Annotated in this window: 73 protein-coding genes, 3 tRNA genes and 7 pseudogenes (2 of these 83 cut by a window edge); 33 read left to right on the forward strand and 50 right to left on the reverse strand. The window is 37.3% G+C overall.

Features of this window, described 5'->3' with window-relative positions; translation table 11 throughout:
* Nucleotides 1-1,618, reverse strand: partial view of an RHS repeat-associated core domain-containing protein gene (locus tag OLM61_RS11990; protein ID WP_264522918.1) — the 5' portion only. Its footprint begins 2,585 nt before the window's first position; the window shows 1,618 of its 4,203 coding nt (coding positions 1-1,618); it begins with the start codon at nucleotides 1,616-1,618; the stop codon falls past the left edge of the window.
* A gap of 653 nt (nucleotides 1,619-2,271) precedes the next feature.
* On the opposite strand from OLM61_RS11990, the gene OLM61_RS11995 reads away from it, so the two are divergent.
* On the forward strand, nucleotides 2,272-4,284 hold the full coding sequence (locus OLM61_RS11995; RefSeq protein WP_264522919.1) for a M13 family metallopeptidase: 2,013 nt from the start codon (nucleotides 2,272-2,274) through the stop codon (nucleotides 4,282-4,284).
* A gap of 316 nt (nucleotides 4,285-4,600) precedes the next feature.
* Here OLM61_RS11995 and OLM61_RS12000 read toward each other — a convergent pair whose 3' ends face one another.
* A complete protein-coding gene (locus OLM61_RS12000; RefSeq protein WP_264522920.1) occupies nucleotides 4,601-5,491 on the reverse strand; it encodes a winged helix-turn-helix domain-containing protein in 891 nt (296 codons plus the stop codon).
* A 137-nt stretch (nucleotides 5,492-5,628) separates the two neighbouring features.
* On the opposite strand from OLM61_RS12000, the gene OLM61_RS12005 reads away from it, so the two are divergent.
* The 5 genes from OLM61_RS12005 (at nucleotide 5,629) to OLM61_RS12025 (ending at nucleotide 12,418) form a co-directional block, all read left to right on the forward strand.
* Nucleotides 5,629-6,177 (forward strand): hypothetical protein, encoded by a 549-nt coding sequence (locus OLM61_RS12005; protein WP_264522921.1) that lies wholly within the window; start codon nucleotides 5,629-5,631, stop codon nucleotides 6,175-6,177.
* Between the two features lie 408 nt (nucleotides 6,178-6,585).
* Nucleotides 6,586-6,912, forward strand: coding sequence for a hypothetical protein (locus OLM61_RS12010; RefSeq protein WP_264522922.1), 327 nt, complete (start codon nucleotides 6,586-6,588; stop codon nucleotides 6,910-6,912).
* A 181-nt stretch (nucleotides 6,913-7,093) separates the two neighbouring features.
* Nucleotides 7,094-7,723 (forward strand): tetratricopeptide repeat protein, encoded by a 630-nt coding sequence (locus OLM61_RS12015; protein WP_264522923.1) that lies wholly within the window; start codon nucleotides 7,094-7,096, stop codon nucleotides 7,721-7,723.
* 691 nt (nucleotides 7,724-8,414) lie between these two features.
* Nucleotides 8,415-11,516 (forward strand): T9SS type A sorting domain-containing protein, encoded by a 3,102-nt coding sequence (locus OLM61_RS12020; protein WP_264522924.1) that lies wholly within the window; start codon nucleotides 8,415-8,417, stop codon nucleotides 11,514-11,516.
* Between the two features lie 50 nt (nucleotides 11,517-11,566).
* Entirely contained in the window at nucleotides 11,567-12,418 is an 852-nt protein-coding gene (locus OLM61_RS12025; protein WP_264522925.1) for an outer membrane beta-barrel protein, read from the forward strand.
* A gap of 335 nt (nucleotides 12,419-12,753) precedes the next feature.
* Here the strand turns inward: OLM61_RS12025 and OLM61_RS12030 are convergent.
* The 4 genes from OLM61_RS12030 to OLM61_RS12045 form a co-directional block, all read right to left on the reverse strand.
* Nucleotides 12,754-12,826 (reverse strand) — tRNA-Met (locus tag OLM61_RS12030).
* A gap of 127 nt (nucleotides 12,827-12,953) precedes the next feature.
* Nucleotides 12,954-13,478, reverse strand: coding sequence for a DUF4269 domain-containing protein (locus tag OLM61_RS12035; RefSeq protein WP_264522926.1), 525 nt, complete (start codon nucleotides 13,476-13,478; stop codon nucleotides 12,954-12,956).
* Nucleotides 13,471-15,000, reverse strand: a complete 1,530-nt coding sequence (locus OLM61_RS12040; RefSeq protein ID WP_264522927.1) for an ArnT family glycosyltransferase — start codon at nucleotides 14,998-15,000, stop codon at nucleotides 13,471-13,473. The genes OLM61_RS12035 and OLM61_RS12040 overlap by 8 nt, the downstream gene beginning before the upstream one ends.
* Before the next feature lie 178 nt (nucleotides 15,001-15,178).
* Nucleotides 15,179-17,569, reverse strand: coding sequence for an outer membrane beta-barrel family protein (locus OLM61_RS12045; protein ID WP_264522928.1), 2,391 nt, complete (start codon nucleotides 17,567-17,569; stop codon nucleotides 15,179-15,181).
* Between the two features lie 138 nt (nucleotides 17,570-17,707).
* On the opposite strand from OLM61_RS12045, the gene OLM61_RS12050 reads away from it, so the two are divergent.
* Both OLM61_RS12050 and OLM61_RS12055 read left to right on the forward strand, forming a co-directional pair.
* Nucleotides 17,708-18,730 (forward strand): sensor histidine kinase, encoded by a 1,023-nt coding sequence (locus OLM61_RS12050; protein WP_264522929.1) that lies wholly within the window; start codon nucleotides 17,708-17,710, stop codon nucleotides 18,728-18,730.
* Entirely contained in the window at nucleotides 18,727-19,416 is a 690-nt protein-coding gene (locus OLM61_RS12055) for a LytR/AlgR family response regulator transcription factor (RefSeq protein ID WP_264522930.1), read from the forward strand. The genes OLM61_RS12050 and OLM61_RS12055 overlap by 4 nt, the downstream gene beginning before the upstream one ends.
* 22 nt (nucleotides 19,417-19,438) lie before the next feature.
* On the opposite strand, the gene OLM61_RS12060 is transcribed toward OLM61_RS12055, so the two are convergent.
* The 18 genes from OLM61_RS12060 to OLM61_RS12145 all read right to left on the reverse strand — a co-directional run bounded on the left by OLM61_RS12060 (nucleotide 19,439) and on the right by OLM61_RS12145 (nucleotide 46,384).
* Complete coding sequence (locus tag OLM61_RS12060) at nucleotides 19,439-20,743, reverse strand: ATP-binding protein (protein WP_264522931.1); 1,305 nt, start codon at nucleotides 20,741-20,743, stop codon at nucleotides 19,439-19,441.
* Nucleotides 20,744-20,794: 51 nt separating this feature from the next.
* Nucleotides 20,795-22,021 carry a hypothetical protein gene (locus OLM61_RS12065; protein WP_264522932.1) on the reverse strand — a complete coding sequence of 409 codons (1,227 nt, stop codon included), beginning with the start codon at nucleotides 22,019-22,021 and terminating at the stop codon, nucleotides 20,795-20,797.
* Between the two features lie 2 nt (nucleotides 22,022-22,023).
* Nucleotides 22,024-26,457 (reverse strand): DUF4157 domain-containing protein, encoded by a 4,434-nt coding sequence (locus tag OLM61_RS12070; RefSeq protein ID WP_264522933.1) that lies wholly within the window; start codon nucleotides 26,455-26,457, stop codon nucleotides 22,024-22,026.
* A gap of 21 nt (nucleotides 26,458-26,478) precedes the next feature.
* Entirely contained in the window at nucleotides 26,479-27,552 is a 1,074-nt protein-coding gene (locus OLM61_RS12075) for a DUF4157 domain-containing protein (protein WP_264522934.1), read from the reverse strand.
* Nucleotides 27,553-27,564: 12 nt separating this feature from the next.
* Nucleotides 27,565-29,634, reverse strand: coding sequence for a contractile injection system tape measure protein (locus tag OLM61_RS12080; protein WP_264522935.1), 2,070 nt, complete (start codon nucleotides 29,632-29,634; stop codon nucleotides 27,565-27,567).
* 210 nt (nucleotides 29,635-29,844) lie between these two features.
* A complete protein-coding gene (locus OLM61_RS12085; RefSeq protein ID WP_264522936.1) occupies nucleotides 29,845-32,538 on the reverse strand; it encodes a hypothetical protein in 2,694 nt (897 codons plus the stop codon).
* A 12-nt stretch (nucleotides 32,539-32,550) separates the two neighbouring features.
* Nucleotides 32,551-35,298 (reverse strand): hypothetical protein, encoded by a 2,748-nt coding sequence (locus tag OLM61_RS12090; protein WP_264522937.1) that lies wholly within the window; start codon nucleotides 35,296-35,298, stop codon nucleotides 32,551-32,553.
* Nucleotides 35,286-38,498: a baseplate J/gp47 family protein gene (locus tag OLM61_RS12095; protein WP_264522938.1), complete on the reverse strand. Its 3,213-nt coding sequence runs from the start codon at nucleotides 38,496-38,498 to the stop codon at nucleotides 35,286-35,288. The genes OLM61_RS12090 and OLM61_RS12095 overlap by 13 nt, the downstream gene beginning before the upstream one ends.
* An 11-nt stretch (nucleotides 38,499-38,509) precedes the next feature.
* The gene (locus OLM61_RS12100) at nucleotides 38,510-38,920 is read right to left on the reverse strand and encodes a GPW/gp25 family protein (protein WP_264522939.1); all 411 of its coding nucleotides are present in this window, start codon (nucleotides 38,918-38,920) and stop codon (nucleotides 38,510-38,512) included.
* Nucleotides 38,921-38,922: 2 nt separating this feature from the next.
* Nucleotides 38,923-39,213, reverse strand: coding sequence for a PAAR domain-containing protein (locus OLM61_RS12105; protein ID WP_264522940.1), 291 nt, complete (start codon nucleotides 39,211-39,213; stop codon nucleotides 38,923-38,925).
* Nucleotides 39,214-39,313: 100 nt separating this feature from the next.
* A complete protein-coding gene (vgrG, locus tag OLM61_RS12110) occupies nucleotides 39,314-41,059 on the reverse strand; it encodes a type VI secretion system tip protein VgrG (RefSeq protein WP_264522941.1) in 1,746 nt (581 codons plus the stop codon).
* Entirely contained in the window at nucleotides 41,059-41,742 is a 684-nt protein-coding gene (locus OLM61_RS12115; RefSeq protein WP_264522942.1) for a CIS tube protein, read from the reverse strand. The genes vgrG and OLM61_RS12115 overlap by 1 nt, the downstream gene beginning before the upstream one ends.
* 3 nt (nucleotides 41,743-41,745) lie before the next feature.
* On the reverse strand, nucleotides 41,746-41,904 hold the full coding sequence (locus OLM61_RS12120; RefSeq protein WP_264522943.1) for a DUF5908 family protein: 159 nt from the start codon (nucleotides 41,902-41,904) through the stop codon (nucleotides 41,746-41,748).
* A gap of 2 nt (nucleotides 41,905-41,906) precedes the next feature.
* The gene (locus OLM61_RS12125; protein WP_264522944.1) at nucleotides 41,907-42,353 is read right to left on the reverse strand and encodes a phage tail protein; all 447 of its coding nucleotides are present in this window, start codon (nucleotides 42,351-42,353) and stop codon (nucleotides 41,907-41,909) included.
* 2 nt (nucleotides 42,354-42,355) lie between these two features.
* Nucleotides 42,356-42,784, reverse strand: coding sequence for a phage tail protein (locus OLM61_RS12130; RefSeq protein WP_264522945.1), 429 nt, complete (start codon nucleotides 42,782-42,784; stop codon nucleotides 42,356-42,358).
* Between the two features lie 34 nt (nucleotides 42,785-42,818).
* Complete coding sequence (locus tag OLM61_RS12135; protein WP_264522946.1) at nucleotides 42,819-44,771, reverse strand: phage tail sheath C-terminal domain-containing protein; 1,953 nt, start codon at nucleotides 44,769-44,771, stop codon at nucleotides 42,819-42,821.
* Between the two features lie 162 nt (nucleotides 44,772-44,933).
* Nucleotides 44,934-45,785: a hypothetical protein gene (locus tag OLM61_RS12140; RefSeq protein ID WP_264522947.1), complete on the reverse strand. Its 852-nt coding sequence runs from the start codon at nucleotides 45,783-45,785 to the stop codon at nucleotides 44,934-44,936.
* A complete protein-coding gene (locus tag OLM61_RS12145) occupies nucleotides 45,782-46,384 on the reverse strand; it encodes a DUF4255 domain-containing protein (protein WP_264522948.1) in 603 nt (200 codons plus the stop codon). The genes OLM61_RS12140 and OLM61_RS12145 overlap by 4 nt, the downstream gene beginning before the upstream one ends.
* A 778-nt stretch (nucleotides 46,385-47,162) precedes the next feature.
* On the opposite strand from OLM61_RS12145, the gene OLM61_RS12150 reads away from it, so the two are divergent.
* Both OLM61_RS12150 and OLM61_RS12155 read left to right on the forward strand, forming a co-directional pair.
* Nucleotides 47,163-48,881, forward strand: coding sequence for an alpha-keto acid decarboxylase family protein (locus OLM61_RS12150; protein ID WP_264522949.1), 1,719 nt, complete (start codon nucleotides 47,163-47,165; stop codon nucleotides 48,879-48,881).
* Between the two features lie 42 nt (nucleotides 48,882-48,923).
* Nucleotides 48,924-50,918: a hypothetical protein gene (locus OLM61_RS12155; RefSeq protein ID WP_264522950.1), complete on the forward strand. Its 1,995-nt coding sequence runs from the start codon at nucleotides 48,924-48,926 to the stop codon at nucleotides 50,916-50,918.
* A gap of 229 nt (nucleotides 50,919-51,147) precedes the next feature.
* Here the strand turns inward: OLM61_RS12155 and OLM61_RS12160 are convergent, their stop codons facing one another.
* From OLM61_RS12160 to OLM61_RS12170, 3 genes are all read right to left on the reverse strand, one after another.
* On the reverse strand, nucleotides 51,148-52,704 hold the full coding sequence (locus OLM61_RS12160; protein WP_264522951.1) for a S41 family peptidase: 1,557 nt from the start codon (nucleotides 52,702-52,704) through the stop codon (nucleotides 51,148-51,150).
* A gap of 91 nt (nucleotides 52,705-52,795) precedes the next feature.
* Entirely contained in the window at nucleotides 52,796-53,245 is a 450-nt protein-coding gene (locus OLM61_RS12165) for a hypothetical protein (RefSeq protein WP_264522952.1), read from the reverse strand.
* Nucleotides 53,246-53,582: 337 nt separating this feature from the next.
* Nucleotides 53,583-53,654 (reverse strand) — tRNA-Glu (locus OLM61_RS12170).
* Between the two features lie 421 nt (nucleotides 53,655-54,075).
* On the opposite strand from OLM61_RS12170, the gene OLM61_RS12175 reads away from it, so the two are divergent.
* The 4 genes from OLM61_RS12175 to OLM61_RS12190 all read left to right on the forward strand — a co-directional run bounded on the left by OLM61_RS12175 (nucleotide 54,076) and on the right by OLM61_RS12190 (nucleotide 56,320).
* Nucleotides 54,076-54,657 (forward strand): Crp/Fnr family transcriptional regulator, encoded by a 582-nt coding sequence (locus OLM61_RS12175; RefSeq protein WP_264522953.1) that lies wholly within the window; start codon nucleotides 54,076-54,078, stop codon nucleotides 54,655-54,657.
* A 37-nt stretch (nucleotides 54,658-54,694) separates the two neighbouring features.
* Nucleotides 54,695-55,336, forward strand: coding sequence for a hypothetical protein (locus OLM61_RS12180; RefSeq protein WP_264522954.1), 642 nt, complete (start codon nucleotides 54,695-54,697; stop codon nucleotides 55,334-55,336).
* Nucleotides 55,337-55,409: 73 nt separating this feature from the next.
* Entirely contained in the window at nucleotides 55,410-55,832 is a 423-nt protein-coding gene (locus tag OLM61_RS12185) for a hypothetical protein (RefSeq protein ID WP_264522955.1), read from the forward strand.
* Nucleotides 55,829-56,320 (forward strand): hypothetical protein, encoded by a 492-nt coding sequence (locus tag OLM61_RS12190; RefSeq protein ID WP_264522956.1) that lies wholly within the window; start codon nucleotides 55,829-55,831, stop codon nucleotides 56,318-56,320. Before OLM61_RS12185 ends, OLM61_RS12190 begins: the two co-directional genes overlap by 4 nt.
* A 69-nt stretch (nucleotides 56,321-56,389) precedes the next feature.
* On the opposite strand, the gene OLM61_RS12195 is transcribed toward OLM61_RS12190, so the two are convergent.
* On the reverse strand, nucleotides 56,390-56,842 hold the full coding sequence (locus OLM61_RS12195; RefSeq protein ID WP_264522957.1) for an Lrp/AsnC family transcriptional regulator: 453 nt from the start codon (nucleotides 56,840-56,842) through the stop codon (nucleotides 56,390-56,392).
* A gap of 153 nt (nucleotides 56,843-56,995) precedes the next feature.
* Between OLM61_RS12195 and OLM61_RS12200 the strand changes: the two genes are divergently transcribed.
* Both OLM61_RS12200 and OLM61_RS12205 read left to right on the forward strand, forming a co-directional pair.
* A complete protein-coding gene (locus OLM61_RS12200) occupies nucleotides 56,996-58,168 on the forward strand; it encodes a histidine decarboxylase (protein WP_264522958.1) in 1,173 nt (390 codons plus the stop codon).
* A gap of 231 nt (nucleotides 58,169-58,399) precedes the next feature.
* Nucleotides 58,400-58,675, forward strand: coding sequence for a hypothetical protein (locus tag OLM61_RS12205; protein WP_264522959.1), 276 nt, complete (start codon nucleotides 58,400-58,402; stop codon nucleotides 58,673-58,675).
* Between the two features lie 154 nt (nucleotides 58,676-58,829).
* Here OLM61_RS12205 and OLM61_RS12210 read toward each other — a convergent pair whose 3' ends face one another.
* Nucleotides 58,830-60,134, reverse strand: a complete 1,305-nt coding sequence (locus OLM61_RS12210) for a M20/M25/M40 family metallo-hydrolase (protein ID WP_264522960.1) — start codon at nucleotides 60,132-60,134, stop codon at nucleotides 58,830-58,832.
* Nucleotides 60,135-60,512: 378 nt separating this feature from the next.
* Here OLM61_RS12210 and OLM61_RS12215 point away from each other — a divergent pair, with 378 nt between their 5' ends.
* Nucleotides 60,513-60,944, forward strand: a complete 432-nt coding sequence (locus OLM61_RS12215; RefSeq protein WP_264522961.1) for an SLATT domain-containing protein — start codon at nucleotides 60,513-60,515, stop codon at nucleotides 60,942-60,944.
* 281 nt (nucleotides 60,945-61,225) lie between these two features.
* Here OLM61_RS12215 and OLM61_RS12220 read toward each other — a convergent pair whose 3' ends face one another.
* The gene (locus OLM61_RS12220) at nucleotides 61,226-61,726 is read right to left on the reverse strand and encodes a GNAT family N-acetyltransferase (RefSeq protein WP_264522962.1); all 501 of its coding nucleotides are present in this window, start codon (nucleotides 61,724-61,726) and stop codon (nucleotides 61,226-61,228) included.
* Nucleotides 61,727-62,024: 298 nt separating this feature from the next.
* Here OLM61_RS12220 and OLM61_RS12225 point away from each other — a divergent pair, with 298 nt between their 5' ends.
* Together OLM61_RS12225 and OLM61_RS12230 are read left to right on the forward strand one after the other, a co-directional pair.
* A complete protein-coding gene (locus OLM61_RS12225; RefSeq protein WP_264522963.1) occupies nucleotides 62,025-62,480 on the forward strand; it encodes a hypothetical protein in 456 nt (151 codons plus the stop codon).
* Nucleotides 62,481-62,873: 393 nt separating this feature from the next.
* Nucleotides 62,874-65,498, forward strand: coding sequence for an NACHT domain-containing protein (locus OLM61_RS12230; protein ID WP_264522964.1), 2,625 nt, complete (start codon nucleotides 62,874-62,876; stop codon nucleotides 65,496-65,498).
* A 358-nt stretch (nucleotides 65,499-65,856) separates the two neighbouring features.
* On the opposite strand, the gene OLM61_RS12235 is transcribed toward OLM61_RS12230, so the two are convergent.
* Nucleotides 65,857-65,929, reverse strand: a tRNA-Met gene (locus OLM61_RS12235).
* A 116-nt stretch (nucleotides 65,930-66,045) separates the two neighbouring features.
* On the opposite strand from OLM61_RS12235, the gene era reads away from it, so the two are divergent.
* From era to OLM61_RS12250, 3 genes are all read left to right on the forward strand, one after another.
* Nucleotides 66,046-66,927, forward strand: coding sequence for a GTPase Era (gene era / locus OLM61_RS12240; RefSeq protein WP_264522965.1), 882 nt, complete (start codon nucleotides 66,046-66,048; stop codon nucleotides 66,925-66,927).
* A 365-nt stretch (nucleotides 66,928-67,292) separates the two neighbouring features.
* Nucleotides 67,293-68,600, forward strand: a complete 1,308-nt coding sequence (der, locus tag OLM61_RS12245) for a ribosome biogenesis GTPase Der (RefSeq protein ID WP_017498805.1) — start codon at nucleotides 67,293-67,295, stop codon at nucleotides 68,598-68,600.
* Nucleotides 68,601-68,757: 157 nt separating this feature from the next.
* A complete protein-coding gene (locus OLM61_RS12250) occupies nucleotides 68,758-71,508 on the forward strand; it encodes an outer membrane beta-barrel protein (RefSeq protein ID WP_264522966.1) in 2,751 nt (916 codons plus the stop codon).
* 134 nt (nucleotides 71,509-71,642) lie between these two features.
* Here OLM61_RS12250 and OLM61_RS12255 read toward each other — a convergent pair whose 3' ends face one another.
* The 8 genes and pseudogenes from OLM61_RS12255 to OLM61_RS12290 form a co-directional block, all read right to left on the reverse strand.
* Entirely contained in the window at nucleotides 71,643-73,817 is a 2,175-nt protein-coding gene (locus OLM61_RS12255) for a TonB-dependent receptor (RefSeq protein WP_264526379.1), read from the reverse strand.
* Nucleotides 73,769-74,086, reverse strand: a complete 318-nt coding sequence (locus tag OLM61_RS12260) for a carboxypeptidase-like regulatory domain-containing protein (RefSeq protein ID WP_319800553.1) — start codon at nucleotides 74,084-74,086, stop codon at nucleotides 73,769-73,771. Before OLM61_RS12260 ends, OLM61_RS12255 begins: the two co-directional genes overlap by 49 nt.
* A gap of 350 nt (nucleotides 74,087-74,436) precedes the next feature.
* Nucleotides 74,437-74,848, reverse strand: a pseudogene (locus OLM61_RS12265) (RrF2 family transcriptional regulator).
* 102 nt (nucleotides 74,849-74,950) lie between these two features.
* A pseudogene (locus OLM61_RS12270) lies at nucleotides 74,951-75,777 on the reverse strand (TPM domain-containing protein).
* A gap of 3 nt (nucleotides 75,778-75,780) precedes the next feature.
* Nucleotides 75,781-76,217: pseudogene (locus tag OLM61_RS12275) on the reverse strand (TPM domain-containing protein).
* 91 nt (nucleotides 76,218-76,308) lie between these two features.
* Nucleotides 76,309-76,891: pseudogene (locus OLM61_RS12280) on the reverse strand (LemA family protein).
* A 41-nt stretch (nucleotides 76,892-76,932) separates the two neighbouring features.
* A pseudogene (locus OLM61_RS12285) lies at nucleotides 76,933-77,263 on the reverse strand (MerR family transcriptional regulator).
* A 47-nt stretch (nucleotides 77,264-77,310) separates the two neighbouring features.
* Nucleotides 77,311-78,286, reverse strand: a pseudogene (locus tag OLM61_RS12290) (M23 family metallopeptidase).
* A 264-nt stretch (nucleotides 78,287-78,550) separates the two neighbouring features.
* On the opposite strand from OLM61_RS12290, the pseudogene alaS reads away from it, so the two are divergent.
* Nucleotides 78,551-81,176 (forward strand): annotated as a pseudogene (alaS, locus tag OLM61_RS12295) (alanine--tRNA ligase).
* Between the two features lie 283 nt (nucleotides 81,177-81,459).
* Here alaS and OLM61_RS12300 read toward each other — a convergent pair.
* Nucleotides 81,460-83,205 carry an ABC transporter ATP-binding protein gene (locus tag OLM61_RS12300; RefSeq protein WP_264522967.1) on the reverse strand — a complete coding sequence of 582 codons (1,746 nt, stop codon included), beginning with the start codon at nucleotides 83,203-83,205 and terminating at the stop codon, nucleotides 81,460-81,462.
* A 380-nt stretch (nucleotides 83,206-83,585) separates the two neighbouring features.
* On the opposite strand from OLM61_RS12300, the gene OLM61_RS12305 reads away from it, so the two are divergent.
* Together OLM61_RS12305 and OLM61_RS12310 are read left to right on the forward strand one after the other, a co-directional pair.
* Nucleotides 83,586-84,341 (forward strand): hypothetical protein, encoded by a 756-nt coding sequence (locus OLM61_RS12305; protein ID WP_264522968.1) that lies wholly within the window; start codon nucleotides 83,586-83,588, stop codon nucleotides 84,339-84,341.
* 97 nt (nucleotides 84,342-84,438) lie between these two features.
* Nucleotides 84,439-85,395 (forward strand): GSCFA domain-containing protein, encoded by a 957-nt coding sequence (locus tag OLM61_RS12310; RefSeq protein ID WP_264522969.1) that lies wholly within the window; start codon nucleotides 84,439-84,441, stop codon nucleotides 85,393-85,395.
* A gap of 115 nt (nucleotides 85,396-85,510) precedes the next feature.
* On the opposite strand, the gene OLM61_RS12315 is transcribed toward OLM61_RS12310, so the two are convergent.
* From OLM61_RS12315 to OLM61_RS12325, 3 genes are read right to left on the reverse strand one after another with little or no spacing between them, the layout of a single operon-like run.
* On the reverse strand, nucleotides 85,511-87,448 hold the full coding sequence (locus OLM61_RS12315) for an OmpA family protein (RefSeq protein ID WP_264522970.1): 1,938 nt from the start codon (nucleotides 87,446-87,448) through the stop codon (nucleotides 85,511-85,513).
* An 11-nt stretch (nucleotides 87,449-87,459) separates the two neighbouring features.
* On the reverse strand, nucleotides 87,460-88,383 hold the full coding sequence (locus OLM61_RS12320; protein ID WP_264522971.1) for a type IX secretion system membrane protein PorP/SprF: 924 nt from the start codon (nucleotides 88,381-88,383) through the stop codon (nucleotides 87,460-87,462).
* A gap of 58 nt (nucleotides 88,384-88,441) precedes the next feature.
* Nucleotides 88,442-93,028 (reverse strand): gliding motility-associated C-terminal domain-containing protein, encoded by a 4,587-nt coding sequence (locus tag OLM61_RS12325; protein ID WP_264522972.1) that lies wholly within the window; start codon nucleotides 93,026-93,028, stop codon nucleotides 88,442-88,444.
* Nucleotides 93,029-93,625: 597 nt separating this feature from the next.
* On the opposite strand from OLM61_RS12325, the gene OLM61_RS12330 reads away from it, so the two are divergent.
* The 3 genes from OLM61_RS12330 (at nucleotide 93,626) to OLM61_RS12340 (ending at nucleotide 101,764) form a co-directional block, all read left to right on the forward strand.
* The gene (locus tag OLM61_RS12330) at nucleotides 93,626-98,716 is read left to right on the forward strand and encodes a translocation/assembly module TamB domain-containing protein (protein ID WP_264522973.1); all 5,091 of its coding nucleotides are present in this window, start codon (nucleotides 93,626-93,628) and stop codon (nucleotides 98,714-98,716) included.
* Complete coding sequence (locus tag OLM61_RS12335; protein ID WP_264522974.1) at nucleotides 98,700-101,018, forward strand: BamA/TamA family outer membrane protein; 2,319 nt, start codon at nucleotides 98,700-98,702, stop codon at nucleotides 101,016-101,018. Before OLM61_RS12330 ends, OLM61_RS12335 begins: the two co-directional genes overlap by 17 nt.
* 116 nt (nucleotides 101,019-101,134) lie before the next feature.
* Nucleotides 101,135-101,764 carry a DUF4230 domain-containing protein gene (locus OLM61_RS12340; protein WP_173964667.1) on the forward strand — a complete coding sequence of 210 codons (630 nt, stop codon included), beginning with the start codon at nucleotides 101,135-101,137 and terminating at the stop codon, nucleotides 101,762-101,764.
* 155 nt (nucleotides 101,765-101,919) lie between these two features.
* Here the strand turns inward: OLM61_RS12340 and OLM61_RS12345 are convergent, their stop codons facing one another.
* The 3 genes from OLM61_RS12345 to OLM61_RS12355 form a co-directional block, all read right to left on the reverse strand.
* Entirely contained in the window at nucleotides 101,920-103,677 is a 1,758-nt protein-coding gene (locus OLM61_RS12345; protein ID WP_264522975.1) for an aromatic amino acid hydroxylase, read from the reverse strand.
* A 144-nt stretch (nucleotides 103,678-103,821) separates the two neighbouring features.
* Nucleotides 103,822-104,262, reverse strand: coding sequence for a hypothetical protein (locus tag OLM61_RS12350; protein ID WP_264522976.1), 441 nt, complete (start codon nucleotides 104,260-104,262; stop codon nucleotides 103,822-103,824).
* 225 nt (nucleotides 104,263-104,487) lie between these two features.
* A complete protein-coding gene (locus OLM61_RS12355; RefSeq protein WP_264522977.1) occupies nucleotides 104,488-104,874 on the reverse strand; it encodes a group III truncated hemoglobin in 387 nt (128 codons plus the stop codon).
* Nucleotides 104,875-105,258: 384 nt separating this feature from the next.
* Between OLM61_RS12355 and OLM61_RS12360 the strand changes: the two genes are divergently transcribed.
* Entirely contained in the window at nucleotides 105,259-107,415 is a 2,157-nt protein-coding gene (locus OLM61_RS12360) for an RICIN domain-containing protein (RefSeq protein ID WP_264522978.1), read from the forward strand.
* Nucleotides 107,416-107,495: 80 nt separating this feature from the next.
* Here OLM61_RS12360 and ilvA read toward each other — a convergent pair whose 3' ends face one another.
* The 4 genes from ilvA to OLM61_RS12380 form a co-directional block, all read right to left on the reverse strand.
* Nucleotides 107,496-108,740, reverse strand: coding sequence for a threonine ammonia-lyase IlvA (ilvA, locus tag OLM61_RS12365; protein ID WP_264522979.1), 1,245 nt, complete (start codon nucleotides 108,738-108,740; stop codon nucleotides 107,496-107,498).
* A 242-nt stretch (nucleotides 108,741-108,982) separates the two neighbouring features.
* The gene (locus OLM61_RS12370; RefSeq protein ID WP_264522980.1) at nucleotides 108,983-109,522 is read right to left on the reverse strand and encodes a DUF4136 domain-containing protein; all 540 of its coding nucleotides are present in this window, start codon (nucleotides 109,520-109,522) and stop codon (nucleotides 108,983-108,985) included.
* Nucleotides 109,523-109,623: 101 nt separating this feature from the next.
* Nucleotides 109,624-111,600, reverse strand: a complete 1,977-nt coding sequence (locus OLM61_RS12375) for a urocanate hydratase (RefSeq protein WP_264522981.1) — start codon at nucleotides 111,598-111,600, stop codon at nucleotides 109,624-109,626.
* A 351-nt stretch (nucleotides 111,601-111,951) separates the two neighbouring features.
* Entirely contained in the window at nucleotides 111,952-112,137 is a 186-nt protein-coding gene (locus tag OLM61_RS12380; RefSeq protein ID WP_264522982.1) for a DUF5522 domain-containing protein, read from the reverse strand.
* Between the two features lie 111 nt (nucleotides 112,138-112,248).
* On the opposite strand from OLM61_RS12380, the gene OLM61_RS12385 reads away from it, so the two are divergent.
* The 4 genes from OLM61_RS12385 to hemL all read left to right on the forward strand — a co-directional run.
* Complete coding sequence (locus tag OLM61_RS12385; protein ID WP_264522983.1) at nucleotides 112,249-112,590, forward strand: hypothetical protein; 342 nt, start codon at nucleotides 112,249-112,251, stop codon at nucleotides 112,588-112,590.
* Nucleotides 112,591-112,593: 3 nt separating this feature from the next.
* On the forward strand, nucleotides 112,594-113,490 hold the full coding sequence (locus tag OLM61_RS12390) for a 1-aminocyclopropane-1-carboxylate deaminase/D-cysteine desulfhydrase (RefSeq protein ID WP_264522984.1): 897 nt from the start codon (nucleotides 112,594-112,596) through the stop codon (nucleotides 113,488-113,490).
* On the forward strand, nucleotides 113,483-114,376 hold the full coding sequence (locus OLM61_RS12395) for a glucosaminidase domain-containing protein (protein WP_264522985.1): 894 nt from the start codon (nucleotides 113,483-113,485) through the stop codon (nucleotides 114,374-114,376). Before OLM61_RS12390 ends, OLM61_RS12395 begins: the two co-directional genes overlap by 8 nt.
* 81 nt (nucleotides 114,377-114,457) lie before the next feature.
* Nucleotides 114,458-115,343, forward strand: the 5' portion of a protein-coding gene (gene hemL, locus OLM61_RS12400) for a glutamate-1-semialdehyde 2,1-aminomutase (protein WP_264522986.1). The gene runs 401 nt beyond the window's last position; 886 of the gene's 1,287 nt are visible here — the first part of the coding sequence; the start codon lies at nucleotides 114,458-114,460; its stop codon lies off the right edge, out of view.

Genomic DNA, 115,343 nt, shown 5'->3' on the forward strand with positions numbered 1-115,343 from the left:
AGATCATGATTTCTTCGGTACCATCCGGGTAAACAGTTCCTGTTTTATTTCCTCTGTCGTCATAATTAAAGCCCAAAATACGTCCTTCGGGATCAATTTCCCGATAGAGTTCCATAAATTCGGTATAATCATAAAATGTGCTGTTCCCCATCGGGTCTTTTATCTGAGTCACAAGCTGGTTAGGCTCATAATAATAAGTGGTTACAGCTCCGTTGGCATCGGTTACGATGTTATAGCCTTCTTCGGTGTGGTATTCGATCCAGCCTTCCTGCCAGCCGCCTTCACCCAAGGTGTGAATACATTTGTTTTGGGTATCGTACTCCCAATAGAAAGTTTGTCCGTTACGGTCGGTTTTCTCGACCATAAGATGGTCTTGGTAGGTGATGCGGGTTGGTACTCCCAATGCATCAATAATGGCAACCATATTATAATGCTCATCATATTCATAAGCAACCAAAAGCTCGTCCTGTTCGGGAGCAGCAAGTTCGAGTTTTTGAATAAATCCGTCTTTGGTACTAACTTTAATGGTTCTGCCTGCCGAATCGATGATTCTGTTCAGGCTGTATCCTTTAAATTCAAAAACGGTGGTCAATCCATCAGGATTTGTTATTTGAGTGAGCTGGTATTTTTTGCCGTCAAAAAGGGTAAAATCGTAAAAGAGTTTGCTTTTATGATCGTAAGCCTGGTAACCATCGGGAGTTCTTTTGAGGGTTGTTTTTTCCTGACGAAGGTAAAATTCTTCCTCAGGCAGCAGCGTTGGAAAAGCAACCACCCTGCCATCGTCCATACGAAGCCCTAAAGCATCTTCTTCTGGGTATAATTCTACGGCTCTGTCGTATACACTATGCACACCATGTCCAAGCCAGCCTACATACTGAGAATCTGAATACCAGTTACGTCCCCAGTTAAGAGGTATAGGACTTGTAATATCAAAATCACTGCCTTCATAAAAAACGGCTCCGTTTATTAGATTTATAGGCTCGAAACCTGCTTTACACAACAATCTGCTGAGTTGGTTGGGGCCTATAGCGCCTTTAAGGAATTTATTGAATGCTTTTTTGCCTATTTTCATTAAGGTACTAAAACCTATACTGGCGGCCAGTCCGGTAAGCATCCCACCCCAATCGGGCGGATAAGGACCTCCAACCATGACCGGTTTCCCGGTAGGAATAGGCAAGGAAAATGAAGTTGGAGCAAAAAGGGTTGGGGCAAACGGTATCATTTTCTTCCCTACTTTCGTTTTCCCCAGAGACATCGAGAGGGGAATCCCAATATCATTACAAGTCATTAACATATGACCTTTGGGACTCATTCGGGTGCTGTCTGAGAATACGGTTTGAGAAGCAAAAAAGTTCATGCTTTCGTGGCCAATAATAGGAGTCATTAACCAGGGTGGTGTAAAAAGCGGAATGTGTACCAATGGAATGATAATACCACTAGTGTCTGAATTTCCTCGTTTAAAACCATTTACATGCACACTGGTGCCTAAAAATGGAACATAATCAAAAGGGTCAATGACAATACCTATGTAAGGATGAAACGGATTGAAAGGGGGTAAGGTGGTAAAATGGATGTCTATTCCCACCACAATGGTCAAATGGTTATCGGTTAATAACATAATTTAGTAGATGTTGATTAAGTGGTATTCCTTTGGTTATTTGATATTGGATTGTCTTTATTCTAAAATGTTTGTCACTCTATATGATAATTGCTTTTTTTTATGAATGTTTTACTTTACTTTTTCTCTTGTAGGAAGAAGAAGCGTATTGAAATACAGTTATGAACGAAAATACAACAGTAATTTGAATAAGTCAATAAATTTGTAAGATTTGTTAGAAAAAATAACGTTTATATTACACAATATCAACAGTTAAGATTCTCGAGTGATTGTGAGCCATTGTTTCGTATACTGATTTTACAGGGGATGCAGGGGATATGCAAATAAGAAATAGAGACCAGGTTAAAGGGGAAATTAGATTTGTAGCTTCGATCAAGTGTTGGTAAATGCTATTCTTATTCCGGTTTTTAAATATTGTTTTCTTTTCGATGTCTCAGATTTAGCATTAAAAATTCTACAGGGATGGTTATAGTAATGATAAATAGCGGCTTATGATTCTGTTTTTTTAAGTAGTAATTTTAACAAGGACTTTAAAATTAAAAACTGAATTCGTATATTGTTCTGCTAAAATCAAATATGCCAGGCATATACATTTTAAAAAATACCTGCTTTCAAACGTTTTTCAGTTCATTTTAATAGAAATCATTTAGATTATGAAAAAATCATTAATGCTCTGCATTGCATTCTTAACTCTTACAGCGTGCTCAAAACATCAAAAGGAAAAAAACATTGCTATCACCGGAATAGATTCCACATTGCGACCTGGTAATGATTTTTTTAAATATGTAAATGGTAAGTGGTACGATTCTGTATCAATACCTGCATCTCAGGCCGGAGTTGGTGTTTATATGTTTATGAATTATCCACAACGAATGCGATTGCAAGGGATATTGGACAGTATTTCGCAAAGCAAGAACCCAGAAGGAAGCATCGCACAAAAAGTAGGAGATTTTTATGCATCCGGTATGGATACTGTAACCATTGACAAACGTGGTTATACGCCTATCAAACCCCTGCTTGCCAAAATTGAAGCCATTAGCGATTTACCGTCCTTGATGAACTTTGTGGTGAACGAAGTAAAAGTTGGCAATTCGTCTATTATAGCTTTTGGAGTGTCAACCGATGATAAAAACAGCAGTATGAATATTGCTCAAATTTATCAAACGGGTATCGGTTTGCCTGATAGGGACTATTATTTCAAATCGGATTCATCGACTATTGCGATACAGGAATCGTATAAAAAATACCTTACTACGTTATTTCAACAAACCGGTAGCGATGCCAATGAGGCCAAAAAGAATGCTAATTTGGTTTACGACATAGACAAACAACTTGCTGTTGCGCATAAAACAAAAGTGGAGCTTCGTGATGTGCAGGCCAATTATAATAAAATAGCGGTAACAGATCTTGTAAAAAGACATCCTAACATTGGCTGGACTGCTTTCTTAAATACTTTAGGCGCTAAAACCGATTTCATTAATGTCGGTCAGCCTGCTTATTATGATGCCCTTAATAAGCTTTTAAAATCCATCCCTATTAATAATTGGAAAATTTACCTAAAAGCAAATTCTTTAGAAAGATATGCCGATGATTTAAGTAAACCTTTTGTAGATGCTTCATTTGAATATACCAAAGTGCTTTCGGGTCAGGCTGTTCAAAAATCACGTGGCGAAAAAATGGCGAGTGTACTTGACGCTTACTTAGGCGAAGCGCTGGGCGAATTGTACGTAAAGAAATATTTTTCGGAAGAGGCTAAAAAACGCATGTTGATCCTCGTGAATAATCTGCAAAAAGCCTATGCCGTAAGAATTGATAAATTGGAATGGATGAGTCCTGTTACAAAGCAAAAAGCAAAAGAAAAATTGGCAGCCATGACTAAGAAAATAGGATATCCGGATAAATGGAGAGATTATAGCAAGGTGCGTATTTCCAGAGACGCCTATTTTGAAAATATGGTTTCGGCCGCTACAGCTGCCTATCAATTTCAATTAGCAAAATTAGGCAAGCCAGTCGATAAATCAGAATGGTATACGACAGTTCCAACCGTTACGGCTTATAATAACCCTACTGCAAATGAAATTGTTTTTCCTGCGGGTATTTTACAACCTCCGTATTTTGATAATAATGCAGATGATGCACTTAATTATGGAGGTATCGGAATGGTGATTGGTCACGAAATAACCCATACTTTTGATGATCAGGGTGCTCAATATGACAAGGATGGTAACTTGAAAAATTGGTGGACAAAAGAAGATTATGCACAGTTTAAATCAAGAATACAACAGGTGATCAATTTGTACAGCACCTATACGGTTTTGGGTGATCTGCACATTAATGGTGCCATGACCGTTGGCGAAAATACGGCAGATATTGCAGGATTAGCAGTTGCTTATGATGCTTTTAAAATGACCGAACAAGGAAAAGGAAATACAAAGATAGACGGCTATACTCCAGATCAGCGTTTCTTTATTTCTTTAGCCAAAATATGGAGAGTAAAAATGAAAGACGAGTTCCTGCGTTTGTGGATTAATAATAACCCACATTCTCCACCAATTTGGCGTGTGAATGGTACTTTAATGAATACTACACCTTTTTATGAGGCCTTTAATGTACAACCCGGAGATAAAATGTTTTTACCGAAGAAAGACAGAATAACAATTTGGTAATACACTTGTTCTCTGAAGTGTCCCTATAAAAAAATGCGCAAAGATCTCTGTGAACTTTGCGCATTTTTTTTGGTTTTTTAGAAATTGTAAATTTTATAAAAGGCTCCTAACTTTTTATGATTTAGCTTAAAAGGAAAAAACTCCAGATTTCTCAGGAGCTTTATTTTTGATATTTTTTAGAAATGATTATTTCTTAATTTAATATTTCCACATAGGAATAAGAATTAAAGATAAAGTTATCCGGACTAAAAGCCTTAATTTCAAAGATAAAAAACATCTCATAGAAATGTCTTTTTTGTCAGATATTATACTCAAATTAGAAAGGGATATCAAGCTTATATCCTTTGCCGCGTACAACGACAATTTTGATGTTCGGATCATTTTCCAGTTTTTTTCTAAGTTTTGATATGAACATATCCAGACTACGGCCCACAATAACGCCTTCATCTTCCCATATCTCTTTTTGCAGTCGGCTTCTTTCTATGGTCTTGTTGGGTGACAATGCAAAAATGAGCAATACACGGGTTTCTGTAACAGTCAGGTCTATTGTCTTTTCATTGATGATAAGCTTGCGATCATTTGCATTGAACAATACTGAGCCCAAAGTGAATGTAGTAGCGTGTCGACTTTCGGGTAAATGTTTTCGAGGTTTAACTGATTTCAAAAAAATAAATCCAACAAATGCTAAAAATGAAAGTCCCCCGAGAAGATATCCGTTTTTTGCTGTAATAATACCTGTTGGTTTAAACTTAATGTTAATCCTGTAACATGTTTTGGGCTGTTTTCTTCCGATACAAGCTACAATATCATCTTTCTTATTTTTTGAGATAGCGTATCCATAAGTTACGCTACCATTGTCACAATTAAGAACATTAACAATATAATTACTTGAGCCGGGAGCTTTGTCCAAAAAACGACTGGTAATATTTAGTAGAGAATCTGGCTGAAAAGTAAAGTCATTCTCAAAATTGATTTGATATTCATTTTCGGCAATCTTTTTTACAGGAAGTACCCTTGATGTACTATCACCCGACTGTAAAAGTAGTTCGTGACCGATCTTGCGGAGTAAAACTTCTCTTCTGGAAATATCAAAATCATTACCATCTCCCATATCCAAAGCCACACAGATTACAGAGATAGACAAGAATACTATTAGTGTAAACAGGTATCTGCGTTTTCCATAAAGAAGTTTTTGGCTATTAAGCATATTGTCAATGTTTTATTTACAAAGTTTACATTTTTATTTACAATTTAAATCTATTAAACCGGAAAATGTCAAAGTAATTTAGCCGTATAAACTTTAAAGAGAGATATAACTATGTTATTAATTAAACCAAAAAGAACATGAAAAAAATCATTTATGCGCTGATCTTATCGCTGGTTGTGGTAAGCGGACTGGTATTTGCAAATCGTGAAAATAAAAGTGAAACTTCTAAAAAATTAACTCAAAAACCAATCTCTATTACTGAGAGGAAAATTGCATTGAATAAATGGAAGGCTACGCCGGATGGTACTGTGTACAAAAAATGGGAAGAGTCTCCGGCAGGTAAAAAAGTGTATGCCAGTGAAACTAAAATAAGGAAGTCCATTTATGATTATACCAAAATGGATGGAATTATAACCTCGCTTTCTCTTCCACCTGACTCAAAATTAGGTTTCGGGGTAATGGTAAGGATTAAAGGGGATGATTATATACTTAGTTTTGGGCCAGAAAACTTTAATGACGATGGATTTTGGCAATTACATGGTCTAAAAGTTAACGACAGAATAATTATAAAAAGCCATAGCGTATCGCATACTCCTAAGTATTCTTACCCAATAATATCGGGTGATTATGTAGAACGAGATGGCAGGATAATTTATAAACGTAAACTTCCTAAAGACGGTTGCTAGTAAATAAATTACGAAAGACATTCAAAATTTACGCTTTGTTGTGACTTTTTTATTTAAGAAACAAAAGCTTCAGATTTCTCTGAAGCTTTGTCTTAGTAGTTCGCCGCGGCGAAGACTCGAACCTGTGTCCGCGGCGGCGGATATGAGTCCATCTGTTTTCGTTTTGAAATAAAAAAAACACCAGCTTTTTCAAGTGGTGTTTTATCTAGTAGCGGGAAGCATTCAAATATCTAACGAGTTTTTTGAAGATGATTATAGGATTATTTGATTTACGATGAAAAAAAATATAATACTTATAATATATATCTTAATTTGGGTAAATTTGTGTGGTTTTGTCACATATATAAAATAGATTAGGGATAATTCACTGAAAATTGGGAGAATTTAAGTTAATTAAAATAAAAATTCATGAATAAAAAACAGTGGGAAAATTTATACAACATTCTAAGTCGAACCCATTCGGATTTCTTGTCTGCTTATCTAGCATATAGAAATGGAAAAAACAAAAAAAATCGTGACAATGCCGAAAGACAAGTTGATAATGTAATAAGTCTTGCGAGTTATCATATTAGAGCAAATTGGGAAGTTTTTGAACTTTTAACTGGAGGAGAAAACAGTACTGGGTTTGGAAGAGCAATTATTTACGATGAGTTTTTACTACCAAGATACTTTGGTGATGACATGCGAGAATTGTTAAATGCAATGCAAATGAAAATTGAAAGCTTCGAGGAGTAAACGGACTACTATTAACAGCCTACTACAATGAATTTGGGTAATTGGCTTAAAGAAAAGTTGGTTTTGTAATTGGAATAATTTGGCAATTGCGAAAATAGGACTTAATTTAGTTCAAAACCCGCTGTAATACCAGAACGTTGACGGTAATTTTGCCACGAAAGAAACTTAACAATTAATAGAAATGATAGATTGGTATAGACGAAAAACTTGGACGAAAATTGACGAAGAAGAATTCTTTGCAAAACTGGGACGAGCAAGAAAAGATGGACGAGCTCAATATTTAAAAATACAAGCCATTGAATTAGTTTACACCAACGACAAAAAACTATTGGCCATTGCTGAAACTTTGCTCAATAAAATGCTGGCGGAATATCCAAACGACAATTTTAATAAAGGTTCTGCTTTGCACGCTCTTGGCAATATTTACCAACAACTCAATGACTATAAAATTGCAATTGACTACTATAAGCAAGCACTTGATTTTGAACAAATTTATCCCAATGTTAAAACACAAGCATACTTAGATTATTCAGAGCTGATTATCAAAACCAACAACATAGAAAAATTTGATGATGTTGAAAACATATTACTTGAACGATATTCAGGACTTTTGTTTCCGATAGTGAAATATAAAGTGAATTCTATTTTATCAATAGTAAATAAACATAACAATAGACAAGATAAAGCGAAGCATTATGCAGAGCTAGCAGAACAAAATGCAAACGCTGAAATTTCAGGACTGAGATACCATAAAACACTTGGTGTGGTAACTGAAAGAGTAGATTGGCTAGACCAAAATTCTAGAAAGTAAATAAAAACTACCGCTAACAGGTGCTACAACGGATTTGGGCAATTGGCTTAATGGCAAGTTGGTTTTGTAATTGGGATGATTTGGCAAATCCAAGAATAGAGCTTAACTTAGGTCTAAACTTGCTGTAGTGCCAGAGCGTTACCTGCTATTTTTTCAGAATCAAGAATGTAACCTGGTTCTCCGAAGTGTTTACATGAAAAGCTTCGGCAATGTTTACTGCTTCCCGAAGAAGTTTTTAGAAAGCAGTGAATGTCTCCCAACTTCGCACTCCCTTTTTGCCTTGATTGCTTATTTCAGGGTGAGAGATATAAAACAAAAAGCAGCACTTAAAAATATTAAAGTGCTGCTTTTTTATTTTTAAGTTTCGATTGAAAATTGATTTATTAGAGGGTTTTGTTTGAAAGAGATTTGAAAAGAAAGAATCCCAAAAGATATTATTTTGTCAGAATCTTTTTGGAATTCGTCTTTGAATAAAGTAAAATCGGTACTTTAGCAAACTGTTAATATGGTTTGTTTTTGGTTAAAATTTTGACAATCATTTATTTAAATGTAGTTTGTTGCCTTTTTTGTTATAAAAAAAATACTTTTTATTCTATTAGAGTTGTATTGTGTATTTTTTTTAAGGGATAGGCTTATTAATTTGAATCAGAGTATAAAACGACTAATGAAATTAATTAAAAACCGATAATTTATGAAGAAACTTTACTTATTATTAGCCTTGTTGCTATTTGCAATGCAGCACCTGTCTGCTCAAATTGTAGAAACATTCGAAAATCAGACCAATGAGGCGACTAGTTTTACAAGTGCAGGCAAAACATTTGACTTAAGCAGTAGCTATCGTGTTTTTAAGGTGGTTCAATTTGACAATTTGGGAAATAATAATTCAAATAAGTTTATTCACGTAGAAGACGCTATCTCTACCGAATCTTTCGGACAAAGCGGCACTATTTCTGCTTCCAAAACCGATTTTAAAGTAAATAGCTTGTGGATATATGTAACCGGTGTTCATACTTTTTATCCTGGTGCTACTAGTGATGGTTTATCAGGGGCGATCACATTTGTTGGAAAATTTAAAGGAGTTACAAAGTTTACTGTGACAAAGAATACGACTGGGGGTAATATCGGAGATGCTTCACCTCATAAAGGTTTTTTTCTAGTCGATTTTGATACCGAAGGAGGCGTGGATAATAGTATTTTTATTATAGATACGCTTGAAATTAAATTAAGTAACAATTATGATTACTTTTCTATAGATGATTTTAATTTTGCAAATGGTATAGAGGCACCTACTGTAATTACAACAACAGCTAAAAATACTGGATCGCTTAAAGCTGATATGGGAGGGGATGTAACGGCTGATGGTGGTGATGCAAATATTGAAAGAGGAATCGTGTGGTCAACATCAGTAGTAAATCCGACCATTTCGGATACTAAATTCCCAATAGGTACCGGTACTGGAGTTTTTAGTGATGTAGTTTCCGGATTTCCACCCTTAAGTCTCATTTATTACAGGGCATATGCAAAAAACAGTGGAGGAATTAATTATGGGGCTGTTTACTCCTTTACTACAACAGCGACCTTTGGGGTTTCTGCAGCTACATCAACTAATGTTTCTTGTGCCGGCAGAGCTAATGGTTCCTCTTCGGTAAGTGTATCCGGAGGCAGGACACCCTATTCTTATCTGTGGACGCCATTGGGTGGAAATGAATCTTCGGCTACCGGGTTGATGCCCGGCAATTACAAAGTAGTGGTTACTGATGCTGAAGGGACGCAAATAGTACAAAACTTTGTAATAAGTGAACCGACGGGACTCGATTTAGGAAAAGGAATACAGAAAAATGTGTTTTGTTTTGGAGATGCTGATGGTGAAGCCGGAGTTAGTGTGACTGGAGGTACTCCGCCGTACAGTTATTCTTGGTTGCCGTCTGGAGGAAATGAGGCCACTGCTACTGGTTTAACAGCAGGAACTTATACTGTAACGGTAACCGATAGCCATTTTTGTCAAGCGACTAAAATATTTAATATATTACAGCCGATAGCCGGTATGACAGCTTCGATTGAAAGTAAGCCAGCTACTGCTTGTGGTACAGAATCTGATGGATGGGTTACCGTAAAAGTTGCTAACGGGACACCTCCTTATACTTATTTATGGGAGACATCAGGAGGAGTCACTGCTACAGAAACGGGTTTAAGCCCTGGAACATATAGTGTGATTATAACCGATTTAAACGGATGCACTTTGAAAGAAACAGCAGTTATATTATTGAGTTCGGATACAACAGCTCCTATACCTAATGTAGCGGATCTCCCAACAATCACAAGTTATTGTGCTATTCAGTCTTCGGAGATTATAATTCCGACGGCAACAGACAACTGCGCTGGAAATATTAACGCGACAACTACCAGTTTGTTAAACTACAACGCTGTTGGCAGTTATATCATTACATGGATTTATAATGATGGTAATGGAAATAGTGCGACACAAAATCAAACGGTTAATGTTGTTGCTTCTCCTCTGGATTTGGTAATGTTTAATGATGCTACTTATACTTTTGATGGAGGTTTTCATGCTAATCAGGTGGTTGGACTTCCTGATGGGGCTAAAGTAGTTTATTCAATTTCACCGGAAACAGGGAGTCTTAATAGTGCCAAAAATGTGGGAATATATACTATTACCGCTGTGGTATCCCCGACGGCAGGAACTAATTGTTCTCCAATTATGCTAACAGCGAAACTTATTATTGATAAGGCAAAAGCTTTGCAACGAATTACTTTTGACAGTTTACCGGTTAAAAGTCTTGGAGCAAATAATAACTTCACTTTAGAGGCTGTTTCGGACTCTGGTTTACCAATTCGCTATTCTTTTGTCTATACATCTTCTCAGCCACCAGCAAATGTTTCAGCATCAGGTTTAGTAAGCATGCTCAGGTCGGGTCAGGTAGTAATAACAGCACATCAGGATGGTGATAGTGATTATTTACCTGCTGCAGCCGTTTCTCAAACTCTGTTAATACAAAACAATAACGCAGATATTGCAAAACTCGCGATTGGTAATTTGGTTTACAATAATCCTTCACAAAAGAACACTTATTTTACAGAATGTGAAGCAGAAAATAGCCTTACTGTTTCTGTGGTAAATGAATCAAACGCAACTATTAGCCCTTCGTCAAGTTTTACTATTCAGTTGTCAAGACCAGGAATTTATAATCAGGATATCAAGGTAGTCTCAGAAGATGGAACTGTTGTTAAAATATATACTCTTGAAGTGTTAAAGACTTTTGATTTTTTTGATATTGTCCGTCAGAAATTTAATAGTACCCTTCTGGTAAATAATAACCCTCAAACAAATGGAGGATATGAGTTTGTGGCCTACGAATGGTTTAAAAATGGTAAGTCTGTAGGGACAGATCAATATTATTTGGCGGGGGAGAGTGTAAATAGTACATCTGATACAATTGCTGATTATATGGTGAAAATGACAACTAAAGAAGGGAAAGTGTTGCAGACTTGTACAGCTAAGATTGTATTGCAGAATTCAGCTGGTGCGCGAGTTTATCCAAATCCGGCTGAAGCCGGAAAGATGGTAACGGTTGAAGTTGACTATCCTGTAGAGGAGCTGGAGAATATGCAGATAAGTTTATACACAGTATCTGGTCAATTGGTCAAAACAATAAAATCATCAACAGTAAAAACTGAAATTCAATTACCTTCTGCTACAGAGAGTAATATGTATCTTGTGCTTATTGAAACTGCTAATACCAAAAAAACACTGAAAGTAATTGTAAATAAATAAAATCTGCCAGTGTTTCTTCAAAGATTACACTGGCATAAAATAATCTTAAGATGAAAAAGTGTATAATAAACTATATAACTTTAATAGCAGTGATTATACTAGTTTTAGGTGCTGTCCTAAGAAGCTATGGTCAGGATAAAAAACAGGAGTTTTCAATTTCTGTTGGTTGTCCATCATCTTTTCTGAGTTATCAGGCTGCAGGTGAAGTGGTAGAAGGAAACGGATTTAGTGCCAGTCTGCGATATGCTTACTATTTGAGTGAAACTTTAAGTGTCGGGATAGGTGCGGAATATCAAACTTACAATTCAGATTTTAAATCTCCATTTCTTTCAGGACAGTATACAACTACTGACTATGAAAAAGAGTCTTTTCAATTCAGATACAGGGCAACAAATATTAGAGAAGAGCAAAAGTTAAGGTATGTAAATATTCCAATACAAATTCAATTTGAGACTCCCGGAACGACCCAATTGTATCTGGCGGCTGGAGCAAAAATAGGCTTCGAGATCAATGGGAGCTATCAGTCGACTATACAAAATCTGAGAACAAGTGGTTATTATCCGCAATACAATGTTGAATTGTTTGAGCCTGCCTTTGCCGGATTTGCTAGTACCAATAATGTGGAAACGAGAAAACAGGATCTTAAAACTGAAGTTTCCTATTCTGCTACTTTTGAAACCGGAGTTAAACAAAAAATGGGCAAAAAAAGTGCCATCTATATAGGTGCCTATCTGGATTATGGATTGAAAAATATTTTTGATAAAAACACGGGGAGCTATCTGGTACAATACAATGCAGAGCTACCTGTTCAATCAAAGCATAATTCTATATTAGATTCTCCATTTGCTAATGACGTGAGATTAGTTTCTCTTGGGCTTAAACTACGATTTGCAATTCGTTAGCGGTTGAATATTGTATGGGTAGTTGCTAAAAGATGTTAAAAGTAGAGGCTGACCCGCTTCGCGAAGAGTTTCCCATGAAAAGTTGCGCAAATGTCTCTGACTTTGCGTAATTTTTTTTATATAATTTTAAATACGAAACATCTCAAAGTCTCGTGACTTTTTTCGTTCCTATCTTAAATAAAAAAAAACACCACTTGTTATAAGGGGTGTTTTTTACTTAGTAGTTCGCCGCGGCGAAGACTCGAACCTTTGTCCGCCGCGGCGGATATGAGTCCGCCAGTTTTCGTTTTGAAATAAAAAAAAAACACCAGCTTTTTCAAGTGGTGTTTTCTTAGTAGCGGGAACAGGACTCGAACCTGTGACCTTCGGGTTATGAGCCCGACGAGCTGCCTACTGCTCTATCCCGCGATGTTTCGGGTGCAAAGATACACAGTAAATACGGTTATACAAAGGAATTTCGGAATTATTTTTAAATATGTGGCTTTTAATTTTAAGTTACTGGTTTTTAGTTATTTGTGTTTTGTGTTGAAGCGGCTTAGATGTTGTACTTCAGTAATTCGGCGTATGGATCGCCTTTTAAGCCTAATAAAAAAGCAAAAGCGGGCTCGGTTTTGTAGCCGTTTTGTTTGAGTTTGATGATCTCTAATCGGAAATTTTCGCCTTTTGATTGCAAAATTTGATATTCTATGACCATGTGTCGATACGCATTCTGCTCTATGGTTGGAATGTTTTGCCCAAAGATCTCAATTTCAAAAGCGCCTATTTTAAAATTCACAATAATAGATTCTTTGCGATCGATTATCGCTTCCCGGATGGTATAATTGTCTTTACTTCCGAAGGCGGCGTTGAGTTTTTCGATAAATTCAGTTTTGTTTTTCCAGTAACAGATAATATCCAGATCACTGTTTTCAATATCGATAGCAATTGGGATCGTGCCTGCCAAAATTGGATCAAACGCAACAAGATCATCCAAAATCTTATGTTGAGTCAGGATTTTGTGGGCCTCAATTTGTTTGTGATTTCCGTTTTTTAGATAGTCGATAGTGGTAAAATCAATCATTACTATAATCCGTTTCTTCTTTAATTTCAGCTTTGAGTCTTTTGTTGATGTCGATTTTGGCATTTGTGAAAACAAAAATAGTGGCTCCGGACTCTCTTGCATATTTATTAGTGATTTCGCCTGCAATACGGGAAGACTCAAAGAAAGGACTGGTTTCCTTAAGTTCATCCGTTCTTTCCCAAGAGTTTTTAATTCGGATGACGTTTTTGTAGGGCACATCAAGAACAAACCAATTGAGGTAATCGGCATTAAAAGACACCGCTTTGATTCCTTTTTTAGAGTAATAGTTTATGGCTCCGGCCTGTCCGTAATTATCGCAAAGTACCAGAGTTGTTTCGGGATTTGGAATTAACGCATAAACAGAGTCTGTTTTGCGGGCGAGTTCTTTCCAACCCAACATATCGGCAAAATCCTGTGGCAGCGCATGCTCTTTTCCATCTTCCCATTTCAACATTCCCATTTTTCGATATTTCTCCGGATTTTTTATGATATACTCCGGACTTTTATTTGGGAAAGCGAAGTCGTACATGGGGATAAAAAGTAATAATGGGATGATGATGAAAACGGGTTTCAGATAACGTTTCCAGCCTGTTTGCAGTGCCTGAGAAAGAAAAACAGCTCCAAAAGCGATATATACAGGATACAGACCAATGGCATAGTAAGCTTTGGCTTTGAAATACAGAAAAACAATCAGTGTAAAAATGATCGAAGCAAAAAAGAATCTGTATTTTTCGAAAGGTTTGTAGAAAAGCAAGGCATACAAAGCAGCAAGAAGTACAAAGAAAGAACCGATAAAAAATAACAATTGCTTTTTCAAAAATTCCATTCGATCCACATTAACAAGCTGTGTTTCGGCCAGTTCCTTCATATGATGCACAATAGGGAAGTGGTTGTTGTATTGCCATAAAAGATTAGGTAAAATCAGTACAAGTCCTAAAATCAGTGCCCAATAGAGTTTTTTCTCTGCGAATATTTTTCTTTGATTGGAGAGTAAAAGAGCAGGTAAGAGGCCAATAAGGAGAAACAGTATGTTGTATTTATTCAGAAAACCGAAGGCAAAAACGACAGCGCCAATGTAAAACCATTTTTTGTTTTCGGTCGTAATGTATTGAATGATCACATAATAAAAAGAAGTCCAGCATAAGATGTCTAGCGAATTGGGCTGGTACAGGATATTGATTCGCAATAACGATGAAAACAAAACGCAGGTTGCACCTAAAATCAGGGCGTATACATTTCCTTTCAAAGTTTCAATAGTTTTCCAGACCACCACAAGTGTCAAAGCGCCAAAAAGCGCCGGGAAAAACTTGACCCAGAAAACGGAATTTCCAAGTAAAAGAATCAGATAAGAAATCCATGAAGTCACCGGAGGAACGGATAAATAGCCCCATGCCAAATGATGTGCCTGATCAAGATGCAGGTATTCGTCGCGTTGCAAATCATATTCAGGACTTATTAAGAGATATTGCAGTATAAATTTTAAGGCGATAAACCCGAGTAAAATGGCAGTTTTTTTGGTCATGGTAGTTTTTGGTTTTTTAAGCGGTAATTTTCTGGTCGGATATTTTTTGTAATCGTTTAAATTTAAAGCTAATATAAGTTTATTTTAGATGGAGGACAAAGGGTGATTTTTGAAATTTGGCGTAAATGCAAAAAAGCTCCAGAGAAATCTGAAGCTTTGTATGAAATTCAAAAGATGGTTAGTTGGCTCTGCTTCTTTCTTCCTCATTTCCAAAATCTCTTTGTTTTGCTTTGATGTTTTGATTCCCGAATTTATAACTCAGCGAAATTCGGAACCCTCTGCTGTCACTATAGCTTTTTACATTGGTCTTAATGTCGTTTGAACTATAGGAAATTAGCGGTTTTTGCGCATTTAGTAAGTCTTCGCCAATGAAGGTAACAGAAAGATTTTTGTTGAAAGTGAGCAGTTTCACCGAAATATCAAGAATATGCAAAGTCGAAATATTAAAAATTTGGTAACGTCCAGGCAGTTGTAAACCATAATTTAAACCCAGAAATAGTGTTTTGTTGCTGTTGATCGTAAAATCGTTATTGCTGTAAAGGTATCCGTTATAACCATCGATTGACTGAATAAAAGCGGTTTTTGATTTTACATTTTGATAGTTTAAATTGAATCCGGTGAAGCTGTTCCACCACGACCATTTGTTGAAATTGTATGAGGTAGAAAGACCGATCTGATAGGTATTGGCATAGTTTAAAGGCGTGTTTCTCGTAACATTTGTATTCGGATCAATGATCGATAATTCCTGTCCAAAATCTGAAACCTGAGAGAAATAAACAGAACTTACCCATTTTTGATTTCGGATAAACGAAAACTCAAAATTATCAATCAGTGAAGGTTTCAAATAAGGATTTCCTTCAGCATAAAAGTAAGGGCTCGTTTTAACTACAAAAGGATTTAAATAATCAAAATCAGGTCTGCGGATTCTTCGACTGTAGTTTAACGAGAAAGAATTATTTTCATTAGGAACATACGTCAGATAGGCCGTTGGAAATAATTTTACATAATGGTTGGTGTTGGTTTGATTCAGATTTTCAGAATATCCTTTGGTTTGTGTCGCTTCGATGCGTAAGCCAATTTGAGTCTCCCATTTTGAGTTTATTTTTTTACTTCCCGAAAAATACAAGGCCTGATTGTACTCTTTATAATTAAAAACATTCGATTGATTGGTGTTAAAAACCGGCGTTCCGGTTTCGTGATCGTATACAACCAGATTGTTGTTTGTATTGGTATGGAAAGTTTTCGCTCCAAAACTAAGGTTTGCCCAGTCGTACGGTAAAGTGAAATCAATATTGGCCGAGTAATTTCGGATGCTATTGACATTGGAATTGGTGGAAGAGAAAAATCCGCCGGGGATCTTATTTTTACTGCCGTCTAATTCATTTCCGGAGAAGAAACGAGAATCACTTTTGTTATAATCAAAATAGTCCAGATCCATTGAAATGTTTTTTCCTAAGCTGTCGATTGCAACCGAATTATGGAAGTTTACTGCATTCATCTTTGGATTATTTTCGCCATTGGCATTCGAAGTAATATAAGAATCTACCATTCCGCTCGCAGTGTTGTATCGGGTTGTAAATGGGTTGTTTGCGTTCACTTTGTCTGTAAAACTGCCCATATATTTGAGTCCGGTACTCCATTTGTCGGTAACTTTATAGTCAAAACCAAGACCTAAGCTCAGTACATCTGTGGTCGATTTGTTTTTAACTTCTTGTTTCCAGGTCTCATTGGTATAAAAAATAGAGCTTTCAGAAGAAGTCAGTAATTTTTGTTTCCCTTTGCTTACAGTAGCCTGTACCGAAAGTTTATCGTGATTGTACGTAAAAAGTCCGTTAACGTTGCCACCTGCGTATGTTTTCTGGGTGTAGGATGTTCCAATATTGGCATTCCACGAATTGGCTTTTGCCGTTTTCAGTTTAATATTAATCAGACCGCTATTACCTTCTGCGTCATATTTTGCCGGAGGAGTGGTAATCACTTCAATACTTTTAATATTATCCGCCGGAATTGATTTAAGAAATGCTGCCAAATCTTCCTGAGGCATTCTTTGCAAACGATCGTCGATCATCACCAAAATTTCACCTTTACCTACAATCGAAATCGCTTCATTTTGAACCCTAACAGTAGGTGTTGCTTTTAAGGCGTCTAAAGCCGTTCCTCCAGTAGCGGTTACCGAATTTTCGACATTAAAAACAAGTCGATCCACCTTTTGCTCGATCAGTTTTTTTCTCGATTTCAAAGTAACCCCGTCCAGCTGTACCGATTCTTTAATTTCAATCGTACCTAGATTGGTATTCTGGTCTATGGTGATTTCACGGTTCATAAATTCAGTACCAAATTGCTCGAGTAGTAAGCGGTAATTTCCTTTTGGAGCTTTCAGTACAAAATTCCCCAAACTGTCAGTTGAAGCCTGAGCAGCTAAAGTTTTTTGTTGGTTTAATAAACCGCTGATTACAAATTCAACGGCTCGCTTATTTTGATTGATCACTTTTCCTTTAACTTCATATTCCTGACCAAAAGAATACGTTTGATATAAAAAGGCAAGTACTAAAAGGCTAATATTTTTCATGGTTTTAGATTAATTACACTGCAAAACTGCACTGAAAAGAGGCCGAAAACTACTTTTATCGACAAACCCCTCTGATTAATCTACAAACCCGGCTTTGGACTTTTTGATGAATGTATATCTTTGAAAAAAAAACGAAAAATGTATAAAGGAACATTATCAAAAAGAGTAGAAGTGTTTGTTCACATCATATATTGGCTTTTGATGGGGTATTTCACCTTTGTTAAAAATCTGATACAGGCAAAAGTTTACATTCCTGATTTGTTTCTTTCAACGTATATGCTGGTGTTTGTAATGACCTTTTACTTTCATTATTTTGTAGTAATGAAATTGGTTTTCAAATCGTTTCAATGGAAACGGTTTTTTGCGGGAGTAATCGTTTCTTACTTGTTTTTTACAGCTTCAAGATGGCTGTTGGAGCAGGAGATAAGCGATGTTTTGTTTCATCGAATCAATTACACCAATCCAACTTTCTTTAAGTATATGGAGGATAATCTGCATTACAGCAGTATGCCTGTTATTTTAAGTTCGCTGCTTTGGTTTGTCATTTATTTTATCCGTTTGCTCGAGTACAATCAGCATATTCTCGAAGAAAATAAAAACACCGAAATCAAATTTCTGAAGGCACAGATCAATCCGCATTTTATATTTAATACGTTGAACAACATTTACTCAATGGTTTATTTTCAGTCCGATAAATCGTTGGCAGCCATTGAAAAACTAAGTCAGATCATGCGTTTTACGACTTATGAATCGCAAAAAGAAAAGATAAAACTGGCCGATGAAATCGATTATATAAAAGCGTATATCGAGCTGGAACAATTGAGGCATCAGGAAAGTGCTTTTATTGATTTCAGAATTGAAACTGAAAATAGTTCCGAAGAAATTCCGCCTTATATTTTGTCTCCGTTGATTGAAAATGCTCTGAAACACGGGATTACTTCTAACGAAAAACCGATTGTAATTGAGCTGCGGTTAGCCGATAAAAAGCTTCATTTTAAAGTGACAAATGATATCGCCATACAAAAGAAGGACAAACTGGGAGGCATTGGATTGAGTAATTTAAGAAAGAGGCTGGAAATTCATTATCCACAAAAACACCAAATTAAAGTAGTAAATCAAAACAATCAGTTTACAGCTGAACTCGAAATAGAATTAAAATGAAGAAAATAAATTGTATCATCTTAGACGACGAACCTTTTGCAGTAAAACTAATGGCAGATTATGCTTCTAAAGTGCCGCGATTAAACGTTTTGTATGCCGATTCAGATGTTTTTAAAGCCATCGAAATACTGAACAATGAAGTGGTTGATTTGGTGTTTATCGACATTCAAATGCCGCAGTTAACCGGAATTGAATTGATGCAAATGTTCAATCAGAAACATAATTTTATCATTACCTCTGCCTATCCCGATTATGCGTTGGATGTTTTTCAGTTTCATGTTATAGATTATCTACTCAAACCAATCGTTTTCAATCGTTTTTATCAAGGTGTTGAGAAGTTTATCCGCTGGCAGGAAACCTTTCAAAACCAGCAAACCGAAGATTTTTTATTTGTAAAAGCCGACAGGAAACACCATAAAATAGCAACCGAAAATATTCTTTATATCGAAGGGCTTAAAGATTACATTCGGATTCATACAAAAGGGGAAAAAATTATGGTTTTGGAAAACATGAAAGACATTCTTGAAAAACTTCCGGTAAATCAATTTGTTCGTATTCACCGATCGTATATAATTCCAAAAAATAAAATAAAAGTTATCGATGGAAATCAGATACAACTCACCAGCGGAGAACAGCTTCCGGTGGGCGAAACCTATCGAAAATTAGTCAGCGACTGGTTAAGTTAGCCGTTAAAAAAAGAGGTACAGCTTACATCATTTTGCCTTCTTTGGCATATTCTTTTTTAATGCCTTGCAGCAGGTGATTCAGTTTAATGTTTTCGTTTTGATCTTCTAATGTTTTGAGGCAGGCATATTGAATAATGTTTACAATATTGGCACCGGTGATTTCGTATTTTTTTGAAATTTCATGAAGGTTTACATCCTCAGCAATTTTAATTCCTTTGGGCAGATTGTTCTCCCAAAGCTGTAAACGTTCCTGAGAAGAAGGCACTTCAAATTCGATGATAGACTGAAATCTTCGGGTAAAGGCGGTATCAATATTGGTTTTAAAATTGGAAGCGAGAATCACCAGTCCGGGATGATTTTCGATACGCTGCAGCAAGTACGACACTTCCTGATTGGCATATTTATCGTGCGCATCCCTCACATTGGTTCTTTTTCCGAAAACAGCATCGGCTTCATCAAAAAAGAGGATCCAGTCTTTATCTGCTGCTTTGTCAAAAAGAGAAGACAGGTTTTTTTCGGTTTCGCCTATGTATTTCGAAATCACCATCGACAAATCAATACGGTACACATCCCGTTGCGTATATTTTCCAAGAAGCGAAGCCGTAAGTGTTTTTCCGGTTCCGGGTGAACCATAAAACATCACCCTGAAACCGGGTTTGATTTTAGCTTTCATATCCCATTCGTGCAGCAGTATTTCGTTGAATTTGAGCCAGGTTTCGATCTCTTTAATCTGATTTAAAGTAGAAGAATTGAGCACCAAATCATCCCAGTCTAAATCTGTTTCAATTAATTGTGCCGGGAAGACGCTGCTAAGCTGAGGTTTTAGAATTTTTCCGGTGATGAATTTTTCGATGTATTCGTCTTCAAGAATCAGTAAACCGCTCAGTTTAGGCTCGCCATTTGGAACAGATTCTACTTTGACGATTCTCTTTTGATACAAAAAAGACTGATTGTGCAGGTAATTATAAAACGAGATTCGGCTGTCCAGATCATTTCCCCCCAATAAAAACTGGGCTGTTTCTCCTGTTGGTAAAATCCCGCGATGGTTCTTTGTTTTCATTCCGCCAAACTCGGGCAATTCTCCTCCGTTAGGCAAATACTCGGCAATGATCGAGCTTAGGAAATCAGGATGAACGTGCGGAACAAGTGCCAATGCCAGTAGTAAAATATCGGTTTCAGAAAGATGGTTTTCAATGATGAATTCACTCACAAAAGAAGTCGTTTCGAGTTGAGAAAAGACGGGTTTTGGGGTGGGGTTTGGCGCCTGAAAAAGAGCATCAAGCTGAAATTGAAATTGGGTTTTGAGAAACTGAAGTATGAGTTGCATGGTCTTTTGGTTTTGACTATTGTTATTGAAATTACAATCCGGCTTTATTTTTTAAGTTTTAAGAAAATTGACTACGTCAAGAGTAGGAAAACAGTGTTCGATTCCCTTTAAAATATCCTGATACAAGGGATTTTCTTTAGAGTATTCGTCAATAAATAAGTTTTGCCATCCGCTAATCCCTCCGCAGCTGTATAGTTTTTCGATGAAGGTCTCAAAAGAAAGTTTTATTTTTTGAGGCTCAAAAGAGGAAGAAATAAAATAAAGACTAATTTTTTCATTTTCGACTGTGAAAACAGTATCTCCGGCCTCTTCAATGATCAAAGGATAAAATTTACTCAGCTTTTCTTCAAAACTTTTATCCGCTTTAACGAACTTAAAATAGTTGTTGTCCCAAATTCGTTCCTGAGCATGAAGAGCTCCTCCAAAAATGGTTTCAATGGGCAGCATTTGAAAATTAGCAAAGTAGGCATCAGATTTCCAGTGCACTTCCAGGCCGTTTCTTCGATAATGATACCAAACAAAATTAGCGTTTAGTTTCTCTTTTAGTGCGATTTCGGCTCTTCTGATTTCAAGGTTGGAGCATCCAAGGTTTTCTTTGTTGATTATAATTTGGTGCTTCTCCGGGATTTTAAATGGAGCGCCTCCAATAGAGGGCAACAATTTTGTTTGGGTAGCTGCATCATTATAAAATGATTCCAGTATTTCAGGTTTCAACTTGGTGCTGACTAAGTAATAAAAAAAATCGTTAGTGTATTTCGTATAGTTACTGAAAACCTCCTTTGAGATGTAGTTTTGCCAATGGTAAAGCCCGCCTGTCTTAATGCCTAAATTCAGGTAAGATTCTAAAGTACAATTTAAGGTAACTTCGCTAAAATCGGGACTCATTCGTATGATTTCATAGTTCTCTTTTACCGGTTTTAGGAAAGTTACAAACTTGTTAATGCTGTCGACATCAAATGGAATATATCCTTTTTGAATGTAGCCTGAATATTCCTTAAGGTCCGTCTTTTCTACTTTGGTCAGATACTCTGACAAGGTTTCTAATTTGGGAATATTAATTTTTCCAAAACATAAAATTTCCACATCTGAAAACCAGGATATAAAAAGCCCATTCGCCGTTTGGTAAAAGGATAACAAAGCGTCGTTTAGTTTTAATTCTGTCCCCAGTTTTTTTAATTTACTGCTGGCTAGTGGAGGGGTTAGCCTTATAGTATGCGTGTGATTTTTCTTTAGCATCAAAGCTGAGAGTTCTTTTATTTCAGAGAGTATATTTTCCATGTTTAGAATTTTAATACGTTAGCATTGACCATAATCGGGATAACATCTTTTATATCATTTAAGCGATCTATAGTATCTGTTGTTCTGCGGCCTGATGGGGTTGTTGGAGCAGTTATTTCAGCGATTATAGCAGTTCTGAAAACAGTCACATTACTGTAGGTTCTGCTTCTTATAATATCCATTACAGTGTCGGTCAGGATACTCTCAAAGGGTGTGCTAAGCAATGAGTCCACTCTGTATTTATCTCTTGGTTGTAGCGAGTTGTAGGCCCGTACAATTTCACTTCGGGTACCCACTCCAATTACAGGAGGGTTAACCGAATTCCAGTCCGGTAAATCAATATCCAGCCCGGCATCGACAAATTTATTTCCTAGTTCCCAGTTTCGATTGTGGTACGTATATTCCCAGGCTTCAAATTTTATATGTTGCGCATAATTATCTCTTGTGACTCTGTTATTGGCATCTTTAACATCTAAAGTCCCGCCTAAAGGGGCACTAACATTCGCCGGAAATTCTCCGCTGTAATAATGGTCTACTTCAGCAGCGATTTTCACTACACCTTGTTTTGTTGGATCGTTGGGACGACTTCCTATCAGGGTTTTTACAGGGTCATCAAACCTATTATCGTAAGACGAATTGTTGGATGTTGTTCCCGGAGTCAGGTTTTCAGGAACTCCAAATCCTCCAAATCCCTGATTGATCAGATGGAGTCTTTTCCAATGACCCGCGCCTCTTGTCAGACCTCCGGTTTGAATAGCTTCCCAACCCTGTACAAATGAACCTCCGGGCTCAGTACCGCCCGATCGGTTTGGCGATAGTAAAGTTACCTCTGCCTTATGGGCTTTGTTGCCTTGTGGTTGGTAATTGTATACCGGATTGGCAGGTAAATATCTTCTCAAATTACCTCTGATATGCCCCATCATCTCACTAAGCTCTCGCATTTTTGAGTTTAGGTTAGGGATGACTCCACTCGTATTGGCGGCATTATTTGCCATAGTTCTTATTTCTGTAGCCAATCGTATCGCATCTCTTACGGTACTGTCATTTTGGTCGACTTCATCAGAATGCAGGTATTCAAAGATGTCTTTAGGATCACTATGCACCATGAGCTGAATCGTATTATGATTGTCTCTAAATCGCAAAGTATGTCGGTCTCCATCCGTCTCTTCGAAAGGTTTTTCGATTTGCAGTATTTCTCCTTTTACAGCATTCGTTTCTCCATTGGCCTCTGCATTTGCTTCTTCGCCAGCGCCTCTTACCCCTTTTACTAAAATTGGAGTGTTGTGATTGTTGATGTTTGGCATTTCGGCATCAATATTCCAATTTTCACCGTTTCTTCTGGCAGTTAAATGTGTAAAATGATGTCGGGTTCTGATTGGGTTTAACTCGGCTGTAATTTGAGCCTGTGTTAAAGGATTGTTTTCTGAGGCCGTCGCCAGGGTTCGTAAAGCTTGTAATCCATCTCCCCAATGTGCCAGAACTTCAGGTGTTGGTGGATTTGGCGGGGCAGTTGCACCGGGAGGTGTTCCGGTTGTTCCTGCATTCGGATTTCCTGTTGAGTCGGTCACCTGAGGAGTTGCACTTCCTTCTCCTCCGGTTGTTCCTTCCTGAAATTCAGCCGGATGCTCCGCAGCTGTTGATTGTGCTGGCGGTACATGATCGTTCATCAAATCGGTCATGAACTTATCGGAGTTAAAATCAACAGGAGCAAACTCAACTTCAGGCAACTGGTCTGAACCTAAAACATAATCTACATCGGCACCAATACCAAATTCACCCGGCAGCGGATATTCTAATTCTCCTAAAGGCCAGGTCCATTTATCGTCAGGTGCAGGCGACCACCACGGGCTGTCTAATTCAACAAACAAATCACCACCTAACGCCAAAAAGGGCTGTGCCGCCATTTCTGCATGTCCGTGTATGTAAAACTCTCCCTGTCTTCCAGCTTCGGGAGAAGCCGTTTCTCTATAACCTATTGTTGGTGTAGCATCAACATAACCTCTAATTCCGGCAAGGGCATTAACCCCTACACCTACTTTTACATCATGACCTAATAATTCGACACCCAATCCGCCTTCGGCACGTAATCGTAAACCTGCAAACATAGACATGTTGAAAGAGGCCGAAAGACTAAAATCATTAAATACCGCCGGATCAGTAGAGTAAGTTCCGACTGCCCTGATGTTGTAAATTTTTGCAGGGCCAATTTTAGCCAGTGCTTCCAAGCCAATATTGGCAAACAAGAAAACATTACCCACCAATGGCACGCCATATAAGGTGCGGACTTCTACCGTAAAAATTTCTCTTATGTAATCGCGCTGGGCAAACAATTCGACTTCTGCAGGTGGCGTTATTTCTCCATGAATCGTAACATGACCTTCATTGTCTATGATCACCATGGCTCTGCCTGTCATCCATTCGGTAAAACTAAAATCGACTTCACCCCAGCCGGCCATCGCTCTTGGGCCCGGGGTTGGTCCGCTGTTTGCTTCGGGAACTCCATTGGCTTCTCTGGCACTCTCGTCAATTTGAGTAGGATCGAGCTGACTCAAAGCTGCGTTTCTTGCTGTCGCAGCATCGGTTACCAATAAGGTTACCTGACCGCTTATTTTGTCGGTTTGATAGCCTACGGTTCCTCTGATATCGAAAGTTCCGTTTAGAAAAGCAGCGTGGATACTGCCGTTAAAATTGGCGATATTTACGGCCAAATCAACTTCACCCGTTATGTTTCCTTCGGCATTACGTTCAATTGTAATCTGAGCCGGATTGAGGTTGGGAACTTCAATCGTTCCACCGGCTCTAAAGGTGATCGCATCTCCCTGGATACCAAAGTCAAGAGTTGCATTTACAAAGCCCCCCAGCGAAACGGGAATCCCATTTGCGGTTAAGGTTAAGCTGCCGCCTTCAATACTGTTTTGAACGTTAGGGACACTGGTTACATCAATTCCAACCCAGCCAAAGGCTTCGCTATTGTCTTTAATCGCATTGATTAAACCGGCAGGATTTGCAACGAGTCTGTCGCCGGTTTTTACTGTAATATATCCGGATATAGCATTGTTTTCAATTCGAACCGCCAAAGCCGGAGTGATATTGACACTGCTAAGAGAATTTAAATAGCTGATGTTTAGATTGATACTTTGTCTGTTGTCTTTGGTGTTGTAGGTACCGTCCGTATTTTTTTTCATTTTGATGGTACCGGATGCCCATCGGCCAAAAGTTACGTTTACATCTGCACCTCTGCTTCCTGCCGCTTCAATTTGGGCTGCAATGGCTTCTGGCGGCGTAAATGTTGCCGTTTGCAAAGAAATACGTTCGCCGCTTCCTGCTCTTGCCGGAGCTGGAGCCGTTACCGTTTTCTGAATCATTTTCGGCTGAACCGTATTGGCTCCTTGCTGAACCGTATGCGTTAATTCGTGGGCGAGCAAATGTTTACCGTCCTGCGAATTCGGATTGTATTTTCCTTCGTTAAAATAAATATTGTTTCCGGTGGCAAAGGCCTGCGCTCCTAATTGTCGATTCATCTGAACCGCAGTAGCGTCATTGTGGATGCGAACCTTGCTGAAATCGGTTCCAAAACCGGTTTCCATTTCGTTTTTTACTTTTCCGGGCAAGGGGCTGCCACCACCTTTACTACTGTTTAAGGTGCTTTCAAGGTTAGTAGTATCAGAAGGGTTTGCGTCTGCAGCGGCACTCAGTTGCAGTTCTTGTTCTTCTTCTTTGGCCTGGATTTCTTCCTCTTCTTTAGCCTGAATGTCTTCTTCTTTTTTCTTCTGAATTAAAGGCTTTACAGCGGAGCTTGTTTCTTTGTTTTTTGGATGTTCCGTTTTAATCGTATCCGTTGTATGGGTTGAAAAATCGGCTTTTTCAACAGCGCTTTTTTGCTGAAGCTCTTCTTCTTTCTTCGGCTGTACCAAAGATTTTGATGAACCTGTTTTCTCTTTTGGTTCAGGAGATTCCGTTTTATTTACTGCCGATTCTTCTTTTTCTGATTTCAGTGAAACGACAGGCGTAATTTTCTCGACGGTGTTTTCTTTTTGAACTTCTTTTTCAGGGTTGTTTTTTTGCTGAATCTCCTGCTGCTGTTTGTTTTGAATTACAGGGGCAGGATGAAAAAAAGAGCCGTTAGTGGCAGCGGGTTTATTAGGGGTTGCTTCTAATTTGGACTGTACTGCGGGAGAGATTGCTTCAACAGCCGGCTTTTCCGGAACTGTTTTATTCTGAACTAAAGCCGGTGCCGAAAAGAAAGGGTCGGCAGCAGCAGTTTTTTGGTTTGAAACCACTTTGTCGGCTGCTTTGTCGGCTTCAACTTCGTACTTATCATTTGATTTACCAATGTTGAGCTTTGCCTGTACGCCAAAAAAATCCTCACCCTTTCTCGAATTAAAAGAAGAAGAGTGGGGAGTAGAGGATGCTGTTTTTGTACCAAATGCTGACATTAATATACCCTTATGATCTGATTAGGTTGTGGTTATTCCGACGCTTCCGGTAAGACTGCAATGTGTTGGGTCGCCATTATAGCCTCCCAGATAAATTTCGACATAATACGTACCGCCTTCTAAACCCGAAACAGAGGTACTTCCTCCTGACAATGAAATCGTATCTTCATGAACCTTACTGTCAAACCATAAGTCTACACTTTTATATATTTTAACTTCTATTGTACTGGCAATATCACGACATCTGGGAGGGCCAACCCAATCCAAATTTGAACTTAAAGCTATCGAACCACCTGCTGAAACACTAAAGTTACTCGATTCCCGTTTGTGTGTGGTCCATTGCGAGATGTTCCAGGGGATGCTGGCCAATTGTACAACATCACTTTGTTTTTGAACATTTTTGCTTCTGTTTCCCTGTTGTACGGTATGAGTTAACTCGTGCGCCAATAAATGTTTCCCTTCAGTCGAGCCGGGATTGTATTTCCCTTCATTAAAATAAACATCATTACCACTCGTAAAAGCCTGTGCACCGAGCTCCTGACTCATCTGAACAGCACTCGAATCGGTATGGATTTTTACGTTGCTGAAATCGGTTCCAAAACCGGCTTCCATTTCGTTTTTAGTGTTTTGATCCAAAGTAGCGCCGCTTCCTTTTGAACTGTTGAGTCTTCCTTCCAGATTGCTGTCATGGATTTCACTTTCGGTGTTTTTTCCTTTTTTCTGAACCGGTTTTTCTTCTTCTTTTTTGTCCTCTTTTTTCTGCACACCTTCTTTTTCACAATCAGCACACTTGGCCTGAACAGTTTTCTCCTCTTCTTTTTTGTCTGATTTTGTCTGAACTTTCTCTTCCTCTTTCTTTTCTTTACTCTGAACAGAAGAAATTGTTTCCGAAATAGGTTTTTGCTGTACCTCTTCTTTTGATTGCAGAAGCCCGGCAGCAGAAGGTTTGTTGTTCACCACTTTATCGGCTACAGCATCGGCTTCTACCTCATATTTGTCTCCAACTGTTCCTGTTTTTATCTTTTTCTGAATTTTGGGTCCAAAAAAAGTAGAAGTGTCAGGACCGCTTTTTTTTCGTTGTTCAAATGCTCTCATAACAATACGTTTTTACCATTGGGTATAGATTAATTTTTCGATCCACGGAATTTTAACGATGCTAATATTCCACGGAATTTTCTCTAATAAAAGATCTTGTGTTTTTCGTTCAATTGTCAGTTTTGGGTTAGATTCACTCCAATCCAGTTTACCTTCCCGTTGAAGAAATTCGGTTCTTAAAACAGCTGTAGAAGTATTTTTTAAGGCCGACCAGTGCTGTACTGCGGAGTCTAACATTTCTTCTACCTGCTGCTTGTGCTTATCGCTAATTTGAACTTCTCTTGGTATGGATCGCCACAGCGGAATCCCACAGAGAAACTTTTCAAAAAGCATCGCATGTTCGTATTCATTTTCTTTTTTTGTAGCCGCATAATGCAAAATATGTGCTGCCAGTTCTTTGTTTAACAGCTTATGATCATCATCCATCAAATCACAGTTTTTCAGCATTTCTTTTAAAAAGGGATGCAGAATGATGATCCCCGCATTTTGTACATAACAGGATTTGAAATCCGTATTCTCGTCCAAAAGATCTTCTTCCTCTTCCTCTCTGTCCGAAGGTATCGACGAGCTTTTGACGGGAATAATTTCAGACGGTACTGCTGGTACGTCTTCCCTGGCATAGATCGCTGCCGTTTGGTCCGTTTTAATTTGGATATTCTCTTGCTCTTCGTTTTTATTTACAAACTGATCGTTGATGGAATCGATTTCAACCACTGGCTCCGATATGTTTTCGTCAGGACTAGGGGCTTCGGTTTCATCAGGTTCCTTTTTTCCATAGTTTTTATCATCGTTTTTTCTATCGTTTTCCCAATTGTTTTTATCATTGCTTTTCTCTTTGTTTTTAGCAAGGGATGGAGTTGTAGCGGAATGGATTTCGATAGCTGCTTCGGATGCCATTTTCTCAGAATTCGATATTTCTTTTTCTTCCGATATTTCTTTTTGTTCCGGTTTTATTTTTCCCACAGCCTGCTCTTTATCTGTATTGGTTTTGGGTATGGATTTGTCTTTGATCGTACCCATTTCGATAGAAGATTCGGCGATGATTTCCGGAGCAACAGCTGGTTCTTTTTCTTTTTGAAGAGGAATTTCGATAGCCGGTGTTGTTGTATTTTCTTTGTTATTGGTGTCCGAATCGGTTTGTTTTTCCTCAGAAAGGGGAGCCTTTTTATCGTTTTTTGAAACCGTACCTTTTGCAATTGCTTTTTCCTTTTCAGCAATTAAAGAGTCGGTGTATTTTTGGATCAGTTCTTCTTCCTTAAAATCAGTTGAAAACAATGTTTTTATGCTCTGAATAAAAAGTTCAAAAGACAATTTTTGCGACACAAAAAGAGCCTGATTTTCTAAATAATAGGAGGTAAGAGCGCTATATTTTTGAGCGGTCCAGATTTCAAAAATCAATTGCCAGAACGAAGTTTTAAAAGGGTGTGACTGGCTATCGAGTATTTTGAAGAAACGGTTTTGTGAAAGCGTTTTCGGTTGCACGGCTGTACTTAAAAAAGCAGCGCCCAAAAGCACAATATCAGCATTTGAAAATTGATTAATAAGACGTTTTTGAACTTGTTTCTTACGAATTAACTGGCGAAATGGAACGCTGAAAACAGCCTTTTGAAAAGTACTGAAATCCTTTTTTTCAAAAAATACTTCCTCTTCTTTTTGAGTAACCCACCAGGGCATACTTCCGTTTTCTATAAAATAAAGCAGCGTTTTAATTTGTTTATCGTGTGCCGAAATCGTTGTCCATTCCGATTCCTTTTGAGGCTCTTTTTTAGCGGTGTTTTTGAACTCGTTTAGAGCCTTTTCTACCTCTTTTTCGACACGGTTTTTGATGTCGTTTTTCGTTTCAGTATCCGATAAAAAAGTGTCTTTTTTGTCGGTATCCGATTGAATGGAAATTTGCAGTTTTTCGATTTGAATGATTTGATCCTCAGTGTTTTCGATGAGGTTGAATTGTTTTTCTAAGAGCGGAAAGAGCTCATTTTGAAGGAACACAGCAAGATTATTTTTGATAGCATCAGCCGTCACCATTGACGGTGTGTCTATTTCTAAAAAAACTCTTTGGATGCTATGTGTATTTTTAGTCATTTTTTTACGATCGTATAATTTTTTTTTCTATCTTTGGTACTCCCGAGTGGGAATACTGGGCATCTGTTCTGTTGGTTTCTTGTGTTGGTTTCGTCTGGTGTAGCAGTACATCGTTTTATGTCGTCTCTTTCATTTGTTCTCAATCGTTCCCCGCCCCTTATAAGCTTCAGACTTGCTAGCTTTATTGGGTCTGAAGCTTATCTTTTTTTATTAAGGTATCTTGATAAAAATTCCTTCTGTTGGTTTCTGAAAATAAAACTCCGCCTTATACGCATACAGATTAATTACATTGGCCAATTGGCTTGCATTTATCAGTAATGGACTGGTGATGTGAATCATGTATTTGCTGACACGATCTTCGTTGTGTAATTTTTTTCTAAGATTCATGAATAAAACCACATCATCGTTGGTACTCCAGGAAATGGTTTTAAAGTAATTGCACATCGTACTGTTTACCCAGTTTCCGTTAGTCCAATCCCCTCCAATACTAATATCTGTAATTCTTCCGTTAACAGCACGGATGGCTTTTGCAATTTCGCGTAATTCCTGAGCCACACTTTTATCAGGAGTAGCGCTCGGAATATTTTCAAATTGCTCAAAATTGTCGATAAATCTGCGGTATCTGGACGTGATATCATGACGCATCAGACGTTTTCTCAGGATCTCCCATTTTCTCCAGTCTTCATCAAATCTTCCAAAGTTGTCATCATCCTTATTGATCGGATCGTAATTGTTGTGAATTTTGCGGTACACGTTTTGGTTGTGTGCATTAATGATCGAGCAGGTAATACCCGAGGCACGATAAATTCTGCCGTTTCGGGTAATCTCGGTTTCTGTAAATTTATAGACCGGACTCGTTAATTTTTGCGTTATATCCTGAACTTCAAATTCGAACTTGTCTTTGTCTAATTTCAGGATTTTAAGTTTCTTTTCTTCTTCAATAAAATCAAACAAAAGACCAGTAGGGAATTGAGTGTTGAGGGTTTCCATAACCACGTGAAGTCGGCGCAGAAACACCTCTTTCAAAGGAATTCTGACAATAACCGGAGCATTGATTAAGTTAACGCCATTGATACTGTATCTTCGAATATTGAGCACATAATGAGTAGGCATCGCTTTGATTTTGCTTGGGGTTCCTTTTAGGCTTCGCGATAAGTTGTTGATGTATTTTAGAGAACTGATCCACGGATACATACAGCCTATTATCGTACAACAGCCCAATCCGCTGTCCGGACTTATTTTTCCTTCAATGGCAAAATCGGTGATGAAGGTGGTTCCGGATTTGAGCAGTAACAAAGTCCCGCCTTTTTTGACACCGGCTTTGTGCTCAAACGAATAATTGGTGTTGAACAGGATCTTTAAATCGGCCGAATTTTCGGTAATATCCAGAATATAAAAGTCAAAATCAAGTCCGTATTCTATTCTTTTTGCGTTTAAAAAAGCTTTTACATCGTCGACACTGTCGTTGAGATAACCTTCTATTCTGTAAAAATCGTGATCGTCGGTACAATAGCCCAGCGGTGCTTTGATATAATCATTGTTGACCAGATTGGTGGTATGATAGCTGAAATTGGTTTGATGAATGTAAAGACTGCTTTTCTCAAAATCCCACGCATGTAATAAATTGTCGTCGACATTATAGTAATACGGTACCGATTTAGCACCCAATTTGCCCATGGCTTTTGAAGGCGTAATTTTAATGCTATTGGCCGTTATCTGGTAGTTGTCGAGAATACTTTTGAGCCTTCTGACCAAAGAGTCAAAATTGCTGAACGTTTTATTCTGATCTAAAATAGGGGCTTTGTAAAATTGATGTCGGTAATTTTTAAAACGACTATTTTCGGCTACAAGTCCTAGCAGCAAATGTTTAGGAAACGAATTGATGGGCGGATTACACTCCGATTTAAGCTGGAGAAACAGATCTTTCAGTTCTTTGTAAGTGGCCACCACATCTTTTAACAAATCGTATCGGTAATGAATATCAGGCGGAATATTGCCCGGGTCAATAGTAAGCAGCGCATTGATGCGGTTGAGAATTCCGGTTAGCGGGGTTCCATAACCAAAGGCCGAAAGTATGGTCGTTAAATTGGCATTTAAATCCGCCCGAAATGCATTGTCGTTGATCGCAGCGGTAAAAAGCTGTCGGATCTGATTGGCCGTTGAAGTGTTGTTGAAGGTTGGGATTACTTTTCTCACGCCCAATTCGTCCAGTGTACTGTATTTTTGAAAAAGATCATATTTGTTAAAAAGACTGTCTTTTTCCGGAGAACCGTTTTTACCAATAATAACATTGGCAGTAGCCTGGGTAACTAGCAATGCTCTTACATTAAAAATTTCTTCATGACCTTTGTTGGAACAATCGATTTCATCACACAAGGAGGCATCTTTGGTATAATTTTCCAGATAAAGTATAACCACATAATCTTTTAAATTAGCAAGACTGGACAATAGTAATTCACCATTTTCCAATGGAGCAGGGTTTTCTTTTGCAGGCAGTAATTCCCACATCGGCAAAATCACTTTGTTAGCGTCGGTAAAAGGAAGGTATTTGCCTTTGTCATTATCAAACAAACGATAGGATTTATACTCCATTTTAGGGAAATCAATCGTGAACAATTTTTGTTTGATAAGAATCGAGGTTGCGGTGTCTGTTTCTTTTTTTAATTTAATCAAATCACCGTCAGTAGTAATTCCCGTTCCCTGAGTGATGGTTACGGTCGTAAAGCCGGCATCGGCCGATACCTGAAAGCCACAAACAATTCCTGTACCGGTAAGAAATACTCTGTTCACTCGATTTTGGTCATCAAAATAATCGATAGTTTCGTTGAGCTGAAAGTGGGTTAACACCTGATCTGCTGCATAACTATGATAATGCCCTGTAATGGTGGAAAGTTTTGTTGCCATGACCTTGTATTTTTATATTGTTCCTAAATTTGTTCTTCCTAGTACTATTTTTCCTGAAATATTTTCTTCTTCATCGGTACAATTGTATAAGGTACCGGTAGGATAAATAGAGTTTAATTTGGTTAATGAGTTGATGAATTTCGGTAAAGCGCTTTGTTTGTCCTGCGTTTTATCCGTGAGGAAATTCTTGAAATCTTTTTCAAAATCGAGCAGGTCATTGTCTTTGGGGACGATTTGGTCTTTTCGATATCCGATCCAGCAGATTTTCCCCAAAATATGGGACGGAATTTCCTGCCGGATGACGTTCTCGGCAAAATTTCTAAAGTCGACATCTGCAAAACGATAGGTGTAGCCCGGTAAAACCACACTGATTTTAAAGGAGTACGGATTGGGAATACAACAGTCTTCCGAGCAATCGTCTACACATATCGGCATATAGTATTTTTGATCGATTGCTTCGTTCGGGTTGGGAACGAGCAGTATGTGTTCGATCAGAAAAATGCCTTCATCGCTGAATTCTTCCTTAAAGAAAGTCAGTAAGTCCAGCATGGCTGTTTTTACCGCTTCTAAAGTCTGGTGCAGCTTGTACTGGCGCGCAATGATCCGGTCCGGATTATCGAGATCATTCACCAGTTCCGGATTGATGATGTGAAACGAATATTTATGAGAATCGGATTCGATTACTTCAAAAGTGTTGATCACCGTATCTTTAAAAGCAATTCCGTTGTCTCTGTTTTCGAACAACGTTTCAAATGCAAGTACTATTTCTTTCTCGCTTGTTTCGTAAATCTTCAGGATGGACAGGTACATTTCTTTAATCGCGGTCGACTGACTCTCATAATCTTCGGTCGCGGTTAGTATGATTTTATTGGCGCTGTTTCTGATTCTCCATCTAAAAAGATCCGGAGCCACCCCCGGACTCGGGTCGTAAAGCTGAACAAACAAATTAGAGATGTTTTTTCGCTGGATTCCCCTTTTGCCGGTCACCGGATTTTTATCTCCTTTGATGCCCAACAAACCGGCGATTCGGTTTTCTAAGCCTGTCACATTAAATGTATTCCACAGATTAGAAACAGGCTGATTGAAATAGTTAAACCCGCTGGCACGCTGGCCGCTTATAGTATCGTAATTGATTAAAAAATCGGATTTGTTTTGCAGTACGATTTCATCAGAAGAAGCCCCATACAGGGATTTCATTAAAAAGGCATACTCTGCAAATCGCTCTGCAAATCGTGCGATAAGATGATCTTTGATCTGGTTTTGTCTTTTAACAGCATCGTCTAAATGACTAAAAAGAAACTCGTCCAGTTTTTTCTGACTTGAAGACTGGTATTTTGTGTTTACAATTTCATCAAAACCCGTCATATCCGAAATTTTCTGGGTAAAATAGGTATTCGGCAGCTCGTTGTGGATCGAAAGCAATTCTTTGATGTTGCTCAGGTGTTTGAAATAACTGGCCAGAATCTGATCAAAAAACAGCAGATATCCTTTGAGTTGTTTGGCTTTGGCTTTTCGCTCTACGCTGGCCGATTCTGACAGACCAACTTCGCCAATTCCATAGTTTTCAGGAAAATTATTGGTCACACTGGTGTAATAATCCGTTTCGGTAATTTTACCCTGAGGTATTTTTAATTCTTTGTTTTGAGACGCTTTTTTCTGCGCGTAAGCAAGATCTTCTTTTAAATCTGCCAAATATTGTCTGGCTTTTGTTTTATTAACCATAACGGGCAAAACACCTTTACTGAAGTTCAGGGTGCTTTTTTGGCAAAGACTTGGTTTTTTATTGGGCGGGACACAAATGTTCCAGACACTTCCTTCTTTTTCTATCGCTTCGCAATTGTTCAGAGAAATGTCTTTGATCACCGTCACCCCTTTGACATTCATAATGATTTGCATAATATCAGAAAGACGTACTTCGGTTTTTAATGCCGAATTTTCCAATTCCTGAGTATCAATAAATCCATTTTCCAGAAAAGGACCTTCAAAAATGGCATCACTTGTATAACCTTTCTCAAACATTTCGGCTAACGAATAGTATCGGATGCCCGGCGACAGGTATTTTTCGAGTTCTAAGGTAATGGTGGCATGAATGAATTCTTCGTTGGCTTCGGGGTCAATTTCAATTAAAGCACAAACGGCAATCGGATGAATGTCGACTTCCTGTACTTCTAAAAGATCTTCGCAAAGATTTCGGTTCTCATGAAATTTTTCGATGATCTGGTTTTTCAACAGCTTTTTCTTAGCCGGATCCTCTTCATCAAAATCAACCAATATGGTATAATAGCCTCTTATTTCGGTCTCTTTGATGAAAGTAGGCAAGGTGTCGTTAAAATCCTCTTTTTTAAGTGAAATTTTGCCTTCTTTGCAATTGACAAATATCTTTTTGGTTGCTTTTTGAAGCCAGCAATTTTTGATTTTTTGCGGATTGATATCAATTAAAATTTTGCGATAATCAAAAGCGGTAATGGCCTGTACAGGCAAAATTTGAGAAGCGGTAAAAAACTGTTCGTCAATTGGATTCGAGTTATTGCTCAACAGATCTTCGATGGGCAGATTGATTCTCATGCCCAAATCGGTAATCGCATAACAAAGCACTTCCAGAATCGTAATTCCGGGATCGTGCGTATTATAATCGGTCCAAAACTGGCTGCCCAATGATTCGATGTACTCGATTCCTTTTTTTCGAAGGAAGTCAAAACTCATGTCATCATTGGAACTGACGTTTTTCGGGATGCTGATATGTTGGTTTACATTTGACATTCTTCTGTTGTTTCTATGGTTTTAACCGTACATGTTTTGATGTCCGTGCTGATGAAATGACTTTTTGCCGAAACTAAAATCGATATCGGATTGGACGGAACGACAACTTTATCAGACATGGCTCCGTTTTTTAACAGCTTTACATCCTGCAGATAATCGACATACCCTAATTTTTCGATGTAATTAATGAGCAGACTCGAATGAATACTGACTCCAAAGGTGATGGGAACACTTTTGTCGAGTGCCCAGGGCGATAAAAATTTAATGATGTCGGTATTGAGTTCCTGCGAATAGAAATTTTCATCATAACCGGGTTTGAATTTTACCTTTAAATCCACCGTAACTTCTTCGTAATTTGGATTAATGACATAAGTGGTTACGTGCATGGAGTTCAGTTGATCGATATGATTTTTGACTTTGTTGAGCGTAGCGGTACTTACCCGGGGCTGGTAAATGTCAAACACGTTTTTGTTTACCGTATCGGGAATCACAACCAGCGTTACATTGCCGGGCGATTGGTACGATGTTTTATTGGCCTTATTGGGAATTTCGCTCGTGTGATTCAGGCATTTTACTTTGTACAATTCCGGAAACTTTTGCAGTATGATGTGCTCGTAATCCCACATGGTTACTGCCCGGTTTTTGTGTCGGAGACGTTCGCTGATTCGTCTGTAATACTCTTCGTTATTTTCTTCGGGTTTATGGTCAAAACTGTTATAAGGCTGTGTCACCGATTTTACATTGCTCAGTCTTTGCAGGAGTTTGGAAATGGTTCCGGCTTCTAATCCGGTTTTTAGATGTGCCAAATCATTGCCGTTGTTTTGAAATGTAGCCAAAACCGACTGCGAATGAATCCCGATCATCTTGCAGACCACGTCATATTTTTTATGCATTTTGGCTTTAAGCCAAATGTAATTTTTAGGAAGTCTGGTGTTGTTTTGGGTGGCTTCTTTGGGTAAATTGAATTTAAGAATTCCCGACTGCAACAAATTATCGGTTTCATTTAGCAGTATATCCGAATAGTTCAGAATACGCCATTGGTTATTACCCAGCACCGACCACTCTATTTTTTGTTTTGCGGTAAACGAAAGGGTCTGCGGATTTTCACTTCCTTCCAATACCTGAAACAACAGAGTAATTTGCTGCAATTCCTGTACGTTCTCCAAACCAATAAATAATTCTCCGCCCTTGCAGTAGGTAGGAAGCACATACGAATCTTTATTTTCGATATAGCTCAGACCTGCTCTCAGATAACCGTGTTCTTCGGCATATCCGAAAGGATGGATGTGGAATAATTTTGCTTCGTTTTCCTGGTAGATTTTTTCCAGCGTCTGTGTTCCCGAAGCGGTAAAACGGGTGATTTCAGCAGCCTTATAATTCAGAACAACACGTTCAACGAGCGGCGTGTAAGGCTCGTTGGGGAGCACAACATTTTTGTTTTCACTCGATAAAGCCAAAGCCAGTGTTTTGGCATACAGCTGATGCAGGAATGCAGTCGTTAAGGTTAGTTTTATCTGACCGTTTTTCTCGGTGATATAATTGGTATTGTTGATGCTGATACTGGTTTTAGTCGGACTCAGGTCTGTAAAAAACGAGGTTGGAGTATCGCGATTTTTCCAAATATTATTGGTTAAAACGGACAATTGATATTGAAAATAAGTCTTGTTTTCTACGAGTGCTTTGGTATCATTAAATTTAAATTTTTCTTCAGCCTGCTTGATTAAGACACTGTCTCTAAATTGATTGGTGCTGATGGTGTCTTTTGATGTTGTTTTGTAAGCGGCGTAATGTTTAACAAAATCATCCGGAAGGTTTTTCCAGAAAATATCAGCGCTGAGGTTCGTCCAGTTTTTAGTAAAGGCCTCTTTGTACCCGATGTGAAAATTTGAACCGATTACGGGCTGCGGTGAAAAAGGGAAAAACGGTTTTGCCGAATTGATACTGCCATAATCGTTTTCTAAAGCAGCATGCTGAATGTTCTGAACATCGATGTTGATCGTGATGTTTTCCAGTCTGTTTTGTGCCAGCGATTTGTACAGCTCATAGCCGTTGAGTGCCGCAGTATCGAGATAGAATTTTGCAACCGGTAAATCAGTGTCAAACTCTTCACCGTAAATTTTAGGGTTATATCCTGTAATGGGATCTGTGTTTTCATCCAATAGAAAAGCAATTTTCATGACTTTTCCATTAACAGCAGTAGTGTAAAATTCCCCTTCTCTTAGGAGTAACGATGGTACAATTTCAGGGACTTTAAACCATTTTTTGGCTGTGGTCAATTCAAGACTCAGGCAGTCTTTGATGCTGGCCACTGTTATCTCGCTGATGTTGTTCTGAAAAGTAAAAGTCAGCTGAACGTTGCGTTTTCCTTCGGCTAAAAGAAGAATAGGAGAGGCGATGGCAAAACCCAGCACGGCATTGGGTAATTCGGTTGAAAAACCGGGCGCTTTAGTATAACCAAAAGGCCACCATTGCGCGTTGCCCGGATCCGGAAATGCTTTGCCTAAACCGTCGTAAGAATTGGCGACCGGACTGGCGACTATTTTTTTTGAAGTAACATCGTTATAGACATTTTTTAGGGAAGCAACGACCGTTTTGTTGGCGATCAATTCGTTGTTTGATGTATAGATTCTGGTTTTTCCCGAAGCATCTTTACCACCGTCAAAACCGGTTTTAGCATCGATTTTTTCCTGAACCGCATTTTTAGCCAGTTCAAAAACAAGATAGACTTTATCGGGTGTAGCCGGCAGTTTGTCAATTTGTAAAACCTGATTGTAATAAAAATCAAGATGACGTTTCGTGAGGTTGTTGTATCTTTTTTTACTGTTTTCGAGCAGCATCAAAAAAGTAAGAAACAAGGTTAAATGCGGTGTAATAGCACAATCTTTTTTGCTTTCCTCAATCAGTTCGGTCAGTTCTTTTTTTATCCGATCCAGTCGTATTTGATTTTCTACAGACGGTTTTTGATTTCCATTCCATTTAAAAAAATCAAAAAAAGCTTTCCAGTCACTGGACGGTTTTTTGGGATTGGAGGTTTCGAAATAATTTACATATTCAGAAAAATTATAAGCAAACAAAACCCAATCGGTTAATTCAAAATCGTTAAGGCGAATGTTTTCAGGCTGTAACGCACTGATATAACGCTGCTTTTGGTCGCTGCCATTTGAAGCCAAAATACTCAATATCGTAGTACAATTACTCATCTTTTAACAATTTATAAATCGGTTCCTTCTTTTTTGTATAACGGGTAAACCATGTTTATTCTTGAATTGGTAGTTCGGACTCTGAAATCGATCAGCACCAGTAATTCACCGGTAAGATCATCTCCTTGTGTAATGTCAATTTGTTCCACATCAATTCTGGGTTCGTGATAGAGTATGGCTGTTCGAATCAGCTCGGAAACAAACGTCTTTAAAGTCTGAGTTAACGGACTAAACAAGAGCTCATCCATATTACAGCCGTATTTGGGCTGCATGATACGCTCGCCAATTTTAGTAGAAAGCAAAATCTCCAGGCTGCTTTTAATGTCGGTTTCATCCGTGAGCATTATAACTGCTTTGGCACTTTCTCTAAATTCGGGAGGAAAACTCCATCCTATACCTAAAAAATTTGATTCTGGTTCCATAATTACCCAATTAAAACGGTTGCTAATCCGGCTACTATTGTGCCGCCATGTGCGGTTGAATCGCCCATTCGTGCTGCGGGTTTACCACCAATTAAAACGGTTGCCGAACCTGCGAGAATGGTATCGGGCGGTCCGGTACAGGTAGCCATATCGCCTACACAGGCAGCTGGAACTCCGCCAATTAATACGGTTGGTGAACCGGCGGGTAAAATAGGTCCGCCCACATGCGGAACAGTTCCGGTAACCATTGGACAAACGTGCATATCTGTAATTCTGGCGGCTGGTGCTCCCATAATTTTAGTTCTGTTTCAGTTCAGTATTTTTTATTCTCTTTTTACACTTAGAAATCTATGTTTCTATGTGTTTAATTTTTTCTTAGTTAAACCCAACGGCTTAATTGATTTGCACGATACTTCCTTTTACGATAGCCACTGCGGCTGATGATAATTCTGCCCCTGCACTTCCTTCGGCCTTAAACTGCGCTTTGGCTTTTAAGGATACATTGGTACCTTCAATAGTGACATCTCCTGATGCCTTTATCTCAATGTTTCCGGCACTTTCCATTTTAATGCCCTTGCTGTCGATGGTGATCACATTCGAGTTCTCGTCTTCGATTACAATGACACCTTTGTCTTCGTCCAGCGTGATTTTTTTACCTGCTGGAGTTTCAATTCCAATAGATTTTTTGTCATCGTCAAACAGAACTTTCATCTCGCTTCGGGTTACAATTCCTTTTTGATGATTGTCGTCGGAAGCTTTTATCGGAGCGGGTTTGCCGCTACTGTGCAGCATGCCTAATACGATGGCATTGTTGGGATCTTCGTTTACAAATCCGATAATGACTTCATCTTCAATTTCGGGTCTGAAAAAAACACCTCTGTTTTCTCCGGCATCGGGACAGGCGACGCGGCACCAAATTCCCTGTTCTTCATTGTTGATGATTGGAATTTTTACTAAAATGCGGTCTTCGCCATTCGGGTCACCTTCCAATTGGGTGGTGATGCCAACATGCAGCCCTTTGATGGCCGGAATGATTCCGGAACCAGTAGGGGTATGAATGTCGTAGGTTTCAGAAAACCATTCGGGGTTGAGTCCAAATTGTGCATCGATGGTCCAGTTTCCTTCGCTCAGTTCGTGAAAAACTCCGGTGATATAAGCCTTTCCGTTAAATCGGTCGCCAACGCCTTCGAGTGTAATGATGGTGTTGGGTTTCGCGGCAGGGATCCCCTGAAATTTAACTCTTCCACGAATTTTGGAGAGTTGCTGAAACAATAATTTGGCATCGGCCCAATCCTGAAGTTCTGTTTCGGTAATCGTACCTCCATGACGCAATTCCAAATTTTCAAGCGCCATAATATCAGACAAATCAGAAACAGAAAGATTGCCGTTGAGGCTCACGCCCGGATCACTGGCTTCAATTTCTACTAGCTCCTGATTGGTATAATCCCAACTGTAAGAAGACACTTTGGCAAATTGATTTCGGGCATCTATTTCGGCGTCAAAATCAATTAAAGTAGCTCCAAAAGTAACCGTCTCCACAGACGATGCCGAAACGTCGGGTTTGCAGATCGTAATTTTTCCATTCTCCACAAAACAAAGCTTGCCATTGGCCTGTGCTCTCGAAACCATAAAATCCCAGTCGGAAGTATTGTACTGAACCAGTTCTTTATGACTGAAATTAGTGGCTTCGACCTCTTTTTCCAATCCGTATGCATCTATGATTTCTTCAAAGGCTTCGCTGTCTTTTACCTCATAAAAATACTTGCTCTTTCTTCCAATAGTAAGTTTTACGGCCTCGTCTTTGCATTCAACAATAAGCAAAGAAGCACTGTCTTTTATTTTGATCGAATGTTTGATGATGATTCCTTTGTAAATGGTTTCTTCATCATTGTGATAACCGGCATTTATTTCAATCTTTTTGCCAGGAATCAATAGGTCTTCATTGCTCAGTTTGAAATCTCTCGAAGCAGTTTCGCCGTCGGTCAGAACAATTTGTGCCATTGGAATCCGGTTCACCTCATTTTGCACCACAACGCTTTTTACCTGATAGGTTTTGGACAGTTCCTCTCCTTCAATTAAAATTTTCAGCGTTACTAAATCGGCGCTTTTACTGGTTTGTATGACTCCGCTATTGTTCATCAGGATTGTTTTTGTAAGGGTGGGAAAAATAGTTTTTGCCCGGTTTTTAATTTTCTGAAATTGACAATGTTATTGACTCTGGCGACTTCGAGATAATACTTGGAATCGCCATAAATCCGAAAGGACATCAGCGGCAGGGTGTCACCTTCTTTTACCGTTCGGTAATGGGTTAAATCGGGCGATTTATTATTTTCTCTTGCGGCTCTTAAATTATCTTCCACAAAACCCTGAAATTTTGCTTTTGCCACTGCTCTTATCGGAGTTCCGTCGGGTTTAAAAAGTTTAAACTCAATTTCCATTTCGGTCAGAGACCCTTTGAAAAGTAAGGTTCCCCACGAAATAATGAGGTAGTTGGGTTTGTGTTCGTCTCCGTTGTAATCCAGAATCACTTTTTTGAATTTCTCAATGTCGTTGATCACGCCGTTGTTAGAACTTTTGTAGCCGTTAATGACTCCGGTTCGGTCAAAAACAAAATCGAGATCCAGATTTTCGGGTAATTTTTTGTTGAACTTCGGAGAAACGGTGCTCGTTCCCGAAGCCTGAGTCGCATCGGTTTCAATTTTATAGTGATAGGTGTACTTCTCCGGATTCATAAGCGTAGAAAACTCACCACCGGAAACTTTGTTGTTAAATTCCGGATCACTATAAGCAACAACTTTTAGTTTTTCTAATTTTCCTGCCATGACTTAGCGTTCTTTTTTACGTTCGATGATTTTCAGTACTTGTTCAACGCATTCGGCTACTGCATCTCCATCCTTGCTTTTTGGAGCCGCTGGGGGAGCAGTTGATTTTGATCCTTCGTTCACGTTTATTTTAATGTGAAGCTCTTTTATTTCTATCGGCATGACTAGCTTTTAATTAAGGTGAAATAATTATAAGTAAGCTCAAAGGTTTCGACTACGAGCTTGCTTTCCTGAGCATTAAAATCTTCCACTGACCATTTTACGGGATAGGCATGAACCACATTCCAGGAGATCAGAGGCTGGTGTTTTTCGTTGAGTAATTTCACGGTCAGGTTAACGGGTTTGAACGTAAAGTTCTCGATCGCATCCTTGCACCAGTTGATGACAACAGAATCAATCAGTATTCCTCTCTTTAAAGTCAGGTTTGGATATTTTGTCTTTACAGGGAGTTTGTGCTTGAACCTATTTTCTCCACCTTCGGCAATCTCTTCGGTTTCAATGTCAACAGACAAACCGGAAACCGATTGAAACTGATGGTCTTTCTCCTTGGAGCCAAGACCTTCAAATTCAACCAAAAAGTGAAAACCGACGGGTGGATAATAGTTAGACATGATTAGTCATTTTGGATGGATAAACCTTCGTGAACCAGTTCCATAGATTCGATGGCGACTTCGTTTCCGTCTGCTTTTAAATCAGTCGACTGAATTTTGGTTGGCCATGCATTTTTTACTTTCCAGGTAATTACGGGATTGTGCTCTTCGTTGAGCAGTTTAATCGTAATATCTCTTCGTTCTATGGTATTTAGTTTTACCGTGTTCCACCAGGCATAGTACTCATTGTCACTGGCAAAGGTTCCCCTTTTCAAGGTGATGTTGGTGAACTTTTGCATGCCGGGCATCTTAATTTTACTGTACTCGGGACTTGCTCCCTGACGGTATTCAATGACTTCAGTTTCTACATCTAATCCCGAAACTTCTGTAAATCCTATTTTTGTTCCACCCCAGTCAACTGAGAAATGAAACTTTGGTAGCGGATAGCTCATGATTTATATTTTTTTAATGTTGATATTTATTTAGTTAAGATTCCTGCATTTTGTGAGAGAAGCGCAGAATAATGAATTCCGCCGGACGTACTACTGCCATTCCGATTTCGACGATCATTCGACCTTCAAGTATATCGATGGCCGACATGGTTTGTCCGATTCCGACTCTGACATAAAAGGCCTGTTCGGGTTTGGCTCCGGCCAAGGCTCCGGCTCTCCATTGCAGAATAAGGAAGTTTTCGATCATGGCTCTCACCCTGATCCAGGTATTGGCGTCGTTAGGCTCAAATACAAACTGTTCGGTTGCTTTTTTGATGGATTCTTCGGCCATGTTAAAGAAACGTCTAACAGGAACATAACGCCATTCGTTGTCGTTGCCGGCCAATGTTCTGGATCCCCACACTAAAGTTCCTTTTCCGGTAAAACTTCTGATGGCGTTGATCGATTTACCTGCAACGGTATCCACATTCAGATTGTCCTGAATATTGTTGGTGATTTTAACGGTTGGTTTTATAACATAGTTCAGACTCACATTTGCAGGAGCTTTCCATACGCCACGGTCGCTATCTACTCGGGCATAAACCCCGGCAATAGCAGCACTTGGAGGAAGCGTTATAGGAAGGTTGTAAATTTCGGTAAGAATCTTATTAAAAGTAGCGTTGTCAATCGCTTCCAGAGTGCTTAGTTTTCTTCCGTTTAAGGCTCCATTGTTTAAATCTATTGAACTACCACTGTTAATAGCTGTTATAAGATTTGAAAGATCGCTACCAATGGTAGAAAGATTGTTGACAAGACCTGTAATTCCGGTTTGAGTGTTCAGCTCAGTATAGGTTACCAGTTTTTTTAATTCTTTGTCAAAACTTATAGTGTCAGTTTGTATAATTTTAAGCAGTTTGGCATCTGTGTTCTCATCCTGTATTTTTTTCTTTAACGTTTTTAAGTTTTTATAGACAGAATCGATTTTGCCGGGAGCAGTAAAATTTAAATTAAATGTACCTAAAAGGCCTGAGATTGAACTTGCAATGCCCGGATCTTCATCGGATACGGTGCTGATAGCTGCATTTGCTTCATCGTTTACGGCATCTTTTAAAAGGGTTAATTTTTCTAAAGCGGTCAGTAAAGGAGTTAGATTGTTTAAGAAAGCTGTTTTTTTGGCAGGATTACTCGCAAAGCTAACACCTAAATTAAAGCCGGTCGCATTGTTACTGTACATCTGCAAAAACATATTACTGATGAGTCCGGCAATATTTCCGGGAACAGGTACATTAACCAATGTGGTTACGATAGCATTAACCCCCGAAATTGGATCTTGAATAGGAACCAGTCCGGCAGCAATTTGATCGTAGGCTTTTGCGGTGTAAGAATAGTGTTTTAAGACAATCTTTTTGGCATCAAAAGCATAATCCAGTATGGTTTCTAAGTGCGGATAATAAACGGCTCCGTACTTGATCGTGTCTTTTTCAGAGCTAATTTTTGCTCTCAAATCGTCTATATTGGTATCTGTCGGACTTGTTTCGTCGTAATTTAAAGTATCGATTAGGGTAAAACGGTCCTGAAGATTTTTGCACTGTGTTAAGGCATTGTTGTACAATCCGTAGAAATCAGTAATCGTTATCGAAGACACCCTTGTAGCGTCCGGAAACAGAATTAGTGTTGGTTCGTCTACCTTTTCTAACTCCAGTAATCCGTTATTCAAAGCAGTACTGTTGTTGATTGCGGACACTGGACTGTCAAGGTCATCTAAATCATTCCCATAACGGCCTACCGAAACGATATAACACGGACCACCTCCATTTGCAAAGAACAGCTGTAAAGAATAATACATCAAAAAAGGCTGTTTTGAAGTAGGCTGATCTACAATAATAGATCTGGTCTCGCCTTTATCAGTTGAGACATCATTAATGGTAACACTAATGGTTGTCTCTGGTTTTGCAAAGCCGAAAAAGCGTTCGTATTCTAAAAGAGATGTTATTCTTGTGGGTTTCATTTTCAAATCTCCATTAATCTTGTTCGTAGCCTTTTCAGTATAGCCAATAAAAGCGGGAATTGCTGTTTCTACCTGGGCAACGGAAGGAGGAAATTTCACGATTTCCTCAACATATACCCCGGTGTTTTGTAAGTTGTTGCCATGATTAATTGTTTTTAATTATTAAATAAATATTTCAGAATAGTAAGCACCATTGTCTTTTGTTATTGATTTTACAGAGGGATTAGGATAGCTGCTGCTGGCCGGTTGTGGCACCAAAAAATCGGTAGCCGGGTCAATTTCAACAAAACCGGAGCGTGTTAAGGGTTTTGTTGTTTTGGTTTCAATTGCGGTGGCAGCTTTGCGGTTGATGTACCTCCAAAGTGTTTTTCGATTGTTAAAATGAATTTTAAAATGGGGAGTTAGCATTTCGCCCAAATCGTTTATAATATTTTCTGAACTGTTATCGCCCTGAAACGTGAGTGAAAGAATCCCAAATACATCTTGTTTTTCTGAGGGCTGGAGGGTCGAAATTAGATCTGCACTGGTTTCTTCTGATACTAAATAAGCATCGGATATTATTTTGTTGTCGTCTATTTTTGGAAGATATTCGAAGGTAAGCGGTTCTTTTGGAGGCCTTACATTGCTGAACAGGAATATTTGGTTGAGTGCAAAATCTAAATTGGTATAATTTTCAAATTGATAGTCGTTGATCGTGATTAAAAAATTCAGGCTCAGATCGGCAGGGACTTTTATAAACGGATCTATTTTAACCGGTTCATCCGTTTCTTTCACTTTGATATAAACCCGGAACCCTGTTTTGGTTTTTTTGAATACCATTTTAAAGTTCTTAAAGATGGTATGGGTTTCCTGAGTAGGAGTTAGGGCTATAAAAGCGTCTGTTCTGAATTTTTGCAGCATTTTGTCTTTATCATCATCCGACATACTTTCAAAAATATCCTCACCGCTATCCAGAAAATAATTGTGAAAAAGCGTTACTTCAAATAACAGTCCATATGTAAGATCAAAACTCATGATTGCTCTATTCGTTTGGTTATACCTTTGACCTTACTGATAAGCTGTCCTTCACCCTGTGCAATATTGCGTTCAATTTGTATCATGCTCACTTTGTACAAAGCCGATGGAAGCTGTTTGCCGCCCAATGTCCCCCAGATATAGTTCAACTCTTCAAAAGTGGGGGTATAAAGTTCAATTGTAAATCTGAAATTCTCAATATTGGTCATGGCCACATTATTTCGGTTGTAAATGGTATTGGCTTGTGTAAAAAGTTTTTTCCCCTGAAAAAAGGCTATGATTTTTGAAATATCGTTTAGTGAATTGATGTAAATGTTTCGATTGGCGCTAAAAAGTAAATACAGGTTTAAATTGATGACACTGTTTTTATAAATGGTCCTGTCGTTTTCGATCCTGTGATTGGGAAAGTTTTTTAAAGTAGCCTCTTCGTCTAAATTGATGAGGGTAAGTGCCACTTTATCTTCTAAATTCCCCGATACGGTTTCGTTTTGTGACTCTAAAAAAGCAATGTTTTCAGCCACAACCGTTTTCTCCAGCCCGATTTCATCGAGATAGTTGTTTACTTGTTCTGCAATTATTTGAATAACTTCAAAGATCATCTTCCGGTAAAGTTTTAACATTATGCATTATGACTAATTTGATCGTCTATTGCCAAAACATTCGTTAAGAAAGGGCAATTCAAATCTCTGCCTTTTTGAAAGCAGCATGGATGTTTTTGGCTTTTTTTCGTGATATCCCGCTTGTAGTAAAACTGTATAAATAGGCTAAAAAGAGGTAGTTCTGAGGCGCAGATTGTAAGGCAAAAAGAAGTATTTCCAGGCTTAAATTTAAACTTGTAATAAAAACTAGAGCTTATAGAAGAACTAAGTTAGAAAAACATTAGGATATCAAAACACCGTAAAAATACCTTTTTTTTAATAACTTCTTATCATGTAAATATTTGATAATCAATTAGTTAATTGTTTTTGTGAATTTTGAATTTATTTTTATCGAAAAAGAAAACGTCAGAATTTCTCTATACTATTAAAATTCAGGGGAAGAAAAATCAAAAAAACTTGTTTTTTAAAGTCTATTTAATTGTTTTCCAGTGTAGTATGTTTTTGTAAAAGAATAGCGAACAAGTTTTTAACCTCCAAAAGCATAAGAATATTCGCAATTGTGCGATTCGGTGAGGATCTAACGTACAAAAAAACATCTCATGCGGTTATTTGGGTTTCTTATGGATAAAAATTCGGCACTCATACCTTTTTTTTAATTTAAATTCTTACAGACTGGTAATTTTATATAGAAATAATAAGCGGAGATAGCTTTAAAAAATCAAAGTGAAGACCGCTACTGCCAAAAACAAAAACAACTCCTAATTTAGAACTACAAAAAATGAAACCTACAAAAGATTTTACAGTTGCAGACTATCTGCTCACCCGACTCAAACAATTAAATGTTACCGAGGTCTTTCAGATTCCGGGCGACTACGTAAAACATTTTACACAGGCTCTGGAAGACTTTGATGGAATTAAAACCATTGGAACTTCAAACGAATTGGATGCTTCATATGCGGCAGATGCCTACGCACGTACCCGTGGTCTGGGAGCAGTATCTTTACAGTATGGTGTAAGTACTTATAGTGCCTTAAATGCTATTGCCGGAGCTTATGTAGAGCGCAGCCCTGTGGTTGTAATCAGTGCTACACCCGGAGCAGATGCAAGGCAGATTGGGAGCATGTACAACGTGCTTTACCATCATTCGACAGGTAATCTCAATGCCGATCAGGAAATTTTTGAAAGAGTAACGGTTGCGGCCGAAACCCTGAGCAGTTCGGTAGATGCACCTGAAAAAATTGATCAATTAATTATTGCGGCGCTTACACATCAGCGTCCTGTATATATTGCCTGTTATAAAGAGGTGTGGGGCGAACCTTGTCCTAAACCTTCCGCTAAAAAACTGGAGCCTCAAATCATAAAAAGTGAAGCAGCGGAACTTGAAAATGCTGTTGCTCAGGCCTGGAGTCAGATTAGTAAATCAAAAACGCCTTTGATTTTTGCGGGAGTAGAGCTTTTGCGACATAACTTAACAAAACAGTTAGAAGAACTTATTAAAGCGAGTGGTATGTTGTACACCACAACATCACTTGGGAAAACGGTTCTCGACGAAAAAGGAGATAAATTCATAGGTACCTATTCCGATCAGGCTTCTATACCCGAAGTCATAAAACTGGTTGAAGCTTCAGACTGTATTTTGTCTTTAGGGACTATTATCACCGACGATTATTTGTGGCTGGTAGAAAATAAATTTTCAGACATGATTCAGGCGACCACTCAGGAAATGCGGGTGGGGTATTTTACGTACACCGGTGTAACGCTGAAAGACTTTATCGAAGCTTTAACAGCACGCTTTAAAAAAGCAGCAGGATATCCTTTGAAAACAGTAGCTCCGGCTCAGCCAAAATTCCCAGAGCCATGGCGATCCAACTCAGATCCTAAGTACGATAAAACGCCTGAAGTAATAACGTTCAACCGCTTTTTTGAACGTGCAACATTTTTTCTGGAAAAACAGAAAATGCTGGACGATATTGTGATGACTTTTGGCGTAAGTACCTCCATGTACGTCGCCACCAATATTTACGGACTATCTAAAAATGCCTATATCTCCTCGGCAGCCTGGCAGTGTATTGGTTTTGAAACCGGTGCGGCTTCAGGTGCTCAGCTGGGAAGCGGTAAACAGGCCTGGACGGTAGCCGGAGATGGTGGTTTTATGATGATTGCACAATCACTTTCTACCTTGGTGAGATACAACATCAACTCCGTCATTTTTGTCATGAGCAATGGCGTATATGCGATAGAGCAGGTATACGTAGACATAGATTCGTTTAAAGCAGGCCCGACTCATAAGTTTGACGAATTTGATATTCTGCCAAAATGGGACTATCAGGCACTTGCCAAAGCCTTTGGAGCCAATAGTTATCGTGCTGAAACTGTTGCAGAATTAGACGAAGTCCTGTCAAAACTTAAGAAAAAAACAAATCTTCCAACTCTGGTAGAAATTATAATTCCTCAAAAAGATCTGGCCCAGCAAATGGAAAGACTGGGCACTGAATAAAACCACTACTAAAAACAAATAAAAAAATTAAAATATACGATCATGAGCAAAAAAACGTACTCTATTTTTGGAGCCGGTGCGGCCGGACTCTATACAGCGTGGCGATTACTGGATGGGAAATCCAAACGCGAAAAAAATGAAAAAATGCTGGTTAAAGGCGATGTATTAGAACTCTATGACTGGGGAAAATATGATTTTTCTAAAAAAAATCCGGGAACCAGAGAGGCGGGAGCACGCGTTTGTACGTGGCATTATAAAGACAACAAAGACAATTCGTATCTGGAATTGGGCGGTATGCGATATTCATATTGGGACGGCACTCCACAAGGAGCAGGACACCGATTGGTCACTAAAACAATAGAAGAACTGGATTTAAAGAAAGATTCAGTTGAATTTAACGAATCTGCTGATCCTTTAATGTCTTTGCGTACTAAAAACATGTATGTTTCAGATGTTAATTCAAATCAGCCGGCTCCTTATTTTACTAATAATTATGGTGAAGATGCTCCACCGGATGATGGATTCACCACCATACAATCGGTAGCAATCACAGCAACATCAGGTCCTGTTACCCGTAGAGAATGGTGTAAGTTTTATGAGAATGGAAAGATCAATATCGACATGCCTGACACTTCAATCTTTCAGAAAGGAGACTTACTAAAGGATATTGGATATTGGAATCTTGCTTATGACAGACTTGGACAAGAAGGATTTGGCTATCTGGCAGATGGTAACGGCTATAGCTCCAATGTAGTAAATAGTCATAGTGCCCAGTCGTTTAATGTTAATGACGAGTTTACGCCGGGAACCGAATATAAAACGCTGATAAAAGGATACTCCAGCTTATTTGTTGCCTTATTTGATGAAGTCGAAAAACTGGCCAAACAAAAAGGAATTACGCTGAATTATTTTCCGAATACCCGATTACGCTCGATTTTGCATACCAAGGCAGGGATTCGTTTTACTACTGCAAAACGCGAAACTCCTGATAAACTTGCCGAAAGTAAAATATGTGATGCTGCATTTCTTGCCATGCCTCGCGCATCTATTGAACTGGTAGCTCAGGCAACACGTTATACAGATGATGAAGGTCAGGACATATTAAACCACGAAGAAGTACAGCTCTATCTGGAATCTGTAATTATGGAACCTTCCTACAAAATAGGGATGTTTTTCACGACACCATGGTGGAGAACAACCGAAGCCGGAAGCCCGACTTATCCTGCCAAACTAACCAGTTATTTTTTAACGCAGGAAGGAATTGCTAAACTGAAAAAAGAAAAATTTCCTTCTAATTATCTGAAAGCAATTGAATCAGCAAAAAATCCGGTTATTATCGCGACATCGTTTAACGATAAGGCCAGTTTTATTGCTGCGGTAGAAAATGCAATTCAGGAACGCCTGACTTTTAAAGAAGAAAAGCAAATTTCAGCAATAGCCGAATTGGATACTATTGGCCCAAGTATTACCGATATGCCAATCCGACAAGTGGTATATTTTGGTGATAACGCCATCAATCAAAAAGGGGAAAAAGTATATGGTATTTTGGCCAGTTATGATGACATTCAATACACCACATTCTGGAAAGCTTTAGAACTTGGTCCACATGGAACACGTGAAATTCCGGAGTCCAGAGATTGTCAGACGCTCGAAGGGCCTCGTTTAGCCACTCCGGTAATGGTCAAAATGCTTCGTTCGCAACTTGCAGCATTACATTTTGGACCACAAGCCGATTATTCGGCAGTGCCGGAACCTCTGGAAACAAGGTATATGGACTGGTCACTTCCTCCATTTAATGCCGGATATCACGCCTATAAATCACACTATAATTTAGGGGATGTACAAAGAAAAATTAGAAAACCGTCACAGTTAGTGCCAAAAGCAGATTGTGATATTTTTATCGTTGGTGAAACCTATTCTAATGATCAGGCTTGGGTAGAAGGAGCTTTCTGTACCGCCGAGTCGGTTCTGAATGACTTCTTTGGTATCGAGCCAATTATAGATGAAAAATACTATCCATTCATTAGTCCGGAATAAAAGTGTTTTAATGATTTGAAATTTATGTTTTCGAATCAGGAACAAAAAGGATTAAAGAAAGTAATACAACAGGCCATTATGTTGGAGTTTGCGCTCCAACATAATGGCCTGTTTTTTTAGCGATAAACTGCAATTAAAGCAGTGTTACGAATGAAATATAAAATCCGCATTAATCCGCGTTTTTGCCCTGGCGAATTTGTTCAATCCGCGTACAATCCCAAGCTTTTATCTATTTTGCAATCAGCTTAAGAACAAATTCCATTTGTGTATCCTTATGTTGAAAGAAATCCTCTAAAGTAGGCCAAACTTCGTAATCAGGCATAGTACCGTGGCCTTCCGGCTGATTCTCTTTTTTAGGAGCATCCTGTACGACATTGACAATAGAAAATTGTGTTTTTACTTTTGAGTTGGGAAGTTCATAAACTAGTGGTGAATGTCCATTGTGTACATAGTAACCTCCAACGGTTTCCACACCCACGATGGTAACATTATCCACAAAACCTTTTACCAGAGAGGCAAAATGAGAAGCAGCTGATGCCACATTTTCATTAATCAAAAGATAAAGCTTGCCTTTAAAGAGCGGTGATTTAGGATGATAAATCGGATTGTATTTTTGATTCTGAATACTTATTTTGTTTTCGAAAACCGGATACAGTGACTTTAGGTATTCTTTTCCCGCTTTTAGAGCAGTACTATCCATTCGTTCTGAAGTTGAGGTACCCCAAAAATACTTTTCGAGAGGTAAAACAGAAGGATCGAAGATGATGGTAGCCTTTTCATTTTCTTTGAAGGATTTATTGGTAAGATACATCACAGGCTGTTCAAACATAGGGTCACTACCACCCGGATTATTTCTAACATCAATAATTAGATTAGCAACCTTGTTTTTGTCCAATTCTGCAAAAACGCTATCCAAAAATCGGACATACGGTTTAAACTTAGGATCGTCTGATCCGTAGGCCATACCAAAAAATCTTAGATTCAACAAACCTACAGTCGGGTTAAGCATACGAAAGCTATAAGGAGACTGCTTTTTATAATCTAGTAAATCAGTAACCGGAGCACTAAATCTATTTTTAAGGTTGGCTGTTCTTTCCTTCAGCGTTACTGCACGAAGCACTGTCTTTTGAAGAGACTCCGATTTTGGCGCGCTGTATTCTACAATAAATTCATCACAAAGACCGTATTCGAGCAGGTAGTTTAATCCAAACGATTTATTTACACTGGCCGATAATTTTTGGGTAACATGATGACCGTCTGTTGTATAATATTTGTAGAAAGAGCGCATTAATTGTGCGTCATTTATTCCGTTTATACTTTTTATTCTCGAGCCGGGAGGTATATCCGATGATTGACCGTCAAAAATAATTTGTCCGTTAATATAGACCAGAGGAAAAGGGAAAAATGATTTTTGTCTGTTCAGAAAATTGATTAAACTGAGATCAGGAATGGTGTAATTGTGTAAACTTCCTTCATAATCGGACAAACGAAGCATTATTTTGTAAAACTCGATAGTGCTCATAGGTTTTTTAATACTTTTAATGGCACTATTGTAAATACTGTCTACTTGTTTTTTAGAGCGGTATTGGTATAAACCGGAATTTGCTTTTTCATTTATGGCAAGGAGCGTTTTAAGATCCTCCTGCATTTGTTTTTGCGAAAGCATTTTATTGTACAACATTAAACTATCCTTCATGGTCTTATTAGAGCTTTGCGCCTGAATGGTACAGGAGAAGGAAAACAGCAATAAGAGAAGAAAGACAGACAGCAGTTTTTTAGGATTCACAAATGCATTTGTTATTCGTAAGCAAATCTGGTGAGTAATAGAGGTAGGGGACATGTTTTTGGTAGTTTTTTAGTTTTGATGGTTAAAGTAGCTATGCCAGCTGCTGTTTGATGTTTTTGGTATTTAGAAAAAAGAGTAATTGGTCTACTTTTTTAGAATTTTCTCCAAAGTCTATCAAATTATTAAAATCGATTATTAAGGACTCGCCGTTATTAAAATATATTTTTAACCGGTCAGCGCCACGGCCATTAAAAAACTTCCAGTTTTTAATTTCAGATAAAAGAATAACCTGATTTTCTATTTTAGTATAGATTGGTTTTTTATCCCACTCCAATGTAAGCGTGTCTTTGTCGTTGTTAAAATCAATAATTAAGGTACCGGTGAATATGTATATTAAATAGATGAAGAAAATAAAATGAGAAAATAAGAGGATAAGATAGTGTGCTTTAAGTCCTATAATGGCCCAGAAAAATGCTTGAAGCGGGATAGAAATTAAATAAGCGATTACCATAAAGGTAACATTTAAGGTTTTAATTTTCATGGTTTAAAATTTGATGCTTTTGCGGGTGTCAGTCTTTAAAAAAATCGTTACTTTTTATTTTTCGAATATACTGATATATCACGGAAATTCCTTTCAAATCAGATGTTTTTTATCAAATTTAAAGGATAGGAGGAATGGTATTAATTTTCATAGGAAATTAATTGAAAGCGATTTTTAAAATTTAAATAATTCGATACAATTACTTTACAGGATATGATTTGTTTTTCGGGAATGAAAAATCAAGTTTAAGAAGTTTTGTGTTGATTCCTGAAATGCTCCAGACGATTTACGTTCTAAAACAAAAAAGCCTCAGATTACTCTGAAGCTTTGTTTTTAGTAGCCCGTAGCGGAATCGAACCGCTCTTACATGGATGAAAACCATGCGTCCTAACCGATAGACGAACGGGCCTGCTTGTTCGTTGCGGGTGCAAAAGTGCAACTATTTTTAGAATACACAATGGAAATTTTGAAAAATTTTTTCAGGGTTATTTTGAAAACAGCAGCTTTAGAAACAAGTAATCACAAACGGTAAAAATTTACCGAAGATGTATTTGTTTGATTAATAATTGGTTGTTTTGTCAGTAAAAAACGAGAAATAAGATTTTTCTTTTCTTTTGTTGAGATGATGCCTTTCAAAAAAAAGGAGAATTATTTTTAGGATTATTTGTTTTGAGAGAAAATACATATGGTTTTATTGCTGTATTTACATAGTTTTTTCCCTGAACATTTGTGTGTATATTTGATATCGGTGTTTTAAATTAAGCATTCGTGCTTCTAACTCCACAATTACAAACAAAAATACGGTGTCCCACTTCAGAGAAAACGACCTTATGTACATTGAGCAAATAATAGAAACTATAAGTACCACCTACGTTACGTTAACAGACGAGTGTAAAGTAGATCTTAAAAAAGGATCAAAGATCTTGACACTTGACAAAGACACTATCCTTGTAAAAGAAGGTCAATTTGCAGATAAACTTTATTTTATAATTAATGGCAGTGCCAGAGCTTATTATACCAAAAATGGTAAGGATATTACAGATTGGTTTGCATTTGAGGGTGATTTTGTAAGTGCCATTGATAGCTTTTTCCGAGGCGGTTCAACGATATACAATATCGAATTGCTTGAACCCACAACTTTGTTGCAAATTTCAAGAGAAACAGTATTGGCATTGAGCGACAAACATCATTGTTTTGAGAAATTAGGAGGAATTGCAGTAACCAAAACAATGCTTAAATTGCGGGAAAGAGTTGTTTCGATACAATTTGAGAGTGCTTTGCAGAAATATAAAAGTCTATTAGATACGCGCCCGGATATTATTCAACGCGTACAATTAACACATATTGCTTCCTACATTGGCGTTACCCTTGAAACTTTGAGCCGGATTCGCAATCCAAAATACCGAATTTGATTTAGATCAAATGGATTTTGAATAAGTTGATTGAACTTTGCAGAAATCAAATGAGATGATACGAATTCATTATATTTCAGGGCTAACCATTACCGTTTTTATTGGACTACACCTATTCAATCATTTTTGCAACATTTTTGGTGTGGCGACCCACATTGCGGTAATGAATACTTTACGATTGTTTTATCGCAATACTTTTATTGAGACGATTTTATTAGTTGCAGTTCTTGTTCAAATTGTATCAGGAATTAATCTTTTTAAGAAAAGCAGAAAAATAGCAACATCTCATTTTGAGAAACTACATATTTGGACGGGACTTTACCTGGCTTTTTTTCTAATTGTTCATGTGAGTGCTGTTTTCATCGCTCGCCTTTTTTTATATCTCGATACCAATTTTTATTTTGGCGTGGCAGGCCTTAATACCTTTCCTTTTTATTGGTTTTTTGTTCCGTATTACGGGCTTGCAATTCTTTCTTTCTTCGGGCACATTGCTTCGGTTCATAACAAAAAAATGGAAAACAATATTCTCAGTTTAACACCAGAGCAACAAGCAGAATCAATTCTTATATTCGGATTTGTCTTAACTATCATCCTATTTTATGGACTAACGAACCATTTTAATGGAGTAACATTGCCACATGAATATAAAATAATAATAGATAAAATAAAGAACGTATGATTAACAGGAGAAATACCTATTGAGTATTTGCTGGAATAATCAATTTGTTTAGGAGTCAAAAAAAAACAGAATTATGCTAAAACTAGGAGGATATATTAATATTGTAATTGCAATCGGGCACATGCTTGGATTAATTTGGGCTGACCAGATGTTTGAAATTACGGGAATTGGAAAAGAAATGGAAACACTTGCTCAAAAGCACAGTACTTTGCCTTATTTGCTGACAATTATTGTGGCTATTGTGTTTTTCATTTTTGGCCTTTACGGCCTTTCGGCAGCTAATAAGTTTAGAAACTTGCCATTTCTTAAAACGGTTATCTTTTTAATTGCCGGAATATATTTGCTGCGTGGAGCTGGAGAATTAATTGCCGATACAATACAGGGAACAAACTCAATATCTGAAACAATATATTCTTTAGTGGCTACAATAATCGGGCTTTTGTTTTTAATTGGCGGGTTGCAAAAATGGAGAGAGGAAAACAACATTTTGTTATGAAAGTAATCAATGTACATACAAGAATAATTAATCAGCCTAAACACAAAATTGAAGAATTGTTCAGAACCTTATCGTCTGGAAACGACATGATGCTGGCAACAGACAAATGGCCGCCGATGCGATTAGACAACGGACTAAGTGTGGGTTCAAAAGGAGGACACGGCTCCATAAAATATACCGTTATGGATTATAAGCCGGGCCATTATATTCAATTTCAATTTACAGAACCAAGAGGGTTTAATGGATTTCATAAGTTTGAAATTACGGAATTAGATGTTCATGTAACCGAGTTGAAACATTCTATTGATATGAATACAATAGGTTTGGCGACCTTAAAATGGGTGTTTGCAATTCGTTGGCTGCACGATTCTTATATTGAAGATGCATTTGACAAAGTCGAAAACCATTTTACACAGGAAAAGAAAAACAGTAGATGGACCATTTGGATAAGGTTTTTAAGAAGAATTTTTAAGCCCAAAAAGAGATAAATTCCTGAAAATTCTATCCCATTCTCAGAAGAGTTCCTGATGAAAAGCAGTATGTTTTTTTTGGAATTTTTATAAATTAAAGGCAAAATCATTCTTTATTTCTTCCATAACAAAAGAACTCTGCACATTTGAAATCCCTTTGATTACCGATAACTTATCGATCACAAACTTTTGATATTCGTTCATGTCGTTAACAGCTACTTTTAGCAAAAAATCATAATTCCCAGACACGTGAAAACAACCCATTATTTCGGGTAATGCCAGAATGTGCTGTTTAAAATCATCTATCAATTCGCGTGAGTGCACCGCCAAAGTAACCTGACAATACACACTGATTGATTTTCCAATTTTGGTAGCATCCAGCAAAGCAACATAATTTTTGATGTACTGCTTTTGTTCCAGTTTCTTGATTCTCTCAAAGGTAGGAGAAACAGATAATCCTATTTTTTCGGCAATTTCCTTTGTATTTTGTTTCGAATCTTGCTGTAAAAGCATCAATATTTTTTTATCTATGGCATCCATCTCAGAATAATTATATGGTTTCAGAAAAAATAAATAGTAAATTCAATATTAAAAAACTTAAATATTTGTCAAATGTAGAATTATATTTCGAGTATTGTTGTTAATGTAGAATATTAAACTATTAAAAGTACATTTACTAAAAAAATAAATGTTATGACACCTATCTCAGAATCACTATCCATAGAAGACAATCAACGTTTGTTTGATTTGAACCAATACATCGAAAATGCCAGAGATAATTTCTTAGGTTATCCGGTATCCAAAGATTTTGATTATTCGGAAATCAGTCATTTTTTAAAATATCCGATCAATAACCTTGGAGATCCTTTTGAAGATTGTACCTACAAAGTGCAGACACACGAACTGGAAAGAGAAGTGGTTGGTTTTTTTGCCAAATTATTCCGCGCCAATCCAAAAGATTATTGGGGGTATGTAACCAATGGTGGTTCTGAAAGTAATTTATACGGACTGTATCTTGCACGAGAGTTATATCCGAAAGCAATGGTGTATTACTCGGAATCAACCCATTACAGTGTGCGTAAAAACATTCATTTGCTCAATATTCCGAGTATCGTTATTCGTTCACAGGAAAATGGTGAAATCGATTATGATGATTTTGAAAATACTTTAAAACTGAATCGTCATAAACCGGCTATCGTACTCACTACTTTTGGTACTACCATGAAAGAAGCCAAAGATGACGTGTCAAAAATTAAGAATATTCTAAAAACATTAGCCATACAGGATAGCTACATTCATTGTGATGCAGCCCTATCCGGAAGTTATGGTGCTTTTATGGAGCCACGACTTCCTTTTGATTTTATGGACGGTGCGGACAGTATTTCTATCAGTGGACACAAATTTATAGGTTCGCCTATTCCAACTGGTGTTATTATCACGAAGCGTTCCAATAGGGATAGAATCTCAAAAGGAATATCGTATATCGGTTCCTTAGACACCACAATTACAGGATCCAGAAATGGTCACTCTCCTTTGTTTTTATGGTTTACCTTAAAAAAACTAGGTATTGAAGGTATGAAAAAGCGCTATTTACACAGTTTGGAAGTAGCGGAATACTGTGAGCAGCGATTAAAAAATATGGGGATTGCCGCCTGGAGAAACCCAAATTCGATCACAGTCGTTTTTCCAAAAATAACTGAAGAAGTTAAATCAAAATGGCAATTAGCCACTGAAGGCGATATTTCTCATATTATTTGCATGCCAAACGTGACCAAAGAACAAATCGATCTTTTCATCAACGACGTAGAAAATTGTATTGAAACCCGGAAGAAATGGCGGAATTCAGTTGGTAGTGTTTTGAAATAGTATTGTTATTCTGTTCTGTAAAAGAGCTTATGAAAATTGCGTAAATGTCTCCGACTTTACGCAATTTTTTTATGATATGGTAAATGGTTTGAACTAAATTATTTAACTCATACAATTTATATTAAATTTGAGGTAAAGTTATAGCCATGTGTATGGTGTTTAGTTGTGTATCTTGGAGAGCTATATAACACTGGTAGGAAAAAAATCAAAACTTTGAACTCAAAAAAATAAATGAACATATTCAAAAAGATAGCAGGAGTTATAATAATAGTATTTACAATTTTACTTTGTTTTCCTGCGGTACATGTATTCCCAATTCTATTTGAAAATTGCAAGAAAAAATTTGAAGATGGAGTAGTAGGGGCTCCTGGTTACACAATTGGATTTCTTACTTGTTTTTTGTTTTATATTTTGATAACCTATTTTTTAATAAAATTTGGTTTGAAGTTAATTCGAAAGAAAAAAATGAATGCTACAGTAATTGATGAAATTGGCATAGAAGAATGATATGTCTGTTGTTAAAAACAGTTTCTCCCGCTCGTGAGCAAAAAGTTTCTTCAGAGGCAATCAAAAACAAAAAAAGCTCCAGATTTCTCTGAAGCCTTTGTTTTAGTAGTGTGCCGAGGCGAAGACTCGAACCGGTCTAATAATTTACTTATTGTTATTTTAATTGAGTAGTATTTACTCTTGTTGGTGTATCTTTTCCACTAATAATCGAAGAAGAACTTAGTGCAATTGATTTTATTATTTGGGTCATGTTATCAATATCTAAGGTTTCAAATTCATCATCGGCTGTGTGATACGTAAGCTCATTATCCATTTTTGAAGTAGAAATGGTGTGAGCAGGAACTCCAAGTCTGGCTAAAGTAGCGTTGTCTGAGCGGTAAAATAATTGTTGGTCCGGATAAGGGTCTGCATAAAATTTAAAATTTGTTCCTGTTAAATTAGTTTGTAAAATCTGCCCCATATTCGACTTTTCGTAGCCTGTAATGTAAGCAGAGTTTTTACCCCATTTAGATTCTGTTCCTATCATTTCAATATTGAACATCGCAATCACTTTTTCTGGTGCAAGCTGTTTAGAAAAATATTTAGCTCCATAACCGCCTAATTCTTCAGCTGTAAATGTGGTAAAAATAATAGTACGCTCGTTGTTGTTTAGTTTTTTAAAATACTTCGCAAGCATAATTACTGCTGTTGTTCCAGCGGCATCATCATTAGCGCCATTAAAAATAGAATCTGTTGCAGGATGCGGAGCACCTTCTTCGGGAGAGCCTATTCCTAAGTGGTCATAATGCCCTGAAAAAATCACATACTCATTTGGTTTGGTTTTTCCGGGTAATATTCCAACAACATTATTCAGTGTTTTTTTGGAGACTGTATTTGTTAATTCAACAGAAAAAGTAGTCGCTTCTGTGGTACCAAAAACAAACATAACCGTATTGTTCCCCGGAGTCGCACTGATTCGATCAATATGTTGAATATTCGGTAAAACCTTATCAAATGAAGAGTCAACTAGTACCAAAAGATTTTTCGAACTTTTATAATATTCATTAAATTTCTCGCCAATGTTATCTCCTTTGTTGATTTTTACAACAGAAATATCGCTTTTTTCGGTTAAAGAAACCTGAGGGAGGTAGGAGAATGTTACAACCTGATTGTTATTTATTTCTTTGCCATCAATAGTAATTTTTGAAGAAATGGCTTTAGAGGAAGTCATCGAAAATTCTTGTCTGTAATTCGCTGCTGCATTGAAAGTTTGCAAGCCAATTTCTTTAAACTCTGATTCTATAAAAGCTGATGCTTTTTCAATACCGGGAGTAAAAGTTCTTCTACCCTGCATATCATCAGCCGAAAGTATTTTCTCTATGCGAGTTACTTCCTTATTCGTAATAATTTTATCTATCGATTGTCCATATACATTAAAACATTGACTTAGAACAAACATACTTACAATAATTTTTCTCATATTTTAGTTTTATAAATAAGGTTTTAGTTAATCCAAAAGTATGTTATTTATTTGCAAAATTTAGCGCTGGTAAAAGTTTTTAATTAAAAAAAAACTGACAACATTGCTGAATTATAAATTGCAATTGCATCAGTGGAAATGGGAGACATGTGTGTAGTACTTATGAGAACACCGCGGAGAGGGAGGGAGGTTTTATCTTTAAATAGAAAGATAAGTTTGCAGTTTTTTAGAATCGCTTCTATTATATTTTAGTTGAGAATTTGCTGAACTTTAAATTACCACTTTTTGTAATGCTATTTTTTGTAAATTGCTACTGCTGAAGGTAAGTTGAGCAACTTTAGGAGGTGGTCTAGGATCAATTGTGAAAATTCAACACTTATGGAAAATGGACAATTAAAATTTTTAAAAGATGAAATTAATAAAAGAATTTCAAGATTCGATAGTAGTAGATTGTACTATAGGAAAATCTCTTTCTGGGCCTATTTAAGTGTTACTATTTTGGCTGCAGTTTCTACAATAATATTAGGTCTCAAAATAGATGAGTTAAAAGAAATTCCAAGAATAAGTGCTTTGATAATAACTGGATTAATTACTATAATAAGTGCTTATAATACTTTTTTTGATAATAAAGGAATGTGGGTGGCATATAATACTGCACTAAATGATCTATATAGGCTCAAGTTTGAAATAGAATTTCTCGAACAAAGGGGGGAAATAATAGATTCTGTTAAAATTGATTTGTTTAAGTTGGAATATCAAGAAATTGTAGGAAAGTTAAATAAAACTTGGGCAATTACAAAAATGAAATAAAGATCACGTTTGGATATGAAATGTAATCTGAGTTTGAATGTTGATTTGTAGTTTTTTAATCCACAATATGCGAAGTGTTCATCTGCAACGCTGTGCGAGTGTCTCTGACTTCGCACCGACAAAGTGATTATGTTTTCTTGTAGAAGATGTAATTTGGAAACGACTATTAATAATATTAAAAAGAATTAAGAAAAGTAGGGAGACTTATCAGGCTTAAGGTTTACGAGAACGAAAGGTTAAAAACGCAAAGTCTCCTGACTTTGCGTAGCGGGGAAATGAGATTATAATCTTTCTATCTTAAAATAAGCTAGCTCTTCTTCATTTCTGATCAGATTATTTAATCGTTCAAATCCGGCTTTTTGCAGTACATTTTGTGATCCGGTGTTGTTGAGATCTGTTACAGCTACAACTTCTTTTGTATTTGTATTTGCAAAACTATATTGCGTTAATGCTTTGCATACTTCTGTAGCAATACCTTTTCCCCAATATTCCCTACTGAGTACATATCCAATCTCTATTTGGTTTGTGTTGTGTATAAAAATACGAGCAACACACATTCCTATGAAATTATTGTTTGTAGTGTCAAATATCGCCCATCGACTAAGATTTTTCTTTTCATAATTTTCAAGCAATTCATTAAACATTTCCACATATCTTTCTGGTGAAGTATCAGGAAGGTATTGTGTAACTTGATTATCCTTAAAAAGATTTAAAAATGTTTGTTGCTCTTGAGATAAAAATTCACGAATAATAATTCTTGGGCTTTGATAAAGAGTAGACATTGGTTATAGTAAGAGAATTAATTTAGAAGTGGCTTGCTAAAAGTATTAGCAGACTTGTTTTTGTACATACAGTCAAATTTACAGAAAATAAATAGAGAAAACTTCTCGCTTTTTAAAATGTTTTGAATGCTAAATCATTTAACCAATAGAATTGATATTAAATTTGAGACAAAGTCAGAGATTTTATGGTGTTTTCGTTTTTTGTACTAGATTTGTTTTTAGAGGAGACACAGAGTCGGAGATTGGTATAACATTCATAAGAGTACCTCGGAGAGCGAGGTGAAATAGTACAAAAACGATGAAAAATATAATAGTTTTATTGATGACTCTTTTTTTAGGAGCTTGCTCATCTGAAGAAAGTTATATTTACTACAGTTATAAGAAAACTACAATAACCAGGGTGGATAGAGGAAATAGGATCTCTTTTTATTATGGTAAATATAAAAAAGAGGAAGCTTTGCCACAATCATACATTGAGGAAACCTATTCGGGTTTTGATGGAGGAATGGATGCTTTTTTAATTGTTAAAGATGATGGAAAGGTGGAGGTAGTACCAGTAGGAGGGCTTTTTAAAACGATAAATTCAAAAGACAATTTATCCGTAAATGAGTTTAAAAGTAATTTAGACTATATTAATTGGGAAAAGAGTGTTAAGGGAAATTATCTAAATGTTTGTAGAGTGTCAAATGTATTAAAGGTTGAAATTCGACTAAATAGAGAAAATAACTCAAAAGTGAAAGCTATCTATCCTTAGTCCTCTGTTACGATTAGATTTCGACCCACGCTCTGCGAAGTGTTCATTTGCAACGCTGTGCGAATGTCTCTGACTTCGCACCCGCAAAGTGATTAAGTTTTCTTGTAGAAGATGTAATTTGGAAACGACTATTAATATAAAGAGAATTAAGAAAAGTCAGGAGACTTACAAAGGTTTAAGGTCAATGAGAACGAAAGGTTAAAAATGTAAAATCAGGAGACTTTGTGCAGTGGGGGATGTTTCCTTGTGAAATTATATTAAATTTTACAGGAAAACCCGTAGTAATACTTAGTGATTGGTATAATCGTAATTGATATACTTGTATAAAAAAATAATGTATTATGGTTTTTCATAATTTAAAGAATAGAAACCATTGATAATAAAAAAAGCAATATGAAAAGAGATCAAATTACGGATAGTGAAATAACAGAAAATCTGACATTTTATTCAAAACCCAATGCTTATACAGATCAATCTTTCCCATTTACGCAATTAAATGATCGAGTTTTTGAAATCATGCTGTATCAAATCTTTCAATTACGAATAGAAACAAAAGATTCAAGCTTAAATGAAAAATATGATGGAGTTTCTTTAATGCAAGGTGTGGGGGAAAGAGGCAGAGATTGTATATTGACAAAAAAAGGGGCAAATGTTGGTTTAATTCAATGTAAGCAAATTAATAAAAACATCACAAAGCCTGAGGTGTTAAAAGAAATATTAAAATTTGTTTTGCATTACATAAATGATGAAAGTTTAATTTCAGATTTAAATAATTTTACATACTATTTAGCAGTATCTAAGGGTTTTGCCGAAACATCAATTACCTTATTAAGTAATTTTAATAAGAGCTTTAAATCAGAAGATATTCAGTATTATTGTGAGGAATTAATATCTAAAAACGCTTCCTTAAAAACAATTAAATATTTTGATAAAAGAAAAGATATATATAAAGTCTTAGAGAAAATTGAAGTAAAAAGCATACATCCTGCTGATCTATCCCGCTATCTTTTCGAACACGATTCTTTGATTAAATGTTTTTTTAGAGTATTGACCATGACTGATAATGCACTATTGGAAAGTATAATTGAAACATATTTATCTCCCATTTTAAATAAAATCATACCTAAAGAGAATCGAGGAAATAAAGATTTTTCATTTAGATTTAAAGAATATATTCAAAGGGTTTATACTACCTATTCTTCTTCAAGGACTTTAGTATTCGGAAATCAGCAGAAAAAATTAGAAGATTTTTATTATCCTTTGAATTTGGAATGTAAAAATGAAGATATAAATTCTAAGCCACTAAAGGTTTGTTCGCTAAAATATGAAGAAAGTTTTCTACCACAATTTAAAAAAATTATTATTGTTGATAATGGGGGGATGGGAAAATCTACCATAATGAAGTGGTTGTTTTTGAATGTGTTAAAGTTTAAAAAAGGAATTCCAATTTTTATAGAGCTAAGAAAACTTAAAAATAGGAAAACTATCATTGATGAAATTATTTCCGAGCTAAACCCAATTGATGAAAATCTAGAAAGGGATCTTATTACTAAATTGATTGCTCAGGGTAATTTTATTTTCTTTTTTGACGGTTACGATGAAATATCTGATAATGATAGAGAATTTGTGACTACAGATTTACAAAGTTTTATTTCAAAATCATCAAATAATTTATTTCTATTAACTTCTAGGCCAGAAACAGCTCTGAATACTTTCTGTGATTTTAAAGAATTCAAAATTAGTAAAATGGAAAAAGCGGAAGCTTTTGAACTAATAAAAAAACTAGGAAGTAATAATGAAAAGTCATTAAGATTAATAGAGAAATTAAAAGAAAATGATTTTGAAAATATTGATGATTTTTTACAAAGTCCTCTATTAGTATCTCTTCTCTATAAAAAGTTTGAGCATAGAGAAAACATCCCTCTTCAGTTACAAGAATTTTACTATGATGTTTTTGAAGCGCTTTACCAAGATCATGACCTAACTAAAGGTGAGAGTTTTGTAAGAAATAAAAAAACAAAACTTAGTTTTAATGATTTTTTTCAGATACTGAGAGAATTTGCTTATTGTACATTTAAAAAAGGAGAAATTGAATATAACGACGCAATTTTAAATAAGTACCTTGATGAGATTTCAAAAAGATTACCGCATATAAAATTTAAGTTTAATGATTTGGCGGATGATTTTGTTAGGTCTGTTCCATTGTTCAATAAAGAAGGATTACAATATAAATGGTCTCACAAGTCTTTTCAGGAGTATTTTACTGCAGAATATATTTGTAGAGATTCGAAAGAAAAGCAGATAAGTATTTTAAATCAAATGTATAAAAGTTCTAAATCTGAAAAGTATGAATTCATCTTTAAATTGTGTTATGATATCGATTTTAAATCTTTTAGAGAGGCGGTTATAGTGCCTTATTTAAATGATTTTGTAGAGCATTATGAAAATTCTTTTGACAAATTATATTCTATTCCAGGCATCGATGAAAATGAAGTGACTTTAAGAAAAATAATAACTTTTAATAAATCATATTTAATAATTAATGATAAGAATAGTGATTTAACAAAATCGATTTATGAAAAAATAAGTAGCAAAGAGATTTTTAATGGAGGGAAAATTGAAAGCTTGCCAGACTTTATGGATGATGACCATAAAATTGTAGTAGTAGTTTTTTCTCCAATGAATATTATTGTAGGGTCGAGAAAGAAGTCTGATATATTAGAGCTTTTAATTGATAAAAAGAGTGATTTATTAAGGAAATTCAAGGTAACAAATAAAAGTATAACAAATAATAGTGGGAGATTGAAAGAAATTTTGCCAAAAACCGTTGTTGTGAATTCGAAGCATAATTTTTCAAATGAGTCAGCGGAGAACTTAACTTTTTTTAATAAAATTTTAATCTCAAACTTTGCAGGAAAAGAAGATCAACACTTAGATATTGTTAGAAGTAAGAAATTTTTAAAAAACTATGAGGATGAGGTGGTTAATGTTAGTGATGACTATTATCAAGGGTTTTAGCAGCATGTGTCAACAAAGGTCGAATAGTGTATGCTTTAGGAATCGTCTTTAGTCTTAGGTTTTTCTTTTAATATTTTTGGTTCAAAGTGTTCAAAACAAACAAAGCTCCAGATTTCTCTGAAGCTTTGTCTTAGTAGTTCGCCGCGGCGAAGACTCGAACCTTTGTCCGCCGCGGTGGATATGAGTCCGCCAGTTTTTATTTTGAAATAAAAAAAAACACCAACTTTTTCAAGTGGTGTTTTTGCTTAGTAGCGGGAACAGGACTCGAACCTGTGTCCGCCGCGGCGGATATGAGCCTGCCAGTTTTTATTTTGAAATAAAAAAAACACCAACTTTTTCAAGTGGTGTTTTTACTTAGTAGCGGGAACAGGACTCGAACCTGTGACCTTCGGGTTATGAGCCCGACGAGCTGCCTACTGCTCTATCCCGCGATGTTTCGGGTGCAAAGATACGCCGATTTTTGAGAAATCCAACGAAAACATTAAAAAATGTTTTATTTTCTGTATTGAGTTGATATGACTACCTTTGCAAAATAAATAGAACACAAATGTCACATAAAGCAGGTTTTGTAAACATCATCGGGAATCCAAACGTTGGAAAATCAACATTGATGAACGCCTTTGTTGGAGAACGATTATCGATTATTACATCAAAAGCACAAACAACCCGTCATCGTATCCTTGGAATCGTGAATGGCGAAGATTTTCAACTTATATTATCGGATACTCCCGGAATCATCAAGCCCGCTTATGAAATGCAGGAGTCGATGATGAACTTTGTAAAATCGGCTTTTGAAGATGCTGATATTTTAGTTTACATGGTCGAAATAGGAGAGCAGGACTTAAAAGATGAAGCTTTCTTTAATAAAATTATCCACGCTAAAATTCCGGTTTTATTATTGTTGAATAAAATCGACAACTCCAATCAGGAACAATTAGAGGAACAAGTAGGATTTTGGACGGCAAAAGTGCCCAATGCCGAAATTTTCCCAATCTCGGCTTTACAGAATTTTAATGTACCGGAAGTTTTTAGCCGAATCATTGAGTTGTTGCCGGAATCACCTGCCTATTATCCAAAAGATCAATTGACAGACAAACCGGAACGTTTCTTTGTAAACGAAACGATTCGTGAGAAAATCTTATTGAACTACAGCAAAGAGATTCCGTATGCCGTTGAAATCGTAACGGAAGAGTTTTTTGAAGATGAAAAAATTATCAGAATTCGTTCTGTGATTATGGTGGAAAGAGAAACTCAAAAAGGAATCATCATTGGACATAAAGGTGCCGCTTTGAAAAAGGTTGGAACAGACGCTCGTGCCGATTTAGAGAAATTCTTCGGAAAACAAATTCACATTGAACTTTACGTGAAGGTGAACAAGAACTGGAGAAGCAATGCCAATATGTTGAAACGATTCGGTTACAATCAATAAAAAGAGTTTTCAGTCGCAGAGTTCAGTCTCAGTTTTGTAAGGTGGAAGATTTAGTATATATCTGAAAACGGATACTGAAAACTGAAGCCCTAGCCCTGATAGTAGTGGAAATCCTTTTGTGAAGCTTTAGCGAAACAAAAGATTGAAACGGATAGCAGGAATAGCTCCTGAAGAAAAGGAATTAGTTTTGAGTTAAAGGTGGCCGTTTTAGTAGTTTTCTGACTGAATACTTAAAACTGCGACTGCTAACAAAAAAAGACTACCTTTGCAAAAAATTAAAATAAAGCATTTTGGATTTATAAGTGATAGGATTTTAGGAAACTAAAAATCTAAAATTTAGAATCTGAAATCTAAAATTCAAAAAAATGAATAACATTGTTGCGATAGTAGGAAGACCTAATGTAGGGAAATCAACCCTTTTTAATAGGCTGATACAAAGAAGAGAAGCTATTGTAGATTCGGTATCTGGGGTTACCCGTGATAGAAACTATGGTAAAAGCGAGTGGAACGGAAAAGAGTTTTCTGTAATTGATACCGGTGGATACGTTCGCGGTTCTGATGACGTATTTGAAGGTGAAATCCGCAAACAGGTAGAGCTTGCTATCGATGAAGCTGATGTTATTATTTTTGTGGTTGATGTAGAAGAAGGAATTACACCAATGGATGAAACAGTGGCGAAATTGTTGCGTAAAGTGACAAAACCGGTTTTATTGGCTGTAAATAAAGTAGATAACGCAATGCGTGAGAAAGATGCAATTGAGTTTTATAATCTTGGTTTAGGAGATTATTTTACATTTGCAAGTATCTCAGGAAGCGGAACAGGAGATTTATTGGATGCTTTAATTGATGCATTCCCGGAGAAACCGGAAGTTGAGGTTAAAGAAGATTTGCCTCGTTTTGCTGTTGTAGGACGTCCGAATGCTGGTAAATCAAGTTTTATCAACGCTTTGATTGGTCAGGATCGTTATATCGTAACGGATATTGCAGGAACAACCCGTGACGCCATTGATACAAAATTTGACCGTTTTGGTTTTGAATTTAATTTGGTTGATACTGCGGGAATCCGTCGTAAAGCTAAAGTAAAGGAAGATTTAGAGTTTTACTCGGTAATGCGTTCGGTTCGTGCGATTGAGCATGCCGATATTTGTATCTTGGTTATCGATGCAACTCGTGGCTTTGAAGGTCAGGATCAGAGTATTTTCTGGCTGGCAGAGAAAAACCGTAAAGGGGTTGTGATCTTAGTAAACAAATGGGATTTGGTAGAAAAAGATACCATGTCGACTCGCGATTACGAAGAGAAAATCAAAAAAGAATTAATGCCTTTTACCGATGTGCCAATTTTATTCGTTTCGGCTTTAACCAAGCAACGTTTGTTGAAAGCATTAGAAGCTACTGTTCAGGTTTTTGAAAACAGAAAACAAAGAATTGCGACTTCAAAATTCAACGAATACATGTTGAAGGTAATTGAAGCTTATCCGCCACCGGCAACAAAAGGGAAGTATGTGAAAATTAAATATTGTATGCAGTTGCCAACACAAACGCCTCAGTTTGTATTTTTTGCCAACATGCCACAATACGTTAAAGAACCTTACAAACGTTACCTGGAAAATAAGATCAGAGAAAATTGGGATTTCGCAGGAGTGCCAATCGATATTTATATCAGAGAAAAATAAAAGTAAAAGTCCTCCTAAAAGAGGACTTTTTTTATGCCTTGTTGTTAATTCGAACTATTTTTGTTAGGCCTAATGGCATACTATTTGACCGAATGTTTCGTTCACAATAAACCTTTTGACTCTTTTGGAGTCTTACTATTTCTAACAAACCCTTTTCATGACCAAATTTTTGTATTATCTGATTGTTTTCCTTTTTTGTTATTCGGCCAGTGCACAGAATGACATTGTTCTTAAAGGAACCGTCGTAGATATCAACACCCAATTGCCACTCGAACTGGCAACGGTTTATTTTACAACTGTTAAAGATTCTACGGTAATCGAATATGCAACAACAGATAAAAATGGTGCTTTTAGCATTAAAACCAAAAAGTATGATAAACCTGTTTTTCTGAAGGTTAACTATATGGGATACCAGCCTTATTTTGAGGAAGAAAAGAGCATTCCCGAAAGTAAAGATTTTGGGAAATTGTATTTGCTTGAAAATGTAAATGTCTTAAAGGATGTTGTGATCAAAAGCGAAGTTCCGCCAATTACCATTAAAAAAGATACTTTAGAGTTTAATGCAGCATCATACAAAGTGCGCCCGGACTCGAATGTAGAAACTTTATTGAAACAATTACCGGGTTTTGATGTGGCTGCTGATGGTAAAGTTACGGTGAACGGGAGAGAAGTCAATCAGGTCCTGGTAAACGGGAAGACGTTTTTTAATAAAGACGGTGCCATAGCATTGAAGAACCTTCCCGCCGAAATAATCAAAAAAATTCAGGTGTCTGATTTTAAAACAAAGAAAGAGGAACTTTCCAAACAGGAGTCGACTTCAGATTTTTCGAGTATCAATATCACAATCGACGAAAAGAAAAATAAAGGTTACTTTGGGAAGATACTAGGCGGTTATGGTTCTGATGAACGATACGAAAGCAGTCTGCTTCTGAACTTTTTTAACAACAAGCAAAAAATAAGCGTACTAGCCTCTTCTAACAATATTAATTCTACCGGTTTTGCGATGGATGAAGTATTTGATAATATGGGTGGAGGACGAAATAGCAGGAGCAATAGTGGAAATTCGGGAGGCAGTAAAGGAATTACACAATCAAATCTCGTTGGACTTAATTACTCTGACGATTGGTCGAAAAGTTTGATGGCTATGGGGAGTTATAATTTTTCGAATTCGATTAATAACAACGATAGCAAATCCGATCAGGTTAGTTTTTTGCCTACCGGAAATATTGCCACATCCTCTGATTCTAAAGCAAGAAATGAAACCACCGGAAACAATGTAAATTTTGAATTAGAATATGTGATTGACCCGACAAGCCGATTGGTCATCATACCAAAAGTAAACCAATCGCGTTCGAACAGTAATTCGTCTTCCTCGAGTTTTTCTGAAGACGAGAATGGAAATTCGCTGAATGAAAGTAATGCTAAATCGTATTCAGAAAGTACAAATACCAGTCTGGGGAACACCATAAATTTTAATAAGGGGTTCAAGAAAGAACACCGCAATTTTAATCTTTCTTTTGACAGCAACAATACGAGTACCGATAATGAGGTGCAAAATTTGTCTCAAACTATTTTTTATCAGGACAGTAAACCTAATGACGATAGAAATCAGAAAAGTTTAAACAATAATAAGAGTGATACGTATTCGCTTGAACTTGAATATACAGAGCCAGTGACGGATTCTTTGCGAATAAGATTCGGATCTAATTTTGATTGGACGAAGGAAATTAAAGATGCAAAAACATTCGATTTTGATGCTGCAACACAATCGTATTCAGATCTCAATGCGTCTCTAACAAATTATACTTCCTCAAAGCAAAATTCGTTTAGTCCGAAAGTTGGATTAACCTGGCAAAAGAGAAAGTTTACGGTCAATTTAAATTCGCGTACAGCAATGGTAGAATTTGACAATCACTCGCTATATCTGAACAATACTACCGATTTGAACAAACGATATATTTTGCCTTATGGCGATTTTCAGATTCGATATAAGTTTAGCCGTTCCAAAAATATGTCATTCAGGTATGATTATTCGAATACGCTTCCTACAGCGGTTCAGCTGCTGCCGGTTTTAAATTTAACCAATCCGTTGAATACAATTACCGGGAATCCTGATTTAAATCTTATTGAAAAAAACAGTGCTAATTTTAGTTTTAGAGACTATGATTTCCGAACCCGTTCCGGTTACAGTTTGTTTATAAAAGGGGACTACTACAACAACGATGTGGTTTCAACTTCAATTTATGATGACAGCGGAAAGAGAACCACAACTTATGCTAATATCTCAGGAACTTACACGACTTCGATTGGCGGAAACTGGAATCAGTCCGTTAAAAGAGGGGCACATCTTTTTAGATATGGTTTCGGATTAAATGGCAGCTATTCTTTCGATAAAGGGTTTACCAATGCGGTATTATACAATGCAAAATCGACAGCGATTACTCCAAAAGTCAATTTTACGTATGAATATGGCGAGCTGCTTATTATTTCTCCTGCCTATAGTTTGTCCTATAATGAGACTAAATATGAGAACTCTTCGAGAGATGCGAGTTCAAATGTAGTGCACCGGATCAATTTGCAAACCACAAGTTACTGGCCTGCAAACCTAATTTTCGGAAACGATTTTGGGTACACCTATAATTCGGATATTTCGGGCAATTTCAAAAAGGATTTTTATCTCTGGAATACCAGCCTGTCCTATGGCTTTTTTGATAAAAAGGTATATGCTAAAATAAAAGTTTACGATGTCTTAAATCAGAATCAAAGTGCTACCAGAACCATTTCGGCGACTTCCATTCGGGATGAAGAAAATACGGTTCTGAAACGTTATGTGATGTTTTCATTGAGTTATAAAATAGGGAATTTTGCTGCTGCTGAAAAAGGGAAGAAGAGAAGGCAAATGGAGTGAGGAAAGGTTCTGAGTTACTGAGTTGCTGAGGGGCTAAGCTTTTATACTTAAAATGGATTTGAGAACCTGAAATAAAAAAACGAGACAGATTTAAAAACCGGCCTCGTTTGATGTATTGAAAATTAACTAACTGTTTACAAAGAATATTTCAAAGTTACTCCGTAAGTTCTTTGATCTCCAATTACTCCTGCATATTGTCCGGAATTTCCACCTGCAGGTAACAATTGCTCGTAGTAATCTTTGTTTAAAAGGTTTCTTCCCCAGAATTGAACGGATAGTCCTTCTGATGCACGGAATCCTAAACGTGCGTTGAAAATAGCATATCCCTGAACGACTAAGTATTTTGAAGCAGAAGGGCTTGATGAAAATTTAGAACGTGCATAAGAATCAACCGCTACGAATATTTTTCCTTTGTTTCCGAAGAATTTTGCATTGTCAGAAAGCTCACCTCCTAAAGATCCTGCCCATTTTGATGCTCCGGGTAATTCTGATCCTGATACATCTTTAAAGGCTACAGGAGCTCCTGTTTCTTCTAACGGAAGTGGTGCATTGGTAAACTTAACATATTTTGCATCGGTATAAGTAGCAGCTGCATTTACGGTCAGGTGCTGGCTAAAAACAAAACTTGCATCAAGTTCAGCACCTCTTACACGTACTTTATCAGCATTGGCAAGATAACCACGGTTTACTCCAAGTTCGGCAGCCTGAACATTGGTTTGAAAATCTTTGATTTCCGTATTAAAGAAAGTCAGGTTGAATACTGAGTTTTTAAACGGAGAAGTTTTTACTCCAACCTCATAATGATTCACTTTTTCAGGTTTGATTACAGCAAGATCTAATAATGGCAATCCTTTTGAATCTGTTGGAAGTCCGGCAACATTCACACCCACCGGTTTGTAACTTTTAGCATAGGTCGCATAAGCATTGATTTTGTCTGATGCTTTGTAAGATACCGTTATGTTTCCTGAAAAATCGGTATTGTCAGTGTTAGAAGCAAAAGACTGATCAGAGTAAACTGATTTTTTAAGCGCCAGTAAAGCCGGATCGGTAGTTTGAAGACCACCGTAGGTTGTACGGCTGTAATTAGCATCTTTTTTGTCAAAGTTATATCTTAAACCTGGTAATACGTGTAATCTTTCTGTAATAGCCCAATCAATCTGACCAAAAACGGCAGCACTCGAAGCTCTGATTCTGGCATCTGTTTTAATTCCGTATCCTTCAAAAAGACCCGGAGTTTTCCATAACGCGCTGGTACTGCTTTGGGAGAATCTCCACTGTGCATTACCCGATTCCTCTGTTCCGTTTGTCTGTGAAGTCTGGTCGATAAAGAAAGCGCCCACTACACCGCTAATTTTTGAGGTCAGCTGACCTGCATAACGTACCTCCTGAGTAAATTGTGTTTGTCTGGTTGGGTTTTGAGATTTAGCCAAAACCTGTAATCCTGTAAAATCTCTGTCATTTGAAGGATCCCAGTTCCAAAAACGCCAAGCAGTAGTTGAGGTAAGTGTTCCCGATCCAATTTTAGTATCGATATTAAGCGAAACACCACCCATATCCTGTCCTGAACGCCATGGAGTATCATGATCAATTTTTCGGTCAAAAGCATTTTGACTTGGAAGTTGATAGTTTAAATCTTTAATGATCGCATCAAACTGTCTGTAAGCAGCTCTTTGCGTAGGTGCAACACCTGCAACAACCTGTGCGTATCCATCCGGACGCTGAGTTGTGATATCGGCAGCAAGAATAATATTGGTATTATCTGATGGAGTAAAAAGCAATTGCCCTCTAATTCCCTGATTGTTTAAGCTGTTGGTTGGTCTTCCGGTTGCCACATTGTCGATTAAACCGTCACGTTGTGTACCTGAAAAAGAGATACGACCAGCTACTTTTTTACCTAAAGCTCCTGTCACCGATGCTTTAGCCTGAAGAAAAGCATAGTTTCCGTAGCTCACCTCAAAATCGGCACCACTGGTAAAACTTGGTTTGCGGGTGGTAATGTTAAAAGCTCCTGAGGTAGTATTTTTACCAAATAAGGATCCTTGTGGTCCGCGTAACACCTCGATTTGATCTACATCAATAAAGTCAAGAGTAGTTGCAGCAGGACGGGCATAATAAACACCATCTACATAAAAACCAACTCCCGGATCGATTCCGTCATTAGTAAGTCCGAAAGGAGAACCAAGACTACGAATGTTGATTCCGGTATTTCTTGGGTTTGAAGAATATAATTGTACAGAAGGAACTAGTTCTTTAATACGGTTTACGTTAAAAGCTCGGTTTGTTCTGCTTGTTTTCCTGTAATTACGGATATTGCGATAGGCACATCCTGTACTTTTTCGATTCTTCGTCTTGAAGAAACCACCACTTCAATAAGTTCGTTTTCCTCTTTAATCGTTACCTGTAAAGGAGCCGATGGTAAATCGACAAGTTCAATCTCGGTAGTTTTGTATCCTACATATTGAATTAACAGGGTTATAGGAAGTTTTCCTTTGCTGTCGATACTGAATTTTCCGTTTTGATCCGAAGTCGTATTGGAAGTTGTTCCTTTTATAACAATATTAGCCGCTTCTAATGGAATGTTTTCACTTGTTTAACTACACCTTCAATGTTTTGTGCAAATGATATGGAGAAAGTAAAATGGAGAGTATAGTAAGTATATTTTTTATCGAATTTTTCATTTTTATATTAAGTATATGTGATTAGTAGAATTTAAAATAAATTTTTTTTACCAACACATACACATTGTAGAAGAATTGTTTTTCACGGTAGTGAACTGAATATTATAATTTCTTTGCAAAAGATTTTTTGATACATTGATTGGTTGCGAATGTACTTTCATAGTTAAAATTTTGTAAATGGTTTGTGAATTATTTTTTGCAAATATATATATAAATTCTATCGATTTACTAGGAATTAAAAAATATTTTTTTATTTCTTTACCAATGAGGCGATTGTGATGCCTTGCATGGCTTTAAGAGTCTCATCCCTGATGATCATTAAACCATGTCTTAGACTGCATTCTTCCTCGGTTTTACAATCCGAACAAGGTTCGTAAAAGTTTAATGAGGCACAAGGTAATAGCGCAATTGCACCGTCAAATAAACGGTGAATTTCTGCCAGAGTAATATCATTTTAGAGCGTATCAGATAATATCCGCCAAATTTTCCCTGCTTACTGCTCACAAAACGACCTCGTTTCAGATCCAATAAAATCTGCTCAAGAACTTTTTAGGAATATTGGCTCCATCAGCAATCTCAATGGTTCTTGAAATGTGATTTTCTTCCTGTTCTGCTAAATAAAGTAAGGCCTTAAGGGCGTATTTTGCTTTATGTGATAACATCTATTTTTGAATTATAAATTTGTAAAATGTAAGCTGTAAATTGTGAAATGTAAGCTGTGAACTGCGACTGAGACTGAGACTGCCACTGCAAAAACGGCAACTCTACCAGCCTCCGCTTGAACCTCCTCCAGAGAAGCCTCCGCCGCCAAAACCGCCGCCAAAACCACCTCCGCCACCGGATGATCCACCGCCGAAGCCTCCAAATCCGCCTCCGCTGCTTCTTCCAAGGTTACTTAGAATGATAACATCAAGCAGGCTAGGGCCACCGCCGCCACTATTGTTGCCTGAATTACCTCCGCCGCCTCTTTTATTTCGGGACAGCAAAATTAATACAATTACGACAATTACAATGAAAGGCAGTATCGGAAAACTTTTTCCTTTGGTTTGCTTGCGCTCGCCTTTAAATTTTCCTTTAAAAACATCAATGATCGCATCCGTTCCTTTGTCTAGTCCGTTGTAAAAACTTCCGGCTTTGAACTCCGGAATAATGATATTTCGGATTATCGTTCCGCCAATTCCCGCAGTCAGTCTGTCTTCAAGACCATAACCGGGATTTATGGCAATCTTTTCTCGTTTTTTGCGAGCAGGATGATTACACCATTATCGTCTTTTGCAGTTCCTCCAATTCCCCAGGTTTGTCCCCATTTAGTTGCTAGCTGACTTACATCTTCGCCTTTTAAACTCTCGATAGTAATCACTACAATCTGAGTAGTGGTCGAATCAGAATAACGAATCAGTTTTTCTTCCAGCTGTGCTTTTTCAGTTGCGCTTAAAATGTTGGCATAATCGTAAACTGAAGTTTGTAAAGTTGGTTTTTCCGGAATTGTAAATTGTGCAAAAATACTGTTACAGGTAATAAGCGCGATAAACAAAAGAGTAAGCTGAAAAATTCTGTTGGAATTTGAGATTTTGTATTTGGAATTCTTCATTATTTATCCTTTTGATATTTCGTTTGATAATTCGTTGGTATCACCTTCAGACCACGGAAAGTATTTTTTCAATTGTTCGCCGGCATTCAAAATACCGTCAACAATACCTTGTTTAAATTTCCTGATTTAAATTGTAAAATCATGGCGTCTTTGGTACAATCCCAAAAATCTGTGGTAACCACATCGTTTATGCCTTTGTCTCCGCAAATTGCAAAAGTTTTATCGGCTACAGCAAAGTAAAACAGCACCCCGTTTTTAAGTGAGGTTTCGTGCATTTTTAATTCATGAAAAACTTCCAGAGCCCTGTCAAAAGGAGCCTTGGAAGAGCTTTGTTCTATGTGTACTCTAATTTCGCCAGAAGTGTTTTTTTCGGACACGCGAATCGCTTCAACAATTTCCAGCTCTTCTTCTTTGGATAAAAAATCTTCTACTTTTGACATCGAAATTATTTTTGAGTGAAGATTAACGATTTTAGCTTTCAGCATTCAACTGTAGTCTAAAATCGTTAATCAAAAATATTAAATCTAATTTTTAGAATTTTACTTCAACTGGTTTTTCTGCTCCGGCAACCGCTTCAAAGTATGGTTTTTCTTTGTATTCACTTAAAAACCATTTGTTAGGAATAGAAAGAACATATCCGTTGTAGGTTTGTACCGATTCGTTAAAACGGGTTCTTGCTGTTAAAATTTGATTTTCAGTACTAGCAAGTTCATCCTGTAATTTCAGGAAGTTTTCGTTTGCTTTTAACGTTGGATACTGTTCAACAGAAACTAACAATTTTGACAAAGAAGAAGATACACCACTTTGTGCCTGATTGAACTGTGCTAATTGCTCAGGAGTTACATTACTTGGGTCAATTGTTACAGAAGTTGCTTTTGCTCTGGCTTCAATAACAGCCGTTAAAGTTGATTTTTCAAAATCGGCAGCCTTTTACAGTGTTCACTAAGTTTCCGATAAGGTCATTACGTCTTTGGTAAGTGGTACTCACATTTCCCCACTCTTTATTAACAGCCTGACTGTGTTGTAAAGCGCTATTTTTAATTCCAATTGACCAAACTGCAATAATTATAACTAGTGCTACAATAATTCCTACGGGGATTAACCATTTTTTCATATCTGTTTTGATTTAAGTTTGTTTCTGATTTATTTAATATGTTATAATTCGTTCTTAATTTCGGTTAATTGTATTTTAATGGTCTCTAATTTACGTATTATTTCGAATTTATCTAATGTTTTCTTTTGTCCTTCTTTCAAATGTGTTTTGGCACCTTCAAGCGTAAAACCTCTTTCTTTAACCAAATGATAAATCAATTGTAAGTTGGTAATGTCTTCGGGCGTAAACATTCTGTTGCCTTTGGCATTTTTTTTAGTTTCAAAATATCAAATTCGCTATCCCAAACCGAATCAATGATGCATTGACATTAAAAGCTTTGGCTACTTCGCCAATACTATAATATCGTTTATCTTTTGAAAGCTCAATATGCATGTTTCTTAATTTTCTATTTTATTCCAAAAATACTACTTTTTACAGTATTAATCTAATGACTGATTTTCCTGGTTTGCCATTTGTGAAATAGCCACATATTCGACTGCCGAAATATTACCGTAGTAGAAGTTCAGCGGATTTACAACTTTCCCGTCTTTGTGCACTTCATAATGACAGTGTGGTCCTTCAGATCTTCCCGTACTTCCCCACAAACCAATAACGTCTCCTCGTTTTACACGTTGTCCGGGTCTGCAATTGTATTTGCTTAAATGCGCATACAAACTTTCGTAGCCAAAACCATGCCTGATGACCACATGATTTCCAAATCCTGACGCCGAATTATCAGCCCGATCGACAACACCATCGCCTGTAGCATAAACCGGAGAGCCTGTTTTGGCGGTGAAATCCATTCCGTTATGCATTTTTCTTACTTTGGTAAACGGATCGGTTCGGTATCCAAAACCTGAAGCCATGCGTATTAAATTCTCGTTTCGTACAGGCTGAATTGCCGGAATCGCGAGTAATAAGTTGCCTTTTGTACTTGCCAGCTTTAAAATTTCATCTAACGATTTGGACTGAATGGCCAATTCTTTAGAGAGACGGTCGATTCGTTTTGTGGTGTTTAAAACCAACTGAGAATTGTTATAACCTTCTAAATCTTTGTATTTTCTATAATCTCTAAAACCTGCTTTTCGAAGAGAATCCGGAATTTCGGCTTTATAAAATAGACCCGGTATATGTTATTGTCTCTGTTTTCTAATGCTTCTGCAACGGCATCGATCTCGTCCATTTTTCTGTTTAAAATGGCATATTGTAATTTCAGGTTTTCAATTTCACGTGCCTGTAAGCGATCTTTTGGTGTTTCGAAATAAGGTGTATTGATTAAAAGATAAAAACTAAAAAGCCAAACAATGCTGAAGCCAATAAAAATAGTAAAGCATAGCCAATTTTAGCCCTTTTTCGGGTCTTTATTTTCGTATAAGCCAGATTTTCTGAGTCGTAATAATATTTTACTTTCGCCATATTTTAAAATACCCTATTTTTGCAGCTTGTAAAATAAGTTAGTCGAACAAATTTAATAAATGTTTCATGATGTTCGCAGCTTTTTTCAAGATTAAAACAAATTAGATAATGTGTCAATTTGATAATTAGATAATGTCTTAAAAGCGAAATTTATTGTTTTTAACTTTAATTTTTGTGCTAAAAAGAGTAAGTGTCACATTTTCAGATTCACATATTCCCTAATTAATTATTACATTTTCAATTGACACATTTTCTAATTTTAATATGAAATCACAAGACGTACGTAAACAATTTTTAGATTTTTTGAGAGTAAAGGACACACTATCGTGCCATCAGCTCCTATTGTACTTAAAGACGACCCAACCTTAATGTTCAACAACTCGGGAATGGCCCAGTTTAAAGAATATTTCTTAGGAAACGGAACGCCAAAGAGTCCAAGAATTGCCGATACGCAAAAATGTCTTCGTGTTTCCGGAAAACATAATGATCTTGAAGAAGTAGGTATTGATACTTATCACCATACCATGTTTGAGATGTTAGGAAACTGGTCTTTTGGTGATTACTTCAAAAAAGAAGCAATCAACTGGGCTTGGGAATTACTGACAGAAGTATATAAAATTCCAAAAGAAAACCTTTATGTTTCGGTTTTCGAAGGAAGTAAAGAAGATAACGTTCCGTTTGACCAAGAAGCCTGGGATATCTGGAAAGAATTAATTGATGAAGACCGAATTATTCTGGGAAATAAAAAAGACAATTTCTGGGAAATGGGAGATCAGGGACCTTGTGGACCTTGTTCTGAAATTCATGTTGATTTGCGTACTCCGGAAGAGAAAGCAGCCGTTTCGGGTAAAAGTTTAGTAAACAATGATCATCCACAGGTAGTTGAAATCTGGAATAATGTATTCATGGAATTCAACCGTAAGGCTGATGGTTCGTTAGAGAAACTTCCGGCACAACACGTAGATACCGGAATGGGATTTGAGCGTTTGTGTATGGCATTACAAGGAAAAACATCGAATTATGATACCGATGTTTTCATGCCTTTAATTAGAGAAATTGAAACGATTACCGGAGCAAATTATACCGTTAAAGCATCAAATGAAGCGGAAGAAAAAGTAAATATTGCCATTCGTGTTATTGCTGACCACGTTCGTGCGGTAGCTTTTGCTATTGCTGATGGACAGTTACCGTCTAACACGGTGCTGGTTATGTAATTCGTCGAATTTTACGTCGTGCAATTCGTTACGGATTTACTTTCTTAAATATAAAAGAAGCTTTTATCTATAAATTGGTAGAAACCTTGAGTGAACAAATGGGAGATTCTTTCCCGAAATCAGAACTCAAAAAGCACTTTGTTCGAATGTGATTCGTGAAGAAGAAAACTCTTTCTTACGTACGCTTGATCAGGGATTGGTGCTTTTAGATGCTGTGATTTTAAACAATACAGGAGATACAATTGATGGTAAAAAAGCTTTTGAATTGTATGATACTTATGGTTTTCCTATCGATTTAACGGCTTTGATTCTTTCTGAAAAAGGGTTGAAACTGGAAAAAAGGATTTCAGGAGCAACTGCAATTGCAAAAAGAACGTTCGCGTGCAGCTTCAAAAGTTACTGCCGGTGACTGGAATGTTCTTGTAGAAGATGATATTCAGGAATTTGTAGGATATGACAGATTATCACATCAGGTAAAAATCACGAAATACCGTAGAGTAGATAGTGTAAAAGATGGTGAAATTTATCAGTTGGTTTTCAATGCAACTCCGTTTTATGGAGAAAGTGGAGGACAGACTGGAGATAAAGGATATCTGGAGTCTCAAAATGGTGATATCGTTTACATCATCGATACTAAAAAAGAAAACAACCAAACGATACATTTGGCAAAATCGTTACCTGAAAATCTGACAGGAACTTTTAATGCTGTTGTGGATGCGAATCAAAGAGCAAAAACATCGTCAAATCACTCGGCTACGCATTTATTGCACCAGGGATTGCGTAAAATATTAGGAACACATATCGAGCAAAAAGGATCTATGGTTCGAAATGCTTCTTTGCGTTTTGACTTTTCTCACTTCTCAAAAGTATCCGATGAGGAGTTGAAAGAAGTAGAGAATTTTGTGAATGCAAGAATCCGTGAGAGTTTGCCTTTAATTGAAAAAAGAGCCATTTCGAAAGATCAGGCTCTTGAAGAAGGAGCAATTGCTTTGTTTGGTGAGAAATATGGAGATTTGGTTCGTATGATTAAGTTTGGAGATTCTGTCGAATTATGCGGTGGAACTCACGTAGCAAATACTTCAGATATCTGGCATTTTAAAATTGTTTCAGAAGGAGCTGTAGCAGCAGGAATCAGAAGAATTGAAGCAATCACCAGTGAAGCTGCAAAAGATTATTTTGAGTCTCAATTGCTTTCTTATGATGAAATTAAAGAGACTTTGAAAAATGCTCAGGATCCTGTAAAAGCGATCCAGTCTTTACAGGAAGAAAACATTCAGTTGAAAAAACAACTGGAAGTACTATTGAAAGATAAAGCCAAAAACATGAAAGGTGATTTGGCAAAAGAATTACAAGAAGTAAACGGAATCCAATTCCTGGCCAAACAAGTGGATCTGAATGCCGAAGGAGCAAAAGATCTGGCTTATGATTTAGGGAATTTAGGAAACAATCTGTTTTTACTTTTGGCTACTGCCGAAGATGGAAAACCGATGTTAACGTGTTATATCTCTAAAGAATTAGTTGCCGATAGAAAACTAAACGCAGGACAAGTAGTTCGTGAATTAGGAAAATACATCCAGGGAGGAGGAGGAGGACAGCCTTTCTTCGCTACCGCAGGAGGTAAAAATGCTGACGGAATCGCTGAGGCTTTGGCTAAAGCGGTGGATTTCGTGAAGTAATTTTTTTCTAAGTCGCTAAGGATCTAAGGTTCTAAGCTTTTAAAATTTTATAACAAACCCGACAGGTTTTTAAAACCTGTCGGGTTTTGTATTTAATGTAAATTCAACAGCGTCCAGCTTCAGCCGAATGTTTCTTGAAGTTAAAAAGAAAAGGCTTTAGCCAAACTATTACGTTTGGCTAAAGCCTTTTGCCTTAATTTATTTTTATCATCCAGCTAAAGCTGGATGCTCTTGAAAAAAAACTCAGAACCTTAGATTCTTAGCGCCTTAGCACCTTAAAAAGTTATTTACGTTCACCTATCTGCTGGCGCCACATCGCATAATACAATCCTTTTTCAAAAATTAAATCTTCGTGTTTTCCCTGTTCGATGATTTTTCCTTGTTCCAGAACAAAAATCTTATCCGCATGCATTACGGTTGATAAACGATGCGCAATTAAAACTGTGATTCTGTTTTTGTCTGATATATTACGAATTGTGGTATTGATTTCTTCTTCGGTAATAGAGTCTAAAGCAGAAGTAGCTTCATCAAAAATCAATAAATTCGGATTTCTTAATATAGCGCGGGCAATCGATAAACGTTGTTTTTCCCCACCGGAAACTTTGATTCCGCCTTCACCAATTGTGGTATTTAGGCCGTCTTCGGCACGTTGCAGCAGTTTTTCACAGCTCGCTCTTTTTAATGCGTCGTATAAGTCTTCGTCGGTTGCATTAGGTCTTACGAATAATAAATTCTCCCGAATTGTTCCCGAGAACAGTTGCGCGTCCTGAGTAACAAATCCTAATTGCTTTCGTAGATCCAGCAAATCAATTTCTGTCGAATCAATGTCGTTGTAAAATACCTGACCTTCAGCGGGCGTGTACAATCCAACCAGTAATTTTACCAAAGTGGTTTTCCCTGATCCTGATGGCCCCACAAAAGCAACGGTCTGACCTTGTTTGATATCGAAATTAATATTTTCTACGGCTTTAAATTTGGCTGTTTTGTGCTGAAAACTCACATTAGAGAAAAGCAGGGACTGGATTGCTCCAACGTGTTTAGGATTTTTTGGACGAAATTCTTTCGGAGCACTCAATAAGGTTTTGAAATTTTCCATTGAAACCTTTGTTTCGTTCAGTGCGATAATAAAATTCCCTAGTTCTTGTAAAGGCCCAAAAATAAAGAAGGTAAAAAACACCATCGTCAATAAATCACCTACAATAATTTTATTTCCAAACAAGAAATAATACAACGTAAAGACCACGCAGGTTCTTAAAAAATGAACTGTTGTACCCTGTATAAAACTCAAACTTCTGATAAAACGGATTTTCTGAAGTTCGAGTTGCAGAATTTTAAAGGTGTTCAGGTTAAGACGTTTTTCTTCCTGATACGTTAATCCAAGACTTTTTACCAATTCAATGTTTCTTAAACTTTCGGTTGTCGAACCCGCCAGAGCATTGGTTTGATTTACGATTTTTTTAGAAACAACTTTTATCTTTTTACCTAAGTACGAACTTACCAAGGCAATAATTGGAGCCGTAACCAAAAAGATAAGCGAAATACGATAATCGATTCGGGCGACATAAACAATCACGAATACAAAACCAATGACAGTTTGAAAAATTAAAGAGATTGACAGTGTAATTAACTTCTCAGAATCAGAGCGAACTTTGGTTAATTTGCTCAAAGTTTCACCACTTCGCTGATCTTCAAATTCAGCAAACGGCAGATCGAGTGATTTTTTAATTCCATCCGTATACATTTGCGCTCCGGTGCGCTGAATCACGACATTCGTAAAATAGTCCTGAAAGTTTTTGGTAATTCTGGAAACCATCGCAGCACCAAGAGAAAGCCCGAGCCAGAACGACAGCGATTTGATAAAACCAATTTCGTTTCCGGCATATTTGTGTAAACCAACACCGCAATCCTGCATAAGTTTACCCGTAATAATAGAGTCTGACAAGCTAAAACAGATGTTAATAGAAGCCATAACCAAAGCAAAAAACAAGAGCATTTTGTGTTTGATTATATAAGAATACAATAATTTCATAAGTAAAATTGAATTTGTGGAAGATGCAAAAGTAATGAATAGTTTAACGCTGTTAAGTTGCTTTTTGTTATTAAAAATGTAAATTTTTTTACAGCTGAAATTACTGGTATTTTTTTACTCCTAAATGTTTTAATTTTTCATAAAACATCTTTTTTAAACACTAGAGCAATAGAATAAAAACTAAGAAAAAAGCTAAGTGTTTATGATGTATTTTACTTTTTTTATGAATTTTTATCACTGCTAATTTTTAGATACATGCTTTGTTATTAGTGAATTGACAGCAATTTTTGGGGTATGTCATATTTATCAATGTGGGATACCGTAAGGTTTTCATTTTGGGTTGTATTACGTTTGCAGCAAAATAATTTAATCAAACCCAAATGAAAAAAATTTTATGCCTTTTTAGTGCTTTAGCCCTGGTACTAACTTCATGTTCAAGCGATGATGCTGCAGATGCATCTTCTTCATTAAAACCATCAAAAGTAGCATATTCTTATTCTGATGCTAAAGACAATTACTTTTCAGAAATGAAATATGAGGGAAATAAATTGGTAACTGAAACTGATGATGACGGTTACACTATAAAATACCATTATATTGACGATTTAATCTCAAAAACGGAGGAATTCGGAACAGATAAAGCACTTCAATCGACTACTGAGTATAGCTATTCTGCAGGAAAATTAGCTTCTGAAACTGTAAAAAATACAGGGGCGACTCAATATTATAAAACAAAATATACACATAATGGAGACGGTAGCGTTTCTTTTGCAGAGTTTTATATTAATGCAAAAACAGGAGTTGAAGAAGAAGGTGGAAAGATTGGAAAATATACCTACAAAGACGGTAACTTAGTGAAATACGAGAGCTCTTTCTATGGTAAACCAAACTCTACTTATACTTACGAATATGATTCAAAAAAGAATCCTACTGCTAATGTTGCGGGGATTAAACTTTTGTTAGGTATGGAAGAAAGTGCTTCGGCTAATAATGTTGTTAAAATAACAGGTACTTCATCAACGTCAACTTTTGTTAGTACTTTCTCTTATCTTTACAACGATAGTAATTTCCCAACTGAGAAAAAACAATTTGGAAATGGCGGTGCATTAAACGAGACAGCGCAGTACACATACTAAAAAGCAGTTTTTAGAATTTAAATGAAAAACCAAATACTTCTGTATTTGGTTTTTTTATTGCTGAAAATTGGTGAAATTCGTGTTCAAATTAAATGTCATGCAATTCAGAACCCAAATTCCAATTTCTAAAACCAATAATCCAATCGATTATACTTCGAAAGTAATGGCGATAGGGTCTTGCTTTGCAGAGAATATGGCGGAGAAATTTGATTACTTCAAGTTTCAAAATGCCACAAATCCGTTTGGGATTATCTTTAATCCGGTTTCAATTGAGAAGATAATCAGCCGGGTAGTAAAACAGGAAGCATACACCGAAAAAGATGTTTTTTTTCATAACGAACGCTGGCATTGTTTTGAGGTACATTCGGATTTAAGCCATTCGGACCGACAGGAATTACTGGAAACCTTAAACAAAACCGTTTCAGAAACGGCCAGACAACTACAGGAAGCGTCACATATCATTATCACCTACGGAACTTCGTGGGTTTACCGGAATTTAGAAAGCGATCAGATTGTGGCCAATTGCCATAAAGTACCTCAAAAACAATTCGCAAAAGAGCTGCTATCGGTTGACGTAATTCAAAAAAGCATCCAGAATACAATAGATTTGATTCAGGTTTTAAATCCGAATGTAAATTTCGTTTTTACCGTTTCTCCTGTCCGACATATCAAAGATGGTTTTGCCGAAAATCAACTGAGCAAAGCACATTTATTTGCAGGACTTCACCACAATCTGCAAGCTACAATTTACAATCAAAAACCAGGATATTTTCCGTCTTACGAAATTATGATGGACGAACTTCGGGATTATCGTTTTTATGCCGAAGATATGCTGCATCCCAACGCTGTAGCAATTGATTATATCTGGCAGCGATTCAGCGAAAATTATATTGCCGAAAACAGTATTTCGACCATGAAAGAGGTAGATGAAATTCAGAAAAGCCTGCGTCATCGAAGCTTCAATCCCGAGTCTGAACAACATCAGAAATTCTTAGCCAAACTGCATCAAAAAGCAGAACGTCTGAATGCTAAATTTTCTCATATCAGGTTTTAAATCCTGATTTTATATTTTAAAACAGGCCAAATAAATAAACCGGAAAAACGAAATCGCAGGAAATACAAAGTTTAAACGAAACGTTGTATCACCCGCGATTTAGCACAGTTGTTTTTTACAGTGCTGAAATAATAAATTCACTTCTTCTGTTCATCTGATGCTCTTCTTCTGTACATTTTACATTATCAGAACAGTGGTTCACAAGCTGTGTTTCACCATAACCTTTGCCGGTTAATCTGTTTTTATCCACCCCATTTTTAACCAGCCAGTCTATAGTAGATTTAGCTCTTTTATCAGATAACAGCTGATTGTATTGATGCGTATGACGGCTGTCTGTATGCGAGCGAATGTCTAATTTCATTTTAGGATACTGGTTCAGTACATCCAGAATTTTTTCAAGGTCTAAAGCGGCTTCTTTTCCAATATTGGATTTGTCTAAATCGAAATAAATCATTTTGATACCAAAACATTTACCTAAATCATCTCCGACGGTTACGATGTAACGGGACTTTTCAAGTGCAATCGGTAAATTGGTTTTTGAGCGGTCTTTTGACAGCACTATTCTTTGCTCCCAGGTGGTGTAGTTTTCTTTCTTGGCCCTGATGTAGTACGGAACATCCGTATCTAAAATGAAACTATAGTTTCCTTTTTTATCAGAGTAGGTAGAATCTTTTACGTTCAGGTCATGATCGTACAGGATAAGTTTGGCATTTGGCAAAACTTCATCAGTTTCCAGATCAGTTACAACGCCATACAATTCGTGAGCCGTATTTAATCTTTGTGTTTCTAAAAATTTATAAATATCATCTGATCCTTGCCCGCTTTTTCTGTTCGACGAGAAAAAACCTCTTCGTGATTTGGCGTCGATAATATAGGCAAAATCATCATTAGGAGAATTGATATCCCCTCCTAAATTTTGAATATTACTCACACCGCTATCGCTAATTTTTCCAACAAAAACATCTAAGCCGCCAAGTCCGGGATGTCCGTCTGAAGCAAAATAAATTTCATTGTCATCGGTTACAAAAGGAAATGTTTCCTTTCCTTCAGTATTGATTCCGGGGCCTAAATTTTGAGGCGGACTGTATCCTCCATTGCCAAGAATTTTGACCATGTAAATATCAGATTGTCCTATTGTTCCCGGCATATCTGACGCAAAATATAAGGTTTTTTCATCCGGGCTGAGAACAGGATGTGCAGTACTGTATTCATTGCTGTTAAAAGGTAATTCTACAATATTGCTCCACTCATTTTTTTTATCAAGAGTAGCTTTGTATATTTTTATGAAGGTAATTTTTTGTTCGTTTTTTCCTTTTTTTCCATCAATATAATTATTGCGTGTAAAATAAATAGTTGTCCCGTCTTTTGTAAAAGCGGGGGATGACTCGTGGAATTTGCTGTTGATTTTTGACTTTATTTTTTTGGGTGTACCAGGGTTAAAATCTTTATCCAGATCAGCTTCATAGAGATTGGTAAAATTTTCCCCCGTCCATTTATGTCTTTGTTGCCCCAGTCTTCCCGTATCTCTTGCTGTGGTAAAAACAATTTTGTTTTGGAAAAACGCTGTTCCATAATCCGAATATTTACTGTTTATCCCAGCGTTTTCAATCGTGTAGCGTCCGGAATTGGCTTTAATCAGATCCAGATAGTTTTCATTTTTTTTGTACAGCTTGCCTCTGCTGTCATTTTTTGACTTCTGATTGAATAAATCAAGCATCTGATTGGCTTTCTCTGTGCGGTTTGTTGATTTTAACGATTGTGCATATCGGTAATAATATTCAGGTTCCACATCGCTAGTCACCGCAAATAATTCGTCATACCATTTTGCCGCTTTATCAAATTCAGCATTAAAGTAAAAAGAGTTACCCAGTTTTTTGAACATATCTGCAGATTTATAGCCTTTTGAGGCCACTCTTTCGTAGGTTTTAATGGCATCAACATAGGCATAGTTGGCATATTGTTTGTCAGCCGTGGCTATTTTATTGCTTTGCGAATAGAGGTGTAATGAAAACAAACTTATTAGCAATATATAAAAGGGCATATAATTTTTCATAATAAATAATTTTAAAAGAAACGAGGAGTTGTCATTTTACTTTGTTTTCGGGTAAACTCAAAACGCAGGAATACTTCATGTGAACCATTACTGTAATTGTTTAGTTTTGTCGATTCAAGATCATAACCGTAACCGATGTACATACCATCTGAAACCTGAAAACCGACCATGGTACTAAAAGCGGCATCCCATCGGTAGGCGAGTCCAACCATAAATTTATCGTTGAACATAAAATTGGCCGAAGCATCCACCTGCAGCGGAGCACCCTGTACTAGTTTTGCAAGCACTGCGGGTTTGAATTTTATGTTATTGTAAGGACTTAAATTGAATACGTATCCTCCCATTAAGTAGTAGTTGATTCTATTTTTGAATATGGCCACTTCATTATCATCATAATAATTGGTCTCTATAAAATCCGGTACCGACAAACCGATGTAAGCCTTGTCAGAATGCCAATAGACTCCGGCTCCGATATTTGGAGAGATGACGTTGTTTAAATTTTGTAAATGCGGATCGTTCAAATCTGCGGGATTGAGTTTGCTGGTGTCCAGATTAAAAAGACTGACAGTTCCTTTAAGACCGAATGAAAGTTTAAAATTGTCTGAAGTCTGAACCGTATAGGAAAAGTCTGTTGAAAAAGAGTTTTTATCAGAGGCACCAATTTTGTCATTTACAAGAGAAACACCCACACCTAAATTACTATTGTTTATAGGGGAGTTAATTGAAAAAGTGCTGGTTTTCGGAGCTCCTTCAAGACCAATCCATTGTGCCCGATACAGTCCAAAAGTACTCAGTACCCCTCTCGATCCCGCATAAGCAGGATTGATATTTATGGTATTGTACATGTATTGTGTGTATTGAGCATTTTGTTGAGCGGCAATATTTATGATATTAAAAAGCAATAAGAACCTTAAAAAAATTAAATTTTTTTTCATTTGTATCTTTATTTTTGGTGAAACTTCTTTGCGAATGGATGTTGAAATCCTCTGTGTTTTATCTGAAAGTAAGATGTAAGTATCCACTTTTTTCCGTCATCAGCGCGCCGTTTCCATAGGAGAGCACATAAAAATAGGTCCCCGGAGGTAATCCTTCATGTTTGTTTACGGTTGCTCTGCCTTCAGAAATCCCGCGAAAGAAATTATTATTTGCACCATAATTATGAGTTTCAAATACTTTGACTCCCCAGGAATTGTATATTGTTACTGTATTGTTTGGGAACCGTTCGAGACCTCTAATCTCGAAGTAATCGTTTCGGCCGTCTCCATTTGGGGAAACCATATTGAAAACAATTACTTCCGGATTTATAATACCGGCCTGAGCTTTATTATTATGCGGATTGCGATCTTCCGGAGTTGAATTTTCCAGAAAAACAATGTTCAGGTAATTTCCTGTTGATTTTACTTTTGCTGTTATAGTCAATGTTTCCGTTTGTTTGCCTGACAGGTTGGGTAAATTCCATATTCCGGTTGTTACATTATAATCTCCGGAAGAAGTTTTAGACGAGGTATAAATGTATCCTGACGGAAGTATATCTCTAATTTGAACATCGTTGAAATTATTTGTTCCCAGATTTTCAGCAGCTATGGTAAATACAATCTGTTGGCCGATGTTTGCCATTGGATCGTTTATGGTTTTCTTTAACGCAATATCTCCATCAAAATCTCCATCGGGTTTTGAACACGATACTACATCTATAGAAAAATGAATAATTACAAGAGGGTCGCATTTCGTTTCATCAATATAATTGACTTCTATAGAACCCTTTCCTATATGATTCCACAAAACCGTTACAAAATCATCTGATGGGTGGCCTCCATTTACGATAGTCCCTTCTTTTGAAACGTGCCAATTGTAAGAAGACATTCCGGGAACAGTATTGTAGGTTACTTTTTCAGTGACACAGGTTGATGCATGCCAATCAGGCTCCTTATTAGGGAGATTATTTTTAACAATTGCAGTAACGGCCAAACGGTTGGTACTCTCACAGGTACCAGACTTTGCAGCTCCGTAATAGGTTTTACCATCAATTAGTAGTGTCGTGGATGGAATGATATTTCCTCCTGTAGGTGCATCATACCAGATAATACCGGTTCCTGAAGCTGCTAAATCAGCGACTGTGGCCTTATCGGCGCAAAAATGCTGTGTGGTTGTACCAGTTGGTGTTTTTGGATCACTAATGCTAACAGTTACGGCCAAACGGTTGGTACTCTCACATGTACCAGATTTTGCAGCTCCGTAATAAGTTTTACCGTCAATTAGTAATGTTGTGGATGGAATGATATTTCCAGCTGTTGATGCATCATACCAGATAATACCGGTTCCGGAAGCTACTAAATTAGCTACTGTAGCCTTAACAGCAGCGCAGAATTGTTGTGTAGCAGCACCAGTTGGTGTTTTTGGATCACTAATGCTAACAGTAACGGCCAAACGGTTGGTACTCTCACAGGTACCTGACTTTACAGTTCCGTAATAGGTTTTACCATCAATTAATAGTGTAGTGGATGGAATGATAGTTCCAGCTGTTGATGCATCGTACCAAATAATACCGGTTCCAGAGGCTGCTAAATCAGCTACTGTAGCCTTAGTGGCAGTACAGAATTGTTGTGTAGCAGCGCCAGTTGGTGTTTTTGGATCAGTAATACTAACGGTTACGGCCAAACGGTTGGTACTCTCACATGTACCAGATTTTGCAGTTCCGTAATAGGTTTTACCGTCAATTAGTAGTGTTGCGGATGGAATGATATTTCCACCTGTTACTGCATCGTACCAAATAATACCGGTTCCCGAAGCTGCTAGATCCCCTACTGTAGCCTTAACGGCAGTACAGAATTGTTGTGTAGCAGCGCCAGTTGGTGTTTTTGGATCACTAATACTAACGGTTACGGCCAAACGGTCGGTACTCTCACATGTACCCGACTTTACAGCTCCGTAATAGGTTTTACCATCAATTAATAGTGTTGCGGATGGAATAATATTTCCTCCTGTTAATGCATCATACCAGATAACATCGGTTTCTGTGGTCATTAAATCCCCTACTGTAGCCTTAGCTGCAGCGCAGAATTGCTGTGTAGCGTTTCCTGTCGGGGTAGAAAGGCCTCCAAGTCTAACGTTGACAGATTCTGTAAAATAACATCCACCTAAAGAACTAATTTCTACTTTGTAGGTGCCAATTTGTGCAGCCGTCACATTATTGATATTCAATTCTGCGGCATCAATTTGAGTACCATCAGGCAAGGTCCACTTTATAGAATTTACCGGTCCAATTTGTATCACAGACAATTTGATGTTTCCTCCGATACAAACGGTAGTCTCTCCGCTTATTAGCTTTGAAAATGAACTTCTTAAAATCAGAGGCTGCAGGACTTCATAGCAGGTTGTTTTTGCTTTTACGATATAATTCCCTGCTGACAGCCCTCTAAATATAGGATCTGTTTGTCCGGTTGACGGAAAATCGGTATCCGTTTCTTTTTTTATAAAATAAGTGACTGCTTCAGTGACCTGATCTACTTTGACATGAAGTTCCCCTGTAGCATTTCCTGAACAGACAATTCCGCCTGATTTAGATAAATCAAAAACAGGAAAGTTGGGCGTAACCTTTAGGGCAGCGGTCGAAGTATTTTCCCATAATTGATTTTTGTTCAAAATACCCATTACAACACGTCGCGATAAACCGATTTCATAGTTCCCGGACACATCCGGTTCAAAAGAAAAGTTGAAAACTCCGGTTCTTAACATAGTAGCGTTACCGGGAATGCTTAAACGACTGGCACCGGGAGGTACAGTAAGAAATCCCAGATCGATAAAATCAATTCCGTAGAGCCTTCTTAAATGATCGTCCATGGCTGTTTTGCCAACACCGGAAACCTGTACCGTTACATTCTTGATATAGCGGTCGCACACACTGGGCGAGGGTACAGCGCTAACCTTAGTGATTTCAATTTTGGTGAAATAACTGTCTAAAACAACGTCAAAGACTTCGTTAAAACATCCGGAATCCTGGATTCTTATAACATAGGTCCCCGGCAGTAACTGGTTTCCCAGTCCAATTACGGAACCTTTTGTTATAGCCAATGGAGAGGGACCGCTTACAAGGCTTACGGTAACATCACCCTGTAATCCTACAAAGCCCGGAGTAGCCATGGGAGGGTATACCGCCAGTGCCGATCTGCCAAAGAATTTACCGCTTGGCCCTGTGAAAAATTGTACTTTGGCTCTTATATCCTTATCCGGAGAAAAGTAGTTAGGATCGATAAAAACATTTTTTGGGTCGGTAATATCCGTTTTTACAGGCGATGTGTTTGACGTTCTGTTGAAAAAAGTGTACGCTGTTGTTTCGATTCCGGTATGATCCGTTACTTTTATAGTGTAGTTTTTACCAATATCGAGTTTACAGACTACCAAACTGTTTATAGCTGTAATTGTATAAGTATTTTTGATACCGGTACTGTTGTCAGTTACTTCTACAGCATAGGGAAGACATCCTCCCTGATCTTTAGGCACGTTTTTTAGTAAAACCTGTCCGGTATCATTACAATTGTTATTTAGAGGATCATCTTCTATACTAAATTCAAAATTGGTAAAAGGTCTTGGGATTCCAATAGAAGAGGCACCATAATCCAATTCAACGGTTTTGGTCAGATTACAATAAGTGGCACTCAGACGGACAATTCCCCACTTAGAGCGGTCAGAAGGCAGCGGAAAAGATTGACGAACCTGATTATACGTCAAATTATCGTAGACATTCCAGCCTGATCCATTCTGAATTTCAAGTTTATAAATATAGTTTTGAGTTCCTGAAAAACGGGGAGAGATTAAAGGGTTAATATGAGCCCCACCAGTGGCTACAGCCAGTAATCCGTTAGGAAGTGAAGCACTGCTAATGCCCGAACAGACATTTCCGGGAATGTTATAGACAAGATCAACGTTGCCGATTTCTCCTTTTTCAAGAATAATATCATTGGCTTTCAGTGTCACATTGGGTGCTAGATTTACTATGGTGGGAGGCGAAATAACAGTACCGCAATTATCGGTGGCTCTGACTTTGTAAGAGCCGCTGGGCATACCTTTTAGCAACGAATAGCCGCTGGAGGTTTGTATATTTTGCACAATACTGTTATCGGAAGCGTTAAGTAAGGCAATGGTGTAAGGAGGATTACCATTGTTTATGGTAATGCCTATGCTGCCTAAAGGATTGGGTTCTGATGCACAATAGGTGTAATTTTCTGCGTCAAAACGTGTAATACTTGGTGAAACAGAAGAATAGCTGCTGCCTACTTTTATGGTAGTGGCAGCTTTTATAAAAATATTGTTTTCGTAATAACCATAAAAATAATCTCCCGGTTCTAAATGCGTAATCAGAGAAACCGAAGAAGCAATAATATTAGCCGGATCATAAGGAGATTTTACAACAGCATAGACCAGAGGCTGAGAAACATTTTTAACTGTGATCGAAATTGTACCATCGGCTCTACCATCACCAGTACAGGAAGCATCAGTTGCAACAGCAGAAATTTCCGCTTGGGCAACTGCGCCAAAAGGCAGTAAATAGAAAAGCGCAACGATTAATTTTAGTGGCTTCATAGTAAGTTCGTTAAATTAAGTTTTTGGATTTGGGTATGGTAAGTTTAGAGGGATGACAATTCAGAAGAAGGCATTAAAATTTCTTTTAACTCAATAATGAAATGTGTAATGCCTTCAAAGCTGAATTGATGAACATCATCCTTTATCATAACTTACTGCAAAGGTATTTAGGACAATCAAGACAAATAATTCATATTCAATAATTGGATTGTTAATGAAATAAGAGGTTATTTTAAGTAACAGTTGACAAGTATAAATACTCAAAAGACCGTAGATTTGTGTACAAAACAAAAAAATTAAAAAGACGAGAAGAGGTCTGTCTGATTGTGTTTAGAAATCTAAATTTTAGAGAAAAGTAACGATGACAGCCTTTTAATCTGACGTTGATAAGTGTGAAGTTTTTGGTTTCTAAAGGTTGTGTTTTTTGTGTACACCTTCGTACCTTCATGGCTGGAGAAAAGTAAGAAAACAATTATTTGTCTCTAAATTTTAGAATAATTGCAGGTAATTGTGTAAATTGTTAAAGTTTAAATTTTACAAATTTGTAAATACAGTTTTGTATGAATTAAAATTAATCCAAATGTGTTTTATTGACGTATGAATAAAAAAACCATTCATTTTCTAAAAAAAACACTTCGTGTACTGCTTTGGTGCATGGCTTCTGTAATTACGCTTTTATTGCTTCTTATTATTTTAATTCAGGTTCCGTCGGTACAGAATTTTGTAAAAGATAAGGCGATTACCTATCTGCATAAAAAGATAAAAACCAAAGTATCCCTAGAACATATTTCGATAAAATTTCCGAAAGATATTGTTTTGGAAGGTTTTTACTTTGAGGATCAAAAAAAGGATACACTGTTAAGCGGGAAACGTTTAGAGCTCGATGTTGATTTGTTTAAACTGATCAACAGTGAACTGGAAATTAATTCCGTTTCGCTGCAAAATACAACGGCGCGTATTTCGAGAGATAAAAAGGGTGTTTTTAATTTTGATTATATTATCAAAGCATTCGAATCTAAAGAACCAAAAGTAGAAGATCCAAATGCCAAACCTTTTAAAATTTCGGTTGTAAAAGTAAATCTTGACAATGTCAGGTTTGATTTTAAAGATGATTTTTCGAAAAATGACATCCGCGTAAAACTCACGCATTTTGATACCAAATTCAAAGAATTCGATCTGGATAAAATGAATTTCAATATTCCGAATATTGATTTAAACGGATTAAAAGTAATGCTGAATCAGGATGTGGTCGAGAAGATTGCGGAAGCATCGGTGCAAACCGTTGATACCATTTCAAAAAGAGCCGATTTCAATTTGAAATTAGGGAAGATCCGATTGGCAAAAATTGATATTGCGTATGACAACAAAGACTCCAGGTTAGATTCGGGAATCAAGCTGGATGAGCTGAATTTATCAGTAAACAAAATTGATCTGAACCGCCAGTTATTGGATTTTGAGGCTTTCGAACTAAAAAATCTAAAAGGAAATTTACGACTGGGCGCAAAAGACAAACAGCTTCAAACTCCTGATTTAGATACCACAGCCATAAAACAGGCCGGCTGGAAAGTAAAACTAAACCTGATCGACATACAAAATATAGCCTTCCAATTTGATGATATGCAATCAAAGCCTATTGCTAAAGGAATCGATTACAGTCACATGGATTTGAACCAGCTTAATTTTAAAGCAGAAAAATTGTATTATGGGAACGATACAATTTCGGGAAATATAAAAACGCTGACCGTAAACGACAAAAGTGGTTTACAGCTGCAGGCTTTAAAAACCAATTTCTTTTACGGTCCGAAGAATGCCTACTTGAACGATTTGTATTTAAAAACCCCGCAAACACTAGTCCAAAATAGTATTAAAGTTGCTTATCCTTCTATAGCTTCCCTTTCGAAAGACCTGGGTAATCTTACTTTGGATGCCGTTTTAAGCCAATCCAAAATCGGATTTAAGGACATCTTGCTTTTTGCCCCCGATTTACAAAAGAACAATCCGTTTAAAAGCAATCCAAATGCAGTTTTGAATCTCAACACCCGTTTGAGCGGAAAAATAAAAGACCTGACTATTCCACAGTTCGAAATGAGTGGAATCGGAAGCACCAAAGTCGCTGTTTCGGGAAAGATAAAAGGCCTGCCTGACGCACAAAAAGCAGATTATGATTTAGATATTAAAAAGTTTTCCAGTACCTCCAAAGATATTTATTCGTTTGTGCCTGCGGGAACCATTCCGAAAAACATTCAGTTGCCTGCTCAGTTAAATGTGCAAGGAAAGTTTAAAGGTTCGGTTCAGAACTTTAAAACCAATTTGGCTTTGAGCAGCAGTTTCGGTAAGGCAAAAGTAGACGCCTTGTTCGATCAGCGGTTCAAGAAAAAAGAAAAATACGATGCGACCGTTTACTTACTCGATTTTGATTTGGGAAGATTGATTAAAAACGATTCAATAGGAAGAATTACGCTTAAAGCAAAAGTAAAAGGCAAAGGTTTGGACCCCAAAACGGCTCAGGCAGAATTTGACGGATTGGTTCAGAAAGCTGTCTTTAATAAATATACCTATAAAGATCTGTCTTTAAAAGGGCATATTGCCAATGGTTCTTTTGGGGTAAATTCAGGAATGAATGACCCGAATCTGAATTTTAATTTAACGGCAAGCGGAGATACCAAAGACAAGTATCCTACCATTCAGTTAAAATTAAACCTGGACATTGCCGATCTCGAAAAACTAAACCTGCACGCCGGCCCAATGAAACTGCGTGGAAATGTCGATGCCGATATCGCCAATAGTAATCCTGATTTTTTAAACGGAAAAGTGTTTCTTTCGAACATTCAGGTTGCACAGGAGGCAGAACCGATCATTCTCGATTCAATTCGGGTAATTGCCTTTGCCGATCAAAATCGAAACAACATCAAAGTATCTTCTCAGTTTTTAAACGCCGAAATCGATGGTAAATACAAACTGACGACTTTAGCAGCAGCGCTGAAAAAAACAGCCTCAAAATACATTGATTTAAAAAATCCAAAAGTAAAAGGCGAATCCGATGAGCAGCGTTTGGCTTTTACAATAAAGGTGGACAACGATCCTATTTTACTGAAACTGCTTCCGGAATTAAAAGGTTTAGAGCCGATTACCCTAACAGGGAAATACAACAATGTAACCGATTCTCTTCAAGTCAGCGGAAGTATTCCGAGAATTGTATATGCAGACAACACCATTGCCGATGGGAAAATTAACATTGAAGCCAAAGAGAATGCTTTAGAATACAAGGTTTCTTTTGGTACAATTGAAAGTGGATCTTTAAAAGTTCCGTTTACAAGTTTGTTCGGAAAAATCGAAAACAATATTCTCGATTATGCATTGGAAGTAAAAGATGCCAAAGAAAAACAGCAGTACTTTATTGCGGGAGATTTAAAGCATGACGGTTCAAAAAACAGCCTCAGGATTGATGCTCAGAATTTTATTCTGAACTATGATAAATGGAATATAGATCCGGAAAATGTGGTGGAGTTTGGAGGTAAAAGGTTGTACGTTAATAAATTTAATTTAGAAAATTCGGGTAACGAGTTAAGAGTTCAATCGCAAGGAGATCAGGATAATGCGCCGTTACAGGTTGATTTTGTCAATTTCAAAATAGAGACGATCATGAACATCGTCAAGAAAGATCAATTGTTGATGCAGGGGCTGATTAATGGAAATGCTCTGGTTGAAAATGTGATGACAAAACCAACTTTTACTTCAGACATAAAAATAGATCAGTTTGCTTTTAAAGGAGAGCCGGTTGGAAATATTGCGGTAAAAGTCGACAATAAAACAGCAAATTTACTGGCAGCAAATGTTACGCTTGACGGAGAAGGAAATGAGGTGAATCTGACCGGAAATTACAAAATAGACGATGGAAATCTGGACTTTGATTTAAATCTGAACAAACTGAACATCAAGAGCATTCAGGGTTTTAGTATGGGCAATCTAACCGAAGGGACGGGGTATTTAACAGGGAATTTCAAAATTACCGGAAACGCTAACGCTCCAAAAGTAAACGGAGAACTCAACTTTAAAGAGACAGGTTTCAGAGTAACGAAGTTCAACTCCTATTTTAAAACAGTCGATGAAAAAATAACACTTCAAAACGATGTCATCACCTTTGATACGTTCACACTGCATGATGAAAATGACAATGAATTGATTGTAAACGGAACCATCAAATCGACAGATTATAGCCGTTTTGACTTTGGTTTAACCGTTGTTGCAGATAATTTCAGAGCCATACATTCGAAGGAAAAAGACAACGATTTGTTTTATGGAGATCTGTTGTTAGATACGAAACTAAACATCAAAGGAACACTTGAAAATCCTGTAGTTGGTGGAAATATTAAAATAAATAAAGCCACTAAGTTTACAGTGGTAATGCCGCAATCCGATCCTTCCATAGCAGATCGCGACGGAATAGTAGAGTTTGTCAACGAAGACAATCAGTACCTGAAACAAACGGCTGCGATGGAGCAAAAACTGAATCAATCGAGGTTAGTGGGGATGGATGTAAGTGTGGCTATTTCGATCGACAAAGAAGCCGAATTAACACTGGTTATCGATAAAGGAAACGGTGATTATTTGAATTTAAAAGGAGAAGCCGAACTTACAGGTGGAATCGATCCGTCGGGAAAAACAACTTTAACGGGTAAATACGAGTTTTCGGATGGGGCTTATGAGATGAATTTCAACATGATCCGACGAAAATTTGATATTCAGAAAGGAAGTTATATCATTTGGAACGGTGAGCCTACCATGGCCAATCTGAATATAACGGCGATTTATAAAGTAAACACCGCACCAATAGATTTATTGGGCAATCAATTACCAACGGATAATCCGACCGAGCGAAACACCTATAAGCAGAAAATTCCGTTTCAGACCTTGTTGAAAATGAACGGGGAGCTTTTAAAACCTGAAATCACTTTTGATATCGTACTTCCGGAGGGCAATAATGATGTTTCGGCAAATGTGGTATCGCTTACCAAAGCAAAACTCCAGCAGTTAAGACAAGAACCGGCGGAATTGAACAAACAGGTTTTTGCTCTTTTACTATTGAACCGATTTATTGGCGAAAACCCATTTTCGAGTGAAAGCGGCGGAACTAGTGCAGAATCGCTCGCACGACAAAGTGTGAGCAAAATTTTGTCACAGCAATTGAATGATCTTGCTGGAGAATTAATCACCGGAGTTCAGTTAGAATTTGACCTCGAGTCAACAGACGATTATACATCGGGAAGCAGAGAAAACAGAACCGATTTGAACGTAGGGGTTTCTAAAAAGCTGTTAAACGATCGATTAAAGGTTACCGTAGGAAGCAGTTTTGCGGTGGAAGGACAGGAACGCGCTAACGAACAGAGTACCAATATTGCAGGCGATGTGGCACTGGATTATCAATTAACGAAAGATGGCCGTTATATGGTTCGTGCGTATCGAAAAAATGAATATCAGGTGGCTGTTGAAGGACAGGTAGTCGAAACGGGGGTTGCCTTTATCATCACCATGAGTTATAATAAATTCCGCGAACTTTTTCATCGCAGTGCAGCCGAAAAAGAAATGATAAAAGAAGAAAAACTGCGCAAGGAAAAAAATAAACTCAAAGAGAAAGAGGAGAAGCAAAAAAAGGAAAATCAAATAGAAGGAAATGAGCAAAAAACATAGCAACAGGAGCATGAAATACATCAGCTGTTTTGCTGCGCTATCCTTATTTTTTGTTTTTGGATGCAGTAATACAAAGTATTTACCGGAAGGCGATTTATTATACACAGGAGGTTCTGTAACCATAAAAGATTCTATTCTTAAAAAGAAAGAACGAAAAGAACTGGAGAACGAACTGAATGATTTGCTGCGCCCGAAACCGAACAAGCAGTTTCTGGGATTGCGGCCTAAATTATGGTTCTATAATATGGCCGGAGAGCCTAAAAAGCAAAAGGGAATCCGATATTGGCTGCGCACTAAAGTGGGCGAACCTCCGGTACTTTTTAGTAAAGTCGACTTAGATTATAATGCTGCTGTTCTTCGGAATTTTACCGAAAACAGAGGGTATTTTAAAACCTGCGTGAGTGCCGACTCCACCGTTAGCGATAAAAGAGCTACGGCAGAATATACAGTAGTACCCAAAAAGCAGTACACGATTAAAAGCGTGATTTTTCCTGATGATTCATTGGCAATGTCAAGAATAATCGGAAGGTCAAGCCGAAGAAGCTTGTTGAAAGTGGGGCAGCCCTATGATTTGGATGTTATAAAAGCAGAACGGGAGCGTATAGATGCCAGACTGAAGGAGAAGGGGTATTATTATTTTAACCCCGATTATCTTTTGGCTCAGGTAGACAGCAGTAAAGGAGATCATGAAGTAAAAATTAGATTGGTCATTAAAGCGGATACGCCTCCAAAAGCGCTTACCGCTTACAAAATCAATAAAGTTGTAGTCTATCCGAATTTTACCATTTCAAAAGACAGTGTTAAATACCAGCCGAAAGATGTGGTTCAGTACAAAGACTTTACCATTATTGATACGGCGAACACTTTTAAACCAAGAGTTTTTGACCGCGCCATCTACTTCAAAAAAGGAGATGTTTACAACCGTAAAGACCACAATCTGACCCTAAATCGCTTTGTGAATTTGGGAACATTCAGTTTTGTTAAGAATGAATTTAAGCCTTCTGATAGTTTGCCAAATGCGCTGGATGCGTATTATTATCTGACACTTTTGCCAAAGAAATTTATTCGGGTAGAAGTTTTGGGGAAAACAAACTCGGCCAGTTATACCGGAACAGAAGTAAATCTAAACTGGAACAACAGAAACTTATTTCGCGGTGCAGAATTACTGACGGTTTCTATTTTTGGCGGTGCCGATTTTCAGCTTTCAGGAGCGAATAATGGTAGAAACATCTACAAACTTGGAACAGAAACCAGTTTGACCTGGCCAAGATTTATCGTTCCGTTTTTTCATATTGAAGGTTCGAGCGAATATGTGCCGCGAACCAAAGCAACAGTGCGCTATGAATATCAAAACCGAACACAATTGTATGCGTTAAACTCTTTTAAAACGTCTTTTGGATACCAGTGGAAAGAGAACATTCGGAAAGAACATCAGCTGAATGTAATTGATGTGACCTATGTGAGTCCCAATCACGTCACGGCTGAATATTTAGCAGATATTAAGCAAGATCCATCTTTGGAAAAAGTAATCGAAAAGCAGCTTATTTTTGGACCAACTTATACCTATACCTACACCAATACCATGCAAAAGCGTAGAAAAAATACGTTTTACTTTAGTGGTGATCTAGATTTGGCCGGAAACGTTACAGGTCTGGTGACAGGCGCTAATATTAAGAAGAATGATACCATAAAGATATTTGACGTTCCGTTTAGTCAGTTCGTAAAAATGAGAGGTGACTTCAGGCATTATTTAAAACTGGGAAAAGAAAGTGAATTGGCCAGCAGAATTATTTTGGGAATAGGACTTCCGTACGGAAATTCACGAGCTTTGCCAACGGCTAAACAATTTGTGGTAGGAGGAACCAATAGCATTCGGGCTTTCAGAGCCAGATCACTCGGGCCGGGAAGTTATCTCAATACCCAAACGACTAATAATTTTCTTCCGGATCAGTCAGGCGATTTGAAACTGGAGTTTAGTACCGAATACAGGGCAAAACTTTTTAGTATTGTTCGTGGTGCCGTATTTGTAGATGCAGGAAATGTGTGGCTGCTCAATTCAGATCCAAACAAGAAGGGCGGAGAAATTACCAAAGATTTCATGAAAGATATTGCCGTAGGAGCCGGAGCCGGATTGCGTTTTGATTTGTCTTTTCTGGTTTTAAGAACCGATTTGGCATTTCCGTTGAGAAAACCCTATTTGCCACAAGGACAGCGATGGGTTATCGACGATATTAATTTTGGAAGTGGCCCCTGGAGAAAAGACAATTTGATTTTAAACATTGCAATTGGATATCCTTTTTAGTTTTTTCTACGAATATAATTTTCATTTCGCTAGCGTTCAGATGCTGAAAAAAAACGTAGCAGAAAACGTTTAACCTCTTGAAAAAAAGAAGTAAATTGGTCTAATAAATTAATAGAATGCAAAATTTAATAAAGAGAATAATAGTTTTGGTCGCGGTCGTACTGGTTATAGTACTGGCTTTCAAGTATTGTGAATTCAAAAAAGACGACGATTCGACTATCGACTATAATACCAATCTGATTCAGCAGCAAATCTTAAATGTTGGAAAGTTAGTCGTTACCGAAGGGCATTTCTCTGAAGTCATTACCTATAAAAATCAGCAGAAGTATTTAATGGACATGGTTTCTTTTGAGAAGAAAGCACTTGTAGTGGTCAATGCAAATGTTACCGTAGCCTACGATTTGCATAAAATGAAGTACGATATCGACGAGAAGAACAAAACGATTACGATTTTAAACATTCCAAAAGAAGAAATTACCATCAATCCGGACATACAGTTTTATGATGTAGAACAAAGCAAACTGAATCCATTTACCGGAGACGATTACAACAAAATCAATAAATCGGTAAAAGCGAATCTGGCTAAAAAAATAGAGGGCTCTACACTGAAAACAAATGCTCAGAACCGATTAATCAGCGAGTTGTCTAAAATCTTAATCCTGACCAATTCAATGGGCTGGAAACTGCAATACAACGGTAAAACTATTGAATCTGAGAAAGAACTGAATCAGGATTTGAAGCTTTGATTATTTGAGGTACTAAGACGCTAAGATACTAAGGTTCTAAGTTTTTATTTTCAACCAGATTGCTATTGTTTGTCAAAAATGACAAGTTTTTTTTTTTTTTTTAAACTCAGAACCTTAGTATCTCAGAAGCTTAGCAACTTACAATAACTTCTAAACTAAACCGCTTCCTTATCAAAAATCAAATCCAAACCTCCCGAAATCAAATGGGCTACTTCCGGACGTTTCAGCTTCAACTGATCCAGATGAACTAAAACCTCCTGTAAAAGCTGTTTCTCATTGGAGTGTTCTAAAAGCTCGGTAATTTCAACGGCCAGTAACCAATCATTAGGGTGGCTTTCTTTTAATTTGTAAAATACATCCTTTAATTCAGTCGTTGCCCCTTTATTTTCTCTAATCATACGAACAGTTTGATACAGGACTTCTAAGTCGTCACGTTCGTCTGAATGTTTTGCTTTTATAGTAGTTGTTTTGGGTACAGTATTGATCAGATCGAAACTATTTACATCGGCTGGACCAGAAAAAGCCGAAACGACTTTTTTACCAATCGCCATATCATAGTTCCCCCATTCAGGCTGAAACAAAAGGGTCTCTCCATGTGTTACCGTACAATTTCTGAAACTGATCAGAATGATTTCACCATGCAGGTTTCTGGAGCCTGTAATGATTTCACCTTCAACAATAATATTACCTTCGAATTCTAATTTTACGGTTTCATTTTCTACAATCGAATAAGCCTGTAAATCCATTGGACTCATGTCTTCAATCGCCAGGTTAAAGCCTTTCAGTTTCCCAATCGGACTTCCGAATCCGTGTGGATGCGTTAAAGTTCCGTGACCAACCAATTCTTTTTCGCGGTACGATAAAGCCGTTTTTCCGGTAGTCTGAATGTATATTGGTTTTCCTTCATCTTCCAGAACATTGGTAAATACTCCTGAAACTTGTAAACCGGTACTCAGTTCAATAGTTCCTAAAGCATTGGAATGAATTAGTTTTTGTATTCCGGATAAACCTCCGGTTCTTAAAGCCATTTTATTGGCAAATTCTTCTAAAACCAAACTCAAATAAGAAAAATTTGGTGTTACATAAAGCTGAGGCTGCAACTGGGTGATATCAAAATTCTGATTGGCAGCAGAGATGTTATACGGGATTTTTTTCACATTATCCGTCATACACCAGGCACTTTCTCCGATAGAGGATAGTAAACCTGCGCCATATATTTTTGGATCTTCAACTGTTCCGATCAAACCATATTCTACCGTCCACCAATGCAGGTTTCGAATTTGGGCCATTTCAGACAATTCACCCATATTGTTTTGTAAATCGGCAACCGCTTTTTCAGCTTCGTCTATTTTTTCCTGAGGCGTATCTTCGGCTTCTTTCAAAATAGAAAGCAGTCGGATCGCTTCATACATCTGATAATCTTTATGAGAGGAGATGGCTTTACAGCCAATTTCTCCAAAACGTCTTAAATACTCTGCATATTCCGGATTGGCAATAATAGGTGCATGACCTGCGCCTTCATGGATAATATCTGGTGCCGGAGTATATTCGATATGTTCTAATTGACGAATGTCTGAAGCAATAACCAAAACGTTATACGCCTGAAATTCCATAAAAGCATTCGGCGGAATAAATCCGTCTACTGCAACAGCTGCCCATCCAATTTCAGTTAGTATTCGATTCATTCCGTACATACTTGGAATGGAGTCAATTTCGATACCCGTTTTTTTCAAACCATCCAGATAAGAATGGTGTGCTACTCTTGAAAGATAATCTACATTTTTGCGCATCACATAGCGCCAAACCGCCTGATTAATTGGTGTGTAATCACCATAATCCTGAGGTTTAATAAATTGCTTTAAATGTTTAGGCAATCGCTCTAATAACGGGTTTGTTTCAATACTGGCATTCATTTCGAAAACGTTGTAGATTAGAATGTAAAATTACAAATTAAAGATGCTAAATTTTGCTATTCTTCACAATTTTTTTAGTCGAAATGATTTTTTATTGCATTTTTCGCGGATTTCTTTTACAACAGTAAAAAACAGAATTGCTGCCTAGCAATCGTTATTTTCATAATTTACTTTCTCGAGTGCCTTCTCGTATTTTTCAATCTCTTTTTTGGTCATTGAAGCCTCTTTCAGATCCACTTTTAATTGTTTTTTGCTGTCAGGACTAATCCATAAACCGCTAAAAGCAGTTCCTTCTTTTTTAAGAATAAACAAACCTGTAAAAGCATGTTCTACCAGTGCAAGCTGATTTTCGTTTTTGATGTTCTGAGTAATATCAAGCTGAATCCAATTGCCCGATTTATCATAACGGTACATCGAGGTGTACATTAAATCGGCAGTGCATGGGTTTTCTTCGGCCTTGATGTAAAGGGTAACGTTTATTTTTCCGTCAACTGTTCCTTTGTACAAAGTGTTTTTTGCTGATTGTGCTTGTGTGAGGTTTAAAAAGAATAGAGATAATAAAAAAGAGAGTAGTAATTTTTTCATATTCAAATGTGATAAGGGGTATAGGTTAGTGTAAATTTAATTTGTTGGGGGTGTAGGAGTGAAAAATGATTTGAGACACTAGGTGCATTTAAATGAAGTGAACCGCCTTTTTTAAGGGTTATAGAACCTGTGTTTCTATGGGTTTAAACATCAATTTTGGTTTAAAAATAGGGGATATTTTCTTCATGGCCAATAATGACTCCAACTAATTGCAGCTTAAAAAAATTAGTGGTTTTCGGGATTCCTGAAATAATCAATTTTATAATTGAACATGTACGCCATGTTAGCTGCCCGCATTTTTGCTTCCTCGGTTATAGTTCCTGAAAAAAGTCCATCGATAGAAGTGTTAAAGAGTAATGTCCAACGGTCAAAATGAGTTTTATCTACCGGTAATTGTTTGTGTGGAGGAAAAGGACTTCCCGAGTAAGCACGAACATCAAACAGTATCGTTTGCCAAAAGCCATACATTTTTTCTAAATGTTCAGGCCAGCGATCCTGCAATTTGCCATTAAAAATAGGGCCAAGTAAATCATCCTTTCTTACTTTATCGTAAAAGCTGTCTACCATTAATTTTATGTCTTCCAGGTTTGAGATGTCTTTAAGAGCTGCCATGTTTTCTTACTATAAATTGAAAGACAAAAATACGATTTACTTAGCTGTAATCGGTGATATTTATCATTTTCAGGTTATTTGTTCTGTTCAATGGAAAATAGTTTCGCAGTACTCAAGAAGCAATTTTTAGAAGGAAATATTTCTTTTTGGCAGGGGAGAAATTGACGGAGTAGGATTTTGATTGATTTTTTCAGTTTTAATTATTTGTTAATCAAGTGTTTGTAAAATAAAAGGATAAGGTTTTGTAAAGGTGAGTTTTTGAAATGATGTGTATTTGTAAAGCTTTTAAATTGTTGATTTAAAAGAAATTGACATAATATTGGATGGTATTAACAAAATTAATCTTAAAAAATAAGAAAAATTTAATTATCCAAAAACCAAAAAATGATGAACAAAACTACCCCAAAATTACCAGAGAAAAGGAATCCTAAAGTATGGCTGTATGTCTTTTTTATGATTTCATTTACGATTAATATGATTGGTCAAACAGTTACTCCGTGGATAACCAGCGGCGATCAGACCAAATTATTGCAACAGCAGGCCACTGTAAGTTTCGGCACAAATTCCGGAAGTAATCCCTCTACTGTAACTGTTAATGCAGGAACAACCTATCAAACCATGGACGGTTTTGGCTATACGCTTACCGAAGGCAGTTGCGAAGTCATTAGCGGAATGGCGGCAACACAACAAAATCAGCTGTTGAATGATTTGTATCATCCGGTGACGGGTTTGAATGCCAGTGTAATTCGTATTAGTATAGGAGCTTCAGATTTAAGCAGTTCTTCGTACAGTTATAATGAAACTTCGGGTGATGTGAATATGAATAATTTTAGTCTCAACGGACCAGATTTGACGTATTTGATTCCAATTATCAAGAAGATACAGCTTATTAATCCAAACATCAAAATACTGGCAACTCCGTGGTCGGCACCAAGATGGATGAAAAGTAACAACTCATGGGTGGGCGGAAGTTTACAGACACAATATTATGCTGCTTATGCGAGGTATTTTGTGAAATATTTTGCGGCCATGCAGGCACAGGGAATTTCGATTTGGGGCATCACACCTCAAAATGAACCCGAAAATCCACATAACGAACCGAGTATGTTGATGAATTCGACAGAACAAAAGAATTTTATCAATACACAGCTTGGTCCACAGATGGCAGCAGCGGGTTATGGCAATATAAAAATTATAGCATTTGATCATAACTGCGACAATACAGCTTATCCTATTGATGTTTTGAACAACAGCAGTTATGTTGACGGCGCAGCATTTCATTTGTATTTGGGGAATATCTCTGCGATGTCAACAGTGCGAAATGCAACAAACAAAAACGTTTATTTTACAGAGCAATACACCGGCTCAGGTGGAAGTTTTAGCGGTGATTTTGGCTGGCACATGCAAAACGTTGTGATTGGAAGTACCAATAACTGGGCAAAAACGGTTTTGGAATGGAATGCGGCAAATAATTCGGGTCTTGGACCGCGAACACCGGGCGGATGCAGTACCTGTTTAGGTGCAATTACCGTTAATAATAGTACAAGTTATACCAAAAATGTAGCTTATTATATTATTGGTCAAATCTCAAAATTTGTAAAACCCGGTGCAGTAAGAATTGGTTCGTCAAGTACTAGCGGAACAATTCAAACTGTAGGTTTTAAAAATCCCGATGGTTCTATTGCACTTGTAGTTTATAATTCAGGATCGGCCAATACCATAAAAGTAGTTTCAGGAGCATCAGCATTTAATTATTCAGTTCCGGCATCATCAGCGGTTACTTTTAACTGGTCAGCAGGAGCACCGCCGTCAACTTCTTTTCCGGGCTACTATAATATTATTTCAAGAAACAGTAATAAAGGATTGGATGTTGCTGATAATTCGACAACAAGCGGAGGTCGCATTCAGCAGTATGACATTACTAACGGAGGAGGAAGCAACCAGCGTTGGAAGTTTGTTCCTGACGGAAGCGGCAATTACTACATTATTGCGAAATCGACCGGGATGTATCTGGCAACTGAAAATAATAGTACTGCCGACGGGATAAAAGTGCAGCAAAAAACATTCTCCGCTTCAAACGAATTTAAATGGACCGTTACAAGTGTTGGTGGAGGTTACTATCAGATTCTTAATGTGAATAGCGGGAAATCATTGGATGTTGAAAATGTTTCTACAGCAAATGGTGCAAATATCCAGGTGTGGGCATACGGAGGAGGTTTGAACCAACAATGGCAGCTGGTACAGGTTGAAGCTTCAACCGCCAAACAGGCTTTAACAGCCGAGACTGTGACGGTAAGCGAGACTGCTTTTTCTGCTTACATCAATTCGACAAATAATTATTTGAAAATCAATACCCCAAATTCAGGTGCAGGTGAAGTCGAAGTTTATGCGGTTACAGGTCAAAGTGTTTTAAAAAGAACCGTTGAATTTAGAAATGGAAATGAAACTGAGATCGAAATCTCAAAGTTGCCAAAAGGACTTTATGTGGTAAAAGTTAAAGACAGTAAAACGTCGTATGCTAAAAAAGTAGTAAAACAATAATTACAAATCCTAAGTTTAAGTAGTAATTTTATTTTGTTTTGAAACGGCTGTCTGATTTAAAATTCAGACAGCCGTTTGTATTATCCTATCAGTTGCGTAAATAAATCCTGATTGTCGTTGAGGTATTGAAATTCAAAACCATTCTTAGTCATATTTACTTTAATGGCAAGAATATCTTTTTTGTTTTTTAGCTCTAAACCAACGACTACAGAACCCACTTCGCGGCTGTTTTTCTTCGCAAACTGGAAATACGTGATATCGTCATCAGGGCCTAAAATGTTGTTTACAAATTCTTTTAAAGCCCCCGGACGCTGTGGAAACTGAATCATAAAATAATGCATCAGCCCTTCATACAGCAAAGAACGCTCTTTTATTTCGGCAGTTCTTTCAATATCATTATTGCTTCCGCTCACTACACAAACGACTTTTTTGCCTTTGATTTTATCTTTGTAAAAATCCAAGGCAGCAATAGTAAGTGCTCCTGCGGGCTCTACGACCATAGCCTCTTCGTTGTACAAACGCAAAATCGTAGTACAGACTTTTCCTTCGGGAACCAGAACTATGTCGTCTAAATTATGACGACAGATTTCAAAAGTTTTATCGCCAACTTGTTTTACGGCAGCACCATCCACAAACTTGTCAATTGTTTTTAAAGCGGTGTTTTTCTTTTCCTCAATAGAGGTTTTCATCGATGGAGCTCCTTTGGGTTCAACGCCAATAATTTTTGTATTTGGACTCAGTTGTTTAAAAACTTCAGACAGCCCCGAAGCCAGTCCACCACCGCCAATGGGCACAAAAACATAATCGATAGGCTCGTTGTAACTCTCTAAAATTTCCAATCCTACAGTTCCCTGACCGGCAATAACTTTATCGTCGTCAAAAGGGTGAATGAAGATCTTTTTGCTTTCGGCAGCATCTGCTGTGGCCGAGGCATAAGCATCATCAAAAGTATCTCCGGTAAGTACAATTTCAACAAACGATTTTCCAAACAGCTGTACTTGTTTTACTTTTTGCTTCGGAGTGGTTTTGGGCATGTATATTTTGCCTTTGATTTGCAAAAGATGGCAGGAATAAGCGACTCCCTGTGCATGATTTCCTGCACTCGCACATACAATTCCGCTTGCTTTTTCAGTTTCAGTTAACGAGGAAATCTTGTTGTAAGCCCCTCTGATTTTGTACGACCGAACAATTTGTAAATCTTCCCTTTTTAATAAAATGGTCGATTTAAACTCTTCCGAAAGATTTAAATTTTGGGTGAGTGGAGTAGCGGCAACTACATTTTCAAGTTGCTTTTTAGCAGCAAGTACTTCGTTAAATAAATTCATAATGATTAAATTGTTTTTGCCACAGCTTAAAGGATTTGATAAGATTTTTAATCTGTGATAAAATGTTTTGCAATATTTTTTAAATAAAAAAAACCTCCCGTTGTGGGAGGTTTTATAAATTGTATTTTGTTTACTTATTTACATATTACCTCGCCATTATTGCTGAATTGCAATAATAGTAATAGAGATAATAATGTTATTTAAGTTTTTCATTTCAGATAATTGAATCGCAAATGTATGAATTATTTTTTAACAGGAGGATATTGTGCTAAAATTTTAGTTACAAACTCAGCAACCTTTTCGTCTTTTTTAGCAACGTTTTTGGTTAAAGTTCCAACACCTTCTCCCTGCCAGATCATTTCTTTCTTTTTAGCATCAATCAGGTCAATGAATAAAGTTCCTTCGGTAGAAGTTGAAACGGTAGTCTGATTTCCTCCGTACATCATGTATGGATTCCATCCCCAACCCCAACCGTAACCCCAGCCGGCACTAAATTGATTTACATTTACTTGTTCCCTTGCTTTAGTAAAAATATTCACTAATAAATCAGGGTTTTCGCTTTTGGTAAAACCTTTGGCTTGCATTTGATCATCGATGGCACGTAGAATACGTCTTTTATCCAAATCAGATATTTCGACCTTATCAATTCCGGGCTTAAAGAAAGCATACGTTTTGTAAGGGGCAAAATCTACGTTTTTGTCGTAATCAGAGTAAACACTAACTGTGCTGCATGATGCTAGTATTAAAAGCAAAAAAACGGGTACTAATTTGAATGTTTTCATATGTTTAAAAATTTAATGTTCTCTTTGATCTGCCAGGCTGAGCTATTGGTCAGAATGAGCAATTGATTTGTCAGACTGAGCGTAGCCGAAGTCCCCTTTTTCTAAAACAGATTCTCATCTACGATATTAGGCAAAGTTACTTTTAATAAAGGCTGAACTTCCATTGCTCTTTTTATCGCAAAAATAGCTTCGCCATTTCTGGCCCAGCTTCTTCTTGAAATTCCGTTATTAACATCCCAAAAAAGCATTGATGCTAAACGTTTTGAAGCCTCCTTAGAACCATCAAGAACCATACCAAAGCCACCATTTATAACCTCTCCCCAGCCAACTCCGCCGCCATTATGTATAGAAACCCATGTTGCACCTCTGAAGCTGTCGCCAATCACGTTTTGAATCGCCATATCGGCTGTAAAGCGTGATCCGTCGTAGATATTTGAGGTTTCTCTGTATGGAGAATCCGTTCCCGAAACGTCATGATGATCGCGTCCTAAAACAACCGTTCCAATTTCACCTTTGGCAATAGCCTGGTTAAAAGCTTCGGCAATTTTAATTCGGCCTTCTGCATCGGCATATAAAATTCTGGCTTGTGAACCCACAACCAGTTTGTTTTCCTGCGCACCTTTGATCCATTTGATGTTATCCTGCATTTGCTGCTGAATTTCATCCGGAGCTGTTTTGGCCATTTCTTCCAATACCTGACTTGCTATGGCATCTGTTTTTTGTAAATCTTCGGGTTTTCCGGAAGTACAAACCCATCTAAACGGGCCAAAACCGTAATCGAAACACATTGGTCCCATGATGTCCTGAACGTAACTAGGGTATCTAAAATCAATATTGTTTTCGGCCATCACATCAGCACCTGCGCGGGAAGCTTCTAATAAAAAGGCATTTCCGTAATCAAAAAAGTAAGTGCCTTTTGCGGTATGTTTGTTAATAGCTTTGGCTTGACGGCGCAAAGATTCCTGTACTTTTTCTTTGAAAAGTTCCGGATTGCTGGCCATCATTCCATTAGCCTCTTCAAAGGAAATTCCGGCAGGATAGTAACCTCCGGCCCATGGATTATGAAGAGAAGTCTGATCAGAACCCAAATCAATTTTGATGTTTTCTTTGTCGAAACATTCCCAAACGTCTACCACGTTTCCTAAGTAAGCGATGGAAACTACTTCTTTATTGGCTTTTGCCGTAAGCACTCTTTTGACCAATTCGTCAGTTGAGGTTACAATTTCATTTATCCAGCCCTGTTCGTGGCGAATTTTTGTAATTTTCGAATTTACTTCTGCACACACGGTGATACAGCCTGCAATGTTTCCGGCTTTTGGCTGTGCACCTGACATTCCGCCAAGTCCTGAAGTTACAAACAGATTTCCTTCCGGATTTTGTTTGATTTTTCTAAAACCATTCAAAACTGTAATCGTTGTTCCGTGTACAATTCCTTGTGGCCCAATGTACATATAACTCCCGGCGGTCATTTGCCCGTATTGTGAAACACCTAAAGCATTCATTTTCTCCCAATCGTCCGGTTGAGAGTAATTTGGAATCACCATTCCGTTTGTTACGACAACTCTTGGCGCTTCTGCATGTGAAGGAAATAATCCCATCGGATGACCTGAATACATGGTCAGTGTTTGCTCGTCTGTCATTTCAGACAAATATTGCATCGTCAATAAATATTGTGCCCAGTTTTGAAAAACGGCTCCATTTCCACCGTAAGTAATCAGTTCGTGCGGGTGTTGCGCTACAGCATAATCCAGATTGTTCTGAATCATGTGCATAATTGCTTTTGCCTGCACTGATTTTCCGGGATATTCGTCAATTGGTCGGGCATACATTCTGTAATCCGGACGAAAACGGTACATATAAATACGTCCGTAAGTTTCCAACTCTTCTGAAAACTCCTGAATTAATTCGGCATGGTGTTTTGCCTCAAAGTATCGCAATGCATTTTTTAAAGCCAGTTTTTTTTCTTCTGCTGATAGGATTTCTTTTCGTTTTGGCGCATGGTTAATAGCTAAATCGTATGTTGCCTTTGGAGGTAATAGGGTTGGAATTCCTTGTTGTATTTGTTCTTTAAAAGTCATTTTTTTAAGGTACTAAGTTGCTAAGATTCTAAGCTGCTAAGGTTTTGATCTAAGCAAGCAATAATCTGCGATTTATTAAATAGGCTATAAGCTCCATCGGAGCGACATGGCAATGAAAGAAATAAAATAATGATCTCATTTTCAAATTGCCCCATTCTCTAATTAAAAAATAACTAAGGATAACGGATATCCGACCTGTGATAGGATTTGTGGATGGTAATCCTAAATTTTCGAAACAGAATATCCATATAAATATTTTAGATTGTTGATTTTAGATTTTTGATTTGTCCTTCGACTTCGCTCAGGGCAACGATGTGTAAAATTAGTTAGTTTTAAAATTTAAGAAATTCTCTAATTGGCGTTTTTTCTTATTTGCCCGGTTCGTTTATCAAAACCATATGGACAATGACGACAGCCACTTTTACAGCAATAACCACGTTTCAGATGGTATTTTTCAGTAAAGCATTTATAACCTTCGGGCGTATAGTAAAAATCTTCCCCTTCGATTAATTTATTTTCATTACTTTGCTCTTTCATAAATCTGCATTGAGTTCCGGTCCCGCTTTTTAAAGTCAAAAATAATTAATTGATTGTGGTTTTAATGAAATCGGACAATTTTCATCTACAAATTTATAAATTTTACAGCTAATGTTTCTGATTGTTGCTAAATATTTAATTCCAAAAGGGTATCGGGGAATGGCTGTGTTTCCGTTTGTCATTTTGAAATACGATACAGATAAAGAAAATGCTGTTTTTGTGCATCATGAAAAAATTCACCTGAGACAGCAATTAGAATTATTGGTAATTCCGTTTTATATTTTTTATGTTTTAGAATATGCCATTCGGCTGATTCAGTATAAAAACAAAGAACTGGCCTATCGCAATATAAGTTTTGAGAGAGAAGCTTACGCCAATGAAACCCATTTAAATTATTTGAAAAACCGACCTTTCTTTGGCTTTTTAAATTACTTAACTTTAAAACACAAATAGATTTTGAATCAGGAAATTCATATCGTCTTCCCCAATGCTATTTCGTTGAGCATAAAACGGGAAGATTTGATTCATCCCTTTGTTTCCGGGAATAAGTTCCGAAAACTGAAATACAATTTGCTTCAGGCGAAAGCCGAAAATAAAAAGACTCTGCTGACTTTTGGCGGTGCTTTTTCCAATCATATTGCAGCCGTTGCTTATGCCGGAAAAGAGCAGGGTTTTAGAACCATTGGCGTGATTAGAGGCGAGGAACTTTTGGATAAAATCGAAGAGAATCCAACACTAAAATTTGCTCAGGAAAACGGAATGCAGTTTGAATTTGTGACGCGGGAGGAGTATCGGCTTAAAAATGAAAATGCCTTTATCGAAAAGTTAAAAGATAAGTTTGGCGACTTCTATTTAGTGCCTGAGGGCGGAACCAATGAATGGGCGGTAAAAGGCTGTGAAGAGATTTTGACCGAAGAAGATGCACGTTTTGATTTTGTTTGTTGTGCGGTAGGAACGGGCGGCACGATAGCGGGATTGATTAATAGTGCGCTGCCGCATCAGAAAATTTTAGGGTTTCCGGCGTTAAAAGGTGACTTTTTAACCGATGAAATTCGTATTTTTGCACAAAAAGATAACTGGAATTTAATTTCTGACTATCATTTTGGAGGTTATGGGAAGGTAAATTTGGAATTAATTGAATTTATCAATGCTTTTTTTGAAGAAAATAAAGTGCCTTTGGATCCAATTTATACGGGAAAGATGGTTTTTGGCGTTATAGACTTAATACATAAAAACTATTTTCCTGCACATTCAAGAATTTTATTGATCCATACCGGCGGATTGCAGGGAATTGAAGGGATGAATATTAAATTGAAGCAGAAAAAATTACCAATACTCAAAAGCAATGGTTAAAAAAATAATAGCACTTTTAATGCTGGTGACTTTAGTAGGTTGTTCTTCAAGTAAACCTACTATCGCGACGACCAAAAAAGCGGCGGCAATCCAGAGGCCTAAAGTGGCGACAACCAAAAAGCCAACGTACACCAAACCAATTGGTAAAAAATACCCTTCTACAAATAATACAACCGAGGTCATCCAGTCTACTTCAAAAACAGTTGTAACCAGTGATTTAATCAACAATTATATTTTACAATTCAAAGATATTGCCATAGGGAATATGCAGAAATACGGCATTCCTGCAAGTATTATTCTGGCGCAGGGAATTCTAGAATCCGGTGCAGGAAAAGGTGATTTGGCGCTGGAAGCCAATAATCATTTTGGAATTAAATGTCACAAAGACTGGCTGGGAGAGAGTGTGCGTCATGATGATGATTCGGCTCAGGAATGTTTCAGGAAATATACAGAAGCTGCAGAATCGTATAGAGACCATGCCTTGTTTTTGGTTGGCAAAAATAGATATGCCACTTTATTTACTTACGAAAAAGACGATTATAAATCCTGGGCAAAAGGGTTAAGAGCGGCTGGTTATGCCACAGATCCCAATTACCCGGATAAATTAATTAGTTATATCGAACGATACAATCTGCACCAGTACGATTGTCAGGTTACCGGAAAAAGCTACAAACCTTTTGAGAAATCAGCTCCGGTAAAAAGTTCTTCACCTTCCGGTTCGCCTTCTAATGCTAATTCGAACGATCCTAATTTATACGAAGTTCAAAAAGGGGATACCTTATATTCGATTTCAAAAAAATTCAACCTTTTGGTTGACGATTTAAAACAGAAAAATAATCTTTCAGACAACGCACTTTCTGTCGGGCAGAAGCTTAGAGTGAAGTAGTGTTTAGTCTCAGTCACAGTTTTAAGTCTTAGTTTAAGTTCTTTAAAATCTAAAATCAGAATTCAAAAATCTAAAATCATAATGATATATAAAAGAAGTAGTCAGCTTTTTGCTGAAGCAGAAAAAGTAATTCCTGGAGGGGTAAATTCACCGGTAAGAGCATTTAAAGCAGTTGGTGGAACTCCAATTTTTGTAAAAAGTGCCAAAGGTGCTTATTTGTATGACGAGGACGGAAATAAATTAATCGACTATATCAATTCATGGGGACCAATGGTTTTGGGTCATGCCTACCAACCGGTTGTGGATGCTGTAATTGAAAAAGCAAAATTGGGTACTTCATTCGGAATGCCAACGGAATTAGAAACAGAGATTGCTGCTTTGGCGGTTTCGATGGTTCCGAATATCGATAAAATAAGATTTGTAAATTCAGGTACCGAGGCTTGTATGAGTGCAATTCGTCTGGCTCGCGGATTTACAAAAAGAGATAAAATCATCAAATTTGCGGGCTGCTATCATGGACATTCAGATTCATTTTTGATTCAGGCCGGAAGCGGAGCAGTAACTTTTGGATCGCCAAACAGCCCGGGAGTTACAGAAGGTACTGCAAAAGATACTTTGTTAGCGAAGTACAATGATTTAGAAAACGTAAAGACTTTAATCGAAGCCAATAAAAATGAAATCGCTGCCATTATCATCGAAGCGGTTGCCGGAAATATGGGATGTATTCCACCTCAAAAAGGTTTTCTGGAAGGATTAAGAGAATTGTGTACGGCCAACGGAATTTTACTGATTTTTGATGAGGTTATGACAGGTTTCCGTCTGGCTCGCGGAGGAGTTCAGGAATTGTATAATATCAATGCCGATATTGTAACTTTCGGAAAAGTAATTGGTGGAGGTTTGCCTGTAGGAGCTTTTGCTGCCCGCGAAGAAATCATGAACTATCTGGCACCGCTTGGACCTGTTTATC

This window comes from Flavobacterium sp. N502536 (assembly GCF_025947345.1).
GTDB lineage: Bacteria > Bacteroidota > Bacteroidia > Flavobacteriales > Flavobacteriaceae > Flavobacterium.

Excerpts from the sequence above, each read along its gene's own strand:
- OLM61_RS11995 (WP_264522919.1), top strand. The coding sequence starts at position 2,272 with ATGAAAAAATCATTAATGCTCTGCATTGCATTCTTAACTCTTACAGCG.
- OLM61_RS12000 (WP_264522920.1), bottom strand. The coding sequence starts at position 5,491 with ATGCTTAATAGCCAAAAACTTCTTTATGGAAAACGCAGATACCTGTTT.
- OLM61_RS12005 (WP_264522921.1), top strand. The coding sequence starts at position 5,629 with ATGAAAAAAATCATTTATGCGCTGATCTTATCGCTGGTTGTGGTAAGC.
- OLM61_RS12010 (WP_264522922.1), top strand. The coding sequence starts at position 6,586 with ATGAATAAAAAACAGTGGGAAAATTTATACAACATTCTAAGTCGAACC.
- OLM61_RS12015 (WP_264522923.1), top strand. The coding sequence starts at position 7,094 with ATGATAGATTGGTATAGACGAAAAACTTGGACGAAAATTGACGAAGAA.
- OLM61_RS12020 (WP_264522924.1), top strand. The coding sequence starts at position 8,415 with ATGAAGAAACTTTACTTATTATTAGCCTTGTTGCTATTTGCAATGCAG.
- OLM61_RS12025 (WP_264522925.1), top strand. The coding sequence starts at position 11,567 with ATGAAAAAGTGTATAATAAACTATATAACTTTAATAGCAGTGATTATA.
- OLM61_RS12035 (WP_264522926.1), bottom strand. The coding sequence starts at position 13,478 with ATGATTGATTTTACCACTATCGACTATCTAAAAAACGGAAATCACAAA.
- OLM61_RS12040 (WP_264522927.1), bottom strand. The coding sequence starts at position 15,000 with ATGACCAAAAAAACTGCCATTTTACTCGGGTTTATCGCCTTAAAATTT.
- OLM61_RS12045 (WP_264522928.1), bottom strand. The coding sequence starts at position 17,569 with ATGAAAAATATTAGCCTTTTAGTACTTGCCTTTTTATATCAAACGTAT.
- OLM61_RS12050 (WP_264522929.1), top strand. The coding sequence starts at position 17,708 with ATGTATAAAGGAACATTATCAAAAAGAGTAGAAGTGTTTGTTCACATC.
- OLM61_RS12055 (WP_264522930.1), top strand. The coding sequence starts at position 18,727 with ATGAAGAAAATAAATTGTATCATCTTAGACGACGAACCTTTTGCAGTA.
- OLM61_RS12060 (WP_264522931.1), bottom strand. The coding sequence starts at position 20,743 with ATGCAACTCATACTTCAGTTTCTCAAAACCCAATTTCAATTTCAGCTT.
- OLM61_RS12065 (WP_264522932.1), bottom strand. The coding sequence starts at position 22,021 with ATGGAAAATATACTCTCTGAAATAAAAGAACTCTCAGCTTTGATGCTA.
- OLM61_RS12070 (WP_264522933.1), bottom strand. The coding sequence starts at position 26,457 with ATGTCAGCATTTGGTACAAAAACAGCATCCTCTACTCCCCACTCTTCT.
- OLM61_RS12075 (WP_264522934.1), bottom strand. The coding sequence starts at position 27,552 with ATGAGAGCATTTGAACAACGAAAAAAAAGCGGTCCTGACACTTCTACT.
- OLM61_RS12080 (WP_264522935.1), bottom strand. The coding sequence starts at position 29,634 with ATGACTAAAAATACACATAGCATCCAAAGAGTTTTTTTAGAAATAGAC.
- OLM61_RS12085 (WP_264522936.1), bottom strand. The coding sequence starts at position 32,538 with ATGGCAACAAAACTTTCCACCATTACAGGGCATTATCATAGTTATGCA.
- OLM61_RS12090 (WP_264522937.1), bottom strand. The coding sequence starts at position 35,298 with ATGTCAAATGTAAACCAACATATCAGCATCCCGAAAAACGTCAGTTCC.
- OLM61_RS12095 (WP_264522938.1), bottom strand. The coding sequence starts at position 38,498 with ATGAGTAATTGTACTACGATATTGAGTATTTTGGCTTCAAATGGCAGC.
- OLM61_RS12100 (WP_264522939.1), bottom strand. The coding sequence starts at position 38,920 with ATGGAACCAGAATCAAATTTTTTAGGTATAGGATGGAGTTTTCCTCCC.
- OLM61_RS12105 (WP_264522940.1), bottom strand. The coding sequence starts at position 39,213 with ATGGGAGCACCAGCCGCCAGAATTACAGATATGCACGTTTGTCCAATG.
- vgrG (WP_264522941.1), bottom strand. The coding sequence starts at position 41,059 with ATGAACAATAGCGGAGTCATACAAACCAGTAAAAGCGCCGATTTAGTA.
- OLM61_RS12115 (WP_264522942.1), bottom strand. The coding sequence starts at position 41,742 with ATGGCAGGAAAATTAGAAAAACTAAAAGTTGTTGCTTATAGTGATCCG.
- OLM61_RS12120 (WP_264522943.1), bottom strand. The coding sequence starts at position 41,904 with ATGCCGATAGAAATAAAAGAGCTTCACATTAAAATAAACGTGAACGAA.
- OLM61_RS12125 (WP_264522944.1), bottom strand. The coding sequence starts at position 42,353 with ATGTCTAACTATTATCCACCCGTCGGTTTTCACTTTTTGGTTGAATTT.
- OLM61_RS12130 (WP_264522945.1), bottom strand. The coding sequence starts at position 42,784 with ATGAGCTATCCGCTACCAAAGTTTCATTTCTCAGTTGACTGGGGTGGA.
- OLM61_RS12135 (WP_264522946.1), bottom strand. The coding sequence starts at position 44,771 with ATGAAACCCACAAGAATAACATCTCTTTTAGAATACGAACGCTTTTTC.
- OLM61_RS12140 (WP_264522947.1), bottom strand. The coding sequence starts at position 45,785 with ATGAGTTTTGATCTTACATATGGACTGTTATTTGAAGTAACGCTTTTT.
- OLM61_RS12145 (WP_264522948.1), bottom strand. The coding sequence starts at position 46,384 with ATGATCTTTGAAGTTATTCAAATAATTGCAGAACAAGTAAACAACTAT.
- OLM61_RS12150 (WP_264522949.1), top strand. The coding sequence starts at position 47,163 with ATGAAACCTACAAAAGATTTTACAGTTGCAGACTATCTGCTCACCCGA.
- OLM61_RS12155 (WP_264522950.1), top strand. The coding sequence starts at position 48,924 with ATGAGCAAAAAAACGTACTCTATTTTTGGAGCCGGTGCGGCCGGACTC.
- OLM61_RS12165 (WP_264522952.1), bottom strand. The coding sequence starts at position 53,245 with ATGAAAATTAAAACCTTAAATGTTACCTTTATGGTAATCGCTTATTTA.
- OLM61_RS12175 (WP_264522953.1), top strand. The coding sequence starts at position 54,076 with ATGTACATTGAGCAAATAATAGAAACTATAAGTACCACCTACGTTACG.
- OLM61_RS12185 (WP_264522955.1), top strand. The coding sequence starts at position 55,410 with ATGCTAAAACTAGGAGGATATATTAATATTGTAATTGCAATCGGGCAC.
- OLM61_RS12190 (WP_264522956.1), top strand. The coding sequence starts at position 55,829 with ATGAAAGTAATCAATGTACATACAAGAATAATTAATCAGCCTAAACAC.
- OLM61_RS12195 (WP_264522957.1), bottom strand. The coding sequence starts at position 56,842 with ATGGATGCCATAGATAAAAAAATATTGATGCTTTTACAGCAAGATTCG.
- OLM61_RS12200 (WP_264522958.1), top strand. The coding sequence starts at position 56,996 with ATGACACCTATCTCAGAATCACTATCCATAGAAGACAATCAACGTTTG.
- OLM61_RS12205 (WP_264522959.1), top strand. The coding sequence starts at position 58,400 with ATGAACATATTCAAAAAGATAGCAGGAGTTATAATAATAGTATTTACA.
- OLM61_RS12210 (WP_264522960.1), bottom strand. The coding sequence starts at position 60,134 with ATGAGAAAAATTATTGTAAGTATGTTTGTTCTAAGTCAATGTTTTAAT.
- OLM61_RS12215 (WP_264522961.1), top strand. The coding sequence starts at position 60,513 with ATGGAAAATGGACAATTAAAATTTTTAAAAGATGAAATTAATAAAAGA.
- OLM61_RS12220 (WP_264522962.1), bottom strand. The coding sequence starts at position 61,726 with ATGTCTACTCTTTATCAAAGCCCAAGAATTATTATTCGTGAATTTTTA.
- OLM61_RS12225 (WP_264522963.1), top strand. The coding sequence starts at position 62,025 with ATGAAAAATATAATAGTTTTATTGATGACTCTTTTTTTAGGAGCTTGC.
- OLM61_RS12230 (WP_264522964.1), top strand. The coding sequence starts at position 62,874 with ATGAAAAGAGATCAAATTACGGATAGTGAAATAACAGAAAATCTGACA.
- era (WP_264522965.1), top strand. The coding sequence starts at position 66,046 with ATGTCACATAAAGCAGGTTTTGTAAACATCATCGGGAATCCAAACGTT.
- der (WP_017498805.1), top strand. The coding sequence starts at position 67,293 with ATGAATAACATTGTTGCGATAGTAGGAAGACCTAATGTAGGGAAATCA.
- OLM61_RS12250 (WP_264522966.1), top strand. The coding sequence starts at position 68,758 with ATGACCAAATTTTTGTATTATCTGATTGTTTTCCTTTTTTGTTATTCG.
- OLM61_RS12300 (WP_264522967.1), bottom strand. The coding sequence starts at position 83,205 with ATGAAATTATTGTATTCTTATATAATCAAACACAAAATGCTCTTGTTT.
- OLM61_RS12305 (WP_264522968.1), top strand. The coding sequence starts at position 83,586 with ATGAAAAAAATTTTATGCCTTTTTAGTGCTTTAGCCCTGGTACTAACT.
- OLM61_RS12310 (WP_264522969.1), top strand. The coding sequence starts at position 84,439 with ATGCAATTCAGAACCCAAATTCCAATTTCTAAAACCAATAATCCAATC.
- OLM61_RS12315 (WP_264522970.1), bottom strand. The coding sequence starts at position 87,448 with ATGAAAAATTATATGCCCTTTTATATATTGCTAATAAGTTTGTTTTCA.
- OLM61_RS12320 (WP_264522971.1), bottom strand. The coding sequence starts at position 88,383 with ATGAAAAAAAATTTAATTTTTTTAAGGTTCTTATTGCTTTTTAATATC.
- OLM61_RS12325 (WP_264522972.1), bottom strand. The coding sequence starts at position 93,028 with ATGAAGCCACTAAAATTAATCGTTGCGCTTTTCTATTTACTGCCTTTT.
- OLM61_RS12330 (WP_264522973.1), top strand. The coding sequence starts at position 93,626 with ATGAATAAAAAAACCATTCATTTTCTAAAAAAAACACTTCGTGTACTG.
- OLM61_RS12335 (WP_264522974.1), top strand. The coding sequence starts at position 98,700 with ATGAGCAAAAAACATAGCAACAGGAGCATGAAATACATCAGCTGTTTT.
- OLM61_RS12340 (WP_173964667.1), top strand. The coding sequence starts at position 101,135 with ATGCAAAATTTAATAAAGAGAATAATAGTTTTGGTCGCGGTCGTACTG.
- OLM61_RS12345 (WP_264522975.1), bottom strand. The coding sequence starts at position 103,677 with ATGAATGCCAGTATTGAAACAAACCCGTTATTAGAGCGATTGCCTAAA.
- OLM61_RS12350 (WP_264522976.1), bottom strand. The coding sequence starts at position 104,262 with ATGAAAAAATTACTACTCTCTTTTTTATTATCTCTATTCTTTTTAAAC.
- OLM61_RS12355 (WP_264522977.1), bottom strand. The coding sequence starts at position 104,874 with ATGGCAGCTCTTAAAGACATCTCAAACCTGGAAGACATAAAATTAATG.
- OLM61_RS12360 (WP_264522978.1), top strand. The coding sequence starts at position 105,259 with ATGATGAACAAAACTACCCCAAAATTACCAGAGAAAAGGAATCCTAAA.
- ilvA (WP_264522979.1), bottom strand. The coding sequence starts at position 108,740 with ATGAATTTATTTAACGAAGTACTTGCTGCTAAAAAGCAACTTGAAAAT.
- OLM61_RS12370 (WP_264522980.1), bottom strand. The coding sequence starts at position 109,522 with ATGAAAACATTCAAATTAGTACCCGTTTTTTTGCTTTTAATACTAGCA.
- OLM61_RS12375 (WP_264522981.1), bottom strand. The coding sequence starts at position 111,600 with ATGACTTTTAAAGAACAAATACAACAAGGAATTCCAACCCTATTACCT.
- OLM61_RS12380 (WP_264522982.1), bottom strand. The coding sequence starts at position 112,137 with ATGAAAGAGCAAAGTAATGAAAATAAATTAATCGAAGGGGAAGATTTT.
- OLM61_RS12385 (WP_264522983.1), top strand. The coding sequence starts at position 112,249 with ATGTTTCTGATTGTTGCTAAATATTTAATTCCAAAAGGGTATCGGGGA.
- OLM61_RS12395 (WP_264522985.1), top strand. The coding sequence starts at position 113,483 with ATGGTTAAAAAAATAATAGCACTTTTAATGCTGGTGACTTTAGTAGGT.